The 115,343-nt window shown below is 30.6% G+C and carries 106 protein-coding genes, 3 tRNA genes and 32 pseudogenes (2 of these 141 cut by a window edge); 94 read left to right on the forward strand and 47 right to left on the reverse strand.

Going from position 1 to position 115,343, the window contains the following annotated elements; genetic code table 11:
* The 30 genes and pseudogenes from ACZ1HD_RS01640 to ACZ1HD_RS01785 all read left to right on the forward strand — a co-directional run.
* Positions 1-251, forward strand: the 3' portion of a protein-coding gene (locus tag ACZ1HD_RS01640; protein WP_472688457.1) for a glycoside hydrolase. It extends 517 nt beyond the left edge of the window; 251 of the gene's 768 nt are visible here — the last part of the coding sequence; its start codon lies beyond the left edge, outside the window; the stop codon is at positions 249-251.
* Positions 252-396: 145 nt separating this feature from the next.
* Positions 397-699 (forward strand): sulfatase-like hydrolase/transferase, encoded by a 303-nt coding sequence (locus tag ACZ1HD_RS01645; RefSeq protein WP_472688458.1) that lies wholly within the window; start codon positions 397-399, stop codon positions 697-699.
* Complete coding sequence (locus ACZ1HD_RS01650) at positions 684-1,874, forward strand: sulfatase (RefSeq protein WP_472689431.1); 1,191 nt, start codon at positions 684-686, stop codon at positions 1,872-1,874. The genes ACZ1HD_RS01645 and ACZ1HD_RS01650 overlap by 16 nt, the downstream gene beginning before the upstream one ends.
* 50 nt (positions 1,875-1,924) lie before the next feature.
* A complete protein-coding gene (locus tag ACZ1HD_RS01655) occupies positions 1,925-3,328 on the forward strand; it encodes a sugar porter family MFS transporter (protein WP_472688459.1) in 1,404 nt (467 codons plus the stop codon).
* A gap of 45 nt (positions 3,329-3,373) precedes the next feature.
* Positions 3,374-4,066 carry an SGNH/GDSL hydrolase family protein gene (locus tag ACZ1HD_RS01660; RefSeq protein ID WP_472688460.1) on the forward strand — a complete coding sequence of 231 codons (693 nt, stop codon included), beginning with the start codon at positions 3,374-3,376 and terminating at the stop codon, positions 4,064-4,066.
* Between the two features lie 22 nt (positions 4,067-4,088).
* Positions 4,089-4,499 carry a hypothetical protein gene (locus ACZ1HD_RS01665; RefSeq protein ID WP_472688461.1) on the forward strand — a complete coding sequence of 137 codons (411 nt, stop codon included), beginning with the start codon at positions 4,089-4,091 and terminating at the stop codon, positions 4,497-4,499.
* Positions 4,500-4,524: 25 nt separating this feature from the next.
* On the forward strand, positions 4,525-4,812 hold the full coding sequence (locus ACZ1HD_RS01670; RefSeq protein WP_472688462.1) for a hypothetical protein: 288 nt from the start codon (positions 4,525-4,527) through the stop codon (positions 4,810-4,812).
* 71 nt (positions 4,813-4,883) lie between these two features.
* Complete coding sequence (locus ACZ1HD_RS01675) at positions 4,884-6,542, forward strand: glycoside hydrolase family 2 TIM barrel-domain containing protein (RefSeq protein ID WP_472688463.1); 1,659 nt, start codon at positions 4,884-4,886, stop codon at positions 6,540-6,542.
* Positions 6,502-6,930, forward strand: coding sequence for a hypothetical protein (locus ACZ1HD_RS01680; RefSeq protein WP_472688464.1), 429 nt, complete (start codon positions 6,502-6,504; stop codon positions 6,928-6,930). The genes ACZ1HD_RS01675 and ACZ1HD_RS01680 overlap by 41 nt, the downstream gene beginning before the upstream one ends.
* 37 nt (positions 6,931-6,967) lie before the next feature.
* Complete coding sequence (locus ACZ1HD_RS01685) at positions 6,968-8,014, forward strand: DUF5107 domain-containing protein (RefSeq protein ID WP_472688465.1); 1,047 nt, start codon at positions 6,968-6,970, stop codon at positions 8,012-8,014.
* Positions 7,990-8,175, forward strand: coding sequence for a hypothetical protein (locus tag ACZ1HD_RS01690; protein WP_472688466.1), 186 nt, complete (start codon positions 7,990-7,992; stop codon positions 8,173-8,175). Before ACZ1HD_RS01685 ends, ACZ1HD_RS01690 begins: the two co-directional genes overlap by 25 nt.
* 60 nt (positions 8,176-8,235) lie before the next feature.
* Positions 8,236-8,934 (forward strand): tetratricopeptide repeat protein, encoded by a 699-nt coding sequence (locus ACZ1HD_RS01695; protein ID WP_472688467.1) that lies wholly within the window; start codon positions 8,236-8,238, stop codon positions 8,932-8,934.
* Positions 8,888-10,264: a tetratricopeptide repeat protein gene (locus ACZ1HD_RS01700; protein WP_472688468.1), complete on the forward strand. Its 1,377-nt coding sequence runs from the start codon at positions 8,888-8,890 to the stop codon at positions 10,262-10,264. The genes ACZ1HD_RS01695 and ACZ1HD_RS01700 overlap by 47 nt, the downstream gene beginning before the upstream one ends.
* A gap of 15 nt (positions 10,265-10,279) precedes the next feature.
* Positions 10,280-10,900, forward strand: coding sequence for a sulfatase-like hydrolase/transferase (locus tag ACZ1HD_RS01705; RefSeq protein ID WP_472688469.1), 621 nt, complete (start codon positions 10,280-10,282; stop codon positions 10,898-10,900).
* Positions 10,901-10,962: 62 nt separating this feature from the next.
* The gene (locus tag ACZ1HD_RS01710) at positions 10,963-11,793 is read left to right on the forward strand and encodes a sulfatase-like hydrolase/transferase (RefSeq protein WP_472688470.1); all 831 of its coding nucleotides are present in this window, start codon (positions 10,963-10,965) and stop codon (positions 11,791-11,793) included.
* Between the two features lie 101 nt (positions 11,794-11,894).
* Positions 11,895-12,221, forward strand: a complete 327-nt coding sequence (locus ACZ1HD_RS01715) for a hypothetical protein (protein ID WP_472688471.1) — start codon at positions 11,895-11,897, stop codon at positions 12,219-12,221.
* A gap of 52 nt (positions 12,222-12,273) precedes the next feature.
* Positions 12,274-12,585 carry a hypothetical protein gene (locus ACZ1HD_RS01720; protein WP_472689432.1) on the forward strand — a complete coding sequence of 104 codons (312 nt, stop codon included), beginning with the start codon at positions 12,274-12,276 and terminating at the stop codon, positions 12,583-12,585.
* 36 nt (positions 12,586-12,621) lie between these two features.
* Positions 12,622-13,353, forward strand: a complete 732-nt coding sequence (locus ACZ1HD_RS01725) for a glycoside hydrolase family 2 protein (protein WP_472688472.1) — start codon at positions 12,622-12,624, stop codon at positions 13,351-13,353.
* 171 nt (positions 13,354-13,524) lie between these two features.
* Complete coding sequence (locus tag ACZ1HD_RS01730) at positions 13,525-13,797, forward strand: hypothetical protein (protein ID WP_472688473.1); 273 nt, start codon at positions 13,525-13,527, stop codon at positions 13,795-13,797.
* A gap of 209 nt (positions 13,798-14,006) precedes the next feature.
* Positions 14,007-14,726: a hypothetical protein gene (locus ACZ1HD_RS01735; RefSeq protein WP_472688474.1), complete on the forward strand. Its 720-nt coding sequence runs from the start codon at positions 14,007-14,009 to the stop codon at positions 14,724-14,726.
* A gap of 86 nt (positions 14,727-14,812) precedes the next feature.
* Positions 14,813-15,445 carry a glycoside hydrolase family 16 protein gene (locus tag ACZ1HD_RS01740; RefSeq protein WP_472688475.1) on the forward strand — a complete coding sequence of 211 codons (633 nt, stop codon included), beginning with the start codon at positions 14,813-14,815 and terminating at the stop codon, positions 15,443-15,445.
* A 290-nt stretch (positions 15,446-15,735) separates the two neighbouring features.
* Positions 15,736-16,155 (forward strand): hypothetical protein, encoded by a 420-nt coding sequence (locus ACZ1HD_RS01745; protein WP_472688476.1) that lies wholly within the window; start codon positions 15,736-15,738, stop codon positions 16,153-16,155.
* Positions 16,156-16,286: 131 nt separating this feature from the next.
* The gene (locus tag ACZ1HD_RS01750; protein ID WP_472688477.1) at positions 16,287-16,583 is read left to right on the forward strand and encodes a T9SS type A sorting domain-containing protein; all 297 of its coding nucleotides are present in this window, start codon (positions 16,287-16,289) and stop codon (positions 16,581-16,583) included.
* Positions 16,584-16,936: 353 nt separating this feature from the next.
* A pseudogene (locus tag ACZ1HD_RS01755) lies at positions 16,937-17,355 on the forward strand (sugar-binding domain-containing protein); the annotation flags it as partial.
* Between the two features lie 108 nt (positions 17,356-17,463).
* The gene (locus ACZ1HD_RS01760; RefSeq protein WP_472689433.1) at positions 17,464-18,111 is read left to right on the forward strand and encodes a glycoside hydrolase family 2 protein; all 648 of its coding nucleotides are present in this window, start codon (positions 17,464-17,466) and stop codon (positions 18,109-18,111) included.
* Positions 18,112-18,125: 14 nt separating this feature from the next.
* Positions 18,126-18,880, forward strand: a pseudogene (locus ACZ1HD_RS01765) (glycoside hydrolase family 2 TIM barrel-domain containing protein); the annotation flags it as partial.
* 108 nt (positions 18,881-18,988) lie between these two features.
* Positions 18,989-19,213: a beta-galactosidase small subunit-related protein gene (locus ACZ1HD_RS01770; protein ID WP_472689434.1), complete on the forward strand. Its 225-nt coding sequence runs from the start codon at positions 18,989-18,991 to the stop codon at positions 19,211-19,213.
* On the forward strand, positions 19,183-19,896 hold the full coding sequence (locus ACZ1HD_RS01775; protein WP_472688478.1) for a beta-galactosidase small subunit: 714 nt from the start codon (positions 19,183-19,185) through the stop codon (positions 19,894-19,896). Before ACZ1HD_RS01770 ends, ACZ1HD_RS01775 begins: the two co-directional genes overlap by 31 nt.
* Positions 19,897-20,068: 172 nt before the next feature.
* Positions 20,069-20,230, forward strand: coding sequence for a hypothetical protein (locus tag ACZ1HD_RS01780; protein WP_472688479.1), 162 nt, complete (start codon positions 20,069-20,071; stop codon positions 20,228-20,230).
* A gap of 9 nt (positions 20,231-20,239) precedes the next feature.
* Positions 20,240-20,368 carry a hypothetical protein gene (locus ACZ1HD_RS01785; RefSeq protein WP_472688480.1) on the forward strand — a complete coding sequence of 43 codons (129 nt, stop codon included), beginning with the start codon at positions 20,240-20,242 and terminating at the stop codon, positions 20,366-20,368.
* 41 nt (positions 20,369-20,409) lie between these two features.
* Here ACZ1HD_RS01785 and ACZ1HD_RS01790 read toward each other — a convergent pair whose 3' ends face one another.
* Entirely contained in the window at positions 20,410-21,114 is a 705-nt protein-coding gene (locus ACZ1HD_RS01790; protein WP_472688481.1) for a hypothetical protein, read from the reverse strand.
* Between the two features lie 71 nt (positions 21,115-21,185).
* On the opposite strand from ACZ1HD_RS01790, the gene ACZ1HD_RS01795 reads away from it, so the two are divergent.
* Positions 21,186-21,410 carry a hypothetical protein gene (locus tag ACZ1HD_RS01795; protein WP_472688482.1) on the forward strand — a complete coding sequence of 75 codons (225 nt, stop codon included), beginning with the start codon at positions 21,186-21,188 and terminating at the stop codon, positions 21,408-21,410.
* Positions 21,411-21,467: 57 nt separating this feature from the next.
* Here ACZ1HD_RS01795 and ACZ1HD_RS01800 read toward each other — a convergent pair whose 3' ends face one another.
* The 7 genes from ACZ1HD_RS01800 to ACZ1HD_RS01830 form a co-directional block, all read right to left on the reverse strand.
* The gene (locus ACZ1HD_RS01800) at positions 21,468-22,283 is read right to left on the reverse strand and encodes a WD40/YVTN/BNR-like repeat-containing protein (protein ID WP_472688483.1); all 816 of its coding nucleotides are present in this window, start codon (positions 22,281-22,283) and stop codon (positions 21,468-21,470) included.
* Positions 22,284-22,285: 2 nt separating this feature from the next.
* Positions 22,286-22,750: a hypothetical protein gene (locus ACZ1HD_RS01805; RefSeq protein ID WP_472688484.1), complete on the reverse strand. Its 465-nt coding sequence runs from the start codon at positions 22,748-22,750 to the stop codon at positions 22,286-22,288.
* 195 nt (positions 22,751-22,945) lie between these two features.
* A complete protein-coding gene (locus ACZ1HD_RS01810; protein WP_472688485.1) occupies positions 22,946-23,854 on the reverse strand; it encodes a beta propeller repeat protein in 909 nt (302 codons plus the stop codon).
* Positions 23,836-24,018, reverse strand: a complete 183-nt coding sequence (locus tag ACZ1HD_RS01815) for a hypothetical protein (protein ID WP_472688486.1) — start codon at positions 24,016-24,018, stop codon at positions 23,836-23,838. Before ACZ1HD_RS01815 ends, ACZ1HD_RS01810 begins: the two co-directional genes overlap by 19 nt.
* Positions 24,019-25,231: 1,213 nt before the next feature.
* Positions 25,232-25,317 (reverse strand) — tRNA-Leu (locus tag ACZ1HD_RS01820).
* 23 nt (positions 25,318-25,340) lie between these two features.
* Positions 25,341-25,412 (reverse strand) — tRNA-Gly (locus tag ACZ1HD_RS01825).
* A 21-nt stretch (positions 25,413-25,433) separates the two neighbouring features.
* Positions 25,434-25,507 (reverse strand) — tRNA-Asn (locus ACZ1HD_RS01830).
* A 185-nt stretch (positions 25,508-25,692) separates the two neighbouring features.
* Between ACZ1HD_RS01830 and ACZ1HD_RS01835 the strand changes: the two are divergent.
* From ACZ1HD_RS01835 to ACZ1HD_RS01870, 8 genes and pseudogenes are all read left to right on the forward strand, one after another.
* Positions 25,693-28,430: pseudogene (locus ACZ1HD_RS01835) on the forward strand (2-oxoglutarate dehydrogenase E1 component).
* 188 nt (positions 28,431-28,618) lie between these two features.
* Positions 28,619-29,840 (forward strand): annotated as a pseudogene (odhB, locus tag ACZ1HD_RS01840) (2-oxoglutarate dehydrogenase complex dihydrolipoyllysine-residue succinyltransferase).
* A gap of 309 nt (positions 29,841-30,149) precedes the next feature.
* Positions 30,150-30,677: a YiiX/YebB-like N1pC/P60 family cysteine hydrolase gene (locus ACZ1HD_RS01845; protein WP_472689435.1), complete on the forward strand. Its 528-nt coding sequence runs from the start codon at positions 30,150-30,152 to the stop codon at positions 30,675-30,677.
* Between the two features lie 67 nt (positions 30,678-30,744).
* Positions 30,745-31,074, forward strand: coding sequence for a DUF2200 domain-containing protein (locus ACZ1HD_RS01850; protein ID WP_472688487.1), 330 nt, complete (start codon positions 30,745-30,747; stop codon positions 31,072-31,074).
* A gap of 119 nt (positions 31,075-31,193) precedes the next feature.
* Complete coding sequence (locus ACZ1HD_RS01855) at positions 31,194-31,925, forward strand: AAA family ATPase (protein ID WP_472689436.1); 732 nt, start codon at positions 31,194-31,196, stop codon at positions 31,923-31,925.
* Positions 31,906-32,451, forward strand: a complete 546-nt coding sequence (locus ACZ1HD_RS01860; RefSeq protein ID WP_472688488.1) for a hypothetical protein — start codon at positions 31,906-31,908, stop codon at positions 32,449-32,451. The genes ACZ1HD_RS01855 and ACZ1HD_RS01860 overlap by 20 nt, the downstream gene beginning before the upstream one ends.
* Positions 32,452-32,620: 169 nt before the next feature.
* A complete protein-coding gene (locus ACZ1HD_RS01865; protein WP_472688489.1) occupies positions 32,621-33,001 on the forward strand; it encodes a hypothetical protein in 381 nt (126 codons plus the stop codon).
* Positions 32,992-33,534 carry a helix-turn-helix domain-containing protein gene (locus tag ACZ1HD_RS01870; RefSeq protein ID WP_472688490.1) on the forward strand — a complete coding sequence of 181 codons (543 nt, stop codon included), beginning with the start codon at positions 32,992-32,994 and terminating at the stop codon, positions 33,532-33,534. Before ACZ1HD_RS01865 ends, ACZ1HD_RS01870 begins: the two co-directional genes overlap by 10 nt.
* Positions 33,535-33,777: 243 nt before the next feature.
* Here the strand turns inward: ACZ1HD_RS01870 and recJ are convergent.
* Positions 33,778-35,462, reverse strand: a pseudogene (recJ, locus tag ACZ1HD_RS01875) (single-stranded-DNA-specific exonuclease RecJ).
* Between the two features lie 18 nt (positions 35,463-35,480).
* Positions 35,481-35,905, reverse strand: a pseudogene (locus tag ACZ1HD_RS01880) (OsmC family protein).
* A gap of 80 nt (positions 35,906-35,985) precedes the next feature.
* On the opposite strand from ACZ1HD_RS01880, the gene ACZ1HD_RS01885 reads away from it, so the two are divergent.
* The 3 genes from ACZ1HD_RS01885 (at position 35,986) to ACZ1HD_RS01895 (ending at position 37,731) form a co-directional block, all read left to right on the forward strand.
* On the forward strand, positions 35,986-36,576 hold the full coding sequence (locus ACZ1HD_RS01885) for a carboxymuconolactone decarboxylase family protein (protein ID WP_472688491.1): 591 nt from the start codon (positions 35,986-35,988) through the stop codon (positions 36,574-36,576).
* 209 nt (positions 36,577-36,785) lie between these two features.
* Entirely contained in the window at positions 36,786-37,199 is a 414-nt protein-coding gene (locus ACZ1HD_RS01890; RefSeq protein ID WP_472688492.1) for a hypothetical protein, read from the forward strand.
* A gap of 226 nt (positions 37,200-37,425) precedes the next feature.
* Complete coding sequence (locus tag ACZ1HD_RS01895) at positions 37,426-37,731, forward strand: hypothetical protein (RefSeq protein ID WP_472688493.1); 306 nt, start codon at positions 37,426-37,428, stop codon at positions 37,729-37,731.
* Positions 37,732-37,756: 25 nt separating this feature from the next.
* Here ACZ1HD_RS01895 and ACZ1HD_RS01900 read toward each other — a convergent pair whose 3' ends face one another.
* The 5 genes from ACZ1HD_RS01900 to ACZ1HD_RS01920 all read right to left on the reverse strand — a co-directional run bounded on the left by ACZ1HD_RS01900 (position 37,757) and on the right by ACZ1HD_RS01920 (position 41,873).
* Positions 37,757-39,484, reverse strand: coding sequence for a M28 family peptidase (locus ACZ1HD_RS01900; protein WP_472688494.1), 1,728 nt, complete (start codon positions 39,482-39,484; stop codon positions 37,757-37,759).
* A gap of 34 nt (positions 39,485-39,518) precedes the next feature.
* Positions 39,519-40,091, reverse strand: coding sequence for a uracil-DNA glycosylase family protein (locus ACZ1HD_RS01905; protein WP_472688495.1), 573 nt, complete (start codon positions 40,089-40,091; stop codon positions 39,519-39,521).
* A 5-nt stretch (positions 40,092-40,096) separates the two neighbouring features.
* Entirely contained in the window at positions 40,097-40,666 is a 570-nt protein-coding gene (locus ACZ1HD_RS01910; protein WP_472688496.1) for a hypothetical protein, read from the reverse strand.
* Positions 40,645-41,457 (reverse strand): FAD-dependent oxidoreductase, encoded by an 813-nt coding sequence (locus ACZ1HD_RS01915; protein WP_472688497.1) that lies wholly within the window; start codon positions 41,455-41,457, stop codon positions 40,645-40,647. The genes ACZ1HD_RS01910 and ACZ1HD_RS01915 overlap by 22 nt, the downstream gene beginning before the upstream one ends.
* A gap of 74 nt (positions 41,458-41,531) precedes the next feature.
* Positions 41,532-41,873: a HopJ type III effector protein gene (locus tag ACZ1HD_RS01920; protein WP_340931442.1), complete on the reverse strand. Its 342-nt coding sequence runs from the start codon at positions 41,871-41,873 to the stop codon at positions 41,532-41,534.
* A gap of 130 nt (positions 41,874-42,003) precedes the next feature.
* On the opposite strand from ACZ1HD_RS01920, the gene ACZ1HD_RS01925 reads away from it, so the two are divergent.
* The 4 genes from ACZ1HD_RS01925 to ACZ1HD_RS01940 are packed head-to-tail and all read left to right on the forward strand — an operon-like array spanning position 42,004 to position 43,420.
* A complete protein-coding gene (locus tag ACZ1HD_RS01925; RefSeq protein ID WP_472688498.1) occupies positions 42,004-42,474 on the forward strand; it encodes an RNA polymerase sigma factor in 471 nt (156 codons plus the stop codon).
* A gap of 26 nt (positions 42,475-42,500) precedes the next feature.
* The gene (locus ACZ1HD_RS01930) at positions 42,501-42,911 is read left to right on the forward strand and encodes a hypothetical protein (protein WP_472688499.1); all 411 of its coding nucleotides are present in this window, start codon (positions 42,501-42,503) and stop codon (positions 42,909-42,911) included.
* Between the two features lie 25 nt (positions 42,912-42,936).
* Complete coding sequence (locus ACZ1HD_RS01935; protein WP_472688500.1) at positions 42,937-43,248, forward strand: hypothetical protein; 312 nt, start codon at positions 42,937-42,939, stop codon at positions 43,246-43,248.
* Positions 43,249-43,285: 37 nt separating this feature from the next.
* On the forward strand, positions 43,286-43,420 hold the full coding sequence (locus ACZ1HD_RS01940) for a hypothetical protein (RefSeq protein WP_472688501.1): 135 nt from the start codon (positions 43,286-43,288) through the stop codon (positions 43,418-43,420).
* A gap of 66 nt (positions 43,421-43,486) precedes the next feature.
* Here ACZ1HD_RS01940 and rsmI read toward each other — a convergent pair whose 3' ends face one another.
* Positions 43,487-44,164, reverse strand: a complete 678-nt coding sequence (gene rsmI / locus ACZ1HD_RS01945; RefSeq protein WP_472688502.1) for a 16S rRNA (cytidine(1402)-2'-O)-methyltransferase — start codon at positions 44,162-44,164, stop codon at positions 43,487-43,489.
* 60 nt (positions 44,165-44,224) lie between these two features.
* Positions 44,225-44,583 (reverse strand): annotated as a pseudogene (locus tag ACZ1HD_RS01950) (cupin domain-containing protein).
* Between the two features lie 182 nt (positions 44,584-44,765).
* Between ACZ1HD_RS01950 and aspS the strand changes: the two are divergent.
* The 4 genes and pseudogenes from aspS to ACZ1HD_RS01970 all read left to right on the forward strand — a co-directional run bounded on the left by aspS (position 44,766) and on the right by ACZ1HD_RS01970 (position 49,053).
* A pseudogene (gene aspS / locus ACZ1HD_RS01955) lies at positions 44,766-46,523 on the forward strand (aspartate--tRNA ligase).
* Between the two features lie 122 nt (positions 46,524-46,645).
* Entirely contained in the window at positions 46,646-46,774 is a 129-nt protein-coding gene (locus ACZ1HD_RS01960) for a DUF6503 family protein (protein ID WP_472689437.1), read from the forward strand.
* A 50-nt stretch (positions 46,775-46,824) separates the two neighbouring features.
* On the forward strand, positions 46,825-47,277 hold the full coding sequence (locus ACZ1HD_RS01965) for a DUF6503 family protein (RefSeq protein ID WP_472688503.1): 453 nt from the start codon (positions 46,825-46,827) through the stop codon (positions 47,275-47,277).
* A pseudogene (locus ACZ1HD_RS01970) lies at positions 47,278-49,053 on the forward strand (chloride channel protein). It abuts the gene before it with no gap.
* A gap of 438 nt (positions 49,054-49,491) precedes the next feature.
* Here ACZ1HD_RS01970 and ACZ1HD_RS01975 read toward each other — a convergent pair.
* On the reverse strand, positions 49,492-49,716 hold the full coding sequence (locus ACZ1HD_RS01975; protein WP_472688504.1) for a hypothetical protein: 225 nt from the start codon (positions 49,714-49,716) through the stop codon (positions 49,492-49,494).
* Position 49,717: 1 nt separating this feature from the next.
* A complete protein-coding gene (gene glpQ, locus ACZ1HD_RS01980; RefSeq protein ID WP_472688505.1) occupies positions 49,718-50,551 on the reverse strand; it encodes a glycerophosphodiester phosphodiesterase in 834 nt (277 codons plus the stop codon).
* 194 nt (positions 50,552-50,745) lie between these two features.
* Between glpQ and ACZ1HD_RS01985 the strand changes: the two genes are divergently transcribed.
* Positions 50,746-50,985 carry a hypothetical protein gene (locus ACZ1HD_RS01985; protein WP_472688506.1) on the forward strand — a complete coding sequence of 80 codons (240 nt, stop codon included), beginning with the start codon at positions 50,746-50,748 and terminating at the stop codon, positions 50,983-50,985.
* On the opposite strand, the gene ACZ1HD_RS01990 is transcribed toward ACZ1HD_RS01985, so the two are convergent.
* Complete coding sequence (locus ACZ1HD_RS01990) at positions 50,986-51,963, reverse strand: endonuclease/exonuclease/phosphatase family protein (protein ID WP_472688507.1); 978 nt, start codon at positions 51,961-51,963, stop codon at positions 50,986-50,988.
* A gap of 328 nt (positions 51,964-52,291) precedes the next feature.
* Between ACZ1HD_RS01990 and ACZ1HD_RS01995 the strand changes: the two genes are divergently transcribed.
* Together ACZ1HD_RS01995 and hflX are read left to right on the forward strand one after the other, a co-directional pair.
* Positions 52,292-52,414, forward strand: coding sequence for a hypothetical protein (locus tag ACZ1HD_RS01995; protein WP_472688508.1), 123 nt, complete (start codon positions 52,292-52,294; stop codon positions 52,412-52,414).
* Positions 52,415-52,814: 400 nt separating this feature from the next.
* Positions 52,815-54,025, forward strand: a pseudogene (hflX, locus tag ACZ1HD_RS02000) (GTPase HflX).
* Between the two features lie 57 nt (positions 54,026-54,082).
* Here hflX and ACZ1HD_RS02005 read toward each other — a convergent pair.
* The 7 genes and pseudogenes from ACZ1HD_RS02005 to ACZ1HD_RS02035 all read right to left on the reverse strand — a co-directional run bounded on the left by ACZ1HD_RS02005 (position 54,083) and on the right by ACZ1HD_RS02035 (position 58,561).
* Positions 54,083-55,201: a CNNM domain-containing protein gene (locus ACZ1HD_RS02005; RefSeq protein WP_079738032.1), complete on the reverse strand. Its 1,119-nt coding sequence runs from the start codon at positions 55,199-55,201 to the stop codon at positions 54,083-54,085.
* Between the two features lie 89 nt (positions 55,202-55,290).
* Positions 55,291-56,207: pseudogene (locus ACZ1HD_RS02010) on the reverse strand (DUF3078 domain-containing protein).
* 63 nt (positions 56,208-56,270) lie between these two features.
* Entirely contained in the window at positions 56,271-56,999 is a 729-nt protein-coding gene (locus ACZ1HD_RS02015; RefSeq protein ID WP_472688509.1) for a DUF3078 domain-containing protein, read from the reverse strand.
* A complete protein-coding gene (locus ACZ1HD_RS02020) occupies positions 56,954-57,145 on the reverse strand; it encodes a hypothetical protein (RefSeq protein WP_472688510.1) in 192 nt (63 codons plus the stop codon). The genes ACZ1HD_RS02015 and ACZ1HD_RS02020 overlap by 46 nt, the downstream gene beginning before the upstream one ends.
* 47 nt (positions 57,146-57,192) lie before the next feature.
* Positions 57,193-57,702: a DUF2480 family protein gene (locus ACZ1HD_RS02025; protein WP_375240964.1), complete on the reverse strand. Its 510-nt coding sequence runs from the start codon at positions 57,700-57,702 to the stop codon at positions 57,193-57,195.
* 101 nt (positions 57,703-57,803) lie between these two features.
* On the reverse strand, positions 57,804-58,124 hold the full coding sequence (locus tag ACZ1HD_RS02030) for a DUF59 domain-containing protein (RefSeq protein ID WP_077810979.1): 321 nt from the start codon (positions 58,122-58,124) through the stop codon (positions 57,804-57,806).
* An 11-nt stretch (positions 58,125-58,135) separates the two neighbouring features.
* On the reverse strand, positions 58,136-58,561 hold the full coding sequence (locus tag ACZ1HD_RS02035; protein ID WP_077810980.1) for a SufE family protein: 426 nt from the start codon (positions 58,559-58,561) through the stop codon (positions 58,136-58,138).
* A gap of 73 nt (positions 58,562-58,634) precedes the next feature.
* Between ACZ1HD_RS02035 and ACZ1HD_RS02040 the strand changes: the two are divergent.
* From ACZ1HD_RS02040 to ACZ1HD_RS02065, 6 genes and pseudogenes are all read left to right on the forward strand, one after another.
* Positions 58,635-59,558: pseudogene (locus ACZ1HD_RS02040) on the forward strand (PfkB family carbohydrate kinase).
* Between the two features lie 82 nt (positions 59,559-59,640).
* Positions 59,641-61,537 (forward strand): annotated as a pseudogene (locus tag ACZ1HD_RS02045) (amidophosphoribosyltransferase).
* Between the two features lie 125 nt (positions 61,538-61,662).
* On the forward strand, positions 61,663-62,601 hold the full coding sequence (locus ACZ1HD_RS02050; protein ID WP_472688511.1) for a hypothetical protein: 939 nt from the start codon (positions 61,663-61,665) through the stop codon (positions 62,599-62,601).
* 137 nt (positions 62,602-62,738) lie between these two features.
* On the forward strand, positions 62,739-63,800 hold the full coding sequence (locus tag ACZ1HD_RS02055) for a DUF8202 domain-containing protein (RefSeq protein ID WP_472688512.1): 1,062 nt from the start codon (positions 62,739-62,741) through the stop codon (positions 63,798-63,800).
* On the forward strand, positions 63,746-64,267 hold the full coding sequence (locus ACZ1HD_RS02060) for a hypothetical protein (RefSeq protein ID WP_472688513.1): 522 nt from the start codon (positions 63,746-63,748) through the stop codon (positions 64,265-64,267). Before ACZ1HD_RS02055 ends, ACZ1HD_RS02060 begins: the two co-directional genes overlap by 55 nt.
* 44 nt (positions 64,268-64,311) lie before the next feature.
* A complete protein-coding gene (locus ACZ1HD_RS02065) occupies positions 64,312-65,121 on the forward strand; it encodes a T9SS type A sorting domain-containing protein (protein WP_472688514.1) in 810 nt (269 codons plus the stop codon).
* Between the two features lie 73 nt (positions 65,122-65,194).
* Here the strand turns inward: ACZ1HD_RS02065 and ACZ1HD_RS02070 are convergent.
* Together ACZ1HD_RS02070 and fbp are read right to left on the reverse strand one after the other, a co-directional pair.
* Positions 65,195-65,805: pseudogene (locus ACZ1HD_RS02070) on the reverse strand (superoxide dismutase).
* Between the two features lie 109 nt (positions 65,806-65,914).
* Positions 65,915-66,924: pseudogene (gene fbp, locus ACZ1HD_RS02075) on the reverse strand (class 1 fructose-bisphosphatase).
* Between the two features lie 210 nt (positions 66,925-67,134).
* Between fbp and ACZ1HD_RS02080 the strand changes: the two are divergent.
* The 9 genes and pseudogenes from ACZ1HD_RS02080 to dnaG all read left to right on the forward strand — a co-directional run bounded on the left by ACZ1HD_RS02080 (position 67,135) and on the right by dnaG (position 76,836).
* Complete coding sequence (locus tag ACZ1HD_RS02080; RefSeq protein ID WP_077810986.1) at positions 67,135-67,614, forward strand: GNAT family N-acetyltransferase; 480 nt, start codon at positions 67,135-67,137, stop codon at positions 67,612-67,614.
* 2 nt (positions 67,615-67,616) lie between these two features.
* Positions 67,617-68,871, forward strand: a pseudogene (locus ACZ1HD_RS02085) (aspartate kinase).
* Positions 68,872-68,924: 53 nt separating this feature from the next.
* A pseudogene (locus tag ACZ1HD_RS02090) lies at positions 68,925-70,732 on the forward strand (GNAT family N-acyltransferase).
* 85 nt (positions 70,733-70,817) lie between these two features.
* Positions 70,818-71,167, forward strand: a pseudogene (locus ACZ1HD_RS02095) (phage holin family protein).
* Positions 71,168-71,290: 123 nt separating this feature from the next.
* A pseudogene (gene tig, locus ACZ1HD_RS02100) lies at positions 71,291-72,612 on the forward strand (trigger factor).
* A 167-nt stretch (positions 72,613-72,779) separates the two neighbouring features.
* Positions 72,780-73,190, forward strand: coding sequence for an ATP-dependent Clp protease proteolytic subunit (locus ACZ1HD_RS02105; RefSeq protein WP_472688515.1), 411 nt, complete (start codon positions 72,780-72,782; stop codon positions 73,188-73,190).
* Positions 73,168-73,442 (forward strand): annotated as a pseudogene (locus ACZ1HD_RS02110) (ATP-dependent Clp protease proteolytic subunit). Before ACZ1HD_RS02105 ends, ACZ1HD_RS02110 begins: the two are co-directional and overlap by 23 nt.
* Before the next feature lie 42 nt (positions 73,443-73,484).
* Positions 73,485-74,721: pseudogene (clpX, locus tag ACZ1HD_RS02115) on the forward strand (ATP-dependent Clp protease ATP-binding subunit ClpX).
* A 110-nt stretch (positions 74,722-74,831) separates the two neighbouring features.
* Positions 74,832-76,836: pseudogene (dnaG, locus tag ACZ1HD_RS02120) on the forward strand (DNA primase).
* 282 nt (positions 76,837-77,118) lie between these two features.
* On the opposite strand, the pseudogene nadE reads toward dnaG, so the two are convergent.
* Positions 77,119-77,906: pseudogene (nadE, locus tag ACZ1HD_RS02125) on the reverse strand (NAD(+) synthase).
* 59 nt (positions 77,907-77,965) lie between these two features.
* Between nadE and gldB the strand changes: the two are divergent.
* Positions 77,966-78,927 (forward strand): annotated as a pseudogene (gldB, locus tag ACZ1HD_RS02130) (gliding motility lipoprotein GldB).
* Positions 78,927-79,262, forward strand: a complete 336-nt coding sequence (gldC, locus tag ACZ1HD_RS02135; RefSeq protein ID WP_472688516.1) for a gliding motility protein GldC — start codon at positions 78,927-78,929, stop codon at positions 79,260-79,262. Before gldB ends, gldC begins: the two are co-directional and overlap by 1 nt.
* 134 nt (positions 79,263-79,396) lie before the next feature.
* Here gldC and ACZ1HD_RS02140 read toward each other — a convergent pair whose 3' ends face one another.
* The 5 genes and pseudogenes from ACZ1HD_RS02140 to rpsO form a co-directional block, all read right to left on the reverse strand.
* Positions 79,397-80,023 carry an OmpA family protein gene (locus ACZ1HD_RS02140; RefSeq protein WP_472688517.1) on the reverse strand — a complete coding sequence of 209 codons (627 nt, stop codon included), beginning with the start codon at positions 80,021-80,023 and terminating at the stop codon, positions 79,397-79,399.
* Positions 80,023-80,901 carry a hypothetical protein gene (locus ACZ1HD_RS02145; RefSeq protein ID WP_472688518.1) on the reverse strand — a complete coding sequence of 293 codons (879 nt, stop codon included), beginning with the start codon at positions 80,899-80,901 and terminating at the stop codon, positions 80,023-80,025. Before ACZ1HD_RS02145 ends, ACZ1HD_RS02140 begins: the two co-directional genes overlap by 1 nt.
* Before the next feature lie 41 nt (positions 80,902-80,942).
* Positions 80,943-82,064, reverse strand: a pseudogene (gene folK, locus ACZ1HD_RS02150) (2-amino-4-hydroxy-6-hydroxymethyldihydropteridine diphosphokinase).
* A gap of 109 nt (positions 82,065-82,173) precedes the next feature.
* Positions 82,174-84,400, reverse strand: a pseudogene (locus tag ACZ1HD_RS02155) (polyribonucleotide nucleotidyltransferase).
* Between the two features lie 187 nt (positions 84,401-84,587).
* Positions 84,588-84,857, reverse strand: coding sequence for a 30S ribosomal protein S15 (gene rpsO / locus ACZ1HD_RS02160; protein ID WP_077811000.1), 270 nt, complete (start codon positions 84,855-84,857; stop codon positions 84,588-84,590).
* Positions 84,858-85,337: 480 nt separating this feature from the next.
* On the opposite strand from rpsO, the gene ACZ1HD_RS02165 reads away from it, so the two are divergent.
* The 13 genes and pseudogenes from ACZ1HD_RS02165 (at position 85,338) to ACZ1HD_RS02225 (ending at position 97,058) form a co-directional block, all read left to right on the forward strand.
* Complete coding sequence (locus ACZ1HD_RS02165; RefSeq protein ID WP_472688519.1) at positions 85,338-86,162, forward strand: prephenate dehydratase; 825 nt, start codon at positions 85,338-85,340, stop codon at positions 86,160-86,162.
* Positions 86,159-87,301 (forward strand): pyridoxal phosphate-dependent aminotransferase, encoded by a 1,143-nt coding sequence (locus ACZ1HD_RS02170; RefSeq protein WP_472688520.1) that lies wholly within the window; start codon positions 86,159-86,161, stop codon positions 87,299-87,301. The genes ACZ1HD_RS02165 and ACZ1HD_RS02170 overlap by 4 nt, the downstream gene beginning before the upstream one ends.
* A gap of 3 nt (positions 87,302-87,304) precedes the next feature.
* Positions 87,305-88,155: pseudogene (locus ACZ1HD_RS02175) on the forward strand (prephenate dehydrogenase).
* 20 nt (positions 88,156-88,175) lie between these two features.
* Positions 88,176-89,256 (forward strand): annotated as a pseudogene (locus ACZ1HD_RS02180) (chorismate mutase).
* A 320-nt stretch (positions 89,257-89,576) separates the two neighbouring features.
* A pseudogene (gene rsgA, locus ACZ1HD_RS02185) lies at positions 89,577-90,541 on the forward strand (ribosome small subunit-dependent GTPase A).
* Positions 90,542-90,565: 24 nt separating this feature from the next.
* The gene (gene dtd / locus ACZ1HD_RS02190) at positions 90,566-91,018 is read left to right on the forward strand and encodes a D-aminoacyl-tRNA deacylase (RefSeq protein WP_472688521.1); all 453 of its coding nucleotides are present in this window, start codon (positions 90,566-90,568) and stop codon (positions 91,016-91,018) included.
* A gap of 5 nt (positions 91,019-91,023) precedes the next feature.
* Positions 91,024-91,665: a TatD family hydrolase gene (locus tag ACZ1HD_RS02195; RefSeq protein ID WP_472688522.1), complete on the forward strand. Its 642-nt coding sequence runs from the start codon at positions 91,024-91,026 to the stop codon at positions 91,663-91,665.
* Positions 91,665-92,378, forward strand: coding sequence for a tRNA threonylcarbamoyladenosine dehydratase (locus ACZ1HD_RS02200; RefSeq protein ID WP_472688523.1), 714 nt, complete (start codon positions 91,665-91,667; stop codon positions 92,376-92,378). The genes ACZ1HD_RS02195 and ACZ1HD_RS02200 overlap by 1 nt, the downstream gene beginning before the upstream one ends.
* A 77-nt stretch (positions 92,379-92,455) precedes the next feature.
* Positions 92,456-93,088, forward strand: a complete 633-nt coding sequence (locus tag ACZ1HD_RS02205) for a YceI family protein (protein WP_472688524.1) — start codon at positions 92,456-92,458, stop codon at positions 93,086-93,088.
* A 92-nt stretch (positions 93,089-93,180) separates the two neighbouring features.
* Positions 93,181-95,091, forward strand: coding sequence for a DUF3857 domain-containing protein (locus ACZ1HD_RS02210; protein ID WP_472688525.1), 1,911 nt, complete (start codon positions 93,181-93,183; stop codon positions 95,089-95,091).
* Between the two features lie 5 nt (positions 95,092-95,096).
* Entirely contained in the window at positions 95,097-96,254 is a 1,158-nt protein-coding gene (locus tag ACZ1HD_RS02215; RefSeq protein WP_472688526.1) for a DUF3857 domain-containing protein, read from the forward strand.
* A gap of 106 nt (positions 96,255-96,360) precedes the next feature.
* Positions 96,361-96,891, forward strand: coding sequence for a hypothetical protein (locus ACZ1HD_RS02220; RefSeq protein ID WP_472688527.1), 531 nt, complete (start codon positions 96,361-96,363; stop codon positions 96,889-96,891).
* The gene (locus ACZ1HD_RS02225; RefSeq protein WP_472688528.1) at positions 96,870-97,058 is read left to right on the forward strand and encodes a hypothetical protein; all 189 of its coding nucleotides are present in this window, start codon (positions 96,870-96,872) and stop codon (positions 97,056-97,058) included. Before ACZ1HD_RS02220 ends, ACZ1HD_RS02225 begins: the two co-directional genes overlap by 22 nt.
* 62 nt (positions 97,059-97,120) lie before the next feature.
* On the opposite strand, the gene ACZ1HD_RS02230 is transcribed toward ACZ1HD_RS02225, so the two are convergent.
* On the reverse strand, positions 97,121-97,699 hold the full coding sequence (locus ACZ1HD_RS02230; RefSeq protein WP_472688529.1) for a CPBP family intramembrane glutamic endopeptidase: 579 nt from the start codon (positions 97,697-97,699) through the stop codon (positions 97,121-97,123).
* Between the two features lie 50 nt (positions 97,700-97,749).
* On the reverse strand, positions 97,750-98,205 hold the full coding sequence (locus ACZ1HD_RS02235) for an Lrp/AsnC family transcriptional regulator (protein ID WP_472688530.1): 456 nt from the start codon (positions 98,203-98,205) through the stop codon (positions 97,750-97,752).
* Between the two features lie 148 nt (positions 98,206-98,353).
* Here ACZ1HD_RS02235 and ACZ1HD_RS02240 point away from each other — a divergent pair, with 148 nt between their 5' ends.
* The 3 genes and pseudogenes from ACZ1HD_RS02240 to ACZ1HD_RS02250 all read left to right on the forward strand — a co-directional run bounded on the left by ACZ1HD_RS02240 (position 98,354) and on the right by ACZ1HD_RS02250 (position 101,654).
* Positions 98,354-99,553, forward strand: a complete 1,200-nt coding sequence (locus tag ACZ1HD_RS02240) for an aminotransferase class I/II-fold pyridoxal phosphate-dependent enzyme (RefSeq protein WP_472688531.1) — start codon at positions 98,354-98,356, stop codon at positions 99,551-99,553.
* Positions 99,554-99,714: 161 nt separating this feature from the next.
* A pseudogene (nhaC, locus tag ACZ1HD_RS02245) lies at positions 99,715-101,200 on the forward strand (Na+/H+ antiporter NhaC).
* A 10-nt stretch (positions 101,201-101,210) separates the two neighbouring features.
* Positions 101,211-101,654 carry a GNAT family N-acetyltransferase gene (locus ACZ1HD_RS02250; protein ID WP_472688532.1) on the forward strand — a complete coding sequence of 148 codons (444 nt, stop codon included), beginning with the start codon at positions 101,211-101,213 and terminating at the stop codon, positions 101,652-101,654.
* A gap of 12 nt (positions 101,655-101,666) precedes the next feature.
* Here ACZ1HD_RS02250 and ACZ1HD_RS02255 read toward each other — a convergent pair whose 3' ends face one another.
* From ACZ1HD_RS02255 to ACZ1HD_RS02270, 4 genes are read right to left on the reverse strand one after another with little or no spacing between them, the layout of a single operon-like run.
* Positions 101,667-101,903, reverse strand: a complete 237-nt coding sequence (locus ACZ1HD_RS02255) for a hypothetical protein (RefSeq protein WP_077811017.1) — start codon at positions 101,901-101,903, stop codon at positions 101,667-101,669.
* 11 nt (positions 101,904-101,914) lie between these two features.
* The gene (locus ACZ1HD_RS02260) at positions 101,915-102,592 is read right to left on the reverse strand and encodes a putative porin (RefSeq protein WP_472688533.1); all 678 of its coding nucleotides are present in this window, start codon (positions 102,590-102,592) and stop codon (positions 101,915-101,917) included.
* Positions 102,593-102,638: 46 nt separating this feature from the next.
* Complete coding sequence (locus tag ACZ1HD_RS02265) at positions 102,639-103,544, reverse strand: putative porin (RefSeq protein WP_472688534.1); 906 nt, start codon at positions 103,542-103,544, stop codon at positions 102,639-102,641.
* Positions 103,468-103,869, reverse strand: coding sequence for a putative porin (locus tag ACZ1HD_RS02270; protein ID WP_472688535.1), 402 nt, complete (start codon positions 103,867-103,869; stop codon positions 103,468-103,470). The genes ACZ1HD_RS02265 and ACZ1HD_RS02270 overlap by 77 nt, the downstream gene beginning before the upstream one ends.
* Before the next feature lie 157 nt (positions 103,870-104,026).
* Here ACZ1HD_RS02270 and ACZ1HD_RS02275 point away from each other — a divergent pair.
* The 3 genes and pseudogenes from ACZ1HD_RS02275 to ACZ1HD_RS02285 all read left to right on the forward strand — a co-directional run bounded on the left by ACZ1HD_RS02275 (position 104,027) and on the right by ACZ1HD_RS02285 (position 106,284).
* Positions 104,027-104,603, forward strand: a pseudogene (locus tag ACZ1HD_RS02275) (ribonuclease HII).
* A gap of 201 nt (positions 104,604-104,804) precedes the next feature.
* Positions 104,805-105,692: a nucleoid-associated protein gene (locus ACZ1HD_RS02280; protein ID WP_472688536.1), complete on the forward strand. Its 888-nt coding sequence runs from the start codon at positions 104,805-104,807 to the stop codon at positions 105,690-105,692.
* A 214-nt stretch (positions 105,693-105,906) separates the two neighbouring features.
* The gene (locus ACZ1HD_RS02285; RefSeq protein WP_472688537.1) at positions 105,907-106,284 is read left to right on the forward strand and encodes a hypothetical protein; all 378 of its coding nucleotides are present in this window, start codon (positions 105,907-105,909) and stop codon (positions 106,282-106,284) included.
* Positions 106,285-106,293: 9 nt separating this feature from the next.
* Here the strand turns inward: ACZ1HD_RS02285 and lipB are convergent, their stop codons facing one another.
* Both lipB and ACZ1HD_RS02295 read right to left on the reverse strand, forming a co-directional pair.
* On the reverse strand, positions 106,294-107,001 hold the full coding sequence (gene lipB, locus ACZ1HD_RS02290) for a lipoyl(octanoyl) transferase LipB (RefSeq protein WP_079738069.1): 708 nt from the start codon (positions 106,999-107,001) through the stop codon (positions 106,294-106,296).
* A gap of 232 nt (positions 107,002-107,233) precedes the next feature.
* Positions 107,234-107,401, reverse strand: coding sequence for a hypothetical protein (locus ACZ1HD_RS02295; RefSeq protein ID WP_472688538.1), 168 nt, complete (start codon positions 107,399-107,401; stop codon positions 107,234-107,236).
* Between the two features lie 372 nt (positions 107,402-107,773).
* On the opposite strand from ACZ1HD_RS02295, the gene ACZ1HD_RS02300 reads away from it, so the two are divergent.
* The 3 genes from ACZ1HD_RS02300 (at position 107,774) to ACZ1HD_RS02310 (ending at position 111,401) form a co-directional block, all read left to right on the forward strand.
* Complete coding sequence (locus tag ACZ1HD_RS02300; protein ID WP_472688539.1) at positions 107,774-109,675, forward strand: reprolysin-like metallopeptidase; 1,902 nt, start codon at positions 107,774-107,776, stop codon at positions 109,673-109,675.
* Between the two features lie 172 nt (positions 109,676-109,847).
* Entirely contained in the window at positions 109,848-110,789 is a 942-nt protein-coding gene (locus ACZ1HD_RS02305; RefSeq protein ID WP_472689438.1) for a T9SS type A sorting domain-containing protein, read from the forward strand.
* Between the two features lie 42 nt (positions 110,790-110,831).
* Complete coding sequence (locus tag ACZ1HD_RS02310) at positions 110,832-111,401, forward strand: hypothetical protein (protein WP_472688540.1); 570 nt, start codon at positions 110,832-110,834, stop codon at positions 111,399-111,401.
* Between the two features lie 119 nt (positions 111,402-111,520).
* Here ACZ1HD_RS02310 and pruA read toward each other — a convergent pair.
* Positions 111,521-113,144 (reverse strand): annotated as a pseudogene (gene pruA / locus ACZ1HD_RS02315) (L-glutamate gamma-semialdehyde dehydrogenase).
* A 156-nt stretch (positions 113,145-113,300) separates the two neighbouring features.
* On the opposite strand from pruA, the gene ACZ1HD_RS02320 reads away from it, so the two are divergent.
* Both ACZ1HD_RS02320 and ACZ1HD_RS02325 read left to right on the forward strand, forming a co-directional pair.
* Positions 113,301-113,549: an NRDE family protein gene (locus ACZ1HD_RS02320; RefSeq protein WP_472688541.1), complete on the forward strand. Its 249-nt coding sequence runs from the start codon at positions 113,301-113,303 to the stop codon at positions 113,547-113,549.
* A complete protein-coding gene (locus tag ACZ1HD_RS02325; RefSeq protein ID WP_472688542.1) occupies positions 113,542-113,982 on the forward strand; it encodes a hypothetical protein in 441 nt (146 codons plus the stop codon). The genes ACZ1HD_RS02320 and ACZ1HD_RS02325 overlap by 8 nt, the downstream gene beginning before the upstream one ends.
* Here ACZ1HD_RS02325 and ACZ1HD_RS02330 read toward each other — a convergent pair.
* The 3 genes from ACZ1HD_RS02330 to apaG form a co-directional block, all read right to left on the reverse strand.
* Positions 113,979-114,392, reverse strand: a complete 414-nt coding sequence (locus ACZ1HD_RS02330) for a hypothetical protein (protein ID WP_472688543.1) — start codon at positions 114,390-114,392, stop codon at positions 113,979-113,981. The genes ACZ1HD_RS02325 and ACZ1HD_RS02330 overlap by 4 nt on opposite strands.
* 193 nt (positions 114,393-114,585) lie before the next feature.
* Positions 114,586-115,008: a DUF3667 domain-containing protein gene (locus ACZ1HD_RS02335; protein WP_472688544.1), complete on the reverse strand. Its 423-nt coding sequence runs from the start codon at positions 115,006-115,008 to the stop codon at positions 114,586-114,588.
* Between the two features lie 81 nt (positions 115,009-115,089).
* A protein-coding gene (gene apaG, locus ACZ1HD_RS02340) for a Co2+/Mg2+ efflux protein ApaG (protein ID WP_472688545.1) crosses the window boundary here: on the reverse strand, positions 115,090-115,343 show its 3' portion. 133 nt of this gene lie beyond the right edge of the window; 254 of the gene's 387 nt are visible here — the last part of the coding sequence; its start codon lies off the right edge, out of view; its stop codon occupies positions 115,090-115,092.

A 115,343-nucleotide genomic window follows, 5' to 3' on the forward strand; every position in this document is an offset into this window, starting at 1 on the left:
AGAAAACATTAAAAAAACAATATAAAGATTTAATGTTGTCTGCTTATATAGATAAGAAGACGTCAAAATTAGTAATCGTTGCCATAAATTACAGTGATACAGATAAAACAATTGATTTTTCAGGTTATAACATTCAAGCTAAATACGAAACATCAAAAGATAAAAATTTAGAGCATCAAAAAGTAACGAAACAAATAATAACAGTAAGTGGACGTTCAGTAAATACATTAATAGGTAGTACATCCAAATAAAAATACATCAGTAAATGAAATTTAAAAATAATTTTTTAGAATCAGTTTTAAGCCTTTGTTTAGTTGCCATTTTATTAAATGGCTGTAAGGATAAAGAGGGGAAAAGTAATAATAGTACTCAAAAAAACCGAATATCCTTTTTATTTTGGCAGATGATCTTGGTGCTCATGATTTAAGCTATTCAGGTAGTAAATATTATGAAACGCCAAGTATTGATGCTATTGCCAATGAAGGAGTACAATTTACGCAAGGATATGCTGCAGCTCAAGTATGTAGCCCATCTAGAGCAAGTTTAATGACAGGGCAATATACTGCTCGTCATGGAGTAACAGATTGGATTGGTGCTGCAACTGGAAAAAAATGGGGAGATTATTACAACACTAAAGTGATGCCACCAGAGTACGCTCATGCTTTGCCGAAGAGAGTATTACAATTGCGGAAGCTTTAAAACAAAACGGATACAAAACTTTTTTTGCAGGAAAATGGCATATAGGTGATGAACCTTATTCACCAGAAAATAATGGATTTGATATTAATATTGGTGGATGGGAAGTTGGTGGACCAAAAGGAGGATATTATGCTCCTTGGAGAAATCCAAAGTTAGATTACAAATACGAAGGAGAGAATTTAACTAAGCGATTGGCTTTAGAAACTGCAGATTTTATTTCAACTAATAAAGACGAACCATTTTTTGCTTTCTTGTCCTTTTACGCAGTTCACGGTCCTATTGAAACTACACAAGAAAAATGGAGTAAATATAGAAATAAAGCAGAAGCTCAAGGTATACCTGAATCTGGTTTTGAAATGGAGGCAAGATTACCTATCAGAAATGTACAAGATAATCCTATTTACGCAGGTTTAGTAGAATCTATGGATGATGCTGTTGGTGTTGTTTTAAAAAGATTAAAAGAATTAGGAATTGATGATGATACAATAATAGTCTTTACTTCTGATAATGGAGGGGTTGCTAGTGGAGATGCATTTTCTACGACTAATTTTCCATTAAGAGGGGGAAAAGGATATCAATGGGAAGGTGGTATTAGAGAGCCTTTTTTGATCAAAGCACCAATGTTAAAAAACACACCTAAATCTATTGATTATCCTGTTTCAGGTATCGATTTTTATCCTACACTTTTAGATTTAGTTGGTGCTAAGAAAGATCCTAAACAGATTATAGATGGAGTAAGTTTAGTGCCATTATTAAAAGGAAAACCTCTAGATACAAGACCATTATTTTGGCATTATCCTCATTATGGTAATCAAGGAGGTGACCCTGTAAGTATCATCAGAAAAGAAGAGTATAAATTGATTCATTATTGGGAAGATGGGCATGATGAGTTATATAATTTATCAAATGATCCAGGAGAGAAAAATGATATTTCTAAAAAAGAAGAAGCAATTGCTAAAAGTTTAAGAGTAGAGTTAGATACATATTTAAAAAATATGAATGCTAAAATACCTGAAGTTTATGCCGATTATGATGCAGCTAAAGCAGCAAAAAAACAAGAGGAAAGAAGAACAAAAATGCTACAACGTTTAGAAAAACAGCGTAAAAACTTTTTGAGTAAAGATTTTGATCCTAAGAATAACTGGTACGACAGTAGCTTAAATACAAAAGATTAAGAAATAAACAATAACAGACAATTACAATTAATCGACCAAAATCACAATTTATGTCTAAAACTAAATTTAATTTTTCCTATCTGTTGTTCCTTGCACTTGTATCTGCAATGGGTGGTTTCCTTTTTGGCTACGATTGGGTAGTTATAGGAGGAGCAAAACCATTTTACGAACTCTTTTTTGATATTAGTTCGCAACCAACATTACAAGGTTGGGCAATGAGTAGTGCGTTAATTGGCTGTATTTTTGGAGCAGTTATCTCTGGTTTTGTCGCGGATAAATTTGGTAGAAAACAACCTTTAATTTTAGCTGCAGCTTTGTTTACTTTATCTGCATTTGGTACAGGTTATGTAAATGAATTTACTCCCTTTATAATTTATCGTCTTATAGGTGGTTTAGGTATTGGCTTAGCGTCTACTTTATCGCCAATGTATATTGCAGAAATAGCACCAGCAAAATATAGAGGACAATTTGTGGCAATTAATCAATTAACACTAGTAATAGGAATTTTAGCTGCTCAGGTTGCTAACCTTTTTATTGCAGAAGCTATACCGGATGGTTTTTCGCCTGAAATGATTTTAGGTTCGTGGAACGGTCAAACCGGATGGCGTTGGATGTTTTGGGCAGAATTGATTCCTGCAGTTTTATTTTTTGGTTTGTTGTTTATTGTACCTAAAAGCCCAAGATTTTTAGTAAAAATAAACAATAATGATACTGCCAAATTGGTTTTATCTAAAATAGGTGGAACTAGTTATGCAGAAGAAGAGTTAGCTAATATTAAGCAAACACTTCAAGAAGGAAGTACTTCAAAAATTAGTTTTTCTGATTTTAAAAGTCCAAAGATTAAACCAATCCTAATTATAGGTGTTGTTTTGGCAATATTCCAACAGTGGTGTGGTATCAATATTATTTTCAATTATGCTGAAGAAATTTTTACAGCAGCAGGTTATAGTGTTGGAGATATGTTATTTAACATTGTTATTACTGGTAGTGTAAACCTGATATTTACACTTGTTGCAATGCGAACTGTAGATAGTTGGGGTCGTAGAAAATTAATGCTATTAGGTTCTATTGGTTTAGGTGTTGTATACATCATTTTAGGAGGAGCTTATTATATGGAGTTTACTGGGTTACCTGTTTTAATTTTAGTGATTACTGCCATTGCAATTTATTCGATGTCTCTAGCACCAATTACTTGGGTAGTTTTATCTGAAATCTTTCCAAATAAAATAAGAGGTGTAGCAATGTCTATCGCAACATTTTCACTATGGGTAGCTTCATTTATATTAACCTTCACTTTTCCAATTTTAAATGATGCTTTAGGAGCTTCAGGTACATTTTGGGTATATGGATTCATTTGTATTGCAGGGTTTTTATTTATAAAAAATAAATTACCAGAAACAAAAGGAAAAAGCTTAGAAGAAATAGAGTTAGAACTAACAAAAGATAAAGAGTAAATGATAAAATTAAAAAATTATATAACTCTGTTTGCTATATTTTCAATGAGTTTAAACTTTGTTTGTGCGCAAGAATTTTCTAATTCAAATAAGGATATTGTAAAGCATTATTTAGATTCACTAAAAAAAGAATTAAAAGTAAAGTGGCCAAAGAATAGAACTATTAATCTAGTTTTTCACGGGCATTCTGTTCCTACAGGTTATACTACAAGAGGTGTTATAGATCGCTCAAATTCTTATCCATACAGAACCTTAAAAAAGGTCAACGACTTTTATCCGTATTCTGTGGTAAATACCATCACAACTTCAATTGGTGGAGAACAAGCAGAACAAGGGGCAAAACGTTTTAAAGCTGAGGTGTTAAATCATAGACCAGATGTACTTTTTATTGATTACGGATTAAATGATAGAAGTATTGGTTTAGAACGAGCAAAAATTGCTTGGGAGCAAATGATAAAAGAAGCCTTGCATTATGGAACAAAAGTAATTTTGCTAACTCCTACACCAGATTTAAAAGAAGATATTTCTTCAAACGAGACTCCTTTAGCGAAACATAGTGAACAAATTAGGGCTTTGGCAAAAAAATATAAAGTGGGTTTGGTTGATAGTTACAAGCTATTTAAAGACTTAGCAGTAATTCAATCATTAAGAGGGTATATGTCTCAAAACAATCATATCAATCAAAAAGGACATCAATTTGTTGCTGATGCTATTTTCGAATATTTCAAAATACATTAATACAAGAAAGAAGATAAACTAAATGAAGTTATTAAAAACCATAAAAATTATTACTATTTGCTCATTTTTATTAGCATTCAATGCTTGTAAAGATAAAGAGCAAATACAAATAGATTTATCTGGCAATTGGAGTTTTAAAATTGATTCTTTAAATGTTGGTGAAAAGCAAAACTGGTTTTTAGATAAACTATCAGATACTATTAAGTTACCAGGTTCTATGGCAGAAAATGGTAAAGGAAATGATATTACTGTAAACACGATTTATACAGGTAATATGTGGAATGATAGTTTGTGGTATACAGACCCAAAAATGGCAAAGTACAGAAAAGAAGGAAATATTAAAATTCCTTTTTGGTTGCAACCTGTTAAAGATTATAAAGGAGCTGCTTGGTATCAAAAAACGGTAACTATTCCGAGAAAATTGGAATGGTAAAACCATCAAGCTGCATTTAGAACGTGTGCACTGGGAGTCTACAGTTTGGGTAGATAACAAAAAAGTAGGCATGCAAAATAGTCTAGCCACAGCACATAATTATGATTTAAGTGATTTCTTAACTTCAGGAGTTCATACTATTTCTATTCGAGTTGATAATGGCATCAAAAACATTAATGTTGGTAAAGATGCCCATAGTATTTCTGATAACACACAAACAAACTGGAATGGTATTGTTGGTGGTATTAAGCTTAACGTTTCTCCTAAATTGTCATTAGGAGTAGTAAAATTGTATCCAAATGTCTCTCGGTAATTCAGTGAAAGTAGTTGCCCACATACAAGGTAACACAGAAAATGTTAAACCAGAATTAACGCTTCAAGTTAGTGAAAAATCAAATAAAAAATACTATAAAAGCAGTTATAAAAGATATTCAACTAGATGTTGATAATAAAGTTGTTGTAAATTTTGATATGGGAGAGAACCCTAAGCTTTGGGATGAATTCAACCCAAATCTTTATGAGATGCAGCTTGTTTTAAAATCTAATAAAACTGTTGATGCAAAACGTATAGATTTTGGTATGCGAGAGTTTAAAGCTGATGGAACTATTTTTAAAATAAATAACCGCCCTATATATTTAAGAGGAACTCTAGAGTGTGCAATTTTTCCAAAAACGGGCTATCCCCCAACAGATGTAGATTCGTGGAAACGAATTCTAAAAATTATTAAATCACACGGATTAAATCATGTTCGTTTTCACTCTTGGTGTCCACCGGAAGCAGCATTTATAGCAGCTGATGAAATGGGGGTGTATATTCAAGCAGAAGCATCTGCTTGGTTAGCTAGTTTAGGAGATGGAACACCAGTTGATAAATGGTTGTATAAAGAAGGTGAAGCAATTATTGATGCTTATGGAAATCATCCTTCTTTTGTTTTAATGACTTATGGAAATGAGCCTAGTGGAAAATACCACAAAGAATATTTAACTAAATACGTAGATCATTTTAAAAATTTAGATAACAGACGTTTGTATACAAGTGGTGCAGGTTATCCGTATTTGCCAAATATGGATTATTATAATCATAGAGGTCCTAGAATTCAAGGTTGGAATGAAAATTTAAAAAGCGTAATTAATGCCAAAGCTCCTCAAACAATATTCGATTGGAGCAAGTTTATAGATAAAACCCCAATGCCTTATGTAAGCCATGAAATGGGGCAATGGTGTGTGTATCCTAACTTTAAAGAGATGTCTAAGTATACAGGTGTTTTAAAACCTAAGAACTTTGAAATTTTTAAGGAAACTTTAGAAGAAAATGGGATGAGTGAATTGGCAGAGGATTTTTTGATGGCTTCAGGAAAATTGCAAACCCTTTGTTATAAAGCAGATATTGAAGCGGCTTTAAGAACCAAAGGAATGGCTGGTTTTCAATTACTGGATTTACATGATTTTCCTGGACAAGGAACAGCTTTAGTAGGGGTTTTAGATGCTTTTTGGGATGAAAAAGGATACGTTACTCCAGAAAAATTTAAACAGTTTAGTGGAAAAACAGTTCCGTTAGCGCGTTTAGAAAAAAGAACTTTTGAAAATAAAGAAACTTTATCGGCAACCATTGAAATTGCTCATTTTGGAGAAAAAGCATTGCAGAATGTAACTCCAAAATGGACATTCACAAAGCCTGATGGGAGTATTTTTTCTAAGGGAGAATTAAAAACAACTAACATCCCGTTAGGAAATGGAACTCAATTAGGTGTAATAAATCAATCCTTTAAGAAAATTACTAAAGCCCAAAAATTAACATTAAGTATTGCTGTTAATGAGTTTAAAAACAGTTGGGATGTTTGGGTGTATCCTACTGAAAAACCAACAATAGAAACTACAAAAAACTATAAAATAACCAGTAAGTTAGACGAGAAAACATTAGCCTATTTAAAAAATGGTGGAAGTGTTTTGTTAAACATAACCAAAGGAGACATTACTTCAGAATATGGTGGAGAAATTGGAATTGGGTTCTCAAGTATTTTCTCGGAATACCTCTTGGACTAAAGAACAGAAACCACATACATTAGGAATCCTTTGTGATCCTAAGCACCCTGCCCTGGCTCATTTTCCAACAGAATACCACTCTAATTGGCAATGGTGGGATGCTATGAGTCATTCTAACGCTATCATTTTTGATGAAATTCCAGAAATTAATCCAATAGTTAGAGTAATTGACGATTGGTTTAAAAACAGAAAAACTGCACTGCTTTTTGAAGCAAAAGTAGGTAAAGGAAAACTTTTGTTTTCTGGAATAGACTTACACACAAATTTAGAAGAAAGATTAGAAGCAAAACAATTGTTGTATAGTTTAGAAAACTATGTATCAAGTGATGCTTTTAATCCTAAAATAGACCTAAAAGAGAAACAATTAAAACAAATGTTAAAGTATTAATACTCACTTTTTTGAGTGTTATGTAAAACAAAGTCATATGAGAACTGTAAAAGCCTGGGAGGAGAAAGTGATGATTCCTACTTATGAAGTTGGAACTCCAGAGAAATATCCTGTTTTTTTAGAAAAACGAGTATATCAAGCAAGTAGTGGAGCAGTATATCCACATCCTGTAATAGAAAAGATTAGCGATACAAAAGTAGATAAAGAATGGGATGCTATTTTTATAGAAAATGATTATATAAAATTAATGATTTTACCTGCTTTAGGTGGAAGAATTCAAAGAGCTTATGATAAAATTCGTAAACGTGACTTTGTATATTATAATCATGTAATAAAACCAGCACTAGTAGGTTTAACTGGTCCTTGGATTTCGGGAGGAATAGAATTCAACTGGCCACAACACCATAGACCAAGTACTTATGACCCAACAGATTTTTATATAGAAGATAATGAAGATGGTAGCAAAACTATTTGGGTAAGCGAATTAGAACGTATGTTCCGTACAAAAGGTATGGCAGGTTTTACCTTACATCCAGATAAAGCTTATATAGAAATTAAAGCGCATTTGTACAACAGAACACCTCATCCACAGACTTTTTTGTGGTGGGCAAATCCTGCTGTAGCAGTTAACGATCATTATCAATCTGTATTTCCTCCTGATGTAAATGCCGTTTTTGACCACGGAAAACGTGATGTTTCTGAATTTCCAATTGCAAAAGGAGAATACTACAAAGTAGATTATGCACCAGGAACAGATATTTCTAGATATAAGAACATTCCAGTGCCAACAAGTTATATGGCAATTACGTCTAAATATGATTTTGTTGGGGGTTATGAAAATGATTCAAAAGGAGGATTATTACACGTAGCAGACCATAATGTTTCACCAGGTAAAAAACAATGGACTTGGGGTAATGGAGAGTTTGGAAAAGCATGGGATAGAAATTTAACAGACGCAGATGGGCCATATATTGAATTAATGTGTGGCGTGTACACAGACAATCAACCGGATTTCTCTTGGATGCATCCTTACGAAGAAAAAGCTTTAAGCAGTATTTTATGCCTTATTATAATGTTGGTGTAGTAAAAAATGCAACAAAAGAGGCTTTAGTAAACCTAGAAATGGTTGATGGTAAAGCTTTAGTAAAAGTTTATGTTACGTCGACTTATAATAACTGTGTAATTACTTTAAAAGCAAATGATACAGTATTGCACGAAGAAGTTTTAAACCTTTCTCCGAAGTAGGTTTCGAACAATCTGTAGAAATAGGAAGTAATACGTTTGATGATTTACAAATATCAGTAAATGATGCTGCTGGTAAAGTATTGGTTTCTTGGGAACCGAGACAAAGATTTATCTGAAGAAATTCCTGAACCTGCAAAAGCAGCAAAAGACCCTAAAGATATAGATACTGTAGAAGGTTTATATTTAAGAGGTTTACATTTAGAGCAGTACAGACATGCTACTTTTAATGCCACAGATTATTACGAAGAAGCATTAAGAAGAGCACCAAAAGATGTACGTTGTAATAATGCAATGGGGCTTTGGTATATGCGCAGAGGGCAATTAGAAAAATCTATCAAATATTTTAATACGGCTATAGAAACTTTAACAAGTCATAATCCAAATCCGTATGATGGAGAACCTTATTTTAATAAAGGGTTGGCTTTAAATTTCTTAGGTAAAAAAGAAGAAGCCTATGCTAGTTTCTTTAAAGCATGTTGGAATGCACAATGGCAAGATGCAGGTTACTTTAATTTGGCTCAAATAGATTGCTCTAAAGGCGATTTAGAAAAAGCGTTAGACCTTGTAGATAGAGCATTAATTAAAAACTGGCACAATCATAAAGCAAGACATTTAAAAGTTATTATTTTAAGAAAGCAGGGTAAAATTGAAGCAGCTAATAAATTAATAGAAGAATCTTTAGCTATCGATAAGTTCAATTTTGGTATTTTATATGAACGTTATATTTTATCAGAAAAAAGAAGATTTAGAGGTTCTTAAACATATTTTAAGAAATAATGCGCATAATTATATTGAGTTTTCTTTAGATTATGCTTCTGCAGGTCAGTTTGATGAAGCTGTTGCTTTATTAAAAGTACATACAGAAGAGAATACTAAGGTTTATCCTATGGTATATTATTTTATGGGGTGGTTTTACTACCAAAAAGGAAATCATACAAATGCATTAGAGGCTTACAAAAAAGCATCTCAAATGCCGGATAAATATTGTTTCCCAAATAAAATAGAAGAAGTATTAGCGCTACAAGCTGCATGTAAAGCAAACCCATCTGATGCCAAAGCATTTTACTATGTAGGTAATTTTTGGTATGCAAATAGACAATATGTAGAAGCGCAAGAATGTTGGGAAACATCAGTGAAGTTAGATGACCGTTTTGCAATCATTCATCGTAATTTGGCACTGTTGTACTACAACAAAACCAATCAAAAAGAGTTCTCAGTAAAACATCTAGAAAGAGCCTTTAAGATAGATAATACAGATGCTAGATTGTTAATGGAACTTGATCAATTGTATAAGAAAATAAATGTTTCTATAGACAAGCGTTTATCTCTCTTAGAGCAATATATAGAGTTAACCAATTCTAGAGACGATTTATATTTAGAGCGTATTTCTCTGTATAATTTAAAAGGCGACTTTGAAAAAGCAAAAGAATTGATAGAAAATCGTCAGTTTCATCCTTGGGAAGGAGGAGAAGGTAAAGTGCCATTTCAATATTTAACTTGTTATACAGAACTAGCTAAGAAAAACATCAACCTTAAGAATTTTGAATATGCAATTGAGTTGCTAATTGCGGCAAAAACATATCCTCATAATTTAGGTGAAGGTAAATTGCATGGTACAGTTGAAAATGATATTGATTATTGGTTGGGTTGCGCCCATGAAGGTTTAGGTGATAAAGAAACAGCAAAAACTTATTTTAAAATGGCTTCAGAAGGATTAAGTGATCCTAGTCCTGCAATATTTTATAATGATCAGCAACCAGATAAAATATTCTACCAAGGTTTAGCTTTACAAAAATTAGGAAAATCTAAAAAAGCAGAAAAGAGATTTGATAATCTCTTAAACTATGGTATGGAGCATATGAACGATAATGTAAAGTTAGATTACTTTGCGATTTCACTACCAGATTTATTAATTTGGGAAGAGGATTTAAACGTTATCAACAGAATACATTGTAACTATTTAATTGGTCTTGGTCAGTTAGGTAAAGGCAATGATGCTGAGGCTATTGAAGCTTTTGATAAAGTAAAACATACAAACTTATCTCACATACCAGCTAATATTCATGCACAATTAGTAGGTGTTTCATAATATTTTTCAAACTTCATGAACTTTAATTTATCTATTTATTTTAGTATTATTTTCTTCCTTATGGGAGTAAATAGTGTTGTTTTTTCTCAAAAGAATAAACCCAATATTGTCATCATTTATGTAGATGATTTAGGTTTTGGTGATATTGGAGTAAATGGTGCAATTGGGGTAAAAACACCTTATATTGATACTTTAGCAAAAAACGGTTTAAACCTTACTGATGCACACTGTTCTGCTGCAACTTGTACACCATCTCGTTATTCTTTATTAACAGGTAGTTACGCTTTTAGAAGTAATGCTGCTATTTTAGAGGGTGATGCTCCTTTAATAATAGATCCCAAAAAAGAGACGTTACCAAAAATGTTGCAAAAAGCAGGATACACAACAGGTGTCGTTGGTAAATGGCACTTAGGTTTGGGTAAAGGAAAAATAGACTGGAACAAGCGTATTCCCTTAGGGCCAAAAGAAGTTGGTTTTGATTATAGTTTTTTAATTCCTGCAACAGGTGATAGAGTTCCTACTGTATTTTTGGAAAATCAAGAAGTTGTTGGTTTAGATATTAATGATCCAATAACTGTAAGTTATGGTACAAGAATTGAAGGTTATCCTTGGGGGTTTAAACATCCGAATTATTAAAACAACATACAGATCCTTATCATCAAGGAGCTGTAATTAATGGAATTAGTAGAATTGGTTATATGAAAGGCGGAAAAGATGCGCTTTGGGTTGATGAAGATTTTCCTTATGTATTAACTAAAACCGCTAAAGGTTTTATAGAAAATCATAAAGAAAAACCATTCTTTTTATATTTTTCTTTGCATGATATTCACCAACCCGTAATAGCCAATAAAAAATTTGTAGAAAGCAGTACTATGGGGCCAAGAGGAGATGTTATTGCTCAAATGGATTGGTGCGTGGGACAAATTACAGGGAGCTTAAAAGAGCAAAATCTTTTAGAGAATACGTTAATCATTTTTACTAGTGATAACGGACCTATTTTAGATGACGGATATGTAGATTATGCTAGAGAATTAGTTGGAGAGCATAAGCCAGGAGGTATTTTTAGAGGGAGTAAATATTCTGTTTATGAAGCAGGAACTAGAATGCCAACAATAGTACATTGGCCAAAAGAAGTAAAACCAGGTACGAGTTCTGCATTGTTATCTCAAGTAGATTTGTACAAATCTTTAGCTTTTTTGGTTAAGCAGGATGTTGAAAAAGGTGCTGCACCGGATAGTCAAGATTTTTTAAAATCGTGGTTAGGGAAATCGAATAAAGGGCGTAAATTTTTATTAGAAGAAGCGTATACTTACGGTTTAAGAATGGGAAAGTGGAAATACATAAAACCTAAAAAGAAACCCGTACCTAACTGGATTGTTCAAAAATTTGTAGATCCAGGATTTAGAGAAGAAGTGCAATTATTTAATTTAGATGAAGATCCATCAGAAGAAAATAATGTATATAAAAGTCACCCAGAAATAGTTGAGGCAATGGAACAAAAAATCAATGCAATTTTAGACCGTAAATAGATTTAAAAAGTTTAAAATATGAGTTAATCATATCCGGTTTAATAGAAAATATAGTAATTACGGAGAATTAAATTATTAAGAATTCAATTTTAATATTACCAATGAAAAATAAAATTACAATAATGTTGAATAAATTTAATGTACAAAAAACAGATCTTTTCACTAGGGCTCTAATTTTATTATTGATATTAAATAGTTGTTCAGAAGCGCCAACTTCTATAACTATTTCTGGTCAATGGCAAGTAAAGCTAGATTCAACAAATATTGGTAATTCACAAGGTTGGGCCAACAATAAATTTACAGGAACTTCTATAAACTTACCAAACACTTTAGATGGTGCAGAAATAGGAACACCAGATACGCTAAAGCCTGCTATTAACAATTATGTAATGTCTAATTTAACCGTGAAAGTATCAATATATTGGTAAAGCATGGTATCAAAAAGAAATAGAAATTCCAACTTCTTGGAAAGATAAAAATATTCAATTAGGTTTAGAACGTATAATTTGGGAATCATCAGTTTATATAGATGGTCAATTGATAGGAAGCGCAAATAGTCTTGTTGGTAGTCATAATTATGATCTAACCAATAACCTAAGTCCAGGAAAACATTTGCTTACAATTTGTATAGATAATTCGAATAAGTTTCCACTGATTAATGTTGCAGGAACAATGTATCCAGTTAAGGTTAATCAAGATATGGCTCATGCTTACACTAATCATACGCAAATAAAATGGAATGGTATTTTAGGCGATATGGAGTTAGTTGCTCACGATAAAAATGAACCGTAAAACATTCAAATCTACCCAAATGCAGCGCTTAATAAATTGAAAGTAACATTTACGCAACCTAGTCAAGTTTTAGAGTCTGTAAGCCTTATTATAAAATCTACTGACGGTGTTGAGGTATATAACAATAAAGTGAAGACCTCTAAAACTGAAGGAAATGAGTTTGTATTAGAAATAAATAAACCTAACGATTTAGAGTTATGGGACGAATTTAATCCTAAATTATATGATGTTGAGGTAGTTACCAATACAGGAAAAACTAGTGCAAGATTTGGTTATAAGTATGTGAGCAGTAAGGGTGGAGATTTGTTATTAAATGATAAGCGAATTTTCTTAAGAGGAAATTTAGAATGTGTAATTTTTCCATTAACAGGACATCCCCCAACAAAAAAAGAAGAATGGGCTACATTAATAAAGCAAGCTAAAGATTATGGATTAAATCACTTACGTTTTCATTCATGGTGTCCACCAAAAACTGCATTTGAAGCAGCAGATGAAGCAGGGTTTTATGTGCAAGTAGAATTGCCTCATTGGAGTTTAAAAGTTGGTGAAGACAAAAAAACAACCAAGTTTTTAAAACAAGAAGCAGATAAAATAATTAAAGATTACGGAAATCATCCATCGTTTATTTTTATGGCTTTAGGTAACGAATTACAGGGAGATATAAGTGTTTTAAATGATATGGTTGCAGATTTAAAACCTAAAGATAATAGACATTTGTATGCAACTACTGCATTTTCATTTCAACAACCAACAGGCACAAGACCGTAAAAAGAAGATGAGTTTTTTATTGCACAATGGACCGATAAAGGATGGATTAGAGGTCAAGGTATTTTTAATGCAAAAGCACCTCACTTTAATGCAGATTACACATCAGGAGCAGGTCATATAAATGTACCTTTAGTATCCCATGAAATAGGACAATATTCTGTATACCCAGATATGAGTGAAATTGAAAAATACACTGGGGTACTTAAACCATTAAATTTTATTGCTGTAAAAAATGATTTAAAGAAAAAAGGACTTATCGATTTAGCGCCAGATTTTACGTATGCTTCAGGAAAATTAGCAGCATTATTATATAAAGAAGAAATAGAACGCGCATTAAAAACACCAAGTTTTGATGGTTTTCAATTATTACAATTGCAAGATTTTCCGGGTCAAGGTACAGCTTTAGTTGGTTTGTTAAATGCATTCGGGAATCTAAAGGTGTAATTTCTGCAGAAGAATTTAGTCAATTCAATAGTGAGTTAGTTCCGTTAATTCGATTTGAAAAAGCAGTTTACGAAAATGAAGAAACATTTGAAGCTATTATAGAAATTGCTAATTTTTATAAAGAGTTAAAAAATAAAACTATAGATTGGGTTATTACTGATGAAGAAAAAAATGTAGTAAAAAAAGGATCTTTAACAGGGGTAAACTTAATGATAGGCAACAATACCGATTTAGGTAAAATTGTCCATACTATTAAAATTAATAAGGCTAAAAAATTAACCATAACACTTAGTGTAAACAATACGAAATATAAGAATAGTTGGAATATTTGGGTGTATCCTAAAAATATTTCTACTACAGATGATGATATAGTTTTTACAGCATCTATAGCAGTAGCCGAAAAAGCATTACAAAAAGGCAAAAAGGTATTCTTAAACCCAAACCCAAAATCATTAAAAGGAATTACAGGACGTTTTGTTCCTGTATTTTGGAGTCCTGTTCACTTTCCAAATCAACCAGCAACAATGGGAGTATTGTTAGATGAAAAACATCCAGCATTTAATAAATTCCCAACAGATTCTTACAGTAACTGGCAATGGTGGGATTTATGTATCAATTCAAAATCAATTGTTGTAGATGCTATTAATGCTAAACCTTTAGTAAGAGTAATCGATAATTTTGTAACCAATCACCACTTAACTAATTTATTCGAAGCTAAAGTTGGTAAAGGTCAATTGGTATTTTCTTCTATAGACTTAACTTCAAATTTAAATAAAAGACCTGTTGCTAGACAGTTAAAACATAGTGTTGTCAATTACATGAAAAGCAGCTCTTTTAATCCTTCAAACTTAATAAATATAGAAGATATAAAGTCTTTAAAATTAAAAGGAAAACAATCTAATTTCTCTGCAAAAGATATATATCAATAATAATATATCACCTAAAAAAATAAAAATGTACATTAAATTTAATATTCAAAGCAGTCAGTTTTTTTAGTTTTATTTTATTCGCATTTTTGTTTGTTTCCTGCACAGAGGGTAATTCTACATCATCTGATGACGAACAATTTAATGATTTAGATGATGATACAGTTGTAGCCGCAAAACCATTGCTTAATTCAGAAAATACTAGCAATTGGATTTTAATGTTCGAAGATAATTTTGATAAATTCGAACCTACTAAATGGACCAAAAATAATTCTGCAAAAAGTAGAGCAGCTCGTCCAGGAGTTGGTATAAATCAATGGTTTTGGAAACCAGAAAATGTAAGTTATAAAGATGGAAACTTAGTTCTTAGAAGCGAAAAAGTAGCTAATGATGTACTGCATTGTGGAGGTGTTTTTACAAATAATTTATTCGAATTTAAATACGGTTATATAGAAGCTAAAATAAAAATTGCAGAAACTTTTTTTGGCACTCATACTGCTCTTTGGTTGCAAGGAGATAATATGGGGAGTATAGATGGTACAGGTAATGACGGCGCAGAAATAGATGTTTTTGAATCTGCTTGGATTGGTGATTACACAAAAAGTGTAGTACATATAGATGGCTATGGACAAAGCCATAAAGCAAACACAAGACGCTATGAAACTTCGGTCTTCATTCTGGTTATCATACTTTTGGGTTACTTTGGAATGAAGATAAGTTAGAGGTTTATTATGATGGGCAATTTAAAACACGTTACCAAGGTATATGGGTTCCAAAAGTTGAAGAATTTCTTTGGTTATCTACAGGTGCAAGTTTTGGAGGTGCTGCAAATACTAATTTTTTAGAAAGAAATATAGGAGAGTTTACAGAAGCTAAAGTAGATTATATTAGAGTATGGAAAATGAAGTAAGTTAAAAAGTAATTATGTCTATGCTTTACTAATATAAGTCCATTTTTTAGTTAGTTTAATTGAATAGCTTTATATCAAACAATTTTAACTAAATACTTTATTATGAAACTAAAAACTACTTATTTATTCTTTTTATTAATTGGTTCAACAAACTTAATGTTTGGACAGACTATTATTAATGATTTTGAAAATGGAACAACAGATGATGCGTTAACGAATGTCGGTGGTGGTATTACCGCCGAAATTGTAGATAACCCCAATGTTAGTGGAGTTAATACCACAGCAAAAGTTTTAAAAATTGGTAGAAATGCAACACAGTGGTGGATTTTTGCAGGTATCGATGTTGCAGATATTGCTATTTCAGATACCGAAACCAAATTTTTAAGTTTTATGGTTTATGGACCTAAAACTGATCTAGCTGTAAGATTTAACGCAACAGCTGATGATAATAACGGAACTAATGGAGGTATTATAAGACCTGCAACTTTACACTCGGAGAAGCTCAATGGGAACAAATTGTAATTCCAGTTGTCGATAGTCAAACAGCTACAAGTTTTACAGGAAGTACACTTTTTAAATTAGTATTTCACCCAGATATAGCTGATGCAACTATCGTTGAAGGAGGTCAGATACTAAATGATTCAGACTCTTTTTTGTATATAGATCAAATACAAATTTTAGATAGTAATCCATTAAGTATATCAAACTTTGAGTTGAATAATAATATCTCTTTATCTCCTAATCCTGCAAGCAACATTTTTAAAGTAAATACTTTTAACAATACTATTACAAAAGAGATTTCTATTTATAATATTTTAGGTAAAAAAATAAATGCTCTTAACATTGGTGTAAATCAGTTTGATATTTCTTCTTTATCTAGAGGAATGTATATTGTAAAAATTAAAGATAGCAAAGGGAGTATAGCTTCTAAAAAACTATTTGTAAAATAAATATTGTTTACTAACTAACTGTCTATTTCATTAGCTAAAGTTTAACTAGAAAAACAGACGTATTTATATGTCTGTTTTTTTATTTTTTAATTCACGATTATAATGTTCATGTCATGAAGTTTTTCTTAACAATATTCTTGTTTGCCTTTTTAATGATCTCTTGTAAACAACAAATAAAATTAAAGCCTAAATATACTGCGAAAGTATGGGAGAATCCGTAATGGGAAAATCCGTAAATATTCCAAATAAATAGAGAATCTCCAAAAGCTACTTTTTATAATTACGACAATTTAGATAATGCAATTCTTGGTAAAGACTGGAAATCATCTTCAAATTATAAACTCTTAAACGGAATTTGGAACTTTTATTACTCAGATAGCGTTCAAGGAAGACCGGAGAATTTTTACAAAGAAGACTTCAATTTAGATGATTGGGATACCATTTCAGTACCTTCTAACTGGGAGATGAAAAGGTTTGGGTTGCCTATTTATACAAATGTTATTTATGTTTTTCCTAAAAACCCACCATTTATTCCTCATAATATAAATAATGTAGGAAGTTATAAACGTGATTTTGAAATCCCTACGAATTGGAAAAATAAAGACATTTATTTGCATTTTGCTGGTGTAAGTGGAGCTATGTACGTATATATAAATGGAAAAAAGTAGGTTACTCAGAAGGCAGTAAAACACCAGCTGAGTTTAATATTACAGAATATATTAAGTCAGGAAAAAATCAGATTGCAGTACAGGTTTTACGTTGGTCTGATGCGAGTTATATAGAAGATCAAGATTTTTGGAGATTAAGTGGTATAGAAAGAGATGTATATTTAAGAGCAGACAACCCAATTGCAATTAATGATTTTAGGGTAGGTAGTGATTTGGTAAATAATTATAAAGATGGTGTATTTAGTATAGATATAGAACTTAAAAACACAAAACAATCTGTTGAAAAAAGAAAACTAGAAGTTATACTTTTAGACGATGATAAAAAACAAATTTTTTCTACAACTAAAATAGTTGATATTTCAGAAGCCAAATCAAACATAACCTTTAAAGAAAATATTAAAAATGTAAAACCTTGGACAGCAGAGACTCCCAACTTATATACAGCAGTTTTATCATTAAGTAATCTTGATGGGGAGCTTTTACAAACTACTTCAGTAAAAGTAGGTTTTAGAAATATAAAAATTAAGAATAGCCAATTTTTAGTAAACGGAAAACCTATTTTAATTAAGGGAGTTAATCTTCACGATCATGATGAAACTACAGGTCATGTGGTTGATGAAGCATTAACTATTAAAGACCTTAGGCTAATGAAACAGAATAATGTAAATGCCATTCGCTGTAGCCATTATCCTAAAAATGCATTTTTTTATGATTTATGTGATACATATGGATTTTATGTAATTGATGAAGCCAATATAGAAACCCATGGAATGGGCACAACAAACCAAGGTTTAGACAAAAAACCTGAGATAAAAAAATACACCCAGCTTATAGAAAAGATTGGAAAGCCGCTCATTTAGATAGAACAATTCGTATGTTTGAGCGTGATAAAAATCATTCTTCAATTGTTACTTGGTCTTTAGGTAATGAGGCAGGAAATGGAGATAACTTTTTTGCAACTTATCGTTGGTTAAAAGAAAATGATGCAACACGTCCTACTCAATACGAAGGCGCAACCAAATACGAGAATACAGAGATTCAAGCACCAATGTACGATCGTATTCCTCAATTGATCAAATACGCAGAAAACAATCCAAAACGACCTCTAATTTTATGTGAATATTCTCATGCTATGGGAAATAGTTTAGGGAATTTTAAAGATTATTGGGACGTTATTCGAAAATACGATGTGTTACAAGGAGGTTTTATTTGGGATTGGGTAGACCAAGGTCTTTTAACTGAAACAGAAGACGGACAAAAATATTGGGGTTATGGAGGTGATTTTAAAGCTGCTCATTTGCAACATGATGCTAATTTTTGTTTAAACGGAATTGTAAATCCGGACAGAACAGCACACCCTGGATTAGAAGAATTGAAAAAAGTATATCAAAACATTCAATTTTCAGAGGCTAACTTAAAGACGGGTCAGGTAAAAATTTTTAATGAATATTTCTTTACCAATTTAAATAATTTTAAAATAGACTGGGAGCTTTTTAAAGAAGGTGAAAAAGTAACTTCGGGAGACTAGGAGTTTTAGATGTCGCTCCTCAAAAATCAAAAATAGTACAATTAAATTTACCTGAATTAGAAGATAAAAAGCATGAATATCAACTTAATTTTTTAGCAACTACCCATAAAGATTTACCATTACTTTCAAAAGGGTTTCCTCTAGCAAAAGCGCAATTTGTAACAGGTACTTTTATACCTAATTTCAAAGAAAAATCTACAGAGCATTTAATGCTTTCTTCCTTAGAAAACGAAGTTGTTTTAAAAGCAGAAAATTTCACGGCTAGTTTTAATAAAAAAACAGGAGCACTATCAAAGTTAGATTACGGAAACGGAAATATTATCCAAAAAGGAATATCTGCCAATTTTTGGAGAGCGACCACAGATAACGATTACGGATTTAACATGCCTAAGCATTTTGGTGTTTGGAAAAAGCAACTGAAAATCAAGAGTTAACCTCTATGCTTTTAAAAGATGAAAAATCGACACTTGATTTATTATCCGCAGATAAAATTAGTTTTAATGGAAATACTGTACATCTAAAAATGACTTATAAACTGCCTGAAGACATTGCAGCAATAAAGATGGAGTATGTAATTGATGCATTTGGGCAAATAACAATTAAAAGCGCTATACAAAACCTAAAAAAAGCGTTGCCTAATTTACCTCGTTTTGGAACTAATTTTATTGTAAATAAAGACTTAAATCAAGTAAATTGGTATGGTAGAGGGCCTTTAGAAAATTATCAAGATAGAAAAACATCGCAATTTGTTGGTAATTATAAATCTTCTGTTTCAGAATTGTATTTTCCATATATCAGGCCTCAAGAAAATGGCTATAGAACTGATGTGCGTTGGGTAACATTTACAAATAATTTAGGACAAGGTATTAAAGTGTTAGGTCCAGAAAATATTGGTTTTAGTGCGCATCATCAATACAATTCAGATTTTGATGCTGGCGAAACCAAACAACAACGCCATACTATAGATATTAAAAAAAGAGACTTTGTAAATATTAATATAGATAATGATCAAATGGGTGTTGGAGGAGACACAAGTTGGTGGACAAGGCCTTTGGAGCAATACCAAATTAAAGCAAAAAATCAATCTTTTTCTTACATTATCATTCCCATTCAATAGTTATGGCTAATTATTTTTATAAATGAATCGTTTTTTCTAACTATCTCTTTTTTCACTCTTTGTTAGTTTTGTATGTAAGTCAAAAACATTACAATTAGATGGTAAAAACTTGTTGTCATGTGTAAAAGGCGAAAAAAAAGGCGATCCGCATGAAACATTGTTTTGAAGGGGATTGGAAGAATCTGCAGTTAGAAAGGGTAATTTTAAAATGATTAATTTACAGAATTATGAGGTTGTAATGTATGATTTGAATAAAGACTTGGGAGAAATTTACGATATTTCTGAACAAAATAAATCTCAGTTAGATAGTATGTTTTTTTCTTATCATATTTAGCAACAAGAAATGAAAACTCCACTTTGGGTAGAAGGAAAAGATTGGATGAATGTTACGTATCATATTTATCAAAGGCTAATGAGAAATAAGGATCCGGCGTATAAAGATATTCGGAGTTCTGCTTTTAAGGAGAAATAATAGAATAGGTGTTTAATAAACAAAAAATCCAAATAATAAATTTAAAAATTATTTACTTTAAAATTCCATATTGGGCTATTCGTCTCTCCACCTTTATCATCTTTAACAGTTATTTGCCAGTAATAAGTGGTTTCAGGAGAATCAGCAGTTACTTGTAACGTTGTTTGTTCTGTGTCTTCTACCATTAGGGTAAGCGCATCTTTGTCTTTTCCAAAATAGACATCATACTTTAAAGGATCTTTATCTACATCAGAGGCGGCTGTCCATTGCAGATCTATAGTATTTACTCCGTCAAAATTTTGTCCAACAAAAGGAGTAACATTATCAGGAGAAAAAGGTAAGTTGTTACTGTTGGGGATTTCTTCTGTGTAGAATTGAGAAGTTGGAGAATAATCACTTTCTATACCTTTACTACTTTTTGCTTTTACTCTCCAGTAATAAGCAACTCCTTTATCGAGTGTTACAATTTTTGACAAAGAAGTTTGTATTTCAGATGTAATTATAGTAGAGAATTGATTGTCTGTTGCGATTTCAAAGATATATACTACAGAACTTCCATCATCATTTGTTGATGTATTCCATTTAAACTCAAGTGTATTGTCTATGCATAGTTGATTTTGAGTAGGATATACTAAAGAAGGAGCAGAAGGAGTACTATCTGTAATTTGTCCTAAAGCACCATCGTCACTTTTAGAACATGATGAATATATAATGCTACAAATAAAAATATATAATAGTTTTCTCATATTTATTTTTTTATGATTTTAATTGTTTTCGGCTTCTCTAAATTTAATCTTGCAAAATAAACTCCGAAGCTATGTTTTTAACGTCAACCTTTACTTTATTGTTAATTACTGGATATTGTTTTTTGGATATTAGACCAGATTCTAGAGAATATAACTCTATAGTTATTTGTTTATCAATTACAGGAATTGGAATTTCAAAAAAGTTATCTGTAGGGTTTGGAAATGCCTTTAGCTTAATTGTGGTGCCTATTGTTTTTGTGATGTTTCCTTCGCAAGATGCTTTTGATGCTACTTGAACAAAATCTCCTTCTTTTACAGGTAAACTAAAAGATTTACTATAAGTTTCTAATACTTTAATAGTGTTTATGTAAACAGTATATGGAGCAGTTCCAGCATTTTAGATCTATATTAATTTTATTAGATTTTAAAGAGGTTTTACCCGATAAGAGTTGAGATTCTTTAATTTGTAAAGTAGCACAATAATTATATGTTGTATTGTCTATACCAATGCAAATATTGTAAGATCCAGGTTCTAAGTTTGGTACATTTAAAGTGTTGTCAAAATTATATTTTACACTGTAAATGGTTACATTGTAATTATGTTTAAATTTTGTTTCAATTTTTAATTTTCCGTTTTTTCCTACACAGGTTTCATCTACCACTTCAATTTTAAAATTATCTGGAGCTAAGTAAATAGTAGAAAAATCTTCATTAATTCTAAAGTCTAAAATACCACTTCCATAGGTTCCATATCTTACTAAGTTTTCACTTTCTATAAACTGAACAGCAGAGTATCTAATTTCTTTTGGGAGTTTGTTGCTTTCCATTTTAAACCATTTGTCTTGTTGTACAGAAAAAACCCAAGGACCATCAAAAACACAGGCAGCAAAAATAAATTGTCCATTTGGTGAGGCAGCTAAACCTACTATTCTGTCTACATCTAATCCATCATTATGATTCGTGAATGTTTTTCCGCCATCTGTAGAAATTAAAAAACTATTACCTGCACCTGCATAATACACTGTTGCTTCATCTATAGGGCTTGTTGCTATTGCAGGAGATCTTTTTCTAGAGCTACTAACGCTACCTTTTGGCCAAGTACTAGAGTAATTGGATTGTGAAAAGTTATTACCTCCATCTTCAGAATACATGACTTTACCTGATGCCAACGTTACATACCATCTGTTCGTGTTTTTTGTTGAATAGCCAAAACTAAGTGTAGATTCCGAAAAACAAAAGGGTGTAATGTTCTATTTATTTCGCTTCCATCATATGAGATTTTTTGTAAATGATTACCCCAAGGAATGTATACAGCATCTTCAGTACTATTAGGAGAAGCAACCATCATTGTAGCTGTCCAGTTATCGTAAAAATCTTTTTTAGAAACTGCTCTAATATCTCCACCACCAACTACAGGACTTCTACCAATTGAACCGTAATAATACCAATACCATGCAGATTCTCCACCCTTGGCTGTAGCTACTCTTAAAACATCAGTATTTGCTTCTCTTAATGCAGATGAAACAAAACCATCTTCTCCTTTGTCATCACCTAATATACTTTGAGAGCCTCTATCTTGATTTCCACTATATATTCTATTGTGTTTTTCACTAGTTGCTGAATCATAACTCATCATTGCAGGTGTACCCTTGTTAATTGGAATCCATGAATCCCATTGTTCTGAGTCGAAGAGTAAAAAGAACCAAAATCAAATCCACCAAATGTAAAGAAAGTTCCATCTTCTTTTTCGTAAGACCTCATGTGTTGTAGATCCCAAACATGGTCTATTGGCGGTAGTTTATTGCCGTTATTAACCCAAGTATTACCATAGTCAAATGAAATATTTAATCTTGTAAAGCCGTGAAAAACAAATGTTTGGCTTTGTAGGGTGTATATCTATAATATCTCTATCTTGAGGAGTGCTTCCTGTTTTTGTCCAAGAACCACCCTCATTGGTAGAGTAATAAATTGTGTTATTGGTATAACTAACATAAATAGTAGTGGTACCATTAACAGTTGCGCCTTTTAAAGAGGTTACAGCGTCTATACCAGGATAAGTTTCGCTTAATAAAGTAAAATCTGAGTCGTTTTCCTCCATTTTATATATTGATAATCTTTTATCGCTAGTTCTTAGTGCAAAATAATATATGGTGTTACTACCATAGGGTTTAAGTATGTTAGTGTCATAAGCAGGAGAGTAAACAACAACATTAGATTCACGATAATTTAACCCATAATCATCAGAAATATATACTACATCTTTCCAACCTGTTGTGTTTTTTTGATTACCAAAAGCAACAATTTTTTTGCCAGTTGCTGTTTCTGTTACTAGAGTTTTGTAGTTATTTCCGTTTGTAAAAAATGCACCATTTGCAGTTATCCATGTTCTTCCTTCATCATCAGAAAACTCCATACCTCCGTTTTTTTGTTGATGTAATAATCTAAACGAACCATCCGGTAAGTTAACACCGTTAAAATGCAAACCTGCAAGTCTAAAATTATTATTTGAAAAACTTTTTTGATCATTTCTTAAAAGCCACTGATTTTCGGCGTCTTCATCTATTTTATAGAGATGACCAGCAAAAGAAACAATATAAAAGTCTTTATTTACGGGGTCATAAACAGAACCATCTGCTCTAAATCCACTTTTATCAAATAAGGTGAATTCTTTTTGATCCCAAAAACCAGATAAGGTATTGTTTGCATAAGAATCTTCTAAAGCTAAAGAAGATGATTGCATATTTTTTTAGCCTTTTTTCTATAATCGGCAAAATCTTGTTCACTATTAAATTTAAAACCTGAAGCATTCAGTTTCGTAAAACGTTTATTATAGTCTTCTAATTCTTTACCTTGAAGTTTAGAAGGGTCAAAAACTGCTGGATGACCATCCTTTTCCATTGCCATTTCAAAAGCAATTTCTTCCTCGGTTTCTTCATAGTCTTCGCCATATTCTTCATAATATTCCTCAACTTTATGGGGTTTATTTAAACCTAATATGTTCTTATTTATAAGAATTAGTATTAAGAAAGTTGAAATAGAAATAAAGCTTAGAATCTTATAAGTATTTTTTTCATAAGTAATGATCTGTTTAGAAAAGTAAACTTATTCTAAACTAGAATCATTTACATTAATTAAATTATTGATTATATGGATATTAATGCTTAATTATAATTAAGAAACATTTTAAGTCCATAAAACATCACGAGTAAATATCAAAAGTTTAGCTTAAACTAAAAAAAGAGGATACAAATGATTTAAATATAATTATCGTTAAGAGTTGTTAGAATTTAATTATCCTGTAGATTAAGATTTAGAAAAAAAGAAAAAGCAAATCTGTATAGTGTTAGTTTTTTTTCAAGTTAAAGGGATTCATTATATTTTTTGAAGTCAAACACATCAATGTTATATTCAATAATATTATAATTATGAATTGCTTTTCACCTTACTTTCTAGAACAGTAACCTTTTATAAATTATTTAGTTTTACTTTTAGAGGTAATTTATTATTGGCTAGTAAGTAAACTGGGAATCAAAAAAGAAGTGTTTCCTATATATGTATCTTGTGCAAATCTTGAAATAGATTTAATAGAGATTTGGGTTTTAAAGCTCAAGGTAAAGACTAGATGGTTCGAATAATTTATAAAAAAAGATATTAAAGAACATACCAAAAATGATATGCTGATAAAATTATTGGTTTTAGTTTATCGTAGTGCTCCTTTTATTATAGTCTTTACAAGAAAGATAATCAAGGGGGTAGGATTAAAAAATATCTTATCTTATTTTTCTTCAAAACAACAACTACGAATTCAACCAATATTTCTTCAAGGGTTTTTAATTTGATATCAATATTGAAATATCTCTTTTGCGTTAATGGTAACTTCAGTCTTATTGTTTAACTTTTTCTTTTTATCTAAGAATTCAATTACTTTAACATTAAAAAAGATTGTTGACTAAATAGGGGTGAAAGTTCAAGTTTATTTATTTTTAAACTTATTTATCTATATTTAGATTCTAACAGATAAACTTCTTTTGATGAATTATTTGTTCTGATGTTAGTGAGAACATTAGTTTGTTGTATTAAACAAAAAAACCGTAACAAATAAATGTTACGGTTTTAGTACTGAAGATGGGACTTGAACCCATACGGCCATTACTGACCACTGGATTTTAAGTCCAGCGTGTCTACCAATTCCACCACTTCAGCATTGGTATGCTTGTCATAATTAGAGCGAAAGACGGGATTTGAACCCGCGACCCTCACCTTGGCAAGGTGATGCTCTACCCCTGAGCTACTTTCGCAGTCAATGTTTATGAACTTTGCTCCTCTTCAAGGACTCGAACCTTGGACCCTCTGATTAACAGTCAGATGCTCTAACCAACTGAGCTAAAGAGGAGTTTGCGACACTATTTGTGTTTTGCGAGTGCAAATATACACCTTTTTTATACTTCACCAAATAAATTTCAAAAAAAAATGATTTTTTTTTCATTTTAATATATTTGGAATAAATTCTTCTTTAATTTCAAAATATTGTATTTTTGCTATAATAATATGCTTAAAACATAAAGCACAAACTATTATATGGACAAATTTTCGTTCTTAAACGCAGCACATACGGGCTTTATAGCCGATTTATACGATCAATATTTAATTAATCCTGATTCTGTAGAACCAAGTTGGAGAAGCTTTTTTCAGGGATATGATTTAGCAAATGAAAATTATTCTTTTTCTGATGAAGAAACTTCGATAGAGATTCCTCAAGATGTAAAAAAAGAATTTTTAGTAGTAGATTTAATAAATGGATACAGAACAAGAGGACATTTATTTACTAAAACAAATCCTGTTAGAGATAGAAGGCAATACCAACCAACATTAGAATTATCTAACTTTGGTTTAACCGAAAACGATTTAGATAAAGAGTTTTCTGCAGGAGATGTATTAGGTTTAGGTAGAGTAAAACTATCTGTAATTATAAATCACTTAAAAAGCATTTACTGCGATTCTATTGGTGTAGAGTACATGTATATGCGAAATCCGAGAAAAATTAAAGTGGTGGCAAAATCGTTTGAATGAAAACGATAATCATCCTAAATATTCTGTAGATGCAAAAAAATATATTTTATCCAAATTAAACCAAGCCGTTTCTTTCGAAAGTTTTTTACAAACTAAATATGTTGGTCAAAAACGTTTTTCTTTAGAAGGTGGTGAAGCTTTAATACCAGGTATTAGTGTTGCATTAAGAGAAGCAGCAGAAACATTTGGTGTTAAAGAATGTGTTTTAGGTATGGCTCATAGAGGTCGTTTAAATACATTGGTTAATATCTTTAAAAAACCAGTTAGAGATTTATTTAGCGAGTTTGAAGGTAAAGATTTTGAAGATGATGACATTGATGGAGATGTAAAATACCATTTAGGTTTAACTTTAAGTAAAACTTATAGAGATGGTAATGAAATAAAAATGAATTTAGTTCCTAATCCTTCTCACTTAGAAACTGTTGCAGCAGTAGCAGAAGGTATTACAAGAGCTAAAATTGATAGAAAATATAACGGAGATTCTAGTAAGATTTTACCAATAGTTATTCATGGTGATGCAGCAATTGCTGGTCAAGGTATTGCTTATGAAATTGTTCAAATGGCAAAGCTAAATGGATATAAAACAGGTGGTACAATTCATATTGTTGTAAACAACCAAGTTGGTTTTACTACAAATTATTTAGATGCACGTTCTAGTACATACTGTACAGATGTTGGTAAAGTTACATTATCACCAGTTTTACATGTAAATGCAGATGATACAGAAGCAGTTTGTCATGCAATGCAAATGGCTTTAGAGTTTAGAATGAAGTTTAAGACAGATATTTTTATTGACCTGTTAGGTTATAGAAAATATGGGCATAATGAAGGTGATGAACCTCGTTTTACACAACCAAAACTTTATAAAGCAATATCTAAACATAAAAATGTTAAAGATATTTATGCTGATAAGTTAATTGAAGAAGGTAGCATAGACAAAGGTTATTTAACAGAAATAACTTCTGAGTTTAAAGGAATGCTAGAAAGAGAATTCGATTTATCAAAAGAAGATAAAAATTCTAAGGTAAAAGAATTTATGAAATCTACTTGGGAAGGTTTTGATAGAGAAGATCTAACCACAATGTTAGAACCTGTAGATACAAGTTATAAAGCAGAACAGCTTAAACATATTGCAAAAGTAGTTTCTACGGTACCAGATGGTGTTAAGTTTTTAAGAAAAGCAGAACGTATCTTACAAGGTAGAGCAAAAATGGCTTTTGAAACCAATGAGTTAGATTGGGGAATGGCAGAAAATTTAGCATATGGATCTTTAATGGAAGAAGGTTTTAATGTAAGAATTTCTGGTCAAGATGTAGAAAGAGGAACTTTTTCTCATAGACACGCCATTTTAAGAGATGAAATTACAGAAGAAAGAATTAACCTATTAAACACAAATCCGAGAGAATAAAGGACAGATGTATATTTACAATTCTTTATTGTCTGAATATGGTGTTTTAGGTTTCGATTATGGTTATGCCATGGCAAACCCTAATACACTTACTATTTGGGAGGCTCAGTTTGGAGATTTTTCTAACGGTGCTCAAATAATGTTTGATCAATATATTTCTGCAGCAGAAGATAAGTGGAAGTTACAAAACGGAATTGTTGTTTTATTACCTCACGGATATGAAGGACAAGGATCTGAGCATTCATCTGCAAGAATAGAACGTTATTTACAGTTGTGTGCAGAAGATAACATGACAGTTGCAAATTGTACAACTCCGGCAAATTTTTATCATTTATTGCGTAGACAAATGAAACGTGATTTTAGAAAGCCGTTAATTGTATTTACGCCAAAAAGCTTATTAAGACATCCGAAAGCGATTAACACTATCGAAGAGTTAGCTACAGGAGAATTTCAAGAAGTAATAGATGATACATTAAATCCTAAAAATGTTAAGAAATTAGTATTTTGTATGGGTAAATTCTATTACGACTTATTAGAAGAAAGAGAAAAATTAGGTAGAGAAGATGTTGCTCTTGTTAGAATAGAACAATTATTTCCTTTACATTTAGATAAATTACAAAAAGTAATAGATAGGTATCCAAACGTAGAAAATTATGTTTGGGCGCAAGAGGAGCCAAGAAATATGGGTGCATGGAGCTTTATGTTAGAACGATTTGATTTAGTAAAACTAAATGTTCGTTCTCGTAAATATTATGCAGTACCAGCAGCTGGTTCTAGTACAAGATTTAAAAAACGTCATAAAGCGGTCATTGATAGCGTTTTTAATGATAATGAGTAAGCGCGTTAAGGATTGAAACGGCATCCTTTTAATTTTGTCAGTTCGAGTAAATTTGAGAAGAATGAGCAAATTTGTATCGAGAACAAAAAATTAAAAGATATAGTGTAAAGCCTGTTAAAACGCCCAAAAAGAATAGAAAATAAAGTAATTAAAAAGCTATTTATTTAGCAAAAGTAAAATAAGAAACCATGAGTGTTTTAGAAATGAAAGTTCCTTCTCCAGGAGAATCAATTACAGAAGTAGAAATTGCAACTTGGTTAGTTGAAGATGGAGATTATGTTGAAAAAGATCAACCAATTGCAGAAGTAGATTCAGACAAAGCAACGTTAGAATTGCCTGCAGAAGAAAGTGGAATTATAACTTTAAAGGCAGAAGAAGGTGATGCTGTGGCCGTTGGTGCTGTAGTTTGTTTAATTGATACAAGTGCTGCTAAACCAGAAGGAGATGCCTCTAATGATGATGCAAAACCTACGAAAGAAGCACCTGCACAAACAGAAAAAGTTTCGCCTGCAGTAGAGAAAAAGACACATATGCGTCCGGTGTAGCATCGCCAGCAGCAAAAAAGGTTTTGGCAGAAAAAGGTATTGACGCTAAATCTGTAAACGGAACTGGTAAAGATGGTAGAATTACTAAAGATGATGCAGTTAAAGCTGTACCTTCTATGGGAACTCAGCCAGCGAATGGTTCTAGAAATACAGAGCGTAAAAAAATGTCTATGTTACGTAGAAAAGTAGCAGAGCGTTTAGTTGCAGTAAAAAGTGAAACAGCTATGTTAACTACTTTTAACGAAGTAAACATGCAGCCAATTTTTGATTTACGTAAAGAATACAAAGAAGATTTTAAAGCAAAACACGGTGTTGGTTTAGGTTTTATGTCTTTCTTTACTTTGGCAGTTGTTAGAGCTTTAAAAATGTATCCAGATGTTAATTCTATGATTGATGGAGACTTTCAAATAAAACATGATTTTCAAGATATTTCTATTGCGGTTTCGGGCCTAAAGGTTTAATGGTACCTGTAATTAGAAATGCAGAAAACTTATCTTTTAGAGGTGTAGAAAGTGAAGTTAAACGTTTGGCTTTAAGAGCAAGAGACGGGCAAATTACTGTTGATGAAATGACCGGTGGTACATTTACAATTACAAACGGTGGTGTATTTGGTTCTATGTTATCTACACCAATTATTAACCCTCCACAGAGTGGTATTTTAGGAATGCATAATATCGTAAACAGACCAATGGCTGTTAACGGTGGTGTTATTATACAACCAATTATGTATGTTGCTTTATCTTACGATCATAGAATAATTGATGGTAGAGAGTCTGTAGGTTTCTTAGTTGCAGTTAAAGAAGCATTAGAAAATCCTGTAGAATTGTTAATGGACAACAATCCTAAGAAAGCATTAGAAATGTAAAATAGTATTTTACTTTATTGATATTAAAAAATCCCAAGCTATTAAGTTTGGGATTTTTTTGAAGTTCTTCCTAATAACATCTTTAGTTTGGCATTCATCAAATTAGCAATAATTCATTAAAAAACACGTACTTTGTTAAGTAGATAATAAAATTATAATGATGCATAAAATATTAAAATTATCGATAGCGACTTTATTAACAATATTGGTATTACTTAGTTGCACTACTGATAAAAAAAGAAAGAGTTTAAACTACAGCAAGGAGATTTATTATTTCAAAATACAGGAACAGACGAAATAGATAATGCTATAAAAGATGTAACTGCAACCTCTAAAGCTAAAAATTATTCTCATGTTGGTATTGCAATGCAAGAAGATGATAAATGGTTTGTGGTAGAAGCAATTCCGAAAATAGGAATTAGCAAAACACCGATAACTGAATTCTTGAATCGAAATAAAAATAAGCAAGACAAATCTCAAACTACAGTTGCAAGATTAGATAGTATGTATCAGCCTTATATTTCTAAAGCAATTAATTACGGAATCGAAAGAATTGGCACACCTTATGATGCAGTTTTTTTATGGGATGATACTTCTTATTACTGTTCTGAATTAGTTTACAAAATGTTTTCTTCTCAAAATTTGTCAAAAGAAGATTTGCCTTTTCTTACACATCCTATGACGTTTAATGATAAATCAGGTAAACCAATGGCAAGTTGGGTAAAGTATTATGAAGTAAGAAATCAACCAATACCAGAAGGAATTGAAGGTACAAATCCCAATTTAATGGCAAGTAGTTCTAAAATTACATTTGTACACGATTATGAAAAAGAATAAAAGGATTGTTTTAATTTAAATCTACAAACATGAAAGTTACACGTAAAAAAATGAAAAAGTAGCCAATATGGTTTTCGCAACTATTTATCCGCTTTATTGGAATAGATTAGAAAAAAACGGACGAACGAAAGAAGAATTTCATCAGGTTTTAGAATGGTTAACTGGTTTTAATGAAGAAAGACTACAATCTTTAATCGAAGAAAAAGTAACCTTTAGAACTTTTTTTGAACAAGCAGAAATGAATCCGAATGCACATTTAATAAAAGGAGTTGTTTGTGGTTATAGAATTGAAGAAATTGAAGACGAATTTGAAGTCTATAAAAAATGTAGACAAATGGAAAAGTTAATAGATGAACTTGCTAAAGGAAGAAAAATGGAGAAAATTTTACGTTCTTAAATATTAAATAGATTTTTCTTTTTGAATTTATTTACCTTGCAATAAAAAGCTACAATGCCAAAAAACCTGAGTTAGAACTTGCTTTACAATTTATAGAAAAGACAGACCGTAATTTATTTATTACCGGAAAAGCAGGAACTGGAAAAACTACATTTTTACATAAAATAAAATCAGATTCTCTTAAGCGAATGGTAATTGTTGCGCCAACAGGTGTTGCTGCAATAAATGCAAAAGGTGTTACTATTCATTCTTTTTTTCAAATGCCATTTGGTCCTATATTACCAAATCAAATAGCAAATACTAATCAACAACGTAAGTTTTCTAAAACCAAAATAGATATTATTAAGTCTTTAGATTTAGTAATTATTGACGAAATTTCTATGGTTCGTGCAGACTTGTTAGATGGTATCGATCAAGTAATGCGTCGTTATAAAAATAGGAATAAAGTATTTGGTGGTGCACAGGTTTTAATGATTGGAGATTTACAACAATTAGCACCAGTTGTTAGACCAAACGAATGGAGTTTGTTGCAACAGCATTATAATACAGTGTACTTTTTTAGTTCTAAAGCGTATCAAGAAGCAAACGTTGTTTCTATAGAATTAAAGCATATTTATCGTCAGAAAAACGAAGATTTTATTAAGATTTTAAATGAAATTAGAACCGATACTTTGTCAGATGAATCTGCTAAAATTTTAAATAAAAATTACAATCCATCTTTTTCGCCAACAAAAGACGATGGTTATATAACCTTAACAACTCATAATAATAGAGCCAATTTAATTAACAATTCAGAATTAAATAAAATAAAAAATAAGAGTTATTATTTTGATGCAGAAGTATCTCGGTAAGTTTAACGAGAATTCATATCCAAATTCAGAAAAATTAGAATTAAAAATTGGTGCACAGGTAATGTTTATCAAAAATGATTCTTCGCCGAGAAAAAGATATTTTAACGGTAAAATAGGTATCGTAACAGATATTTCTAGAGAAACGGTAACAGTGCATTGTGGTGATGAATTAGATGAAATTGTTACAGAAAGAGAAAAGTGGGAAAACATCAATTACTCAATAAATGAAGAAACTAAAGAAATAAAAGAAGACATTTCGGGTTCTTTTTCTCAGATTCCGTTACGATTGGCTTGGGCAATTACAATTCACAAAAGTCAGGGTTTAACTTTCGACAAAGCAATTATAGATGCAGAAGCATCTTTTGCACACGGGCAAACCTATGTTGCCTTAAGTAGATGTACTTCTTTAGAAGGTTTGGTTTTAAAAACGCCAATTACCAGCAACGCAATTATTAACGATAGAACCGTAAGTGTTTTTAATGAAAGTGTAGAAGAAAATCATCCGAGACGAAACTGTTTTAAATAATTCTGAAAAGGAATTTCAATTAAATTTAATTGCAGAATTATTCGATTACCAACCATTTTTATATCCAACCACTCGATTAATCGATATATATTACAAAAATAAAACAAGCATAAAAGGTGATGTTATCGACCATTTACAAACAATAAAAGACGATGGAGTAGTAGCTTTAATGAAAGTTTCTAACGGCTTTAAAAGGCAATTATCAGAAATATCAGAAGACAATATTCTACCGGAAAACAGCTCTCAAATTCAAGAGCGTTTTACAAAAGCTGTAAATTATTTTTTAAACCAAACTAAAAACAACATTTTAAAACCATTAAATACCATTGCATTTTCTTCGGATAATAAATCGGTAAAAACAGATTTTAAAAAGCAATTTGATGCACTTCAAGAAAAATTATTAGAAAAACTATTTGCTTTAAATAAAATGACAGAAAGCTTTAAGGTAGATAAATATTTAGAAGTTAGAGCAAAAGCAGTTTTGCAAAAATCTGCACCCACAGCAAAAAAGAAAAAATATCGAACAGAAAAGACCCTTTGTTGGCGCTAAAATTACGTGAATTAAGAGATGAAATTAGAGTTGCAGAAAATATACCAGCATTTCAAATATTTACACAAGAAACTCTTTATGCAATTTGCGAGAGTTTACCAAGAACCGAAAAAGAGTTGCTTAATGTAAAAGGAATGGGTAAAACACGTGTTTCTAAATACGGAGAAGAAATTTTAGAAGTTATAGAAACATATTGCAAAGAAAATGGCATTAATAAGCAAAACGAGCAAAAAAGAGAAGACAAAAAACCAACCAAACAAATCACTTTAGAGTTGTTTAGATCGGGGCTTTCGGTTAAAGAAATCGCTAAAGAACGTAGCTTAACAACCAATACAATAGAAAGTCATTTGGCAAGTTATATTCCTTCCGGCGATGTCGATATTTTAGAGTTAATTCCGTTAAAAAAATATAAAAAATTAGTAGACGAGATTGAGAAAATAGAATTTAAAAGCCTAACAGAACTTAAAGAAAAAGTAGATAAATCGTTTTCTTATATGGAGTTACGAATGGTTTTAATGACAATAGAAAAATAATTTTTTAATTTTTTTGTAAGTTTTTACAAAGTTATACGTCTAAACAATTATGATAAGAAACTTCTTATCATTTCTTTTTCATAGCAATTTTCCCACTTCTTCTTAGAAGTGGGTTTTATTTTTTTAGAAGCTATTTCCTGCTTTCACTGCTCGCTTTTTTTATTCCGAAAAAGAATAAAAAAGAGCTCAAACAAGCCGTTCAATCAGGGCTAAACTTGTTTGCAAAATTTAGTTTTTTGCGAGTTACTTTAAGTCTTTTAAAACCAATTGTATCGATTTGTGTCCGTTCCATTCATTCTCATCTAAGGCATAAGCAATATCAAAATCGTTTTTAACGTGCTCAATTTTATTACCCAAACCAAAACCAATAGCACCAAAAGTTTGTGTATTATCTCCCTGAAAAACATTTAATTTCAAATGACTTTTATCTGCACCAACTTGTTTACCATAACCATTATCTCTAACGCAAGTAGAAACAAATGTTGGTTTCATGTTCATTGGACCAAAAGGCGCCATTTGTTCGATAATTCTAAAAATTTTGGAGTAATTTCAGATAATTCTATTGTGGCATCCACAGAAATTTCTGGAGTTAATAATTCTTTATCAATTGTATTTTTTACAACTTCTTCGAACTTATTTTTAAAATTCTGATAATTTTCTGGCAATAAAGTCAAACCGGCTGCATATTTATGTCCGCCAAATTGCTCTATAAATTCTTCGCATTCATGTAATGCATTGTAAACATCAAAACCTTTTACCGATCTTGCAGAAGCAGCTAATTTATCGCCACTTTTTGTAAAAACTAAAGTTGGTCTGTAATAGGTTTCTATTAATCTAGAGGCAACAATACCGATAACGCCTTTGTGCCAATCTTCTTGATAAACAACAGATGTAAAACAATTTTCTTCTTCATTATCAATAATTTGAATTAAAGCTTGATCTGTAATTTTTTTATCTAAATCTTTTCTGTCGGCATTAAAAATTTCTATCGCTGCAGCAAATTCTACTGCCGAGTCAAAGTCCATTTCTGTTAATAATTCAACAGCATAATTACCGTGTTTCATTCTTCCGGCAGCATTAATTCTTGGTGCAATTATAAAAACCACGTCTGTTATTGTAAGCGTTGTTTTTTTGGTTTGATGAATTATTGCTTTAATTCCGTTTCTAGGATTTTCATTAATAACTTGCAAGCCATAATATGCCAAAACCCTGTTTTCGCCATTCATAGGTACAATATCTGCAGCAATTGCAGTAGCAACTAAATCTAAATAAGGTATAAAATCTTCTATGTTTTGGTTTCTTTTAGAACCCAAAGCCTGTATCAATTTAAAACCAACGCCACAACCACAAAGTTCATCAAAAGGATATGTACAATCGTCTCTTTTAGCATTTAAAACCGCAACAGCTTCTGGTATTTTATCACCAGGTTTGTGATGATCGCAAATTATAAAATCTATGTTTTTTTCTGATGCGTAAGCAACTTTTTCGATTGCTTTTATACCGCAATCTAAAGCTATAATTAAAGAGAAATCATTGTCATGCGCAAAATCAATTCCTATATAAGAAACCCCATAACCTTCTGCGTATCGATCTCGAATATAAGTTGCAATATTAGTATGAATAGTTTTTAAATAAGAGGCAACCAAAGAAACTGCAGTTGTACCATCAACATCATAATCACCATAAATTAAAATGTTTTCATTATTGGCAATTGCTTTTTCTATACGGTCTACTGCTAAATCCATATCCTTCATTAAAAAAGGATCGTGAATATCTTCTAAACTAGGACGAAAAAAGCTTTTTGCTTGGTCAAAAGTTTCAATATTTCTTTGACAAAGTATGGTAGCAATTGTTTTATTTACTTGTAAATCTTTTGCTAATTTTTCTACTTTTTCTTTTTCTGGATTTTGCTTTAGCGTCCATCTCATAGCAATTTTTTCTACTTTTTATAAATTATGCAAATGAATTTCTATCTCTACATCTGCAAATTGACGAAACATTTCCATAACACCGCAATACTTTGTAACCGATAAATTTACCGCTTTTTGTATTTTTTTGGCTGTAATTCTGCATCAGAAAAATGATAATCTACTTTTACTTTATCGTAAAATTTTGGATGTTCGTCTGTTAAATTTGCTGTAACCTCAATTTTAAAATCTGCAACTTCTGCATGCATTTTAGTTAATAAAGAAACTACATCTAAACCAGAGCAACCAGCTAAAGAAGACAACATTAATGCTTTTGGTGCAAAACCAACTACGTCTCCGTTATCTTGCGATTTATCAAACATTGTAAATTTATGCCCACTTGGGTTATCAGTTTCAAATTGCGATTTCTGTGTCCAAACCGTTGTAACTGTATTTTTAATCATAAAATCTATTTTTTAAAAATGAAGTATTAAATTGTGCTTTAATACAAATGTAAGCACAAATTAATTAAAGATATAAAAATATGGCATTAGTAACTCCTCTAGAAGCAGAGCACGATTTAGAAACAAAAAAGTTAGCAGAATTTTTTAATGAAACTTTAGGTTTTTGTCCTAATTCAGTATTAACAATGCAGCGTAGGCCTGCAATATCAAAAGCTTTTATCAATCTAAATAAAGCAGTTATGGTAAACGAAGGCAAAGTAACTTCTGCGTTAAAAAGAATGATTGCTTGGGTTTCTAGTAACGCTACTGGTTGCAGATATTGCCAAGCACATGCAATTAGAGCTGCAGAGCGTTATGGTGCAGAACAAGAGCAATTAGATAATATTTGGGAGTATAAAACGCATCCTGCTTTTACTGATGCAGAAAGAGTAGCATTAGATTTTTCTTTAGCAGCATCAATGGTGCCAAATGCTGTAGATGCAAAAATTAAAGAAGAATTATATAAATATTGGAACGAAGGAGAAATTGTAGAAATGTTAGGTGTAATTTCTTTATTTGGCTACTTAAATAGATGGAATGACTCTATGGGAACAACCCTAGAAGAAGATGCAATTGAAAGTGGCGATAAGTACTTAGGAAAACATGGTTTTGAAGTTGGTAAACATGTTTAATTTTAAAATTATGTAGAAACTTTTTATATTTACAAAAAGAAAGCCTTTTCAAATAATACTGAAAAGGCTTGTTTTTTAAAATGTAAAGGTCCCCCAACCTCTTCAATTTAATTTCAAATTTAGTCAAATAAAGAAGGTTATTATTGCAAATTTCACAAAATGGCAAATTATATTTTGTAAAATTTGATAGAAGTGAATGAAAGGATAGAATGAATAAGGCAGAAGAAAGATTATTTAAGTTAATTAGAGAAAACTTACCAAAAAATGTCTCTTTAATAGAAGACGTTGCTAGTGTTTTAGATATAAATTACGATGCAGCTTACAGAAGAGTTAAAGGTAAAACAGCACTTACTTTAAACGAAGCGCTTGTTTTATCTAAACACTACAATTTAGATCTTAAAAATTTATCATCAGAAAATTCATCAGAAAATAAGGTGATAAGTGTAGAGAAAACCCACGGTGAAATTTCTATAGATTTCTTATACAATTATTTTAATACTTGTAATATTGAAATTCAGGCAGTACTAAATTCTAAAAAAGGAAAAATTATAAGTTGTGCAAATGATCTACCTTGTTATTATATTAATAATAGTATTTTAAAAAATTTAGAATATATCTGCTAGTAAGTATGTTGCCAAAAAAGAGAATGTTAAAACAATTTCTTTTGCTAATTTCAACCCTTCAGATACCATTTTAAATGCTTATGATTCTTTTGTAGATAATTATAAAAAAGTAGCTTTAATAGAAATTTGGAACGATTTTACAATAGATAATTTAATAAACCAAATAACTTACTTTTTTGAAATTGGCTTATTAAAAGAAGATGAAGCTATAGCAATTTTAGAAGGATTGGTAAATACATTACAGCAATTAGAACAACAGGCTAAAAATGAAAAGAGAGCGGTAAACGATAATACTTTTAAATTATATTGCAATAATCTTATCTCTTTATCAGATACTATCTTTATGCAAACAGATACTTTAAAAAAAGCATTTGTGCCCTATACTAATCTAACTTATTTTAAAGTAACAGATATAGAAACTAGTGCTCAAGTAGAAAAACATTTAAATAAACAACTGCAATATTCTACAAATATTTCGGCGAAAGCTCTGTTGCTAGAAAAATGTTTTTTAATAAAATGTATCAAAAAATAGAAAAGAGCAAACAAAAATTAATGCTTTAATTTTTTGTAAGCTTAAATATAATAGTTTTAGATATCGAATCTATTAACTTTTTAGAACGATCGATTTCTTTAGTAATATCATTTTTATTGATAACTAAATCTGTTGTAGTTTCTATTGATTTTTGATACCAATTATTCCAAGCAGTAATAATTTCTATTTGCGTTTCTAGAGATTGATTGTTGTTTATAGCTATCTTACTTTGCTTAAGTTCTTCATTAAGTCTATTTTTTGCAGCGGTTTCAATTTCATTTATAATTGATTTTGCTGTTTTCGCATCAGCATTTAGTAAAGTATATGCGGCAATTAATGCTGTTGTTCCTACATTTTTAAGAGTCGTTTTAGAAACTTTATCAATTCTGTCATTATCTGTATGGTAAAATTGATCTGTAAAGTGCCAAAATAAAACACTCGGTATATTTTCCCTTAAAAAAGGAACGTGATCACTACCACCTTCAAAAGGATTTGTACTTACTTGCCAATTAGCAAGTTTACCTTGAGCTTTAAATTTATTTATTAAAAAGTCATTTAAATAGTGCGGTTTCATTTGGTCTAAACTCATTTTAGAACCACCCCATTCTGTGTGTTTATCATTTCCGCGTGTCCAGATAGCACTCGGATCTCGCATTTTTTCGATAAGGAAAACTCCGCCAGTTTTATCAGTATTCTCACCAACCATATCTAAAGAAATTCCCCATTTTATATTTTTTGCTCTAATAGAATCTTCTTGAACATATCTTCTTGTAGAAACAATTTCATCACCCCATAAAAAAGTTAGGGTTCTTTTAGGATTATAGCTTTTTTCTTTTATGAATTTTGCTGTTAAACTTGCCATTTCTAGAGCAACACCAACCCCGGTAGCATTATCATTGGCGCCAGGTTCTTGTATGTGCGCACTAAATACCAAACGTTCTTTAGGTCTTTCTGTACCTTTAATATCTGCTACAATTGTTAATTCTTCGGATGGATAAATTTTAGTTTCTACGTTTACATTTAAAGTTACTTTTCCTTTTTCTAAAGACTTTTTTAAGCGTTCTTTAGCTTCAAAAGAGAGTGCAATTGCCCAAGGTTTATGAACGGTATCTAAAGGAATTGATCGAAACTGAATAGAAGTTTTGTTTTTTTCTCGTTGTAAATAATCAGGATTATTATAGGTTAAAATTCCGGCTGCTTTGCCATCAATAATTGCTGTCTTAAAAATTCTATACGGACTTGTTTCTGCAAATACTATTTTACCTTTTACATCTGTTTTAGCAAGATTTTTTACATCTTTAATATACACAACATCAGCTTCAATTCCTTTTTCTGGTGTGCTATAAGAGTTTAATGCAATCATGTTTCTATTGGTTGCGTGCTCTAACAAATAAGTAGCATCTCCTTTAATTTTTACGTTAGCATTTACAGATTCCCAAGTTGATCTTTTTAAAGGTCTTTTTTCTATTCTATAGGTTAATAAATTACTTTCGGTAGCCTTTTCTTCTAAAGTAAAACCTGCTTTTTCTAAGTTTTTAGCAATATTAAAAACACTTTCGTTAAAGCCGGTATTACCAACTACACGCCAATATTTTTCTACAAAAGCAGTTGTTTCGTAAGCTAAATCTCCTGTAAATTCTTTATTAATTACATCAGAATAATTATCAGTAGAAAGTATAACAACTTCACCTTCTTTTTTACAATTGATTATAAGTATTGATACTAGTAAAAAGGCAACTATTTTTTTAAGCATAACTCTAAATTTAGAAGTTATAAATGTAGTTTTTTTATTTGATAATTTTAGAAACTGTTTTTTGTAAGGTAGGGATTACATTTTTTTCAAACCAAGGATTTTTTGTTAACCAAAATCGATTTCTTGGCGAAGGATGCGGAAGCACAAAATAGCTTGGTAAATACTCTGGATAATTATCTACCGTTTCTGTAAGTGTTCTTTTTGCTTTTTCTTTTAAGTAATAATTCTGCGCATACATGCCTATTAAAATAACCAATTCTAAATTTGGCATAAAATCGAATAATTGTTGATGCCATTGCGGAGCGCATTCTTTTCTTGGAGGTTTGTCGCCTGATTTTCCTTTTCCTGGGTAACAAAAACCCATCGGAATTATGGCAAATTTTTCAACATCATAAAAATCTTTATCAGTAACATTTAACCACTTACGTAATTGTTTCCCGCTTGCATCATCCCAAGGAATTCCGCATTTGTGCACTTTTGTTCCGGGAGCTTGCCCAATAATTACAATTTTCGAATTTTTATGAGCGGTAACAACAGGATTTGCTCCTAAATCTAGATGAGGTTCGCAAATTCTGCAATTTTTTATTTCTGATAAAAGTTGTTTCACGTATATTAATCTGAATCTTTTAGCATCGACTTTAAATCGCTAGCAAAAGAAGGATATGTGAAAATAAGCTTTTTAAATTCTTTAGTCGTCATTTTTTGATGAATTGCCATCGAAAAAATATTAATGCATTCATTTGCCTCTGCGGATAATAAATGAGCACCAACAATAACTTTTGTTTTATCATTTACAATTATTTTATAAGCATACAAATCTGCATTTTCTTTTTTTGCATTGTAAAAGTGAGATGCATCGCCTTTAAAAACTTTGATAGCATTATATTGCTCTTTAGCTTTTTCTTCTGTTAAGCCAACTGTTGCCAAATTAGGATTTGTAAATACGACAGAAGGTACCAGCGGATTGCTAAATTTTTTTGAATTATTTTTTAAAATATTGTTACCAACAATATAGCCTTGTAAACCAGAAAGCGTTGTTAATGGTAAAGATTTGCTAGAAACATCGCCACAAGCATATACATTTTTATTGCTATTACTTTTAAGATAATTATTTACTAAAACACCAGTATTGTCGTTTTTAATATTTGCGTTTTCTAAATCTAATAAATTTGTTGCTGGCACCCGACCGAAGTATTAAAAACTACGGTAGATTTAACCTTTTTTATCTTGTTATTATGTTTAAAATGAACCCTAAAATTTTTTCTAAGTTTTTCTACGGAATCAATTTCTGCCTCAAAAATGAAATTAATACCACTTTTTTGCATTTTATCTATAAGTTTTTTAACCAAAAAAGGTTCGAATTGAGACAATGCCATTTCACCTCTATCAATAACTGTAACTTTGCAACCAAGTGTAGCCAAAAGATAAGAAAACTCCATACCAACATAACCGGCGCCGATAAAAGTTGCAGATTTTGGTAACTTTTTTAGATTGAAAAAATCATTAGATGTTTTTAAGAAATTAACACCTTTAAAGTTTAGTTTTCTTGGTGTTAAACCAGTTGCAATAACAAACTTATCTGCAGAAATTAACTTTCCTTCAACTAAAAGTTCATTTTTACTTTTAAATTTTGGAGTTTGATGGTATAAATCGATGCCTAATTCCGTTAAATTTTCTTCGGTTTCTTTAGGAACTTTTTTTACAAAAGAATCTTTAAACTTTAAGATGTCTTTCCAACTAATTTCTGGAACTTTTTTAATACCTAAACCTTTTAAATCTGCTGTTTTTTTTAGAATATCAGCAAACTGAAGTATTACCTTTTTAGGATCGCAACCTCTAATAGCGCAAGTGCCGCCAAAGGCTTGTTTGTCTGCAATAGCAACTTTTAGTCCGTTTTTGGCACAAATTTTAGCTGCTGTTTGTCCTGCAATTCCGCTTCCTATTACAAAAACGTCGTAATGTTTAGATTCCATAAAATTAGATTTTCATCAAAAATAGAACAGAATAAAACCTAAGTTTAATGCAATTACTAATTTTATGAACTTGTTTACTTTAAAGTTAATGCCTCACTTTCGAAAGTTAAACCATCAAAACCTGTGTTCATAAAGTTTCTAATGTTTTGGTGAGAAGTACCGTTTGCATCCTCTAAAACATTTTTATAATGTTCACCAAAACAAAATAAAGTTTCTTCTTTTGTCAATTTTTGAAGTTTTGCAAAAGCAAATAATTTACAAGAACCAGCATTTTCACCTGCTTTATTTTCGATAGTTCCGTTTTTAAAAGCAGTTGGTGTAAAATTATAGTTGTCTTCTATTACTTGCATTGTATCAGCAAATAATATAGCGCTAGGATTCGATTTTAACTTTGTCTTAAATTCTTGAATGATCATTTTTTTGTTTTTGAATGAAATAAGATTATCAAGTCAAAAATACTATAAGTAAAATCAAATTTTTAAGAATTTTCAAATAAAAACCAAATCGTTGTTATAAATATATCTACTTTAACGTTATATATATAGAATGACCAAACAAGACTTTAAACATAGCGTTTTTCCATTATCAGAATTGCTATTTCCTATGGTAAGTAGAATGTTGGGCAGTACTTCTAAAGCAGAAGATGCAATACAAGAAATAATGATAAAATTATGGCACAAGCGCAAACAGTTAAGTAAACATCCTAATATTAAGGGTTTTGTAGTCTTAACTGCTCGTAATTATTGTTTAGATTTATTAAGAAAAAAGAAAGTTTTACTAGAAGATTCTTCGGATGTTTTAAAATTAGTAAAATCTACAAATGAGCATCTAAATTTAGAATGGGAAGAGTTGAATAGCCACATAAGTACAATTTTAAAAACGATACCAGAGCAACAGAAAGAAGTATTTATAATGAGAGATTTAGATGGTTTCGATTTTGAAGAAATAGCTGCCGCATTACAAATTAAAACCTCGCATGTAAGAGTTTTACTCTCTAGAGCCGAGAAAACAAATTAGTACAACCTTAGAAAAAACATACAGTTATGAAAGAGGAAAATATTAAAAACTTAGTAGAAAAATATAAGTTAGGTAATACTACTTTAGAAGAAGAAGCTTATTTGTTTGATAGTGTAAATAATACCGAAGAAGGATTAGGAAATTGGGCAAATTTTGTAAAAACTAACAAAAAAGTTGCTCCAAATAATTTTAATGATAAACTATGGAATTCTTTTGAACCTAAAATAGCAAACAAATACAGTTTTAGATATAAATTTTTTGGAGCTGTAGCTTCTGTAGCGGTTTTAATTACGTTAGCATTTTATAGTTTTTCTAATAATAAGCAGAGCATTGAAGAAAAAGAACTTTTACTTAATGAAGCAAGAAGTATGTTTACTAATAATGAAACCATCATTTTTGAAGACGAATTGATAATTGTGTATACTAAACAAGAATAAAAACTAAATTAAAATAATAAATATCATGAAAAAAATAACCATCTTATTAGTACTATTAATGGCGTGTAATTTTACTGCTTTAGCTCAAAATGCAAATAAGAAAAACTTATATGTAAAAGTAAAAGATGATAAAAAGCCACTAATTATAGTAGACGGAAAAAAGTTTGAGTTTCCTGTTGAGTTAATAGATCAATCTCAAATAGAATCGATGCATATTTTAAAAGGAGAAAAGGCGTTAGCTGAATATAATGCGCCAAATGGAGTCATTATAATTAATACAAAGCAGTATAAATCTATAGATTGGTCTGATAAAGAAAAAAGAGAAATTATTAACTAAAGACACTAAAAAGGAGCCGCTAGTAATTATAGATGGTGTGGTTTCAAGTAGAAAAGTTTTAGACTCTTTAGCGCCAAGATATATTGAAAAAATGGAGGTTTTAAAAGGTGAAAAAGCTTTGAAAAAATATAATGCGCCAAATGGTGTGATATTAATTACAACGAAGAATTAAGAATTTTATTAAGCGATAATTAAAAACCTCAATAAATAATTTTTCTATTTATTGAGGTTTTTAGTTTTATTTAGATGATTTTCCTTCAACAATTACTACAATTTCTCCTTTTGGAGGTTTTTTTGTAAAATGAGCCAAAACCTCAGTTGCGGTTCCTCTTACAGTTTCTTCAAACATTTTTGTGAGTTCTCTTGAAACAGAAACTTGTCTTTCTGCTCCAAAATATTCTATAAAATGGCCTAAAGTTTTTAACAGTTTGTGTGGCGATTCGTAAAAAATCATGGTTCTTTTTTCTTCGGCTAAAAAAAGAAAACGAGTTTGTCTTCCCTTTTTTACGGGTAAAAATCCTTCGAAAACAAATTTGTCATTTGGCAATCCGGAGTTTACTAGTGCTGGTACAAAAGCTGTTGCGCCAGGTAAACACTCAACATCAATATTATTTTCTACACAAGCTCTAGTTAGTAAAAAACCAGGATCTGAAATTGCAGGTGTTCCGGCATCAGAAATTAAAGCACACGTTTCTCCGTTTTGAATTCTTTGTACAATTCCTTTTACAGACTTGTGTTCGTTGTGCATATGATGACTGTGCATTTGCGTAGCAATTTCAAAATGTTTTAATAATTTGCCACTTGTGCGTGTATCTTCTGCTAAAATAAAATCTACTTCTTTTAAAACTTTTATAGCTCTAAAAGTCATGTCTTCTAAATTACCAATTGGTGTTGGTACTAAATATAATTTACTCATTGTTTTTAATCGTTTCTTAATTATCAGTAATCAAAAAGAAAAACTAATAACAGTTTATTGTTAAATAGACTCATACGTTTCAACAGTAATATCTGCAATAACATCTCCGGTGTGTTTTATATTTAAAGGTTCAAATAAAACAACATGTACTTCTTCTTTTGCAATAGGTTTGTGTTCTACACCTTTAGGTACAATATAAAATTCTCCTTGGTTTAAAGTTACTGTTTTATCTCGTAATTCGATATCTAGAGTTCCTTTTATAACTAGAAAAAGTTCGTCTTCATTGTCGTGTTTATGAAAAACAAATTCGCCTTTTAATTTTGCCAATAATACTTGTTGTCCGTTTAATTGACCAACTTTTTTGGAGACCATAAGTCTTGAAACAAGTTAAATTTTTCTTGAATGTTTATTACGCTCATAAAGCAAATTTACAAAGAATAAGACGGATTTTGCGTTACCGATTGTAGCAATTGTTTGAGCTCTTTTGAGGTACGAAAAAAGCGAGTGCGAAAAGCGGGCCATTTCTGATAAGAAATGAACGCCCAAAAAACCAATATTAATAGGAAATTGTTTAATTTTGCATCTTAAATTTTTAGAAATAATGTATAGAAGTAATTCTTGTGGCGAGTTAAGAGCATCGCATATAAATACAGAGGTAACCTTAGCGGGTTGGGTTCAAAAATCACGTGATAAAGGTTTTATGGTTTGGGTAGATTTACGTGATAGATACGGAATTACTCAGCTTATTTTTGATGAAGAACGCACGCCAAAAGAAATGATGGATAAGGCAAAATCTTTAGGTAGAGAATTTGTAATACAAGTTACAGGAACGGTAATAGAACGTGAATCTAAAAATACAAACATACCAACTGGTGAGGTAGAAGTTTTGGTTTCTAAATTAGAAATTTTAAACGAAGCAAAATTACCACCATTTACAATTGAAGATAAAACGGATGGAGGAGAAGACATTCGAATGAAATATAGATACTTAGATATTCGAAGAAACCCTGTTAAAGACAGTTTAATTTTTCGTCATAAAGTAGCAATGGAAGTTCGTAAATACTTGTCTGATCAAGAATTTATAGAAGTCGAAACGCCATATTTAATAAAGTCTACGCCGAAGGCGCAAGAGATTTTGTTGTACCTTCTAGAATGAATCAAGGGCAATTTTATGCATTACCACAATCTCCACAAACATTTAAACAATTGTTGATGGTTGGTGGAATGGACAAATATTTTCAGATTGTAAAATGTTTTAGAGACGAAGATTTACGTGCAGACAGACAACTGAATTCACACAAATTGATTGTGAAATGGCGTTTGTAGAACAAGAAGATATTTTAAATATTTTTGAAGGATTAACACGTCATTTACTAAAAGAAGTAAATAATGTAGAGGTAGATAAATTTCCAAGAATGTTGTATGATGATGCAATGCGTTTGTATGGAAACGACAAACCAGATATTCGTTTTGGTATGGAGTTTGGCGAGTTAAATGCTGTTACACAACACAAAGATTTTGGTGTTTTTAATTCTGCAGAATTGGTAATTGGTATTGCAGTTCCTGGCGGAAACGCATATACAAGAAAAGAAATAGATAATATTATAAAGTGGGTAAAGCGTCCGCAAGTTGGTGCTTTAGGTATGATTTACGCACGTGTAAACGAAGACGGAACATTTAAATCTTCTGTAGATAAATTCTATGATCAAGAAGATTTAGCAAAATGGGCAGAAATTACAGGTGCAAAACCAGGTGATTTAGTATGTGTATTGTCCGGAGAAACAAACAAAGTAAGAGCACAAATGTCTGCTTTAAGAATGGAGTTAGCGGAACGTTTAGGCCTAAGAGATCCTAAAGTATTTGCGCCACTTTGGGTAATCGATTTTCCATTATTAGAATTAGATGAAGAAACTGGGCATTACCACGCAATGCACCATCCATTTACTTCGCCAAAACCTGGGCAATTAGAATTGTTAGATTCTAAACCAGGAGAAGTAAAAGCAAATGCGTATGATTTAGTTTTAAACGGAAACGAAATTGGTGGAGGTTCTATTAGAATTCACGACAAGCAAATTCAAGCGACTATGTTGAAGCATTTAGGTTTTTCTGAGGAAGAAGCGAAAGCACAGTTTGGTTTCTTAATGGATGCTTTTGAATACGGAGCGCCACCTCACGGAGGTTTGGCTTTTGGTTTAGATAGATTGGTTGCTATTTTAGGCGGACAAGAAACAATTAGAGATTTTATTGCGTTTCCAAAAAATAATTCGGTCGAGATGTAATGATAGATGCACCGGCTTTTATAGACGATGAGCAACTAACAGAATTAAGTTTGAAATTAAATATTCAAGATAAAGAATAAAATTAGAAATCCCGCTTTTGCGGGATTTTTTATTACTTTTAAGTTATGAAAAACTTAGCTACATTTTTTTACTTTTAGTATCGATAACTCTACTTTCTCAAGAAATTACTGGAGATGAACTTTTGGAGAAAGCAATTAATTTTCACGATCCAAATGGTAATTGGTCTACCTTTTCCGGAGAATTTTTTGTAACGATGGAAACCCCAAAACGAAGTCCTAGAAAAAGTAGAATCAGAATTAATTTGCCGTAACAATACTTTTTTTAAAAGCAGCAAGAGATACAATTATTACAGAATATGCAGTGCATAAAACAGATTGCAGTTTTGCTATTAATGGTAATACAAATCCATCCGAAGCACAAAAAAAGAAATACAGTTTAAATTGCGAACGTGCAAAATTCATGAAAAACTATTACACTTATTTGTACGGTTTGCCAATGAAATTACAAGATAATGGTACAATTATCGATCAAAAAGTAGCAAAGAAAACTTTTAAAGGAAAAGACTATTTGGTGTTAAAAGCAACTTACAGTAAAGAAGTAGGTAAAGATACTTGGTACTTTTATTTTGATCCTAAAACGTATGCAATGCAAGTGTATCAATTTTTTAAAGATGTGACCAAAAATGATGGTGAATACATTATACTTTCTAATTTAGAAACCGTAAATGATATTAAAATGCCAAAAGCAAGAGCTTGGTATTTTAATAAAGACAATACTTATTTAGGTACAGATTTTCTATCTATTAAAAACTAAATGCCGAACAAATATAAAATACTTAAAAAGGTTTTAATTTGGAGATATAAATATATTTCTGAAAGACAGTTTATTTATGTTTTAAGTGTTTTTGTGGGTTTTTTAGCAGGTATTGGAACTTTCATATTAAAGTATTTAACCTTTGTAATAGAAGATTTATTAGAAGGAAATTTAATAAAAGATTACCATTATTCGTTGTACTTCATCTTTCCTATAATTGGTTTGTTTTTAGTGTACTCTATTAAAAAGTTTATTATTAAAAAAGAAATTGGGCACGGTATATCTACAACATTGCATTCTATTTCTAAGAAAAACGGAATTATAGAACGTTACAAAATGTTTGCTTCTTTAATAACAGCACCGTTAACAGTTGGTTTTGGTGGTTCTGCAGGTTTACAAGGGCCTGCGGTAAGTACTGGTGCGGCTTTGGGATCTAATGTTGCTAGATTGTTTCATATGAATGCAAAAACCAGATTGTTGTTAATTGGTTGTGCAACTGCTGGTGCAATGTCTTCTATGTTTAAGGCGCCTGTAGCTGCTATTATTTTTGCAGTCGAAATTTTTAGTTTAGATTTAGCATTTGCATCTTTGGTTCCGTTATTGTTAGCATCAGTTTCGGCAATAATTACCTCTTATTTTTTTGCAGGAACAGATGTTTTGTTTGGGTTTAAGTTGGTAGATGTCTTTCAAGTAAAAGATATTCCTTTTTATATTGTTTTGGCTTTCTTTACAGGAATAGCATCTGTATATTTTTCTAAAATGTATTTTGCAATAACACGTTTTTTCGAGCGATTTTCGAGTCCGTTTAAAAAATTGATTATTGGCGGTATTGCTATTGGAATTATGTTGTATTTAATTCCGCCTTTATACGGTGAAGGTTATGGTTTAATAAATAGTTTATTAAATGGTAATACAGCAAATGCTTTAAAAGATATACCTTATAATGTAGATTTAAATAACGCATATATGGTAGGTTTTATGTTGTTGATAATTGCCATTTTTAAAGCAATTGCAATGACAACCACATTTGCTGCTGGCGGAGTTGGAGGCATCTTTATACCAACAATATTTATGGGTTCTGTGTTGGGTAATGCAATAGCTAAAATTATCAATCAATTAGGTTTTTCTGTATCAGAATCTAATTTTACATTAATTGGTATTACAGGTTTAATGGCCGGAGTTTTACATGCACCCTTAACCGCAATTTTCTTAATTGCAGAAATTACCGGTGGTTACGATTTATTTGTACCATTAATGTTGGTTGCTGCTATTAGTTTTGCTTTTACAAAATACTTTATTTCTAACTCTATTTATACGGTAGAGTTGGCAAAACGAGGGGAATTAATTACGCACAACAAAGACAAAAATGTTTTAATGATGATGCGAATAGATACATTAATAGAAAAAAACTTTATACCAATTACACCGTAAACTACATTTGGCGGAATGTTGAAAAATGCAGTGGCAAAATCAAAACGTAATATTTTTCCGGTTTTAGACAACGAAAAACGCTTTTTAGGAATTGTATTACTTGATGATGTTAGACCAATGATGTTTGATCAATCACAATACGAAACAACTTTTGTTTCAGATTTTATGAAATCTGCACCAGCAATAATTTTTCATAATGACTCGGTAGAAAAAGTGATGCAAAAATTTAAAGAAAGCAACGCATGGAATTTACCCGTTGTAAAAAACGAAAAATATGTTGGTTTTATCTCGAAATCGAAATTATTAACCGCGTATAGAAATAAATTAATAGAAGTTACTAATTAGTTTTTTTAGAAGCAATTGCCTGCTTTCTGCTATATCTTTTTATTATTAATTTATTCATACTTCACAAATTAATAATAAAAAGGATGCCGCTTCAATCAGGGCTAAAAAGCTTGCCAAAGCTATAGTGGTTTTAAGAAGACCATTCCTCTTTTATAGAAATCCATTCTTTTTGAGATTTCATTATCGGCTTTTGATGTGTTTCGCCTGTTTTTAAGCAAGAAAATATAAGAAAGATTAATTCTAAATCCTCTTTATTTGAAAGCAATACACTACTAATGTTTTTTTCTTTAGAGGAGAAAAAAGATTCGTCTATTTCTGCAATTTTAACTTCGTTTTTAAAAATAGATTTTTTGTCAAAATAGTGAATTTTAACCTCAAAATTAGAGTCGTTTAATTGAAGTTTAAAAATTGAATTTTGCTTATTACCGGAAATTAAAACTAGTTTTTTCCCTTTTTTAGTTTCAATTTCATAAGAAATTCGCCATTTCCGAATTTAAATTTCTTGGTAATTTTATAAATAATTTCTTCTTCTGTATTGTAAATTTCTGCGGTTGTTTTACCAAATTCTAAAAACCAACTAGAAAAAAATGCAAACTCATCTTCAGTATTATAAATCTGTAAATTATTTGTAGCATGACTAATTTTATAAACAAGTTTATCCATATTAATTATTAGAGTTTATAAAGTTTACCATTTTATCAGGAAAATCGGTGAAAGCACCGTCTATATTTGCTTCATAAATTAAGGTTTGCATCATTTCTTCGAACGTAGAAAATTCATCTAAAGCATCTGCTCTAAATGTATAAGGATGCACTTTTAAATCTAATTGATGTGCATCAGAAACTAAAGAAGTAAACAGCCATTTACCATCAACTTTTTTATCTAAAATTTGTTTGTACCAAGGCCCAATTCCGTCGGCATAACTTGCAAAATGATTTAACTGCTTAGTTTCTTCAGTAAATTCTATCAATTGCACCAAAAACAATTCAGACTTTAAATCTTTTCTAATTCGTTCTAATTCCTTAGCATCAAAACATTGTAAAATACAATTGTCTTTTTTTGTTGTGTAGCCATAATCAGTAAGAACTTTTAAAACAATTTCTGTTAGTTTTTTGCCTTCATTTTTATGAAATTCAGGAGCTTTAATTTCTGGATAAATTCCGATATTACTGCCAGTAGAAGCATTTAAACCTTGTATCAATTCTATTTCTTGTTGCAAAGAATGTAATTTAAAGTTACCTGTTTTGGAAGGAAATCTGTCTTTATAAACTTGATTGCCAGTTTTTGGGTTAAAACGCTCGTAAACATTAAGAGTTTGCAATTCATCAAAAGTAAAATCTATTACATAAAACCTATTATCTTGTCTTTTTCTATGAGGAAACTTTATTGCAACATCTGTAACATCATCCAAATAAATATCATGAATAACAATAGGAACATCATCTTTACTAAGTACTAAATCTTGCTCTATAAAATTTGGTTTCATTGCGTAAGCCATGGCTTTAGACTCTAGCGTATGTTCGGCAAATAACCTGAAGCGCCTCTGTGAGCAATCACAATTTTGTTATTCATTTTAAATTTATTTTTGTTTGAAGTGCAAGAAATAAGTAATAAACCAAGTAAAAATACTAAAATCGATTTCATTTTTAATAAAATTAGAAATTAAAGATAGAACTTTTGTAATTTTGCAACATGAAATTAGCGTTAAAAATAATGTTTGTTATCTTTTTAGTTTGGATGGCATTAGGAGCATATTTAATTAATATAGAACACGAAAAAGCCCAAGTTGTAATGGGGTTAGGCGTTTTGTACTTATCTTTTATATTTATGCCAATATTTATTTATTTTAGATATAAAGATGGAAAATATAAAAAGTATATTATTAATGATGAAAAACTAAGAAGTGCCTTTAAAAATGTAGGTAAAGAGTAGTTAGTCGTCTTTTTTCTTAAGAAAAGCATATACCGGAAAATGATCTGAAAATCCGCCTTGATACCAAGGACCAATATAAGTTCTAAACGGGCTACCTTTTAATTTTCCTTTAAAAATCTTTAACCATTCTTTATTAAATACTTCTGCGTGTTTAAAGTAAAGTTTTCCTTCTTTCTTTTCTGTGAAATTTTTAGAAAATATAATCTGATCGAATAAATTCCACTTACCGTCATAGGTTAAAGAACCCAGCTTTTCTCTGTCTAAAATAGTTTCCATCGGATTTATAAAATCATCAGAAACCAAGGTTTTTACACTTTTACTTGTTGGGTCGTCATTAAAATCTCCCATTACAATTATTTTTGCATCGTAATGTTTGTCTTTAATGTCTTTTATAATATTTCTAGCAGTAATTGCTGCGGTAACTCTTTTGTGTTCTGTTTCTGCTGCACCTTCTCTTCTAGAAGACCAATGGTTTACAATTATATGTACAAGTTCGCCATGTAAATTACCGCTAACTTTTAAAATATCTCTAGTATAATCTCTTTCGCCTTCGTCATCTTCTAGAAAAACTGGGAATGTTTCTGATTTTAAAAATTCAAAAACTCTTTTATTGTATAACAAGGCAACATCAATACCTCTTTCGTCAGGAGAATCATAATGTGCAAAACCATAATGATGCTTTTTTAAGTTAGAAGAATTTATTAAATCTCTAACCACCTTAGCGTTTTCTACTTCAACCAAACCAACAATTGCAGGCGGATATTTAGATCTGTTTAAACCTAGTTGAGATATTACAGAGCCTAATTTTTTAATTTTTATTTTATATCTTTTGTATGTCCATTTTCTTTTTCCATCACTTGTGTAATCATCATCAAAAGTTTTAGGATTGTCTTCTGTATCAAACAGATTTTCTACATTGTAAAAACCAATTGTTGTAATTTTTTTACTTTGTTTAGAAGACTTAATCGAAGGAAACATATAAATATTTTAATGGTAAAAGTAACAAAATAATCTACAGACTTTACATTAAATTAACTAGTGATTTTATCGAATTAAAATCTAAAAGCTATTTGTATTGTAGTATTGATATCAAACTGTGGTTTTTAGTGATAACTCACTTTAAATTTTAATTTTTTTAATAAAATATAAGCAATATTTCTTAAGTGTTAAAACAGGTGTAATTAACTGATTACTAACTTAAAAAAGTTGTTTTTATAACATTTTATTTTGATTTTTTTCGAACTCTTAAACTAATTTTACAGTGCAAGTTAGCAACACAAAAAAAAGAAATTTTAAAAAATTAATCATGAAAAAATTAGCAATTGTATTTTTAGTAGCAGTATTGACAAGTGTATCTACGTTTTCTAACAACAATGACGACGTGAAAGAAATCGATTTAAAATTAAGAAAAAAATTATCGAATTATTAGGAAACTATAAAGGAAATCTAGACTCAAACATAAAAACTACTGTAGACTTTATCATAAACAAAAAAGGAGAGATAATTGTTGTATCTGTAGATTCTAAAAAACCGAATGTAGCTTCTTTCATAAAAAATAGATTAAACTACCAAATAGCATCTATAGAAAAATTAGAAATTTTAAAAACATATAGAGTGCCTGTAAAATTTTTAAAACAAAACTAAATTAACAAAAATTAAAGGGTTTCTTAATGTAAAGAATACATAGTTCTTTTATTATTAAGCTACTTTTGTTGCGCAGAAAACGTTGTAAACTTTCTGTTTTGAATTTGAATTAGTAATATAAACCTTAGCTTTTGCTAAGGTTTTTTTAGCCTAAAAGACAAGAATTGTTTGTATTTTTGCATTCTATGATAGACGCAAAAGAAGCAATTTCAGAAAAAGCAGTTTTAATTGGTGTAATTACACAGCAACAAAACGAAACACAATCTGATGAATATTTAGATGAACTAGAGTTTTTAACACAAACTGCCGGCGGTGTTGTTGTTAAACGCTTTGTGCAGAAAATGGAAAGACCAAATCCGAAAACTTTTTTAGGAGCTGGTAAGCTAGAAGATGTTAAAGATTTTATACATGCCAATGCAATTGGTACAGCTATTTTTGATGATGAATTATCGCCTGCACAGTTAAGAAATATCGAAAAAATTCTTGATTGTAAAATTTTAGATAGAACCAATTTAATATTAGATATTTTTGCGCAAAGAGCACAAACTAGTTCTGCAAAAACACAAGTAGAACTTGCCCAAAGCGAATATTTGTTACCTCGTTTAACAAGACTTTGGACACACCTTGATAAACAAAAAGGTGGTATTGGAATGCGTGGACCTGGTGAAACAGAAATTGAAACTGATAGACGTATAATTCGTGATAAAATATCCGTATTAAAAAAACGTCTAAAAACAATAGACAAGCAAATGGCGATTCAAAGAAAGAATCGTGGTAAGATGGTAAGAGTTGCTTTAGTAGGTTATACCAATGTTGGTAAATCTACACTTATGAACGTGATTAGTAAAAGTGATGTTTTTGCAGAAAATAAATTATTTGCAACTTTAGATACAACAGTTCGAAAAGTGGTTATAAAAAACATTCCTTTTTAATGACAGATACTGTTGGGTTTATTAGAAAATTGCCAACACAATTGGTAGAATCTTTTAAATCTACTTTAGATGAGGTTAGAGAAGCAGACTTGTTATTGCATGTTGTAGACATTTCGCATCCTAATTTTGAAGATCATATTGCATCTGTTAATACAATTTTAGATGATATTAAATGTGCAGATAAACCTACCTTAATGGTGTTTAATAAGATTGATGCTTACGAGCATGAAACAATTGATGCAGATGATTTAGAAACAGAAAAAGGCAAAGAGCATTATACTTTACAAGACTGGAAAAAAACTTGGATGAACGATAAAGAAGTAGAATCAATATTTATTTCTGCGCTAAATAAAGAAAATTTAGATGATTTTAAAGACAAAACGTACGAAGAAGTAAAGAAAATACATATTCAGCGTTTTCCTTATAACGACTTTTTATATTACGAATATAAAGAGGAAGAATAAAAACAATCCTACTGCGAAGTATTGCAGTAGGATTTTTTTATGTTTTCATTTTAAAGATTATTCTTTTGAATCATCTTCTTTTATAATGCCCATTCTTTTTGCTCTGTTTTCCCAAGATTTTCTTGCTAAAGCTTGTAAATCTGCAACAGAATCACTTTCATCCATAATTTCTAAACCAAGTAAAGTTTCTATCACATCTTCTTGAGAAACAAGACCGCTAACAGAACCATATTCATCTACTACAAGTGCGATGTGTTCTTTCTCTTTGATTAGTTTGTCAAACAAATCTGGTATAGATAATTCTCTTTCTGTAACAACAATATCTCTTTTAATGGTAGCTAAAGTTTCTTCGCCTTTACCATTAATAATTGCTTCCAATAAATTATCTTTTAAAAAGTAACCTGTTATTGCATCTGGATTTTCAGAAAATACAGGAATTCTAGAGAATCTTAATTTTTTATGATCGTTATAAAAAGAACTTATTGTTTGAGTTTCATCTGCGGTTTCTATTACAGATCTCGGTGTCATTACATCATTTACTTTAATTTCTTTAAAACCAAGTAAGTTTCTAATAACTTTACTTTCATTTTTCTGAAAAACACCTTCTTTTTCTGCCATGTCTGCCATTACTAAAAAGCTTTCTCTACTTAAAATACTTCCATGACCTTTGCCACCAATTAACTTTGTTGTTAATTGTAAAATCCATAATATTCCTGTCCATTTCAACGGAAAAATCATTATGTTTAAAGCTTTAGCTGTAAAATTAGCAAGTTGTTTCCAGTAAGTAGCTCCAATGGTTTTAGGTATAATTTCTGATGCGACTAGAATTAAAATTGTCATTATAGTAGAAACTAAACCAACCATTACATCTTCTGTAATTTTAATGCCAAATACCGTTTTTACATCTGTACCATACATTTCTGCGTAAGCAACTTTTGCTTGCACACCTACTAAAATTGCACCAACAGTATGTGCAATGGTGTTAATAGTTAAAATAGCAATTAAAGGTTTATCAACATCTTTTTTAAAAGTTTCTAATTGCGTAGCATATTGTTCACCTTCACTTTTTTTAAGATTGATAAAAGTTGGTGTAATACTTAACAGTACAGCTTCTAAAATAGAGCATAAAAAAGAAAAGAAAATAGAAATTGTTGCAAAAATTATTAATAAAGTCATGTATTATTTATTTGAGATGCTAATTTACACAAAATAAAAAAACCTCAAGAATTTCTTCTTGAGGTTTCTTTTAAAATATTGTTTTCTATTTAGAAAGCATAGCTCATACCAACTAAATAATAAGATTGTAATTTGTTGTCTACAGTAGAAAAAGTTTCTGCAGGATTGTCAATTAATGCATTGTTTAATGCTTCTTGTTTGTTTTTACGTAAACCTAATTCTAAACCAACTCCAATTCCTTTCCAAACAGTGTAACCAAAAGAGTTTGTCCATGTCCAGTTAGATAAGTCTGAAGTTTTATAGCTTTGAAAAACAGATAAATTAGACTTTACACTTAATTTACCATATTTTTTAGAGTAATCTGCAACAATTTTAGCACCTAAAGAAGATTCGAAAACTGTTTCACCACTACTAAATACAAAGTTGTAGTTTCCTGGGTGCATAACAACTACCAAGTTACTTGTTGGCGTCCAAGTAAGACCAGCACCAAAATCTAAATAACCAGGATCGTTAAAATTATCTATAATTGTAGTTCTGTATTCTGCAAGTGCAGATAAAGCCCATTTTTTATTTAATCTTTTACCGTATAAAGAAGAGATTGTAAATACATCTGTAGCAGTATCAAAACCTTCGTCTCCGGCAACACCTTTTTCATCTAACTTAACCCAACCTAAGTTAATTGCAGCAGAGTTTCTCCGAAAAAGTCTTCTTCAATTAAATTAGCAAAACCATTTACAGTTACACCAATATTACCTGCAGATGCAGTAGGAGCTGTTCTAGCGTACCAGTTGTTAAAACCGGATAAACTTGCACCTATAGTACCAAAAGCACCTTTTCTCCAACCAGGTAAAGCATCAATTTTTGCTTGTATCGCATTAACTTCTCCTTGTAATTTAGCAATTTGAGCTTTTTTAGGAGCTTGTTCTTTCTTTAATTCTTCTGCTGTTTGTGCGCTTGCAGAAAAGCTAATAAATACCAATAAAATTAAGATTGATAATTTTTTCATGTTGACTATTTTTAAATTTAAGCGTGCAAAAGTACACTTTTATTCTTTTAGACAATAAAAATATTAATAAGTCACTTTTTCGTGGAAGCTATAATTCATGCCTAAACCAAAAAGCTGTCTAAATTGAATTTTACTTGATGAGTTATCATCAATAATTGTATGAAAAGTCATGTGCATTTTAATATGTTTGTTTACAGTAAAACGCAAATTTGTTTGATAATCTAAATCGACATTACCAACATTTGCAAGATAATCTGTATACATTGTTAAGATGTTTTCCATTTCAATGTTTTTCATCAAGGCAAATTTATAGTAACCAGAAAGGTTAAAACCTAGTCCAAAAGCAAGAGTTTTACCTTCGTCTACACCAAATTTACCGGAATCTTTTGTGAAAAACTCGTTTACAAATGTATATCCGGCTGTAGCTGGTGCAATGTTTAAATTTAAATCATCAGATTTTTTCCATAACATTCCTGGTCCAAAAGTTAAATAAGCAGGAGATAAAAACTCTGACACTAGTAATTTAGGCTCTTTTGAATAATCGAACCCTTTGGTATATTGTGTTTTAAAATTGGCAATAAAAGAAAGAAACCAATAAGTTGTTGTTTTTATACCTAATAAAGAATTTAGTTCAAATCGATCGTTTGTTTTTCTGTAGCCTTTTTCGCTGATATGACTTAAACCGTAACCAGATAATAATCGAGTATCCCAGTTTAAATTATTTTTCTTATAATTAAAATCGTAATTTATATTGATGTTTCCAGCAACAGTGTTTTGGCCACCGAAGCCCAATTAGAAAAAGAAGATTGATTAAAAACAAAGGCAAGTCTACCGTTTACTTTCCATTTTGGCTTTGGTAAAGTGTCTAGTTTCTTCTTTTGAGAATAAGAATTACTTGCTATAAAAATAAATAAAAGAAGGGTTGCTAGTCTTCTCATTATAAGTGTTTTTAATGTTAATTTTTTTGATTTATAAATGTGTAAATTTATTTTTTCGATTTATATAAAGGTACTGTAGAACAAGCTTCGCCAAACATAATAGATTTGGCTATAGGTTGTAGTTTTGCAATTAAAAAAGCAAATGCAGAATCTGGTATTGGTTTTTCTGCACAACCTTTAATTATTACAGGGCAATCTGTATAATCTCTAAGATCGACAAAATTTAAAAGTTCTTGGTATAAAACAGTTTCTAATAATTCTAAATTACCAATAACAACTTTGTTGGCATATGGTGTAGCTTCTGCAGCAATTAGCATAAAAGCCCAAGAAGGTATAATTGCATCTACAGAGCAATTAACAGCTACAAAACAGTTTTTGTATTGAGACCAATCATGATTTTTTACTGCATTTCTAAAATCTTTTTCTTTCAAAATTATTTCTTCAAATAGCCAATCTTTAATATCAAATGAGACTCTTTTTCCTTCAGGATAAATCTCTTCTAGGTCAAAGGTTTTTAACTTGCTATTTGCTACTCTATTTATAATTTCTTCTGCCATTTATAATTTTACTTTATTGTTTAAAATAAATAAAAACTTAAGTTGTATTAACAGAAAAAGCAATTATTAATAATTGCTTTTTCTGTTAAATTTATATGTAATTAAAGCATTCCTAACTCTAGTTTTGCTTCTTCGCTCATCATTTCTTGTGTCCAAGTTGGGTCGAAGGTAATTTCTACTTCGCAGTTATTTAATTCTTTTAAAGACTTAACTTTATCTTCAATTTCTACTGGTAAACTCTCTGCAACTGGGCAATTCGGAGACGTTAAAGTCATTAAAATTTTTGCATTATTTTCATCAGAAACAAAAACATCATAAATTAAACCAAGCTCATAAATGTCTACAGGTATTTCTGGATCGTAAATTGTTTTTAAAACACCTACAATTTTATCTCCAATTTCTTCTAATTCTTTATCTGTCATTATATAATTTCTTAATTCTGTAATTTAGTTTGTTGCGCAATTGCGTACAATTTTATTTGTTTAACCATAGATACCAAACCGTTTGCTCGTGTAGGGCTTAAATGTTCTTTTAAACCTATTTGATCTATAAAAGTGGTTTCTGCAGTTAAAATATCTGCCGGTTTTTGTTCCGAGAATACCCTCAATAATAATGCCACAATTCCTTTAGTTAAAATAGCATCACTATCTGCAGTAAACTTAATTTTATCTGCATCTAATTCAGAATATAACCAAACTTTAGATTGGCATCCTTTAATTAAATTTTCGTCTAATTTATGTGTATCTTCAATTATAGGCAAAGATTTACCAAGCTCTATTATGTATTCGTAACGATCCATCCAATCATCAAACATAGAAAACTCATCAATAATTTCTTCTTGTATTTCTTTGATAGTCATTTTTAAAACTTATTTTTGCGCTTTCAAAAAGCGTTTTATTGTAAAAAGCAAAATTACGCATAAATTATAAGAAATGAGTAAATTATTAGCAGTTGGTACAGTAGCTTTTGATGCTATTGAGACACCTTTTGGTAAAACAGATAAGATTTTAGGAGGCTCGGAACTTTTGTAGGTTTAGCAGCATCTCAATTTGGAGTAGAAACAGGTGTTGTATCTGTTGTTGGTGGAGATTTTCCTGATTCTTATTTAGAAATGATGAATTCTAAAGGAATTAATACAGATGGTATTGAAGTAGATAAAGAAGGTAAAACTTTTTCTCGAGTGGTAAATATCACAACGATATGAATTCTAGAGATACTTTAGTAACAGAATTAAATGTTTTAGAAACGTTTACACCAGTTGTACCGATTCTTTTAAAGATGCAGGTATTGTAATGTTGGGTAATTTACACCCGTTAACGCAAGCTTCTGTTTTAGATCAAATGACAGAAAAACCAAAACTAATAGTTTTAGATACTATGAATTTTTGGATGGATATTGCTTTAGATGATTTACATACTGTTTTAAAAAGAGTAGATGTAATTACAATTAATGATGAAGAAGCCCGCCAATTATCCGGTGAATATTCTTTAGTAAATGCTGCTAAGAAAATCCACGCAATGGGACCTAAATATGTAGTAATTAAAAAAGGAGAACACGGAGCTTTATTATTTAATGAAGGAAAAATGTTTTTTGCACCTGCATTACCATTAGCAGAAGTTTTTGATCCTACTGGTGCCGGAGATACATTTGCAGGAGGTTTCTGCGGATATCTAGCAAAAACAGAAGATATATCTTTTGAAAACATGAAGAACGCGATAATTTACGGTTCTAACTTAGCTTCTTTCTGTGTAGAGAAATTTGGTACAGAGCGCATGCAAGAGCTAACAACAGATGAAGTTAAAACGCGCTTACAAGCTTTTAAAGACTTAACACAATTTGATATAAAATTATCTTAATGTAAATCCGCGGTTTAAACTGCGGATTTTTTTGATATAATTGCAACAATAACAACACAATACAACTAAAAATATTATAAAAATGAGTGATGCTATTAAACATGAATGTGGAATTGCACTTGTTAGATTAAAAAAACCATTACAGTTTTACAAAGATAAATACGGTACTGCTTTTTACGGAATTAATAAAATGTATTTATTAATGGAAAAGCAGCATAATCGTGGTCAAGATGGTGCAGGTTTTGCAAGTGTAAAGTTTAATGTAGAACCTGGTACTAGATATATTAGCAGAGTTCGTTCTAACAAATCGCAACCAATACAAGATGTTTTTGGGCAAATTAACGATCGCTTAAATGGTGTTTTAGAACAAAACCCAGATAAGAAAGATGATGTAGCATGGCAAGAAGAAAACATGCCTTACATTGGTAACTTATTTTTAGGTCATGTTCGTTATGGTACATTTGGTAAAAACAGTATCGAAAGTGTGCATCCGTTTTTACGTCAAAGTAATTGGAAACATCAAAACTTAATTGTTGCAGGTAACTTTAACATGACTAATTCTAAACATTTATTAGAAGAGTTAATAGAGTTGGGGCAACATCCAAAAGAATTTACAGATACAGTAACTGTCATGGAGAAAATTGGTCATTTCTTAGAAGATGAAGTGGCTAAATTATATCAGAAAGCAAAAAAGAAAGGTTTTAATAAAAAGAATGCTTCGCCTTATATCGAAGAAAATTTAAGCATAAAAAAAGTTTTAAAAGATCTTCTAAAAACTGGGATGGTGGTTATGCAATGGCAGGATTAGTTGGTCACGGAGATGCTTTTGTTTTAAGAGATCCAAACGGAATAAGACCTACATATTTCTTCGAAGATGAAGAGGTTGTAGTTGTAGCATCAGAAAGACCTGTAATTCAAACAGTATTTAATATCGAAATTGATAAAGTACAAGAATTAGAAAGAGGGCATGCTTTAATTATTAAGAAAAATGGTAAAACAGCTATTAAACAAGTTTTAGAACCAAGAGAAAACAAAGCTTGTTCTTTCGAGCGTATTTATTTTTCTAGAGGAAGTGATGCATCAATCTATGAAGAAAGAAAAAACTTAGGTAAATTAGTGTTTCCTAAAATATTAAAATCGATAGATAGCGATATTTCTAACACTGTTTTTTCTTACATACCAAATACTGCAGAAACTTCTTTCTACGGAATGACGGAAGCTGCAGAAGATTTACTTAATCAGCAAAAAACACAAAAAATCTTAGCAGGTGGTACTAAGTTATCTGCTCAAAAAGTAACAGAGATTTTATCTGAAAGAGCTCGTTTTGAAAAAATAGCTATTAAAGATGCAAAGTTAAGAACATTTATTGCTGATGATAGTTCTAGAGATGACCTTGTAGAACATGTTTATGATATTACTTATGGTGTTGTAAAACCTACAGACAATCTTGTAATTATAGACGATAGTATTGTAAGAGGAACAACTTTAAAGAAAAGTATTATTAAAATATTAGATAGACTTAGCCCTAAGAAGATAGTAGTTGTTTCATCTGCGCCTCAAATACGCTACCCAGATTGTTATGGTATAGATATGGCGAAATTGATGCTTTTATTGCGTTTAAAGCTGCGATAGAATTATTAAAAGATACAAATCAAGAAGGTATTATAGGTGAAGTTTATAAAAAATCTAAAGAGCAACAATCTAAGGCAGATGAAGAAATTGTAAATTATGTAAAAGAAATTTACGCACCATTTACAACAGAAGAAATATCAGCAAAAATTGCTCAAATGCTAAAAACAAAAGATGTTAAGGCAGATGTAGAGGTAATTTATCAAACTGTAGAGAACTTGCATAAGGCTTGCCCTAATAACTTAGGAGATTGGTATTTTACCGGAGATTATCCTACACCTGGTGGTCATAGAGTTGTAAATGAGGCTTTTATTAATTACTATGAAGGAAACGATAAAAGAGCTTATTAATTGTAAAATCAAAATAAAATCCTTATTTTAGTGAGATAAACATTATCAATATTAAAATTGATGTAAGAAAAATTCCCCAAGAATTACCTTATGTAATGTGTTAACAAGTTTAAAAAATTTTAAAGATGTTAAAACAAGCAAAAAGAATAATTTTTATTTTTTATCTTTTTTATGGTGCTATTTTAAGTGCCCAAACTTCAACTGCAACGTACAGTTTAGGAGATATTCCAACAGGTTTTGAGGATTCTAGTCAATGTGCTCCGTTGTCAGAGTTGCAAGTTATTGTACCGCCAGGATCTATTGTTACGAGTGTAGATGTTGTTTATCAAATGACGGCACGTGTTCAAGGTTGGATGTCAGACCAAAGATCTAGATTAATTTATGTTGAAGGTGCTGTAAGTGAGAACAATTATACTGCAGGTATAGGAGATAGTCCAGGAACATTATCTTACGCTCGATCGGGTTTAACAATCGCAAATGGCGTAAGTGTTTCAGGGGTTTTGACTTTTCAAATGGATGTTTTAAGAGTAATTTGGGAAGGTACAGGAGCTGGCTGTAGTGTTAATGAAAATAAGGTTGATAATAATAGTTGGATAATTACTGTGAATTATACTGCTCCGCCTCCTGTAGCAGAAGGATATTTAGGTCCCGGCGGTGTAGGTAGTATTGATGGTACTTCGAGTCTTGTGCTATGGACAAATCCGGATGATATTTCTGAAAATGACAATGCTCCTTTTGCTTCTTGGTCAGATTTATCGGGTTATAATTCAACTTTAACTCAAGAAGATGTTACTTTTCAGCCTATAATTAAGAAAAATATTGTTAACGGCTATGATGCGGTTAGGTTCGAAGAATCTAATAGACGTTTGAGAAAAACTAACTTCACAAACTTTCCAACAACAGCAATTTACGGCTTCTATGTGAATAAAACTGAAAATGCAAATGAAGGAGGTGACGGAGTGTTATCTTATGCGTCATCATCTGCTCTTAATAACGATTTTCTATTATTTAATAGCAATAATTTGTCTATGTATGTTACTAATCAGGCAAGGGGTTCGGCTTAAATGTAAGCACTGCAAACTGGAATGTTGTTGGTTATAGATGGCAAACATCCGGAACGGCAAATACATCTCTTAACGGAACTGATAGAAATATTAATTTTCCTGGTGGTAGAATTATAACTCCTGGCGGTTCTTTAGCTTTGGCTGGTGAACAAGATAGTGAAGATGATGGAGCAGGAGGAAATGATGGTGATTATGTAGCTTCACAAGCGCATCAAGGAGACTTTGCAGAGGTAATTATGTATAATAAATATATTAATGAAGCAGAGAGAATTATTGTTAGTAATTATTTATCTGCAAAATATAATATTACCTTAAATTCAAATAATTTTTACGATGAAGATGATTCAGCTGCTGGTAATTTTGATTATGATGTTGCGGGTATTGGTCAAGCAACAGATGGTTCTAATCATGTAGATTCTCAAGGAACAGGAATTGTTAGAATTTATAACCCAAGTAGTCTTGCAAATGATGAATTTTTATTTTGGGGTAGAGACAATAAAGAGGATATCGTTTTTGAAACAAATGAAGATAATTATCAACAAAGAACTTCTACTAAATGGCGAGTTAGTAAAAGAAATGATGTCGGTGACGTTAGTTTTATATTAGATTTATCATCCGTAGATATTTCTAGTAAAGAAGATTGTGCTGTACTTAAATTAGTTATAGATAATGACAGTGATTTATTATCGCCTACATCTACTTATGATTTAGCAGATATTGGTGGTGGTTTATATCAAGCTAATAATGTGGTTTTTTCTAATAATGATTATTTTGCTGTAGAATACCAAGATTTAATAGTTGTTGATGATACGCAATACTATAATGGTTCTGCTACTACCAATGTGCCAGATTTAACAGATGGCTGTTTTAAATTGTTGGTAAAAAGTACTTCTAATGGTTCGCTAACGTTAACCGAGGATGCTGTTGTTAGAGAGATTGAGATTGAAAACGGAGGAATTTTATCTGTTAATTACGGCGTGTTACTAAAAGTTAAAAATGGTATTTTAAATAACGGTGAACTAAGATTAGTTGGTAATTCTCAATTAGTACAAACTCATACAACTGGTAATAATTTAAACTCAGGGACAGGTAAACTTTTCGTAGATCAAACTGCAACTAGCTCATCTGTATATCAATCTGGTTATTGGTCTTCGCCAGTAAGAAATTCAGTACAACACCAGGCACTCCTTTTTCAATAAACGATGTTTTAAAAGACGGAACAAATGTAGCTACATCTCCAACTCCAACTGTTGGTGAAGCTGCTGACATTAATTTTACTCCTAATTTTGATGGAGATTCGTCATCAGAGCCTATAAGTATTAGTTCTAGGTGGTTGGCTAAGTTTGTAAATGCTAGTGATTGGACAAGATTTGTAGATCCAACAGATCCTATTTTTCTTCCAGGAGAAGGATGGAATATGAAAAGTGTTGGTGCTACATTTACTTTTTCTGGTATACCAAACGATGGAGATTATTCTTTTACATTAGATCAAAATAAATTTAATTTAATAGGTAACCCGTATCCTTCTGCACTAGATGCAGAAGCATTTATAAATGATAATTCATCAGAATTTAATGGTGTAATTTATATTTATAACGGTTCTTCTGATAATACTCATGTTAGAGGAGATTATTCGGAACTTATAATACTATTGTTAGTGGGGTAACAGTCGGTGGAGGAAGATATTTACCGATTGGGCAGGGATTTTTTGTGACAAAAGAAACACCAGGTTCTGGTACTTTAGTTTTTAAAAATTCACAAAGAACCTTAAATGATTTATCTGATACTGGTGTAATAGTTGCTAAAACATCATCAAAACAAAAAAGTACTAGAGATTTTTCAACCATAAAGATTGATTTTAAATTTAATTTATCTGAAAGTGAAGTTAGAACCCGAACAGTAGCAACAGTGTTTAGAGGTTTAACAGATGAGTATGATATTGGTTTCGATGCAGTTATGTGGGGCTTGCAACCAACAGATTTGTATTTAAAAGTTAAGGGTTCTACTAGTCCTTATATTATTACTGGTACGTTTAATTTTGATGAATCTTTAGAAATACCGATGGTAGTTCAGTTAGATCAAGATCGAGAAGTTACTTTTTCTATAAGCGAAAAGATAAAAATTAATACACCTGTGTATTTAAATGATAGAGTTTTAAATAAATTCTATAATTTAGATGAAGCTCCTAAATCTATAAATTTAGCCTCGGGTACTTATGATGATAGGTTTTTCATCACTTTTACAGATAAAACATTAACTAATGAAGATTTTAAAGAGGATGAATTTTTATTAAGTATTCAAGGAGGAGATAATGGCGAGTTTTTAATTAAAAATACATCTAATTATCAGATAGAAACTGTAAAGTTGTTTAATATTTTGGGAGCTGAAGTTTTTAATCAGGATATAAATAGTAATAAAAGTGAGTTAAACTTTAAATTAAACAAACTGTCTAAAGCGGTATATGTTTTAGTTATTAAGACAGAAAAGGGATTGTTCAATAAAAAGATTATTATTGATTAAATCCTTATTATATAGACTAAAAAAGCATCCTTAAAAAGGATGCTTTTTTTATCTTAATTAGTAAGATTTCTATTTATTTTGCTGCAGCATATCTACGCTCAACTTCATTCCAGTTAATTACATTAAAAAATGCATTAATATAATCTGGTCTTCTGTTTTGGTAGTTTAAGTAATATGCATGTTCCCAAACATCCAATCCTAAAATAGGAGTTCCTTCGCAGTTTACACCTGGCATTAATGGGTTGTCTTGGTTAGGTGTAGAACAAACTTCTACTTTACCACCTGGTAAAACACATAACCATGCCCAACCGAGAACCAAACTGAGTAGCTGCTGCTTTAGAAAAAGCGTCGATAAATGCTTCTTTTGATCCGAAAGCGCTTTCAATAGCGTCTTTTAAATCTCCGGATAAATAACCTCTATCGTTTGGGTTCATTACTGTCCAAAATAAAGAGTGATTGTAAAATCCACCACCGTTATTTCTTACAGCGCCGTTACTCATATCTAAATTAGCAAGAATATCTTCGATAGATTTTCCTTCTAAATCAGTTCCTTCTATTGCTCCGTTTAATTTTGTTGTATATCCGTTGTGATGTTTTGTATGGTGAATTTCCATAGTTCTAGCATCTATATTAGGTTCTAAAGCATCGTATGCATATCCTAATTCTCGGTAATTGAAAAGCCATTTTTTTAAGTTTTAAAGTTCGTATTATTTTAATACTGTAAATTTACTCAATATGATGCAGTTGAACAAAATATTAGCCTTTTGTTAACTTATAATAGTATAAATAAGATTTATTCGCCGTATTTCTGCATAAATTCCTCTAATTTGTTTACCATATTTTTACTTCCGCAAACAAAAGGTACTCTTTGGTGTAATTCTGTTGGTTCGACTTCCATGGTTCTAGTGTAACCGTCAGAAGCATAGCCATTTGCTTGTTCCGCTAAAAAAGCCATAGGGTTACATTCGTAAAGTAAGCGTAATTTTCCGTTCGGATTTCTAGAACCTTTTGGGTACATGTAAATACCTCCTTTTATCATATTTCTATGAAAATCTGAAACCAAAGAACCGATATATCTACTTGTGTAAGGTCTTTCTCCTTCTTCTTCTTGACAGTATTTTATATATTTTTTTACACCTTCCGGAAAATCGAAATAATTTCCTTCGTTAACAGAGTAGATGTTTCCATCTTCTGGAAACGTCATATTTGGGTGCGATAAATAAAATGTACCAATTGCTGGGTTCAAGGTAAAACCATTTACACCATCTCCGGTAGTATAAACTAGCATTGTAGATGTACCATAAACCACGTAACCAGCTGCAACTTGCTCAACACCTTTTTGTAAAAAATCTTCTAGTTATACTGGGCTTCCTGTTGGTGTAACTCTTCTGTAAATAGAAAAAATTGTTCCTACAGAAACGTTTACATCAATATTAGAAGAGCCATCTAAAGGGTCTATTAATACAACATATTTATTTTGATTGTTCTCGTCGATACTATTTATAGAGATAAAACTGTCTTCTTCTTCACTGGCAATACCACAAACAATATTTCTTCTAGTTAGTGTTTGTATAAATTTATCATTTGCATAAACATCTAATTTTTGTTGGTCTTCACCTTGAATGTTTGTGTCTCCATGAGCACCAATAATATCTACCAAACCAGCTTTATTTACTTCGTGATTTACAACTTTTGCAGCTAATCTAATTGAGTTTAATAAACTAGATAGTTCGCCGAACTGTATTTAAAAGCGTGCTGATTTTCAATAATAAATTCTCCTAAAGTCTGTTTTTTTGGTAACATGTTGTTGTGTATAGTTAATGTTACAAAGATGCTAAAATTTAGACAACTACACCGTTTTCGTACAGCTTTTTTTGGTAAAAATCTTACTTGTTTTTTGCATATTAACTATTTATTATTTTAAAATTTAAACAAATCAAAAATAACTGTGCAAAATATTTAATTATTTTTAAGCGAAAACGAAAGGACTATCTTTGACAAAAAATTAGAAACATGGACTTTAAAATAAGATTAGGGCAAGAAGAAGACATGCAAGCTGTATTAGATTTAATTACAGAATTGGCTGTTTTTGAAAAAGAACCGGATGCTGTAGAGATAACTGTAGAAGATTTAATAAATGATGGTTTTTCTAAAGATCCTAAATTTAAGATTTATGTGGCAGAACAAGAAAATACTATTATCGGTATTGCGTTGTTTTACGAACGATATTCTACTTGGAAAGGAAGAACAATACATTTAGAAGATTTGATTGTAACTAAAAGCAAGCAAAAAATAGGCGCAGGTAAAGCACTTTATAAAGCAGTTTTAAAATATGCGTTTGATAATAATTTTAATAGAGTTGCTTGGGAAGTAATTGATTGGAACAAAAATGCCATCGATTTCTACAAAAGCACAGGTGCTACTTATTTAAATGATTGGTCTGTAGTACAAATGAACAAAGAAAATTTAGCAAAATTTATTCAAAATAATTAGAAATGAAGATTTTTAAATTTGGAGGAGCTTCTGTAAAAGATGCCGCAAGTGTAAAAAATATAACAAGTATTTTACAAAACGAAGGAACAGAAAATACATTAGTGGTAATTTCTGCAATGGGTAAGATTACAAATGCTTTTGAAGAGGTTATAGAGGCTTACTATAATAAAACAGATAAATTATCTGAAAACTTAGGAGTTATAGAAGATTTTCATAAAAATTTAATGTCTGATTTGTTTGATAAAGATGATGCTATTTTTAAAGAAATAGATATTTTATTAGGTGAGTTAAGTTGGTTTTTAGCGCGAAATACATCACAAAGGTATAATTATGTGTACGATCAAATTATTTGTTTCGGAGAGCTTTTATCAACAAAAATTGTAAGTGCTTATCTAACAAAAGTGGGTATTCAAAATAATTGGTTTGACGTTAGAAATTATATTAAAACGGACAGTAATTATAGAGATGCTAAAGTAGATTGGACTTTAACGCAACAAATTATTACAGAAAAAGTTGATGCTACCAAATTAAATATAACACAAGGTTTTATAGCGGCAAACGATACAGAAAATACTACAACTTTAGGTAGAGAAGGTTCTGATTATACTGCAGGAATTTTTGCTTATTGTTTAAATGCAGAAAATGTAACTATCTCGGAAAGATGTACCAGGAGTTTTAAATGCAGACCCAAGAGTTTTTGAAGAAACAACGTTGTTAAAACAAATTTCTTACGAAGAAGCTATAGAAATGGCATTTTATGGTGCATCTGTAATTCATCCAAAAACATTACAGCCATTAGAAAGAAAAGAAATTCCGTTATTGGTACGTTCTTTTGTGAACCCTAAAGAAGCTGGAACGAGAATTTCTAAAGGATCTAATTTAGAACCATTAATACCATGTTTTATTGTTAAGAAAGATCAGATTTTAGTTTCTATTTCAGCATTAGATTTTTCTTTTATGGTAGAAAATAACATTAGTTATATATTTAAGAAATTACACGATTATCAATTAAAAGTTAATTTAATACAAAACTCTGCAATTAGTTTTTCAGTTTGTATTGATAATAAATTTAATGGCTTCGAGGCGTTTTACAATGAACTTAAAAACGAGTTTAAAATTGATGTTCAAAAAGGCGTAGATTTATTTACTGTTCGTCATTTTGATGATAAAGCCGTTGCAAGTATAGAAGAAAAAGGATCGTCTTTATTAACACAGGTAAACAAAGAGACTATACAGATTGTTTTGGCAACAAATTAATAAGACAATATCTGTTTTTTTAGTATGTTTGCAGTTCGCTTTAATTATAATTTATGGCATTAGTAACATCTAAAGAAATTGCGCAAGTAATTGGTTTACAAAAGTTTGGCTTTTTAGGGACTTTTATTGGTTGGATTCTGTTAAGAATTCTTCGCATTTCTGCTATCAATAAAATCTACGATAAGAACAAAAATAAATCTGATTTAGATTTTTTAAACGGAATTTTAGATGATTGTAATATAAAATTCGAAATTCCGGAAGAGGATTTAAAACGTATACCTAAAGAGGGGCCGTTTATAACTGTTTCAAATCATCCTTTAGGTGGTATTGATGGTGTTTTATTGCTAAAACTATTAATCGAAAAAAGAGCAGATTACAAAATTATCGCTAATTTTTTATTGCACCGAGTAGAGCCATTAAAGCCTTACGTAATGCCAGTTAATCCTTTTGAAACTAGAAAGGATGCAAAATCTAGCGTTGCCGGAATTAAAAGTGCTTTATTGCATTTAAAAGAAGGAAAACCATTGGGGATTTTTCCTGCAGGAGAAGTTTCTACCTATAAAGATGGTAAGTTAAATGTAGATAAACCATGGGAAGAAGGTGCTGTTAGATTGATTAAAAAAGCAAACGTACCAGTTATTCCGATTTATTTTCATGCAAAAAATAGTAGATTATTTTACTTTCTTTCTAAAATATCTGATACGCTAAGAACAGCAAAATTACCTTCGGAAGTAATGAATCAAGGTGGTAGAGTTGTAAAAGTTAGAATAGGAAAACCAATTTCTGTAAAAGATCAAAACGAGTTTAAAGAAATACCTGCGTTTTATGAATTTATAAGGAAGAAAACCTACATGTTGGCGAATCCTTTTGAAAAAGCACACAAGTTAATTTCTGCACAGAATATCAAAATAAAAAAACCAGCAAAAAAAATAACAGCACAAAGAAGCACAGATCTTTTTGTAAAAGAAGTAAATGCTATTAGAGATAATGGCGGTAGATTATTAGAAAGTAAAAACTACGAAGTGTTTTTTGCAAGTGCAAAAGAAGTACCTAATTTATTACATGAAATTGGTAGATTACGCGAAATAACTTTTAGAGCTGTTGGTGAAGGAACAAATAAATCTATCGACTTAGATAAATATGACAGGTATTATCATCACTTAATTTTATGGGACAGAGAAGCGAATGTTTTGGTTGGAGCATATAGAATGGGTCTTGGTAAAGAAATTTATAAAAAGTACGGAATTAACGGTTTTTACGTTCAGACCTTATTTAGAGTAGAGCCGAACTGCATCAAATGATGGAAAATACCATCGAAATGGGTAGAGCTTTTATTATTGGCGAATATCAGCAAAAACCAATGCCGTTATTTTTATTATGGAAAGGAATTGTACATGTTACCTTGCGTCATCCGGAGTATAAATATTTAATGGGCGGAGTTTCTATTAGCAATCAGTTTTCAGATTTTTCAAAATCGTTAATGATAGAGTTTATGAAATCTCATTATTACGACCCTTACATTGCACAATACATTTATCCGAAGAAAGAATACAAGGTTAAATTAAAAGATGGTGATAAAGATTTTGTTTTTGATGCAACAAAATCTGATATGCAAAAATTTGATAAGATAATAGACGAGATAGAGCCAGGTGCTTTAAGAATACCTGTTTTAATTAAAAAGTATGTTAAGCAAAATGCACGTTTGGTTGCTTTTAATGTAGATCCTAAGTTTAATAATGCTGTAGATGGTTTAATGTATATTAAGGTTTCTGATATTCGAGAAAGTACTGTAAAGCCTGTAATGGAAGAGTTTCAGGCAGAATTAGAAAGAAAAGCTACAGAGTTGCAAAAAAGTAAATAAGTATAAATTTTACTTTTTACTGACAAAAAAGCAGTCTTTTACATTTGGTATAGTTTTCGCTATTTTGATAATATAAAATCATTAGATGAAAACATTTTTAAAAATTTTACTAACCGCTTTAGCTGTAATAGTGCTAGCAAATATTTTACCAGGAGTAGAGGTTTACGGTTACGTGTCTGCAATAATAGTAGCCGCAGTTATTGCGTTGTTAAATATGGTGGTTAGACCATTGTTAATTTTCTTTACTTTACCGGCCACACTTGTAACTTTTGGCTTGTTTATTTTTGTAATTAACGCCATAATAATTTTACTTGCAGATAAGTTAGTGTCTGGGTTTGCTGTTTCGGGTTCTTTTCGGCCTTGTTATTCAGTATTTTACTATCCATTTTTAGATCGGCATTATTTTCTTTATTAAAAGACAACAATAAAAATTAATACATAATAAGTTATAGAGGTAATTTTAATTTTTTCTACTGAAATAGAAGTACTTAAATACTTGTTAAGTAAAAAAAATAATTAATTTTGCACTCGATTTTTTCAAGATAAAAGAACAAATAAATGAATATTACAAAAGAAAACATAGATGCGTTAAACGCAGTTGTAAAAGTTGATATTGTTGCAGAAGATTATCAAGCAAAAGTAGATAATATCTTATCAGATTACCGTAAAAAAGCAGATGTTCCTGGTTTTAGAAAAGGACACGTGCCAATGGGTATGATAAAAAAGCAATATGGTCAATCTATTATGGTAGATGAGGTTAACAAGCTTTTACAAGAATCTTTAAATAAATTCTTAACAGAAGAAAAGTTAGATATTTTAGGTAATCCTTTACCAAGAGTTCAAGACGATTTCAACTGGGATGCAGAAACTTTTTCTTTTGAATTCGAATTAGGTTTAGCACCAGAATTTGATGTTGATTTAAAATCTAAGAAAAAGATTAATCAATACAACATTGTTGCAACAGAAGATTTGTTAGATGAAGAGGTAAAAAACATTCAGACTAGATACGGTAAAATGTCTACGTTAGAAGAAGCAACAGAGCACTCTAATGTAACTGGTACTTTTGTAAACGAAGAAAAAGGAATCGAAAAAAAGAGTACTTTCTTAGTAAACGATCTTAAAGGAAAGAAAAACGAAAAGAAAGTTATAGGTGCTAAAGTTGGTGATGTAATCGAATTAGAAACTAAAAAATTATTCGAAGACAATAACAAGTTGCAACATATTTTAGGTGTTTCTGCAGATGAAATTAAAGATTTAGATATTAAAGTAACTTTAACTGTAGAAGAAATTACTAAAACAGAACCAGCAGATTTAGACAAAGAATTGTTTGATAAATTGTTTGCAGACGGTAGTGTTTCTTCTGTAACAGAATTAAGAGAAAAAATTAAAGAAGACGCAGAAAAGCAATTCTTACAACAATCAGATCAACATTTATTAAATTCTGTAATAGAGCACTTAATCGAAAATACTAAATTCGATTTACCAGCAGATTTCTTAAAGAAATGGTTAGCAACTGCAGGTGAAAAACCTTTAACAGAAGAAGAAGCTGCAGCAGAATACGAAAAATCAGAAAAAGGTTTACGTTATCAATTAATCGAAGGTAAGATTATGAAAGATAACGATATAAAATTAGACTATGCAGAATTGGTAGACTATGCAAAAGGATTTATCCGTACGCAAATGGCTCAATTTGGTAACATGAATCCGAAGAAAAAGAATTGGATGAAATTGCTGGTAGAATTTTACAAAACCAAGAAGAAGCACAAAAATTACAAACACAATTAATTAGTCAGAAATTGTTAGCTTTTTATAAAGAAAACATGATTTTTAAGACAAAAGAACTTTCTTACGAAGAGTTTGTAAAAGAAGCATACAAATAATAGTTTATAACTCATTTGAATCTTACTAAAAGATTTGAATTATAGCTTAATTATATACAAAAAACCTGAATTATTTTATTCGGGTTTTTTTAGCAACTAACGCAAAGCAAAAGAGTAAGAAATAGTTCTTATATTTACAGTATTAAACTTAAAACAAAATCACGAAAATGGATTACGGAAAAGAGTTCGAAAAATACGCAACAAAACACCACGGAATAAGCAGTACAAATTATACAAAAATTACAAGTAGTTTAACTCCATATATCATGGAAGAACGCCAAATGAATATTACTCAAATGGATGTTTTTTCTCGTTTAATGATGGATAGAATTATCTTTTTAGGAACTGGTATTAATGATCAAGTTGCAAATATTATACAAGCACAATTATTATTTTTAGAAAGCGTAGACGCTAATAAAGATATTTCAATTTATATAAACTCACCAGGTGGAGGTGTTTATGCAGGTTTAGGTATTTATGATACAATGCAGTTTATAAAACCGAGATGTTGCCACAATTTGTACAGGTATGGCAGCTTCTATGGGAGCCGTTTTAATGTGTGCAGGTCAAGAAGGTAAACGTTCTGCGTTACCTCATTCTAGAATTATGATTCACCAACCTTTAGGTGGTGCTCAAGGTCAAGCGTCAGATATTGAGATTACTGCAAGAGAAATCTTAAAATTAAAAGACGAATTGTATGCAATTATTGCAAACCATTCGGACAAACAATAGAAAAAGTTCACAACGATTCTGATAGAGATTATTGGATGAAAGCGGATGAAGCGAAAGCTTACGGAATGATTGATGAAGTTTTAGCAAGAAAAGTATAAAGAATTTCAGCTTATTTTTAAGCTGAATCAAAAGCTGATATAATGTCGAAAGAAGAAAACTTAGAGTGTTCGTTTTGCGGACGAAAAAAGCAGAAACAGACTTGTTAATTGCAGGTATGGATGCGCACATTTGTGATAAATGTATAGAACAAGCTCATGGTATTGTAGAAGAAGAAATTACTGAAGCAAAATCTAGCGGACTTTCTAAAGATTTAACATTAAAAAAACCTTTAGAAATTAAACAGTTTTTAGATCAATATATAATTGGTCAAGATGAAACTAAACGTTCTATGTCTGTTGCGGTTTATAATCACTACAAAAGATTATTACAAACCAAAGATGATGAAGATGAGGTAGAAATAGAAAAATCTAATATTGTTTTAGTAGGAGAAACCGGTACAGGTAAAACATTGGTTGCAAAAACAATTGCCAAAATGTTAAATGTTCCGTTTTCTATAGTAGATGCAACAGTTTTAACGCAAGCGGGTTATGTTGGTGAAGATGTAGAAAGTATTTTAAGTAGACTATTGCAAGCAGCAGATTACGATGTAGATAAAGCCCAAAGAGGTATCGTTTTTATTGATGAAATAGATAAAATTGCCGAGAAAAGGTGATAATCCATCAATTACAAGAGATGTTTCGGGAAGGAGTACAACAAGCATTACTTAAATTATTAGAAGGTACAGTTGTAAATGTAGCGCCAAAAGGAGGTAGAAAACATCCGGAACAAAAATTTATAGAAGTAAATACTAAAGAAATTTTATTTATTGCTGGTGGAGCTTTTTCCGGAATAGAAAGAATAATTAGCAAGCGTTTAAATATGCAAGCTGTTGGTTTTGGAGCTTCTTTAGATGAAGACAAAGTAGATGAAGAAAACTTATTACAATACATTATTCCTTCAGATTTAAAATCTTTTGGTTTAATACCAGAAATTATTGGTCGTTTACCGGTATTAAGTTACATGAATCCTTTAGATGCAAAAACGTTAAGAGCAATTTTAACTGAGCCAAAAAACTCTATCATTAAGCAATATTCTAAGCTTTTTACGATGGATGATGTATCTTTTACAATAGAAGAAGATGCTTTAAATTACATTGTAGAAAAGGCTGTAGAGTATAAATTAGGAGCTAGAGGATTACGTTCTTTATGTGAAGCTATCTTTACAGATGCAATGTTTGAGTTACCAAGTTCCGACGATAAAGAATTTAATGTTACAAAAGAGTACGCAGAAGCAAAATTGACGAATACAACATTAAAAAAGTTAAGAGCAGCTTCTTAAAAAATATTGTTTTATACTTAAGATCTCACAAGTTATTTTAAACTTGTGAGATCTCTTTTTTTATAAGAATAACTTCTTATTATATTTGTTACACTAATTAATTAAAAGAAATGATTTCTAGAAGTACCATAGACCGCGTTTTTGAATCTGCAAGAGTAGAAGAGGTTATTGGTGAGTTTGTTCAGCTAAAAAAATCAGGAAGTAATTTTAAAGGATTAAGTCCGTTTGTAGATGAAAAATCACCATCTTTTATGGTTTCTCCTGTAAAGCAAATCGGAAAGATTTTTCTACCGGAAAAGGAGGAAATGCTATATCATTTTTAATGGAACATGAGCATTATTCATATCCAGAAGCTATTAAATGGCTCGCAAAAAAATACAATATAGAAATTGAAGAAACTGAGCAAACATCAGAAGAAAAAGCTCAGATGAACGAAAGAGAAAGTATGTTTATGGTATCTAATTATGCCAAAGATTACTTTCATGACATCATGTTAAACACTAATAAAGGGAAAGCTATTGGGCTTTCTTATTTTAAAGAAAGAGGTTTTAGAGATGATACTATAAAAACTTTTGAACTTGGTTACTGTTTAGACGAGTGGGATGGTTTTACAAAAGCAGCTTTAAAAAAAGGATATGATCTTAAATATTTAGCTTCTACAGGTTTAACTATTGTTAAAGAAACAAAACAATTCGATAGATTTAAAGGTCGTGTTATGTTTCCTATACACTCTATGTCTCGGTAGAATTTTAGGTTTTGGTGGTAGAATTTTAACTGCGGATAAAAAAGCGGCTAAATATTTAAATTCACCAGAAAGCGATATTTATCACAAGAGTAAAATTTTATATGGCCTTTATCAAGCAAAAAAAGAAATTGCAAAGCAAGATAATTGTTACTTGGTAGAAGGTTATACAGATGTAATATCATTTCATCAATCTGGTGTCGAAAATGTAGTTGCGTCTTCTGGTACAGCGTTAACACCAGATCAAATAAGACTTGTAAATAGACTTACAAAAAATATTACCGTTCTTTTTGATGGTGATGCGGCAGGAATTAGAGCTTCTATAAGAGGTATAGATTTAATTCTAGAACAAGGTATGAATGTAAAAGTTGTACAGTTTCCGAGATGGAGAAGATCCAGACAGTTTTGCAAAATCGCATTCAACAACAGAGTTAAAAACCTATTTAGAAGAATCTTCTAAAGATTTTATAGAGTTTAAAGTTTCTTTGCTGTTAAAAGAATCTAATAACGATCCTGTAAAAAAGGCGGGTGTAATTAGAGATATTGTAACTAGTATTTCTAAAATTCCGGATGGTATTCAACGCGAAGTTTATGTACAAGAATGTGCTCGAATTATGGATATTTCTGAGCGTGTGCTTTTTAGTGAATTAGCGCAATTATTAAAAAAAGGAATTCAAGACAGAAATAAGATAAATAGAAAACAAAACAATTCTCAGCAAGATCCCAACGAACCACCAGCAGAATATTTTGCAAATAAAGAAAAGGCTCCTATGGGCTTGGTTAAAGGTAAAACTGCTGCAGAAAAGATAGATCAACTTTCTATTTTAGAAAAAGAAATTATTAGAATCTTGCTTTTATTTGGAAATGAAGAAGCTGAATTCTTAGAAGAAATTGAGAATGAGGATGAAGAGGGTAGAATAACTGTAACACAAAGAAAATATAATAATAATGTTTCTGCAGAAATATATTTGCATTTACAAGAAGACGAAACAGAGTTTACAAATGTTATTTTTCAAGAAATTTATACAGAAGTTATTTATCAATTAAATCAGTATGAAAAACTAGAAATAGATGCTTTGGTGAACCATAAAAACTCAGACATTTCTTCTACTGTTACCTCTATTATTATGGATGAGGAAAAGCACCAATTAAGTGATTGGGAAGGTCAAAATATAGAGGTTAAAGGTGCTTTAGATATTTTACCGAAATTAGTAAGTGATGCTGTTTTTAATTTAAGACGCGTTTTAATTGGGAAGAAAATAGAAGACTTAATAAAAGAAGGAAGTCAAGATGCCGCTATAGATTTAGAGACAATAAAAAGCTATACGGGTCTAAAAATAAGGTTGTTCGAAAAGTTAAATAGAGTTGTTTAAAGTTATTAAATTGTAAAATTGGGTGTTTTCCCCTACTAAGGTATCATGTTTCAGAATAGAATTTTTGTATATTGCACGTGCTAAAGAAAAATAATTTATTATGAAAAGAGTATTACAACTATTAAAAATTGTTCAACTTTTTATTCTTCTTCCATTCGAAATCTCTAAAGGTTCTAAAAGACGAGCGTATATGAGAATTAAAAAAATGATGATTGCGGCAAATCTGCTGTAATTTTTACCCTAAAATGCAAAAAAATCCCGCAATTTAATTACGGGATTTTTTTATTTTAAATTTTCTCGAATTTCACAGACTGGTATCGGTACCATTTTGTGTTGGTTAATTCTGTTTAACCTCTCATATATTTTAAAAACCTCTTTTTGTCTTCCTGTAAAATCACTTTCATTTTTTTGAAGATCTTGCATTTTCATGGCCCATTCTAATTCATCATAAGAAGCCCCAATTTGATCTTCATCGGTTCTGCTATCTCCAAACAAGCCATCTGTAGGTTGCGCTTTTTGAATCGATTCTGGTACATTTAGATAAGCTGCTAAATCATAAACTTCAGATTTCATTAAATCTGCAATAGGACTTAAATCTACGCCTCCATCACCATATTTAGTATAGAAACCAACACCAAAATCTTCAACTTTATTTCCTGTTCCGGCAACTAAATAACTGTGTAAACCTGCAAAATAATATAAAGTAGTCATTCGCAACCTTGCTCCGGTATTTGCTAAAGTTAAATCTAGTTTAGCTGAACTCTCTGTGTTTGGTACAACTTTTTTAAAATCTTCAAAAGTTGATGTTAAATTCACTCTAACTTCAGAAACATTAAAAAATTTTTCTTTTAATTGTTTAATATGTTCTTCGGCTCTAGAAACCTGACTTTCTGCTTGGTGTATTGGCATTTCGACGCATAAAGTAGGTAAGCCGGTTTTGGCACAAAGTGTAGATGTTAAAGCAGAATCAATTCCGCCGAAACACCAACAACAAAACCTTTTACACCAGCTTTTTCAGCATAACTTTTTAACCAAGAAATAATATGAATTGCTACTTTTTCTGTATTCATTAGATAAACTATTTTAGTATTTTTAACGTTTATAATTCTATTAGCAATATACAAAGTTTATGAGATTTTTTCTAGTGATTTTAGCGGTTTTATTTAGTTTTTATTCATGTAACACTAGTAATAGTATAAATAAAATAGATGTTTCTAACACTACTGTTAATTTTGATGTGAAGCGTTTTGATGTAGATTTTTACACATCAAAAAAGGAAAACCTAAAAGAATTAAAAGAAACATATCCTTATTTTTTTCCAAAAGAAATTTCAGATAGTCTTTCAATTTCAAAAATGAAAAATAAAGAAGAGTTAGAACTTTTTAATGAAACTCAACTTATTTATAAAGATATTAATCCACTTAAAAGGCAACTAACCTCTTTGTTTAAGCATGTAAAATACTACAATCCAAAATTTGAAGCGCCAAATGTAGTTACGATGTTAACCAACATAGATTATGATAGTCGAGTAATTTATGCAGATAGTTTACTTATTATTTCTTTAGATGTTTATCTAGGCAAAAATCACAGGTTCTATAATGATTATCCAACTTATATTAAAGCGAATAATACTAAAAATCATATTATTGTAGATGTTGCTAACGAGATAATCAAAAGGCAAGTTCGACCTTCTAGAGAAAGAAGTTTTATTGCTAAAATGATTAATGAAGGAAAAAAATGTACTTGTTAGATTTTTATTTACCAAATATTTCTGATATCGAAAAAATAGGATATCAAGAAGATAAATTTATGTGGATTAAAGAAAATGAAGAGCAAATTTGGGCCTATTTTATAGAAAAGAAACTGCTTTTTAGTACCGATACAAAATTGAATAAGCGTTTTTTAGAGGTAGCACCTTTTTCTAAGTTTTATATGGGGCAAGATAATTTATCTCCTGGTAGAGCCGGTGTTTGGTTAGGTTGGCAAATTGTTCGTTCTTATATGCAACAGAATGATGTATCTTTGCAAGAACTTTTAGAAATTAACGAATTAGATTTATATAAAAAATCTAAATATAAGCCTAGAAAATAATGTCAGTAAAACATAACTCAGAAATTAAATTTAACGTTGGTTTAGACGAAAATAAAGTGCCGGAAGAAATTTCTTGGACTGCCAAAGATGGTGGCATAGAAAATGAAACTTCTAAATCTATTATGATATCTGTTTGGGATCATAAAAAGAAAGATACATTACGTATGGATTTATGGACAAAAGATATGCCTGTAGATGAAATGAAACAGTTTTATCATCAAACTTTGGTATCAATGGCCGATACTTTTGAACGTGCCACAGATGATCAAAAAATGAGTGATACAATGAGAGATTTTTGTGAATATTTTGCAGAAAAATTAGAGCTTAAAAAGTAGTAACTTTATAAAAGTATTTTAATTGAAAAAAGGATGTATTTATTTACATCCTTTTTTTATGGCGTTTCCTCAAAAAAAGAGAGCATATATTAAAATATACGCTCTCTTTATAATTTTTATAGTTTTAGATTACTCTAAAGAACCGAAGGTTTAATCTCTACTCTTCTGTTTAGTTGTCTACCACCAGCGTTTTCGTTAGAGAATTTAGGTCTAGATTCTCCAAATCCTTTTGCGCTAAGGTTATCACTACTAATACCTTCTTTAATCATGTATTTTCTAACTGCATTTGCTCTTCTTTGAGATAAGTACAAGTTATATCTATCACTGTTTCTGTCATCTGTATGTCCTTCAATAAGGAACTTAACATTTGGCACTTGCTTCATTAATTTAACAATCTTATCAATAGTACTAAAAGATATAGTTTTAATTCTATCACTGTTAGTATCAAAGTATATACTAGTTGCTAATAATGCAATTTGATTGTTAATGTTAGACGCATTGTTAGTATTTGGTTCTGGTTTAGGACAACCTCTGTTCTCTACAGTTCCTGGAGTTGCAGGACAAAGATCTTTACCATCCATAATACCGTCGCCATCAGAATCTACATTTAATGGGCAACCTTCGTTAGATTCAGGACCATATTCTAAAGGACATTTGTCTTTGTGGTCCGGTAAACCATCTTTATCAGAATCTACAGCTTTACCATTACCATAAACCATTACACCTGCAGGCGTATTTGGTTCTATGTCTAATTCATCCATTACACCATCTTTGTCGGTATCAACAATTTGAAATTTACCTCTATTGTCTCCGTTTTCGTCACCCCAAATGGTAAATACTTTCTTTTTCCTAATTTAAAAGATACACCTATACTAGAAACAAAAAATGTTTCCCAATCTTGTTTATTAGATATTGCAGCATCTAAATGATCTTCGTAGTTAAAGTACATACCTGTTCTAAATTCTAAATCTAGTTTTTTATTTAATCTTCTTTTAAGACCAAATTGTGCAGATAAATAAATAGAACTAGCTGCATTTTGGCTATTTCTTGATGGATTAAATCCGAAATCTACAATTTCTACATTTCTACCATCAGAAAATCTTTCATATAATGTAGAGTTGTATTGATGATAACCAACACCAAAGTATCCTGCTGCGTGCCATTTTGAAGCTGCTGTTTGATATAAGTTTGTAAAACTAAAAACTAAATTTAGTTCTGCACCATAAGCTGCACCTTCAAAGTTTAAGTTATCTTGATTTACTACTTTGTTTTCAGAATAAAGTACAAAGTAATTAGATTCATTAGAAAAATATTGAGCTCCACCGGAAATTTTATTGTAAGAAACTTTAAATTCTAAACCTAAAAGTGGGTTAAACATTTTATTTACATAAGCATAACCACCAAAATTAAAGTAGTTGGTATCATCTCCTGTACCAATAGAACGCAAATCTCCGTGCATAATAAAGTTACTGAAACCACCACCAACAGCCCAACTGTTAGAGTTTTCTAAATCTATTCTATTTCCGTAAGTAATTTCGTCTGTAGTAAATTGACTAAATATTGCAGTGCTTGATAAACAAGTTAAAATTGCAATTAAAAAATTCTCCTCATTGTGGGTATAGTATATAATATTTAACAAATTTGGGGGAATTAATATCGGTGCAAAAGTATAATATTTTTTTAATTATACTTTATTTTATTTATGATAAAATTGTAATCTTTTTTGTTGTTAACAAAGTCTATTTCAGACACATCTATAATTAATAAGTTCAGGTTTTCTTGCGTTGATATAAAGCTTTTATAACCGTCGTGTATTTTTTTAGATATTCAGATTCAATATTTTGCTCGTATGTTCTTCCCCTTTTTTAATATTCTCTAAAAGTCGCTCTGTGTTTTGATATAAGTACACATAAAGATCTGGTTTCGTAATTTCTTTATATATTAAATTAAACATTTTTCGATACAATAAGTACTCATCATTAGATAAAGTAACTTGCGCGAATATTAAAGATTTAAAAATATAATAATCTGAAACAATGAAGTTCTTAAATAAGTCGAATTGCGCTAAATCATCGCTAAGTTGTTGATATCGGTCGGCTAAAAAACTCATTTCTAAAGGGAAAGCGTATCTATCTTTATCTTCATAAAATTTAGGTAAAAACGGGTTGTCTGCAAATCTCTCTAATACTAATTTTGCATTAAATTCATCAGACATCATTTTAGCTAAAGAAGTTTTACCAGCACCAATATTACCTTCTATTGCAATGTAATTGTATTTCTCTGAAATTGGTATTGGTCTTACCAGTTGTTCGCTTATTTTTTCTATTTCAGATTTATCTGTGCAACCTTGTAAGCATACATTGATTTGTTTTTTTCTATAGGATGAATTACATTAGATGCTATTTCTTCTAAAGGAACCATTACAAATTTTCTTTGTAACATTTTAGAGTGTGGTACAATTAGATTTTTAGAAAATATAATCTCGTCTTCAAATAATAAAACATCAATATCGATATTTCGATTTTCGTAATTTTCTGTTGATTTTCTCTCTCTACCTAGCTCTTGTTCAATTGATAGAACATCTTTAAGTAAAGTGTCTGGTGGTAAATATGTTGAGACTTTAATACATACATTGTAAAAGTCGTTACCTTCAAAACCCCAAGAAGCAGTTTTATAAATTGATGATATTTTTTGAATTGCGCCAATTTTGTCTCCAATTAAGTTGATCGCTTTTTGGAGGTTTTCTAGCTTATTTCCTTGGTTTGTACCTAAAGATAAATATGTAATACGTTGAATTTTCATATAGAGAGTACAAAGAAAATAAAAGCATTTAGATTATTACGTTTTAAACAAAAAAAATCGCCAAAATAATTTTGGCGATTTTTAGTATTTAGATAAAAAAGTTTAAAAATTAATCTTTTTTATTTTCTCTAGGTTTTCTGTCATCACGTCTGTTATCTCTTCCGCGGTTGTCTCTACCTCCGAACGCTTATCGTCTCTTGGTGGTCTAGCAACATAACCTTCCGGCTTTTCTAATAAAGCTTTTCTAGAAACTTTTTCTTTTCTAGTTCTTGGGTCGATTCCGAAATATTTAACATCTAAAATGTCTCCTAATTTTACAACATCAGAAACATTGTCTGTGCGTTCCCAAGCAAGTTCACTTACGTGTAATAAAACTTCGTTTCCTGGAGCTTCTGTATATTCTACAACAGCACCAAAATCTAACATTTTAATTACTTTTACTTCGTAAACAGAACCTTTTTCTGGTTTAAACATCATAGATTCAATTTTAGAAATAACAGCCTCTATACCTTCTGGTTTTGTTCCTAAAATCTCTATAATTCCTTCTTCTGTTACAGCGTCTTCTGTAATTACAATTGTAGTTTCAGTTTCTTTCTGTAATTCTTGAATGTGTTTACCACCTGGTCCAATAAATGCACCAATTAATTCGTTAGGAATTCTTCTGTTAACCATTTTCGGTGCATGAGCTTTTACTTCTGCACTTGGCGCCTCAATAGTATCAGTTAATTTACCTAAAATATGTAAACGACCATCACGAGCTTGTTTTAAAGCATTTACTAAAATCTCGTAACTTAATCCTTTAATTTTAATATCCATTTGACAAGCAGTAATACCTTCTGCAGTACCAGTTACTTTAAAATCCATATCACCTAAATGATCTTCATCACCTAAAATATCAGATAAAACTGCATAACGATCACCGTCAGAAATTAATCCCATAGCAATACCGAAACTGGTCTCGTTAATTTTACACCAGCATCCATTAAAGCCATTGTACCCGCACAAACTGTAGCCATAGAAGAAGAACCATTAGATTCTAATACTTCTGATACAACTCTTACTGTATATGGACAATCATCAGGAATCATTCCTTTTAAACCACGTTGTGCTAAATTACCATGACCAACTTCTCTACGAGATGTTCCTCTTAATGGTCTAGCTTCACCTGTACAAAAAGGAGGGAAGTTATAATGTAAATAGAAAGATTCTTCACCTTCATAAGATGGCATGTCTATTTTGTTAGCTTCTCTAGAAGTTCCTAAAGTTACTGTTGCTAATGCTTGAGTTTCACCACGAGTAAAAATAGAAGAACCGTGTGTAGATGGTAAATAATCTACTTCACACCAAATTGGTCTAATTTCATCAGTTTTTCTTCCGTCTAAACGAATTCCTTCACTTAAAGTTAATTCTCTTACTGCTTCTTTTTCTGCTTTGCTGTAGTATTTAGATACTAAACCACCAAACTCTTCTAATTCTTCTTCTGTAAAAGTAGCAATTACTTCTTCTTTTACTTCTGCAAATGCAGCACCACGTTCTGCTTTAGAAGTTCCTTGTTTTGCAATAGCATAACATTTATCGTAAGCTAAATCGTGTATTTTTTTTGCTAATTCTTCATTTTGTTCTGCAGTAGCGTACTCACGTACTTCTTTTTTACCAAAAGCTTCTGCTAAAGCAACTTGTGCTTTAATTTGAACTTTAATAGATTCGTGTGCAAATTTAATTGCATCTGCCATTTCTTCTTCAGAAATTTCATCCATTTCACCTTCTACCATCATAACAGAATCTGCAGAGGCACCAATCATCATATCGATATCAGATTCTGCTAATTGTGCTCTACTTGGATTGATAACGAATTCTCCGTTTACTCTTGCAACACGTGCTTCAGAAATTGGGCATTCGAAAGGAAAGTCACTTAATTGTATAGCGGCAGAAGCAGCTAAACCTGCTAATGCATCCGGCATAACATCTTCATCATGAGACATTAACTGTATCATAACTTGAGTTTCTGCGTGGTAATCTTTTGGAAACAACGGACGTAAAACTCTGTCTACTAAACGCATTGTTAATACTTCACCATCACTTGGTCTTGCTTCTCTTTTAAAGAAACCACCAGGATAACGACCTGCAGCTGCAAATTTTTCTCTATAATCTACCGTAAGAGGTAAAAAGTCTACATCTGCTTGTTTGTAATTAGATACTACTGTACATAATAACATTGCTTTTCCCATTTGAACAACAACAGAACCGTGTGCTTGTTTTGCTAATTTACCGGTTTCTAATGAGATGGTTCTTCCATCACCAAGGTCTATAACCTCTTTAAATACTTTTGGAATCATAAAATTTTAATTCTAATTTTTTAATACTTTGTGTTGTTGTGTTGTTGTTTGTTGTTGCAATGGAAATTCAAAAATGCTGTTACTATTTTTGATTTTTTATATTGTTGCTGATGTAGTTAGCATCAGACTTTTTAAATTTATTGTAATAAAAAAGAGGCACGTTTATAGAGCCTCTTTTTTGTAAGAATTATTTTCTAATTCCTAATTCTTTGATAATCGCACGATATCTGTTGATTTCAGTTTTCTTTAGATAATCTAATAAACTTCTACGTTTACCTACCATCATTACTAATGAACGCTCTGTATTAAAATCTTTACGATTTCTTTTTAAATGCTCTGTTAAATGGTTAATTCTGTGCGTAAATAACGCGATTTGCCCTTCTGAAGAACCAGTATCGTTTTTTCCTTTACCGTGTTTTTCGAAAATGCTTTCTTTAACTTCTTTAGTTAAGTACATGCCAATATTATTTAAATGATTATTATGTATATCAACGAAATTTTTTCATTGAAGGTGCAAATATACTATTATTTTTCTGATAAAAATAAATCTTGTATAAAGAAATTGCAATACAGTAATCTCATTTTAATGGCTTGATATCCTATATCTTAATAGGATAATAATATATTAAGATATTAACTTTACGATACATTGATTAATTATTAAAGAAATTCATAAAACCAGTACTTTTTATTAAGTATATTTTACCAAATTGTCAATTCTTTTATAAAAAATGCGATATAATTTGTTTGTCTCAATATAATCTTTAGATTTGTCACATTAATAAAGAGAATCAATATGTTAAATAACACTTGGGCACGTTTCTATTTTTACTTTTACTTTTTTAGTAAGAGGAGAGACTTTGTATCATGTTATTAAACAGAATAAAAAATATATAAAGTCTCGAATTTAATTCGAGACTTTTTTTGATATCAATTCATGAAAAAAGTAATCGCCATACAAGGAGCCGAAGGTTCAAATCATCATAAAGTTGCAAGAGACTTTTATGGTGCATCTATAGATTTAATAGAATGCATGTCTTTTGATACTTTGGTAGATAATTTATTAGATGCAACAGCAAGCCTTGGTGTTATGGCTATCGAAAATACAATTGCAGGTTCTATTATACCAAATTATGCATTAATTGATAAAAATAATTTACATATTACCGGTGAAGAATATCTAAATATTCACCACCATTTAATGGCTTTAGAAGGTCAGAAAATAGAAGACATCAAAGAGGTTTGGTCGCATCCGATGGCGTTATTACAATGTAAAGAGTTCTTTAAAAAATATCCGCAGATAAAATTAGTAGAAGATGTAGATACTGCAGAAGTAGCAAAGAGAATTTCTAAAGAAAATTTAATTGGTATTGCAGCTATTGCTCCAAAAATTGCTGCAGAAATTTTTAATTTAGAGGTAATAGAAGATGAAATTCAAACAATAAAAGACAATGCAACAAGATTTGTAATTGTACAAACAACAGCGCCAGAAATAAACGAAAAAGTTAATAAGGCATCTTTAAAATTTCAATTAGATCATAAAAGAGGAAGTTTAGCAGCAATATTAAATGTGTTAAGCGATTGTAAAATGAATTTAACTAAAATTCAATCTTTACCGGTTATAGAATCTCCTTGGAAATATTCATTTTTTGTTGATGTTACTTTTGATGCTTACAAAGATTACGAAAAAGCAAAAGCTATTATAGAAATAATGGCAGAAAAATTTAAGATATTAGGAACGTATAAAAATGGGAGAAAATGATTAAAGCTGCCAAAAGATTAGATACAGTACAAGAATATTATTTCTCTAAAAAATTAAGAGAAGTTAGAGGTTTAGCTGCAGCAGGAAAACCTATTATTAATATGGGAATTGGTTCTCCGGATTTACAACCGCCCACAAAAGTATTAGACGCAATTTCTAATAGTTTGGGTGATTCGAGTGCACATAAATATCAATCTTACCAAGGTTTACCAGAATTAAGAAATGCAATTTCAAGTTTTTATAAAAGCAAGTTTTCTGTAGATGCAAATCCAGAAAATGAAATTTTGCCTTTAATGGGAAGTAAAGAAGGAATTATGCATATTTCTATGGCTTTTTTAAACGAAGGGGATAAAGTTTTAATTCCGAATCCTGGTTATCCAACGTATACATCTGTAACAAAATTGGTGGGTGCAGAACCATTGTTTTACAATTTAAGTGATACAACCAATTGGCAACCAGATTTTGAAACATTAGAAAATCTAGATTTATCTAATGTAAAAATTATGTGGGTAAATTATCCGCATATGCCAACAGGTACAGATGCAACATTAATAACTTTTCAAAAATTAGTAGCATTTGGTAAAAAGCATAATATTTTAATTGTAAATGATAATCCGTATAGTTTTATTTTAAATGATAATCCTATTAGTATTTTACAAGTTGATGGCGCAAAAGACATTGCTTTAGAATTGAATTCTTTAAGTAAAACTTTTAATATGGCTGGTTGGCGAGTTGGTATGTTGTTAGGTAATACAACATATATCGACGAAGTTTTAAAAGTAAAATCGAATATGGATTACGGTATGTTTTACGGAATTCAAAAAGGAGCAATAGAAGCTTTACAATTATCTGATAGTTGGTTTTCTGATCAAAATAAAATTTACGAAGAACGTAGAAATCTAATTTGGCAATTAGCAGATAAATTAGATGCTACTTATAATAAAAATGCAACAGGCTTATTTGTTTGGGCAAAAATACCCGAAGGAAAAAAATCTGAAGAAGTTACAGATGCAGTTTTATACGATAAAGATATTTTTATAACACCAGGAACCATTTTCGGTTCGCAAGGAGAAGGATATATTCGTTTTTCATTGTGTGTAACAACAGATATAATAAAAGAAGCAATATCAAGATTATAGATTATGAAAAATATATACATGATTGGTATTGGTTTAATTGGCGGTAGTTTTGCTGTCGATATAAAAAATAACAATCCAGAAGTTAAAATTTTCGGTATTGATGCCAATGAAAACCATTTAGACGAAGCTCTAAAATTAGGTGTAATAGAAGAAAAAGCAACTTTAGATAATTTAGAAAATGCCGATTTGGTAATTGTGTCGATTCCGGTAGATGCTACTGTAAAATTATTACCAACAATTTTAGATAAAATTTCTGATAATACGTTGGTTGTAGATGCAGGCTCAACAAAAGAAGCAATTTGTAAAGTGGTTGAACATCATCCTAAAAGAAGAAATTTTTAGCAGCACACCCAATTGCAGGAACAGAAAATTCAGGGCCATCAGCAGCAATTTACGGCTTATACAAAGGGAAAACGAACATTATTTGCGAGGTAGAAAAAACAACTTTTAAATTGCAAGAAAAAGCATTAGACCTTTTTAGAGCTATTGGAATGCGTATTCGTTACATGGATCCTGTTTCGCATGACAAGCATATTGCGTATGTTTCGCACTTATCTCACATTAGCGCATTTATGTTAGGTAAAACAGTAATAAATAAAGAAAAAAACGAGCGCGATATTTTTGATATGGCAGGTTCCGGTTTTGCATCAACAGTGCGTTTGGCAAAAAGTTCGCCAGCAATGTGGGCACCAATTTTTAAACAAAACAAAGAAAACGTAATAGAAACGTTAGAAGAATACATCAATAATTTACAAAAATTTAAAGAATTGATGCAACAAGATAATTTCTCTGAAATTTTTAACGAAATGGAGAATACAAATTATATAAAACAAATTTTAAACGGCATAAAATAAGAGCCAAAACAAGTAGAACAATGAAGAATACAAAAGAATTAAGAACATGGTTGGATGATATGAAACTAGATCATCCACTAGTAATAGCAGGGCCTTGTAGTGCAGAAACCGAAGAACAGGTTTTAAAAATCGCACACGAATTAAAAGATTCTGATGTAAACTATTATAGAGCAGGAATTTGGAAACCTAGAACAAGACCAGGAAATTTTGAAGGTGTTGGTGCATTAGGTTTAGGTTGGCTTAAAAAAGTAAAAGAACAAACAGGCATGAAAACCTGTACAGAAGTTGCCAATGCAGCGCACTGTAAATTAGCCATAGAGCATGATGTAGATTTACTTTGGATTGGTGCAAGAACAGCTGTATCACCATTTATTATGCAAGAAATTGCAGATGCGTTACACGGTACAGATAAAATTGTTTTAGTAAAAAACCCGATAAACCCGATTTGGCTTTATGGTTAGGTGGTATCGAGCGTTTATATACAGCAGATATTAAAAATTTAGGAGCAATTCATAGAGGTTTTTCTACATACGAAAAAACAAAATATAGAAATGTTCCGAATGGCAAATTGCTATCGAGTTTCAAAATAAATTTCCAGATTTACCATTAATTTGCGATCCATCTCATATTACAGGTAACAGAGAAATGATTTTTGATGTTTCTCAAACTGCCTTAGATTTAAACTTCGATGGTTTAATGATAGAAACACATTTCGATCCAGATAACGCATGGTCAGATGCTGCACAACAAGTTACACCAACGAAGTTAAAGCAAATCATGGAAGATCTAAAAATTAGAAAAGAAACAAACACAGAAGCAGAATACAAAAGCAGTTTAGATAACCTAAGAGCGCAAATTAACGTGGTAGATAACCAGTTGGTAGAAACTTTAGGAAAAAGAATGAAAATTGCAGATCAAATTGGTGCTTTAAAGAAAGATAAAAACGTTGCAGTTTTACAATCGAAACGATGGAACGAAATCTTAGGAAACATGATTTTAGAAGGTGAAAGTAAAGGATTAAGTGAAGAGTTTGTTTTAAAAATGTTTAAAGCAATTCATCAAGAATCTATCAATCATCAAGAAAAAATTATTAAAGGATAGTTTTTGGGCGTTACCACAAGGGTCAGGCTTTCGTTACTCGCTTTTTTTGTAGAAAAAACAAAAAAGAGCTCAAACAAACCACTCAATCCTTAACGCGTAGCGCAAACTATAAAAGTAAGTTCATAAAAATTAAAATCCTTCGAGCATAAAAACTTGAAGGATTTTTTTATGGATTTATTCAATCTAAAATTCTTCAGTATTTAAAAATAAAGATCATAAACTTACACTTAACTTAAAGTTCTCGATACAATTATCTTATAAATTCGAAAATCACAAGAACTGATAACTAAATTAATTTAAAATTCTGCATCTTTGTATTAATGACAGGAATCGTATACAAATCTACAGGAAGTTGGTATCAAGTAAAATCTACAGAAGGAGATTTTTATAAATGTAGAATCAAAGGAAAGTTTAGAATCAAAGGAATTAAAAGCACCAATCCTATTGCTGTAGGAGACAATGTTGTATTCGATATCGAAAAAAAGGAGACGAAGAAACAGGTGTAATTAAAAAGATTTTAGACAGAGACAACTTTATTGTTAGAAAATCTGTGAATCTTTCTAAGCAAACACATATTATTGCCGCTAATGTAGATCAGGTTTTTTTGTTAATTACAATTAATAATCCGCCAACTTTTACAACTTTTATAGATCGTTTTTTGGTTTCTACAAGAGCTTACAGAATAGATACAGTTTTGGTTTTTAATAAAATAGATTCGTACAAAATAGAAGAAAGAGCAGAAATTTTATACTTAAAAGACATTTACCAAGCAATTGGTTATACTTGTATAGAGGTTTCTGCAACAGAAAACAAAAATGTAGATCAAGTAAAAGAATTAATGCTAGGTAAAACATCTATGTTTGTTGGGCATTCTGGTGTTGGTAAATCTACATTAGTAAATGCTGTAGAACCTACTTTAGACCTAAAAACTAAAGAAATTTCCGATCAACATAGTCAAGGAAAACACACTACAACATTTGCAGAAATGTTCGATTTAAGTTTCGATGCAAAAATTATAGACACACCAGGAATTAAAGGTTTTGGAGTTGTAGATATAGACAAATACGAACTTGGTGATTATTTTCCTGAATTTTTTGCATTAAAGCAAGATTGTAAATTTAACAATTGTATACATACTAAAGAGCCGCAATGTGCTGTAAAAGATGCTCTAGAAAATGAAGAAATTTCGTGGTCTCGCTATAAAAGTTATCTTCAAATATTAAACGGAGAAGAAGAAAAAGAACATTTTAGAACAGATGTTTGGAATGAAGAAGACAACGAATAGCTGTTTTGTAAAATTTAAATTCTTATGAAAGTTGTTATACAAAGAGTTACAGAAGCAAGTGTAACCATAAATAAAATTAAAGTAGCAGCAATTAACCAAGGACTTTTAATTCTAGTTGGTATTGTAAACGAAGACACGCAAGAAGATATCGATTGGTTAGTGCGTAAAATTACAAACCTTAGAATTTTTAATGATGAAAACGGTGTAATGAATCAGTCTCTTTTAGATGCTAAAGGCGACGTAATCGTTGTAAGTCAGTTTACTTTACATGCTTCGACCAAAAAAGGAAATAGGCCAAGTTATATTAAAGCGGCAAAACCAAATGTTGCAATTCCGTTGTACGAAAACTTTGTAAAAACTCTTCAGAAAAATATCGATAAACAAGTGCAAACAGGTGAGTTTGGTGCAGACATGAAAGTAGCACTTTTAAATGATGGACCAGTTACAATTATCATAGATTCTAAAAACAAAGAATAGTTTTGATGAATTATTTCGATGCACATACGCATACTTTTTCTAAAGAAGAAAATGTTTTGTCTGTTGTAAATAAATATACTGTATCAGAAAATTTTTCGCATCGATTTTCAATTGGTATTCATCCTTGGTTTATTAAAGTAAAAACACTTATTACACAATTTAACGTTTTAGAAGAAAAGATACAGCATAAAAATTGTTTAGCTATAGGAGAGTGCGGTTTAGATAAATTAACAGAGGTCGATTTTCAAACTCAGAAAGACGTATTTGTTAAGCAAATTCAATTGTCAGAAAAATATAAAAAGCCGTTAATAATTCATTGTGTTAAAGCACATCAAGAAATAATTGAGTTAAAAAAAACATTAAAACCTACACAGGTTTGGATGTTTCACGGATTTAATAAAAGTTTGCAACTTGCAGAAAGTTGTCTTAAAAACGGAATTATATTGTCTTTTGGAAAGGCAATTATCAATAGAAATAAAGTAGCAGAGGTTTTTAAAAAATTGCCATTAAACGCTATTCTTTTAGAAACAGATAATAATGATGTAACTATTTTTGATGTTTACAAAAAAGCATCAGAAATTAAAAATATTGAAGTAACAGAACTTCAAAAACAAGTAGAGCAAAATTTTAAAAATATATTTATTTAATGAGTTGGTTAGAGCGCACAGAGTTATTGGTGCAAAAAGAAGGTTTAGAAAAATTAAAAAATGCCAATATTTTAGTAGTTGGTTTAGGTGGTGTTGGTTCTTATGCAGCAGAATTTATAGCTAGAGCAGGTGTAAATAAAATGACAATTGTAGATGGTGATGTTTTTGATGAAACAAATAAAAACAGACAATTACCAGCTTTAAACTCTACAATTGGTAAACCAAAAGTAACGGTTTTAGCAGAAAGATTAAAAGATATCAATCCTACTATAGAACTAACAGTTTTGCAAGAATTTTTATCTCGAGAAAGAGCTTATGAAATTGTATCTAAAGATTTTGATTATGTATTAGATTGTATAGATAGTATTACACCAAAAGTTAATTTAATTGTAGCAGCTAGAAGAAAAAAAGTTAAAATTATTTCTTCTATGGGCGCCGGTGGTAAATTAGATGCAACTAAAATTAAGGTAAAAGATATTTCTAAAACTAAAAATTGTACAATGGCAAGAGTTTTAAGAAAACGACTAAAAGAAAGAAAGGTAGATAAGGGTGTTAAAGCTGTTTTTTCTGATGAAGTTCAAATTCCGGAGAGTGTGAAAATTACAGACGGAACCAACTTTAAGAAATCTTACTATGGTACAATAAGCTTTATGCCTGCAGCGTTTGGTTTGCAAGCAGCAGCACATGTTGTTAATTTTATTATAAAAAAGTAAAAAATACTTTCCAAGGAAAATAAAAGCGTTGTATATTTGCCATGGAAAATATTTTAAACTAATTAAATTAAAGTAATATGAAAAAAGTAGTTTTATCATTAGTATTAGTAGCATCAGTTTTAACTGCATGTAAAAGTGAAAAGAAAGAAAAAGTAGAAGCTAAAGAAGAAGTAAAAGTAGAAGCTACGCAAGATTTAAATAATGTAGATGTTGCTAGTTCTGTAATTACTTGGAAAGGTACAAAGCCAACAGGTGCACACAACGGTACAATTATGTTAAAAGAAGGTTCTTTAAACGTAGAAGAAGGTAAGTTAGTTGGTGGTACTTTTGTTGTTGATATGTCTTCTATGAAAAACGAAGATTTAGATGCAGAAAGCGGTGCAAAGTTAGTTGGGCATTTATCTGCGCCAGACTTTTTTGATGTTGCAACATACCCAATGTCTAAATTTGTTATTACTAATGTAGAAGAAGCAGAAGGTAAATTAGCTGTAACAGGTAATTTAACAGTAAAAGATGTTACAAAAAGCATAACAATACCTGCTACGTTAACTACAGAAGGAAATGTTACAACATTTAAAAGTGAAAAATTTAATGTAGACAGAGCAGATTTTAATGTAAAATACGGTTCTAAAAAATTCTTTGATAACTTAAAAGATAAGTTTATTGATGATATGATTGAGTTTTCTTTTACAGTTAACACAAAAGCATAATTTGATTTAAACTTTAAATCGAAAAAATTATAAACCCAAAACGTAAGTTTTGGGTTTTCTTTTTATATTGCATCGCTATAAAAAAATGTTGCATGAAAAAAAGTTCTTACCTGGCATTAATTTGCCTATTTTTTACCTTTTACATAATCAAGGCCCAAGAAACTGATTACTCTTACCAATCTATACCAGTTAATTTATTAGAAAATGCAAATGCAGTTGTAAGAGATAATTCTATAGAAATTACAATAGAAGATTTCGATAGAATGACTGTTCAAAAAAGAGAAGTTGTAACCGTTCTAAATAAATTAGGTAATGTAGATGCTAGATTAGTAGAAGGTTATGATGAAGACACAAAGATTACAGATTTATCTGTAAAAGTTTTTGATGCTAATGGTACAGAAATCAAAAAGTATAAAAAAAGAGATTTCACAGATGTAAGTGCTGTCGATGGCGGTACATTATACTCAGACTCTAGAGTAAAATACATAGATTATACACCAATATCTTATCCTTATACAGTTGTTTTCGAATCAGAATATAAAACATCAACAACGGGTTTTATACCTTGGTGGCAACCTATAAATGGTTATTATGTTTCAGTCGAAAAAAGTTCGTATAAAATTAATAATCCAAAGAAAATTCCGTGGAGAACAAAAAAAACAAACTTTAAAGATTTTGCAGTAAAAGAATTAGAAAATGACTCTGAAATACTTTTTACAATAGAAAATCAACCAGGTTATAAACAAGAAAATTCAACAGTTCATTACAGAGAAATATTACCAAAAGCCTTAATTGCATTAAATAATTTTTATTTAAAAGGTGTGCCAGGATCTTATAAGAATTGGCAAGAATTTGGGTTATGGATGCATTCTAAGCTATTAAAAGGTAGAGATGCGTTAGACCAAAGTACAGTTACAATAATTAAAAACTTAGTAAAAGATATCGAAGATCCTATAGAAAAGGCAAAACTAGTGTATCAATATATGCAAAATAAAACAAGATACATAAGTGTACAAGTAGGTATTGGTGGTTGGGAACCAATAGCAGCGAAAGAAGTAGACCGAGTCGGTTATGGTGATTGTAAGGGTTTAACTAATTACACAAAGGCTTTGTTAAATGTTGCTGGTGTTACATCTTACTATACGGTTGTTTATGCTGATGAGAAAAGAGACATTGATAAAGATTTTACATCTATACAAGGAAATCATGTGATTTTAAATATTCCTACAAAAAATAAAGATGTTTGGTTAGAATGTACAAGTCAAGATATGCCTTTTGGTTTTTTAGGCGATTTTACGCATGATCGAAACGTGCTAGTTGTAACACCAGAAGGTGGTGTTATTAAAAGAACAGCTTCTTATAAGGATGAAAAAAATTTACAAGTAACTTCTGCTGATATTCAGTTGAATAAAGATGGTTCTTTAAAAGCTATATTAAATATTGTTTCAAAAGGATTACAATATGATGATAAACAACATTTTGATTCTTATACGAACGAAGAGTTAATTAAAACTTATAAATCTAATATTTGGTCTTATAATAATAACACTGACATAGAATCTGTAAAGCTTAAGAATGATAAAAAAGAGATAATATTTGAAGAGGATATAATTTTAAATGTAAAAAATTATGCATCTACATCACAATCTGAATATTTGTTTAGAGTAAATGTATTCAACAGAAATAATTATGTGCCAAAAAGGTACCGAAAAAGAAAATTACCACTTAAAATTTATAGAGGCTATAAAGACGAAGACACATACAAAATAACCTTGCGAGAAAATTACGTATTGAGCGTGCTTCCTTCAGAGAAAATTATTAATTCAAAGTTTGGTACGTATAAAGTTTCATTTACAAAGATTAATGAAAAATCTTTTATCTATAACAAAACACTAATTATAAAAGAAGGTACTTATTCTAAAGAAGATTATAAATCTTACAGAACTTTTAGAAGAAGTATTGCCAAATATGAAAATTTAAGAATCGCAATAAATAAAAATTAATGAAAATGAAAAAAGTATTACCTCTACTATTATTATTAACAACCCAACTATCTATACTTGCCCAAGATTATAAATTTGGTAAAGTGAGTAAAGAAGAACTAGAAGAAAAATTTTATCCTCTAGATTCTACAGCAGATGCTGCCTATCTCTTTAAAAAAAGAAGAACTTATTATGATTATATAACTAATAATGGTTTTCAATTGGTAACAGAGTTTCATGAAAGAATAAAGGTTTATAATAAAGAAGGCTTTAACATGGCAACCAAAGAAGTTGTTTATTATAAACCGGAATCTGGAGAAAGTGAATCTGTAAGTTCTATTAAAGGATATACTTTTAATTTAAATGGTAATAAAATTGAAAAAGAAAAGTTATCTACCAAAAGTATTTTTACAGAAAATATTAGCAAATTTAGAAGTGTTAAAAAGATTAGCATGCCTAAAGTTAAAGAGGGGTCTATAATAGAGTTAAGATATAAAGTTTATTCGCCTTATGTACAATCAATATCAGATTTAAAACTGCAGTATCATATACCAGTTAAAAAACTAGATTACAGTGTAGAAATCCCAGAATATTATATTTTTAAGAAAAATACAATTGGTTATTATCCTGTAAAACAAATTAAAACTTCTAAAAACGGCAAGATTGGAGATATCAATTATAAGATTGAAGTTACAAGTTTCGTGGAAGAAAACATACCGGCTTTAAAAAATGATGAACCATTTGTTAGTAGTGTAAAAAACTATCGATCTGGTTTAAAATTCGAATTAACTCAAACAAACTTTATTAGTATCGGTGGAGATTTTAAATCTTACTCAAGCTCTTGGGAACAAGTCGCAAAGCAAATTTATAAATCTTCTAGCTTCGGAGGAGAGTTGTCAAAATCGAGTTATTATAAAGACGATTTAAATAAGATTTTAGCAGAAAGTAAAACAGAGGTAGATAAATTATTGAATATTTACAATTTTGTTAAACAAAGAGTTAAATGGAATGAATATTATGGTATTTATTCTGATAAAGGTGTAAGGAAAGCTTTTAAAGATAGAGTAGGTAATGTTGCAGATATTAATTTAATGCTAACATCTATGTTGCGTACTTATGGCTTAAATGCAGACCCTGTTTTAGTAAGTACAAGGGCAAACGGAGTGCCTTTTTTCCAACAATAGACGGTTTTAATTATGTTATTTCTGCTGTAGAACTAAATTCGGAGGTATAGTTTTACTTGATGCTACAGAGCCATATAGTACGCCAAATATTTTACCTAGAAGAGCATTGAATTGGAATGGTAGAAGAATCACAAAAGATGGTAACTCATCTTGGGTAAAATTAGCTACAACAAAACACGCAACAGAAGATAATAATATAATGGTTAATATTTCTGATGATTTAATGATTAGCGGTCTTTACAGAACAAAGTTTAGTAATTTAAGTGCTTTAACTTATAGAAAAAACCACAATCACTTAACAGAAGAAGCTGTTGTAACAGGTTTAGAGCAAAAAACAAATGTAGAAATAGAAGATATTAAAATTTTAAATGATAAAAACATTTATAAGATACCTACAAGAACTATAAAATTTAATAGCGACGGATTGATAGAAAGTATAAATGGTAAATTATATATAGAACCATTATTATTTTTAACAGAACGTAGAAATCCTTTTAAATTAGAAGAAAGAAAGTTTCCGGTTGATTTTACAACACCATGGAAAGTGAAAAATGTAGTTTCAATTAAAATACCCGAAGGTTATAAGGTTGAAGCTGTACCGAGAAAGTTTTGCGATTGGCTTACCGAGATAATTTAGGAGTTTTTAAATATCAGATTCAAGAGAATGCAGGTAAAATTAGTACGATTAGTAGTATGCAATTTAATACAGCAATTGTATCTCCGCAGTATTACGAAAGTTTAAAAAAGTTTTATGGTGATTTAGTGAAAAAGCAAACTGAAAAAATTGTTTTAATAAAAATTTAAGCTAAAAAGTTAATTATATAAGCCTAAAACGAAAGTTTTGGGTTTTCTTTTTTATGGTTTTTTTAAGAAGGAAACCCTAACATGTTTCCCATGCCAACAGTAAATAGCCAGCAGCCATAAATACTATGTTCTACACTAACTAAAAATGTAGATTTTGTTTTATTGAAGGTGTATGCAAATAGAAGTCCTCCAATAAAAGTTAAAATTAAAACCAATGTATTTTTAAATAGTAAATGAGCAAGAGAAAACAAAAAAGCATTTATATAAAGAAATAATTTCTCATTTTTAAACAATTCTAGATAGCGTTTAAAAAAGAAATTTCGGTAAAGTAATTCTTGTGGATATACAGAAAAAACCGAATAAAAAAACAGTATTAAAATCCATAAAAGTGGTTTGTTTAAAACAACTATAAAGAGGTTTTTAGGAGCTGTAAAGTAAACATAAAAAGAGGTGATGATTGCTATCAAGAACAGCTTTATCATGGTTGATTTCCAAAAAAATCTCCAATCAATATTTTTCGAAATTTTTAATTTTACGTTTTCAACTTTAAGTAGAATGTACAAAATGTAAAAAAAACCAAGCAGACCAATTGTGAGTTTAATAATAGTATGATAACTAAAAACAAAACTAATAGGAATCATTAAAAATAAAATTAATAGCTCTAATAGTTTGTAGTTTTTAGTCTGCATATTTATAAATTTATAGCTGTTGTATTTTTAACTTGCTCGATTGCAAAAGTACTATGTGTACTGCCAATGTATTTGATAGCAGTAAGTTTTGTTATCATAAAATTTCTATAAGTTTCCATGTCTTTAACATAGATTTTTAAAATATAATCGTAATCTCCACTTACATGAAAACATTCGGAAACTTCATCCAATTTTAAAATTTCATTTTCAAAAGTATGCACATATTCTTTAGAATGCTGAATTAATTTTACATGGCAAAACACTAAAAAAGATTTATCAATTTTATTTTTATTTACAATTGCAACATACTTTTCTATTACATTTTGATTTTCTAGTTTTTTTATTCTTTCATAAATAGCTGTAATAGATAGGTTTAGTTGTAAAGATAATTGTTTGGTAGTTTGTTTACTATCTACTTGTAATAAATTTATAAGTTTTTTGTCTATCGTGTCTAACATATAATTTTCTAAAATTTTAAATGAATTAAATTCTTTTTAGATATTAAAATTACTAATTGATTTAAAAATAGAAAAAAATCTAAATTTTAAAGATTACATTGTTTTTATTTCTTAAAAACCGTCTTTTTGTGTAAATAAAACTATACAAATGAAATTCAATCCAGCAGACAAAATTCAAGATTTACAATATTTCGGAGAGTTTGGAGGCGTTAACCCTTCAATTTCAGATTCATCTACTTATACATTCTTATCAGCAAAAACGATGTTCGATACTTTCGAAGGAAATGCAGACGGATGTTATTTATATTCTCGACATTCTACACCAAGTAATTTGTATTTAGGAGAAGCTTTAGCGGCTATGGAAGGTACAGAAACTGCAAATGTAGCAGCATCCGGAATGGGAGCAATCACTCCTGTTTTATTGCAGTTAGTTGGCTCCGGAGAACACATTGTTTCAAGTAGAACAATTTATGGCGGAACGTATGCTTTTTTAAAGAACTTTACACCAAGATTAGGTATAGATACTTCATTTGTAGATATCACTAAGCTAGATGTTGTAGAAGCTGCAATTACAGATAAAACAAAGGTTTTGTACTGTGAATCTATAAGTAATCCGCTTTTAGAGGTTGCAGATATCGAAGGTTTATCTGCATTAGCAAAAAAGTATAATTTAAAATTAGTTGTAGATAATACATTTTCTCCGTTATCAATATCTCCAGCTAAACTAGGTGCAGATGTTGTAGTACATAGTTTAACAAAATTTATCAATGGTTCTTCAGATACTGTTGGTGGCGTAGTTTGTGGTACGCAAGATTTTATTAACGATTTACGAAACGTAAATGATGGCGCAAGCATGTTACTAGGTTCTACTATGGATAGTTTAAGAGCTTCTTCTATTCTTAAAAACTTAAGAACTTTACATATTAGAATGAAACAACACAGCTTTAATGCTGCTTTTTTAGCTGATAAATTTGAGACTGATGGCTTAAAAACAGTATATCCGGGTTTACAATCGCATCCGTCACATGAATTATTTAAGTCTATGATGAATGCCGAATATGGTTTTGGTGGAATGTTAACTATTGATGCAAGTTCTCTTGAAAAAGCGAATGAGTTAATGGAGTTGATGCAACACAAAAACTTAGGGTATTTGGCTGTAAGTTTAGGTTTTTATAAAACATTATTTTCTGCACCAGGTAGCTCTACATCATCAGAAATACCGGAAGACGAACAAAAAGAAATGGGATTGTCGGATGGATTGATACGTTTTTCTATTGGTTTAGATAATGATATCGAGCGTACATATGCAATGATGAAAACCTGTATGAAAGAAGTTGGTATTCTATAAATATTTAACGAATTCTTTAAAATAGTAAACTGTAATTAAAGCTAATTTAATTTATTAGTAAAAAATATCTTAAAAAGGCTTTAAATTACAGTTTTAGCAAGAATTTAGATTTGTGTAATTCTTTACAAAATCGTAACATTACACATCAAAATTTATAGTACATGGAAAGCCAAAATATCAAACCAACAAATCCTCAAGACGAAAACATTATAGAAAATAAAGAACTCAATATTTGGGAAGCTTTAATACCTGTTTTTGCTTTGGTGGGCATGTTGTTTTATAATGTTTTTTATGTGTATGGTGATGATGCTTTAAGTGGTAGTAATCAATTTATATTATTATTAGGTGCAGCAGTTGCAGCTATAGTTGGTTTCAAAAATAAAGTGTCTTACAAACAAATGATAGAAGAGGTTGCAGAGAATGTAAAATCTACTTCGGGTGCTATTCTAATTTTATTAATGGTTGGTGCTTTGGCAGGAACTTGGTTAATAAGTGGTATTATTCCTTCTATGATTTATTACGGATTACAAATCTTAAATCCGACTATATTTTTAGCAGCTTCTGTAATAATTTGTGCAATAATTTCTATTGCAACAGGTAGTTCTTGGACAACCTCTGCAACGGTTGGTATTGCTTTAATAGGTATTGGTAACACATTAGGTATTTCTGCAGGTATGACTGCAGGTGCTGTATTATCGGGTGCTTATTTTGGTGATAAAATGTCACCATTATCAGATACAACAAACTTGGCGCCAACAATGGCTGGTGGAGATTTGTTTTCTCATATTAAATACATGTCTTTAACAACGGTACCAACAATTTTGGTAACACTTTTGGTGTTTATTATTATTGGTTTTTCTATAGAAACTACAGGGTCTCCGAGATGTGTCAGATAAGTTAATGGCAATAGATGCAGCTTTTAATATTTCTCCGTGGCTTTTTATTGTGCCAGCAATTGTAATTTTTATGATTGTTAAAAAAACAGAGCCTTTAATAGCTTTGTTGGTAGGTACACTTTTAGCAGGTGTTGTAGCGGTTATAGCGCAACCAGAAATTGTTTTAAATGTTGCAGGTGCAGATACGCTTTCTTTTAATTCTGCATACAAAGGGGTTATGAATGCTATTACAGTAGATTCTGCGGTAGAAACTACAAGTGCCGAGTTAAATGATTTATTTACTGCCGGCGGAATGAGCGGAATGTTAGGAACTATTTGGTTAATAATTTGTGCAATGGTTTTTGGTGGCGTAATGGATGCAATAGGTGCTTTGTCTAGAATTAGCAAAGCGTTATTGAGTTTGGCTTCTTCTGTTTTCGGACTTTTTGCGAGTACAGTAGCAAGTTGTTTGGCTTTAAATGTTACAGCTTCAGATCAATATTTAGCAATAGTGGTTCCTGGTAAAATGTTTAAAAAAGCTTATGAAGAAAAAGGTTTAGCGCCGGAAAATTTAAGTAGAACTTTAGAAGACTCTGGTACAGTAACATCTGTTTTAATTCCTTGGAATACCTGTGGTGCATATCAATCTGGTGTTTTGGGTGTTTCTGTTGCAGAATACTTTTTCTTTGCAATTTTTAATTGGTTAAGTCCTTTTATGACGTTGTTATTTGCTGCATTTAACATCAAAATTAAACAATTAGTTAAAAAATAGACTTTAAAACATGATTGTAAAAGCTGTTATTTCTGATGCTGGAAGGTTATCAGAAATTGCAATGCAATCTAAAGCAGTTTGGGGTTATTCTAATGATGATTTAGAAGCTTGGAGAGAAGACTTAACAATTACACCTAAAATTTTTGATGAAAATTACATTTGTAAATATGTATTGGATTCTAAAATTGTAGGTTTTTACGTTTTAAATAATTCTAATTTAGATGTATATATTTTAGAGTTTTTGTTCATTGATCCAAATTATATTAAAAAAGGAATCGGTCATCAATTATTACTTCATGCAATAGCTATTTCTAAAAAGGCAAAAAGACTACAAGTTTTATCAGATCCTAATGCAGAAGCATTTTATACTAAATATGGTTTTAAAGTTATTGATAACATAAAAAGTAGTATTCCAGGGAGATTATTACCAAAAATGGAATTACAACTTCGTTAAAAATACGAAAAGCTATTTTTTCTTCGGAATATTTAAAACACCGGAAATTATCAATAAAATCCACGGTGTTCCGTGTAAAAGTACGTCAAACCAATCTTTAGCTTGCATTCCCGTATCAGAAGAAAATGCATTTCCACCTAAAATCCATTGTAATTTCCCCCAAATATGTGGCGGATTAAAAGGAGCTAAACCTAATGTTAAACTAGCTAAAAGAAAAAGTTTCCAATTGTTTTTAAGTTGGCTTTTCATCAATACTTATATTAAATAAACCAATTCCAAACCAAACCAAAACGAACCGTAAAGTCTCTATACGGATAATTAGGTGCAGAAAAATAGTTTTTATCGGTAAAACTAGACGTTGCATTGTCAACTTTTAAATACAAACGAGTTCTTCTTACTTGAGCATTAAAAAATACATCAAAAGTAGGAAAACCTATTTGTTCTTCATTCTGAAGTCTAAATTCTGCTAAAAGCGGATTGTAAGCATTTGCATTATACTTTGTAAAGTATTTAAAAGTAATACCAATATTTACCAACATTGGTTTACCCTTAAACCAATAATCTGTGTAATAAAAAGTGTTTCTAGTAACAAATTCTGGCACTCTAAAAACAGAACTTCCGCTTGTAACATTTTGATACATTAATGTATTGTCTAAAGCGAATTTACCAAGCTTAAACTCTCTGTTAGCCTTTACTTTAAGATAGGTAATTTGATTTGCAAATTGTTGTGGTTTGCTATCTTCATCAAAATAAGTGTAATTGTCTATGTTGGTAAAGTTTAAAGAGGCATTACCCCATTTAGAAGCAAAATCAAAACCTAAATCTCTAGTGTTTACATTACTAAAGTCGTTTTGCCAATTGTAAGCATCATATTCACTTTGATGTAATAATGTGTTAAAATTTGGCGATTTAGAGCTTAATAATAAGGTTCCTTTCACACTAAAAATACTATCTTTTTCAAAAACAGCTTCCCCTTTTAAATAATTACCGAGAAAGTCTACCGTTGCCAGGTGTTATAGAAGCATCTGCATTTAGTTTAAAGTTTTTAATTTTAGCATTCCAATCTGCACCAAAAGAAATAGCGTTACCTTCTATTTTTAATTTATTGATGTTACTATTACTGTTTAAAATGGTGTCATAACCATAAGAATAATTAGTTAGTTCTGCTTTCGCTTTAAACTTACCCAAAACATATTTAGAGTTAAATTCTAAATTTAATTGGTTGTTTGTGAGTTTGCTAATTGCTTTTTTGTCATCAGGATTAGAAGAGCTTGCACTACCAAAAAAATCTTCTGTTAATGTATTTTGTATAAACTCGTAACTTTTATTTTCATTGGTAAAAACATGGCCAATTTTTAAATTGCTAAAATCTTTATTGTTTACAGAGTCTTTGCTAGAAATGAGCTTATAACTGTGTTCTACATACACTCGATTGCCATCAAACTCGCTTTCAGAATTGGTTAAATTAACGTCTAAACGAGCTCTTGTTTGAAAATTTTCATCATCAGTAATAAAATTTTCTAAAGAAGCCGTTGTTAAACCACCGTTTTCTTGATGATAAAAATCTTGTGTTGTTAAATGCCCTCTAATTTCGTATTGATTTTGCTTTGTTGTGTAATGAAAAGCACCTCTAAAATTACCATTACTAACCAATGCTTGCCTGTAAGCACCTAAAGATCTAAGGCCTTTGTAAGACAAAGAAACATTTAATCTCTTAGAGAAGTTTAGTGTAAAAAGCGCGTCTAAAACTTGCCCTTGTTGCAAACCAGTTCTATAAAGTATTTCTGTAGTTGGTGTTGGTACTTCGTAATATTTAATATCGTCTATATCTAAATAGCTTACCTGTTTTGCAGTAAAACCAAGGTCTCGGAAACCTGTAAATATTATCAAAAGAATAACCTAAATTATTTAATGTTTGTCCTTGATTATGAAATTCTATAAACTCAAATAAATCTTTTCTAAGGTAATTAAACTTATATTCTTTCTGTAACGTTAATGTAGTATCAATATAAGTGGTGTCTTTCTTATGAGAAAAAATCTTATAATCTGTATACTTTGTTTTGCCCGATAAAGTTACATTAATTGGGCTTGTATTTGTAGAATCTCTTAATATAACTGCGTTTCCGTTTAAACCACCTTGTCCAAAACCTTGTGAAAATAGATTTTGAGTTAGTAAAAAACAGATTAAAAAAGAGAAAATTATGTTACTTTTCATATAGAATTTCTTCGTGAACAAATGTAAAATAATTAAACGAAAATTTAAATGTTTAATTATCTCTATAAACGTTAATTACCAAATAACTTTTTTAACAATAAAAATCTAGTAAACCATTCTTTTAAAAAGCTAAAATAAAATTGCTTTTCTTTGCATTATGTTAGAACTTAATTATAGTGGTTTTGCCCTAGAAGCAGGTACAGACGAAGCTGGTAGAGGTTGTTTATCTGGTCCAGTAGTTGCTGCGGCAGTTATTTTACCGGATAATTTTTCGCATCCTTTTTTAAATGACTCAAAGCAATTATCAGAAAAAAAGAGAAGAAGTAAGACCGTTTATAGAGCAACATGCAATTGCTTTTGGCGTTTCTTTTGTTTGGCAAGAAGAAGTCGATAAAATTAACGTGCTTCAAGCATCTATAACAGGTATGCACAGAGCAATCGAAAAACTAAATATTACACCAGAGTTTATTATTGTAGACGGCAACAAGTTTAAAAACTATAAAGAAATTCCTCATAAAACAATTGTAAAAGGAGATTCTAAATACCTAAGTATTGCTGCTGCTTCTGTTTTAGCAAAAACCTATAGAGACGATTATATGGCAAAAATTCATAAAGAATTTCCTATGTATAATTGGCAAAAAAATAAAGGCTATCCTACCAAAGAGCACAGAAATGCAATTAGAGAATTTGGCGCTACAAATTACCACAGAAAAACGTTTAAACTTTTGCCGTAACAAATAAAGTTAGATCTTTAATTTTTTTAGAAGCTTTTTCCTGCTTTCGTTACTCGCTTTTTTTGAGTAAACCAAAAAAGAGCTCAAACACGCCACTCAATCAGGGCTAAGAATTTTTGCCAACTAATTTTTTGCAGAAACGTAATTTATATCTTAATCATAGGCAAAGTTTTTCTATTTTTACGCTCCAAAATTTAAGTGATGATTAAAAAAACAAGAGCAGAAATTACAAAATGCATTCTTCATAAAGTAGCAAATAAATTTAATAGCGGTCAAAATGTTTTCTCAGAAGACTTAATTCGTTTCGATCAAGAAAGTTACGATTTAATGAAGAATTTCTTAATGAAACCATTTGGTAATTTAACCCAAAGTTATCGTTTTGTAAATCATGAAGATGCACGTTTAGATCCTTTAAATAACTTTACATCAGAAATTTTTAAAGAAGAAGCTGCTTTTGTAGATTACTCTAAAAGTATTGTAAATCATTTATTCGAACAATCTAATTCGGCACAAATAAAAACAGGAGACGTTATTGTAGTTTTTATAGAAGGTATAGAATATAAAGATGTTTTAACAGAAGCTGTAGGTGTTTTTAAGATAGAAAATAAAGTAGACTTTTTTCAAACCTATTTAGACGATAACGAGAGTTTTGATGTAGTTGTACAAAAAGGAATTTCTACAAAAAGAATAGACAAAGGTTGTTTAGTTTTAAACACTGCAGACGCCGAAGGAACCGTGGTTTTTTCTGTAGACAATCATAATTACGATGCTCAATATTGGATCAATAATTTCTTAAATGTAAAACTTGCAGACGATTACAATTCGCACACGCAAAGTTATTTAGAAATGTGTAAAGAGTTTTCAGAAGAAGTAATAAAACCAGAATTAGGTATGCAGCAGCAAGGTAATTTTCTTGCAAATACTGTAGATTATTTCAAAGAAAATGAATCTGTAGATTATGCTACTTTTAAAGACGAAGTTTTTACAGATGAAAAACACAAAGAGCAGTTTGATGATTACAAAAAACACTTCGAAAATTTAAACGATGTATTAATAAGAAATAATTTTGATGTTTCGGGGTTGTTTTAAAGAAAGAAAAAAGCAAACTTAAAACAGAAATAAAATTAGATACTAACATCAATATTAAATTAGATGTAGATGCGCCAGAAGCAGCATCAGAATATATAGAAAGAGGTTACGACGAAGAGAAAAAATGAAATATTACAAAGTGTACTTTAACGAAGAAAAGTAAAATTTGTAAAATGTTTGTATTTGTTAAATTTCTAGATAAATAAGAGAACCAATGAATGATAAGAAAAACATACTTGCGTCTAATTTATCTACTGAATTTAAAAAATTGGTTTTACAATTAAATAAAAGTAATACAAATAAAGATTTTCAGTTAAAAATACACGAGCCAAAACTATTTTGGTCTATAAATTGGAAAACTGATAGGTATTTAGAAGAGTGTTTTTGTGTTCGTTTGTTTGCAGACAATACAAAACACTCTTTAATTGCAGAGCACCAAGTTAAAGATGTATTTGATCATATTAACGATCCGTATTTTAACTTTAAAGAAAAAACTTTAGAAGAATTTACGCTAATTATTAAAGAAATAATTCAAAAAACAGAACAAGCTATTGTCGAGTCTTTAGATAAAAATTTAGACAAAGAGATGTAATTATTTTAATTAATCTGAGGTTACAAACTCATTCACCTCAAAAAGATTTTTAAAATGTTTTAAAATTTTAGATTTTACTTCTTCTAAATCTAGTTTTTTACCTAATTCTGCTTCCATCGAAGCAACTGCTTTTCCTCTAATTCCACACGGAATAATATTGTCGAAATAACCTAAATTGGTGTTAACGTTTAAAGCAAAACCATGCATGGTAACCCAACGAGAAGATCGAATTCCCATTGCACAAATTTTACGTGCAAACGGTGTTCCAACGTCTAACCAAACTCCGGTTTCGCCATCACTTCTTTCACCTTTTAAACCATATTCTGCAATTGTTAAAATTATACTTTCTTCTAAAAGACGTAGATATTTATGAATATCAGTAAAAAAATTCTCTAAATCTAAAATAGGATAACCTACAATTTGCCCTGGTCCATGATACGTAATATCGCCACCACGATTTATTTTATAAAATGTAGCTCCTTTTTCTTCTAATTGTTTCTCGTTTAATAATAAATTACTCAAATCTCCACTTTTACCTAAAGTGTAAACGTGCGGATGTTCTACAAAAAGTAGGTGGTTATCCGTAGTTTGGTTCAGGTTTTTTCTTCGATTAGCAATTTTAACATCTACAATATCTTGTAAAAGTTTAGTTTGATAATCCCAAGTATCTTTATAATCTTTGACTTTTAAGTCTTTAAGTAGTATGTTTCTGTTCATATTATCGACTACAAAGATAAATATTTCCTTATATTTGGAAACCCCTAATCTTCAAAATATTATTATGGTGATAAAACTAAATAAATTATTAATAACTGCTTTTCTAGTATCTTTATCGTTTGGTGTACAAGGTCAAGAAATTTGGCAAAAAATAGATCAAAATACCAGTACTTTACAAAAGAAAGAGTTAAGAAGTTTTAAAAATTTTCCGGATAAATTTTCTCTGTATAATTTAGATGTAAACCGAGATAAAAACGAATTTAAATTCTAAAGCTAAAACGGCTTTTGCTACCATAAAATTACCCAATTCAGAAGGAGATCTAGAGCTTTTTAAATTAAAAGAATCTTCAAATTTTGAAAAAGGATTAGCCGAAAAGTTTCCTTCGATAAAATCGTACACAGCAATCGGTATTACAAATCCAACTTCTTTTGCTAAAGTAAGTGTTGGTTTAGATGGATTTCATGCAGTAATATTTTCTACAAACGGTAAAACGGTATACGTAGATCCATATTCAAAAGATAATAAAGAATATATTGTTTATAAAACTTCAGATTTAAAAGAAGAAGATCATCATTTTAAATGTGATGTAGAAGAAGTTGCAAGCAAACAAATTGCACCCGAAATCACTGCGAAATCTCTAAACGATGGAAATTTAAGAACTTTTAGATTGGCTTTGGTTTGTAGCGGAGAATATGCGCAGTTTCACTTAAATAATCAAGGTATTTCTACTGCTGCATCAGATTCAGAAAAAAGGCGGCAGTTTTATCTGCTATGAATACTTCTATGACAAGGGTTAACGGGTTATTCGAAAAAGATTTAGCCGTTAAAATGGTTATTGTTGAAAATAATGATGAAGTAATTTTCTTAGATGCAGATACAGATAACATTACAGATGGAGATCCTGATGAAATGATTGATGAAGTACAAACCATTGCAGATGCTAGAATAGGAACAGCCAATTACGATATTGGGCATATTTTTAGTATTGGCGGAGATGGTTTAGCTGGTTTAGGGGTTGTTTGTGTTACTGGTCAAAAAGCAAAAGGAGTTACAGGAAGAAGTTCGCCTATTGGAGATCCTTATGATATTGATTTTGTAGCACACGAAATGGGGCATCAATTTGGTGCAACTCATACACAAAATAACGATTGCCAAAGAACAAATACCACTGCTGTAGAACCAGGAAGTGCTTCTACAATTATGGGGTATGCTGGTATTTGTGCGCCAAATGTACAAGGTCAAAGTGATGATTATTTTCATGCAGTTAGTATAAAACAAATGCAAAATGTAATTGCTTCTACTGCAAGTTGTGCCACTTTAACAAGTAATAACAACAGTGCACCAGTTGCTAGTGCAGGTTTAGATTATAGTATTCCTAAATCTACACCTTTTGTATTAAGAGGTAATGCTACAGATGCAGACGGCGTTTCTTCTTTAACTTATAATTGGGAACAAACAGATAACGAGGTTGGTGCAATGCCACCAAATAGCACCAACAATGTAGGTCCTATGTTTAGGTCTTTACCTTCTAAGGTTTCTTCGGATAGATACATGCCTGCTTTAGCAACAGTTATTTCTGGTAGCGTTTCTTCTACTTGGGAAGTTTTACCAAGCGTAGCAAGAGAAATGAATTTTTCTTTATTGGTTAGAGATAACAACAATACAGGTGGCGGAACTTCTAGAGATGATATGATTGTAACTGTTGAAGATGCAGAGGCTTTTACTGTTACCTCTCAAAATACTACAACTGTTTGGGATGCTGGTAGTTCTCAAACAATAACATGGAATAAGGGGACAACAGATGTTGCGCCAATAAATTGTGCTAACGTTAATATAAGACTGTCAATAGATGGCGGATTAACGTTTCCAATAATTTTAGCAGCAAATACAGCAAACGATGGTTCAGAAGTGATTTCTGTGCCCAATAATGTTACAACACAAGCTAGAATATTGGTAGAAGCTGCAGACAATATATTTTATAATGTAAACGCAGTAAATTTCGAAATAGAATCTACAACGCCTTCTTTTTTGATTACAAATACCAGCGGAGAATTGTCTGCTTGTAACACCGGAAATCAAAAAGTAGATTATATTCTAAATTTAGATTTTATCAATGGATATTCAGAAAACGTAACATTTGCAGCAACCGATAATCCTTCCGGTTCTGTAGTTAGTTTTAATCCGACTTCTATAAATAGCGACGGTAATGTAACATTGTCTGTTTCTAATTTAGACGGAATTACAGCAGGAGATTATGAAATTAATATAGCAGCAAATAGCACAAGTGTTAATCAAACAATAAACTTAAGTTTAAATATTACTGATGCTAATTTGGCTGTAACTACTTTGTTAACACCAACTAATCAGGCGACGGAAGTTTCGTTAATAGAAATATTAACTTGGCAAGAAGATGTGAATGCAAGTTCTTATAATGTAGAAGTTTCGTCTAATTCTAATTTTACAGATATAGTTTCTTCAGGAACTTCAAGCACTAATAACTATCAAGTTAATAATTTAAATCCTAATACAGAATATTATTGGAGAGTTAAAGGTGTAAACAATTGTAACGAAGGGGCGTTTTCTACTCCTTTTAGGTTTACTACAGAAACGCCGAATATTGTGCTGCTACTTATACAGATGAAGCAGGTGGTTCAGAACATATTACAAACGTAACTTTTAATTCTATTAATAACACTTCGGCAACGATACTGTAGATGGTTACCAGGACTTTACTGCTATAAATACCAATGTTTTTAGAAATGAAACTTATACAATTACAGTAACTTTTGATACGGCAGGTTTTCAAGATCACTGTTATGTTTTTATCGATTGGAATAGAGATTTTATTTTTGATAAAGAAACAGAAAGATATGATTTAGGTACAAAACTAGAAGATATTTCTACGGCTACGTTTAGTATAAATGTTCCTTCGGATGCTAAGTTTGGTAAAACAACAATGAGAGTTTTGATAGAATATGATGATCCTGATGACGGTTTTGGAGACGGACCATGTGATGCAGATCAAAAAACCGAGTGGGGAGAAGTAGAAGATTACTCGATAACAGTAACAGAGCCGGAAATAGACACAAGTAATATTTCTGTACAGACGACGTCAGAAACTTGTGTAAGTGAAAATGACGGAATAATTAAAGTTGATGTAAAACAAACATCTTTTACTTATAATGTAACTGTAACGGGTAGTTCAACACTTTTAAATTCTCAAATAAGCGGTTCTTCAACAATGTTTGAAAATTTAAATCCAGGAATTTACACTGTTTGTATAGAAACAGAAGAACTAGAATACACACAATGTTTTGAAGTAGAAATTGTAGCAGCGCAACAAATTTCTTTAAAAGCAACTGCAGAAAACGGATTAAGAAAATATACTTTTAACGTTGCAAAGGGTACTGCGCCTTACAATGTGTTTTTAAATGAAAAACTTGTTAGAGTTTCTAACGATACTAATTTTGAAGTTGAATTTAAAGAAGGTGGTAAACTAGAAATAAAAACGGCTAAAGAATGTGAGGGCGTTTTTAAGACAACGATAGAAGATGTTTTATTGTTGAAAAACCCAGTTGTAGATGCTGTAGAGTTATTACTTCCAATAGGAACCGAAAAAAGTATAATAGATGTTTTAATTTTTGATGTTCAAGGTAAGAAGGTATATCAGAATACAGAAAAGGTGCAAGATAATTCTGTGACTATTCCGTTTAAAAATTATGCAAAAGGAATCTATATTTTAAAATTATCAATAGATGCGAAACCAATTAAATTATTAAAAGAATGAGAAAATCAATAATTATTTTTTGCGCATTTTGCATTAGCTTTTTTGGTAAGGTGTTCTAAAAAACAACCCGCTAATCAAGCGCCAAGTATTGTTCAATTAACATTTCCTTCTAAAGATTTGTTATGCACAGACAATACAATTGCATTTAATTGGAGTGCTGCTATCGATCCTGATAATGACGATTTAGAATATAATCTTATAATTGCCAAAGACAGGCAATTAGTAGAAGTAATAGAAAATAGAACTATTTCTTCTACAGGTGCAACCATAACTTTAGAAAAGGCAACAGCTTTTTATTGGCAAGTAAGTGCTATTGATGTTACCAATAATCTATCTAGTAAATCAGAAGTTTTTGCTTTTTTTACCAAAGGTGATGGTGTAACAAATTATGCTCCTTTTATGGCAGATTTAAAAACACCAACAGATAATGCAACAGTAAATGCAGGTAATTTAAGTTTAACTTGGGATGCTTCGGATATCAACACAGACGATATTTTAACTTACGAAGTGTTTTTTGGTGAAGATGATGTAATTAATTCTGTAGCTACATCTCTCTCTGAAAAAATGTATGATGTTTCTGTAGCTTCGGTAAAACATATTCATGGAAAGTGAATGTTACAGATAATTCAGGTGCAACTTCAATAGGTCAAATTGCTACTTTTTCTGTAAATTAAAAAAAGATATAAAAAAAGCCTCATCAATTTGATGAGGCTTTTTTTGTTTAAAATATATTATCCTAAGAAAGGATATTTGTAATCTGTTGGTGTTACAAATGTTTCTTTTATCAATCTAACAGAAGTCCAACGTAATAAGTTTTGAGCAGAACCAGCTTTGTCATTTGTTCCGAAGCTCTTGCTCCTCCAAACGGTTGTTGTCCTACAACAGCACCTGTTGGCTTGTCGTTAATATAGAAGTTACCTGCAGCATTTTCTAAAGCTTTCGATGCTTTTTCTACAATATATCTATCCGTAGATAAAATTGCACCTGTTAAAGCATATTCTGTAGATTCATCAACTAGTTTTAAAGAAGCTTCCCATTCTGCATCTTCGTATAAATAAATTGTCATAACAGGACCAAAAAGCTCTGTTGTCATAGTTGCAAATGTTGGTGATTTAGCTAAAATAACAGTTGGTTCTATAAAGTATCCAACAGATTTATCGTAGTTACCTCCAATAATTACTTCTGCATCTTTATCTTCTTTTGCGATATCGATATACTTAGCAATTTTGTCGAAAGAACCTTCGTGTATTACAGCGTTTACAAAGTTAGTTGGATCTTCTGGAGTACCCATTTTTAATTCAGAAATTTGTGCTTCTAAATGTTTTTTAACATCGCCCCAAATAGAAGTAGGAATGTATGCACGTGATGCTGCAGAACATTTTTGACCTTGATACTCAAATGCTCCTCTTGTAATTGCTGTTGCAATTTGTAACGGATTTGCAGAATTATGTGCCCGGATAAAATCTTTACCACCAGTTTCTCCTACAATTCTTGGGTAGGTTTTGTATGTATGAATGTTTGTACCAATTTGTTTCCATAGTTCTTTAAAAACAAAAGTAGAACCTGTAAAATGTAATCCGAAAAATCTGGAGACTCTAAAACGGTATCAGAAATCATAACAGGATCACCATAAACAACGTTAATTACACCGTCTGGTAAACCCGCTTCTTTAAATAAGTCTACAATTACTTGTGCAGAATATGCTTGGTGATCAGAAGGTTTCCAAACAACAACATTACCCATTAAGGCAGCAGATGCTGGTAAGTTGGCAGCGATAGAAGTAAAATTAAAAGGAGAAATTGCATATACAAAACCTTCTAATGGTCTATATTCTACTCTGTTCCGCATTCCTGGTGCAGATGCTGGCTGATCTTTAAAAATATCAGTCATATATTCTACATTAAACCTAAAGAAATCTATCATTTCACAAGCAGCATCAATTTCTGCTTGATGTACGTTTTTAGATTGTGCAATCATTGTTGCAGCATTCATTTTTGCTCTGTAAGGTCCTGCTAATAATTCTGCAGCCTTTAAGAAAATAGAAGCTCTTTCCATCCAAGAAACAGAAGACCAAGCCTCTCTTGCAGCTAAAGCTGTAGAAATAGCAGATTCTACGTGAGATTTGTCTGCTGTATGATATTGACCTACTACATGTTTATGATCATGCGGAGGTGTAATGTTTTTTGTGTTACCAGTTCTAACTTCTTCTCCATTAATATGCATTGGCACATCAATATTGTCGTTAAACATGGTTTTGTAAGTTGCTAATAATTCTTCTCTTTCAGGAGAACCCGGAGCATAGCTTTTTACTGGTTCGTTTACTGCTTTTGGAACATTAAAAAATCCTCTTGCCATATTGTATGATTTTAAGTTTTAATCTACTAATTTTGAGTTTCAAAGTTACAATTTTTGTTTCAATAAATTAAGTCGATTTTTAATCTCTTTTATTGAGAATAATTTAATTTTAGAGCGTCAATGTAAAAATTTTAATAATTAAATTTAAATTATAATATGTGCACAGTTACGTACCTTCCTTTAGGTAATAACAATTTTATTTTAACATCTAATAGAGACGAAACACCTTTAAGAAAAACATTACCACCTAAAGATTATGTAGAAGATGGTGTGGTTTTAACATATCCTAAGGATGAAGTTGCTGGCGGAACATGGATTGGTTTAAGTGATAAAAAACGATTGGTTTGTTTGTTAAATGGCGGTTTTACGATTCATAAAAAGAAAAGATTCTTACAAGATGAGTAGAGGTGTAATCGTTAAAAAAATATTAACAGACGCAAATGCTGTTTCTTTTATTAATCAATTTGATTTTGAAGGAATTGAGCCATTTACATTGATTCTTGTAGATTGGGAAAATAGTTTAAAAACTTTTGAATTGGTTTGGGACGGAGAACAAAAACATTTTACAGAATTACCACAAGAGCCAAAAATTTGGTCTTCTTCTACATTATATACTGACGAAATGAAAACGCAAAGACGTATTTGGTTTTCTGAGTGGTTGGCTATTAATACGGTATTTGAGCAAGATAATATTCTTCAATTTCATCAGAATGAAAGTAAAGGGACTGCAGATATATCTTTAAAAATGAAACGTGATATTGTAGAAACAGTAAGTGTAACTTCAGTAAAAAAAGAAAGTTCTTCTGTAAATATGTTGTATTTAGATTTTGTAAATTAATAAATTGCGAAAGAGATTAAAGTAACTAAAACTACTCCTAAAACTGCCATAATCATGTAGACAAAATTCAACATTAGAAATTTAAATAGTGTCTTTATATAACCTTGGTTGTAAAACTTTTTCATCGCTAAAAACAAGTAGGTTAAGAATATTAATATAAAAATAGAAGCGTTTTCTACTTTCATAAAAAAACTTAAAATATATACAATTGTTAGTAGCATAAAAAAAACTGTTTGTGTATGAAACACAAATATTAGATGGTCTACATACGTAAATTTTCTTCTAACATATAAAAGTTTTAAAAAGAGCGTAAATAATGGTAGAAATATAAATAAAGAAATAGAGATATAAGACAGAGATTCGTTAACAAACTTATCATAACTATCATTGTCGTCCATTACTTTATTCATCACTTTTACTCTTTGATATAGAAATCTATTGTTAAAGTTTTTACTATATTTTAAAGAATCTAGTGCATCATCTACATCTGTTTTTGGATGTTCTTTTTGAAATTCTAAAAATTTTTCTATTCTAGTTCCTTTTCCAAAACTAAAATTTCTTTTTTCGCTTTTTTCTTTTTTATACTGTCATTTTCTTCCTTTTCTATGTCATCAAGAATTTCTTTTTTTGTTTTTTAGAAATCGGAATAATAGACTTATCCAATTCCTTTTGCACAATTTTAGTAATGGAGTCTCTTTCTATTTCTGTATTGTTAATCTTTTCGTTAATACTTAATTCTTTTTGAACATCAGCCTTAACTAAAGCCTGATATTTTTTGTAATTAATTTTTAAACCTAAAATTAAGAATGAAATTATAGAAACGGTAATGTAAAATCTAAAAGGATTGGAATATCTACTTCTTTTGCCTTCTTTGTAGTCTTTAGAAACTTTACCTGGGTTGGTAAGTAGCGGAATTAAAGTTTTCCAAAACTTTGCATCAAAATTAAAAACACCATTAAACATTTCGTAAACAAAAGTTACAAAAGTTATTTTATCTCCTTTATTTTCTTGTCCACATTCGGGCAAAATTTTTCGTGACCGCTAAATGGATGTCCGCAATTTAAACAAGCAGGATCTTGAATTTTAGCAACTTTATTCTTTTTTTAGCTAGTTTAATAAGGCGGTAGTTGTTAGTTGAAAAGTTGGGATATATACTTTAAATTGCTCGTAAGTTTCTAAGTTAATCATTGTGTAAAAACCTTTCATTGCGCCGATATTAGATGTTAAAAAACAACCAGATTTATATGTGTAATGATCGTTTGGTTCTAAAATTGGTGTTTGTCCAACAACACCTTCTCCGCTAACTATTTCAGTTTGATTTTGTGAATCAAAAATTTTCCGGAATCGATCTGTTAGTTTTA

The sequence above is a fragment of the Polaribacter sp. HA6-7 genome (genome assembly GCF_055693625.1).

Bases quoted from the DNA above. Each gene is read 5' to 3' on its own strand.
- ACZ1HD_RS01655 (WP_472688459.1), top strand. From the start codon at position 1,925: ATGTCTAAAACTAAATTTAATTTTTCCTATCTGTTGTTCCTTGCACTT.
- ACZ1HD_RS01660 (WP_472688460.1), top strand. From the start codon at position 3,374: ATGAGTTTAAACTTTGTTTGTGCGCAAGAATTTTCTAATTCAAATAAG.
- ACZ1HD_RS01665 (WP_472688461.1), top strand. From the start codon at position 4,089: ATGAAGTTATTAAAAACCATAAAAATTATTACTATTTGCTCATTTTTA.
- ACZ1HD_RS01685 (WP_472688465.1), top strand. From the start codon at position 6,968: ATGAGAACTGTAAAAGCCTGGGAGGAGAAAGTGATGATTCCTACTTAT.
- ACZ1HD_RS01690 (WP_472688466.1), top strand. From the start codon at position 7,990: ATGCCTTATTATAATGTTGGTGTAGTAAAAAATGCAACAAAAGAGGCT.
- ACZ1HD_RS01695 (WP_472688467.1), top strand. From the start codon at position 8,236: ATGATGCTGCTGGTAAAGTATTGGTTTCTTGGGAACCGAGACAAAGAT.
- ACZ1HD_RS01700 (WP_472688468.1), top strand. From the start codon at position 8,888: ATGAACGTTATATTTTATCAGAAAAAAGAAGATTTAGAGGTTCTTAAA.
- ACZ1HD_RS01705 (WP_472688469.1), top strand. From the start codon at position 10,280: ATGAACTTTAATTTATCTATTTATTTTAGTATTATTTTCTTCCTTATG.
- ACZ1HD_RS01710 (WP_472688470.1), top strand. From the start codon at position 10,963: ATGAAAGGCGGAAAAGATGCGCTTTGGGTTGATGAAGATTTTCCTTAT.
- ACZ1HD_RS01715 (WP_472688471.1), top strand. From the start codon at position 11,895: ATGAAAAATAAAATTACAATAATGTTGAATAAATTTAATGTACAAAAA.
- ACZ1HD_RS01730 (WP_472688473.1), top strand. From the start codon at position 13,525: ATGAGTGAAATTGAAAAATACACTGGGGTACTTAAACCATTAAATTTT.
- ACZ1HD_RS01735 (WP_472688474.1), top strand. From the start codon at position 14,007: ATGATAGGCAACAATACCGATTTAGGTAAAATTGTCCATACTATTAAA.
- ACZ1HD_RS01745 (WP_472688476.1), top strand. From the start codon at position 15,736: ATGAAACTAAAAACTACTTATTTATTCTTTTTATTAATTGGTTCAACA.
- ACZ1HD_RS01770 (WP_472689434.1), top strand. From the start codon at position 18,989: ATGCTTTCTTCCTTAGAAAACGAAGTTGTTTTAAAAGCAGAAAATTTC.
- ACZ1HD_RS01785 (WP_472688480.1), top strand. From the start codon at position 20,240: ATGAAAACTCCACTTTGGGTAGAAGGAAAAGATTGGATGAATGTTACG.
- ACZ1HD_RS01790 (WP_472688481.1), bottom strand. From the start codon at position 21,114: ATGAGAAAACTATTATATATTTTTATTTGTAGCATTATATATTCATCA.
- ACZ1HD_RS01795 (WP_472688482.1), top strand. From the start codon at position 21,186: ATGTTTTTAACGTCAACCTTTACTTTATTGTTAATTACTGGATATTGT.
- ACZ1HD_RS01805 (WP_472688484.1), bottom strand. From the start codon at position 22,750: ATGATGAGTTATGATTCAGCAACTAGTGAAAAACACAATAGAATATAT.
- ACZ1HD_RS01810 (WP_472688485.1), bottom strand. From the start codon at position 23,854: ATGCAATCATCTTCTTTAGCTTTAGAAGATTCTTATGCAAACAATACC.
- ACZ1HD_RS01815 (WP_472688486.1), bottom strand. From the start codon at position 24,018: ATGGCAATGGAAAAGGATGGTCATCCAGCAGTTTTTGACCCTTCTAAA.
- ACZ1HD_RS01850 (WP_472688487.1), top strand. From the start codon at position 30,745: ATGGTTTTCGCAACTATTTATCCGCTTTATTGGAATAGATTAGAAAAA.
- ACZ1HD_RS01860 (WP_472688488.1), top strand. From the start codon at position 31,906: ATGCAGAAGTATCTCGGTAAGTTTAACGAGAATTCATATCCAAATTCA.
- ACZ1HD_RS01865 (WP_472688489.1), top strand. From the start codon at position 32,621: ATGAAAGTTTCTAACGGCTTTAAAAGGCAATTATCAGAAATATCAGAA.
- ACZ1HD_RS01885 (WP_472688491.1), top strand. From the start codon at position 35,986: ATGGCATTAGTAACTCCTCTAGAAGCAGAGCACGATTTAGAAACAAAA.
- ACZ1HD_RS01890 (WP_472688492.1), top strand. From the start codon at position 36,786: ATGAATAAGGCAGAAGAAAGATTATTTAAGTTAATTAGAGAAAACTTA.
- ACZ1HD_RS01900 (WP_472688494.1), bottom strand. From the start codon at position 39,484: ATGCTTAAAAAAATAGTTGCCTTTTTACTAGTATCAATACTTATAATC.
- ACZ1HD_RS01915 (WP_472688497.1), bottom strand. From the start codon at position 41,457: ATGGAATCTAAACATTACGACGTTTTTGTAATAGGAAGCGGAATTGCA.
- ACZ1HD_RS01920 (WP_340931442.1), bottom strand. From the start codon at position 41,873: ATGATCATTCAAGAATTTAAGACAAAGTTAAAATCGAATCCTAGCGCT.
- ACZ1HD_RS01925 (WP_472688498.1), top strand. From the start codon at position 42,004: ATGACCAAACAAGACTTTAAACATAGCGTTTTTCCATTATCAGAATTG.
- ACZ1HD_RS01930 (WP_472688499.1), top strand. From the start codon at position 42,501: ATGAAAGAGGAAAATATTAAAAACTTAGTAGAAAAATATAAGTTAGGT.
- ACZ1HD_RS01935 (WP_472688500.1), top strand. From the start codon at position 42,937: ATGAAAAAAATAACCATCTTATTAGTACTATTAATGGCGTGTAATTTT.
- rsmI (WP_472688502.1), bottom strand. From the start codon at position 44,164: ATGAGTAAATTATATTTAGTACCAACACCAATTGGTAATTTAGAAGAC.
- ACZ1HD_RS01975 (WP_472688504.1), bottom strand. From the start codon at position 49,716: ATGGATAAACTTGTTTATAAAATTAGTCATGCTACAAATAATTTACAG.
- glpQ (WP_472688505.1), bottom strand. From the start codon at position 50,551: ATGGCTTACGCAATGAAACCAAATTTTATAGAGCAAGATTTAGTACTT.
- ACZ1HD_RS01985 (WP_472688506.1), top strand. From the start codon at position 50,746: ATGAAATTAGCGTTAAAAATAATGTTTGTTATCTTTTTAGTTTGGATG.
- ACZ1HD_RS01990 (WP_472688507.1), bottom strand. From the start codon at position 51,963: ATGTTTCCTTCGATTAAGTCTTCTAAACAAAGTAAAAAAATTACAACA.
- ACZ1HD_RS01995 (WP_472688508.1), top strand. From the start codon at position 52,292: ATGAAAAAATTAGCAATTGTATTTTTAGTAGCAGTATTGACAAGTGTA.
- ACZ1HD_RS02005 (WP_079738032.1), bottom strand. From the start codon at position 55,201: ATGACTTTATTAATAATTTTTGCAACAATTTCTATTTTCTTTTCTTTT.
- ACZ1HD_RS02020 (WP_472688510.1), bottom strand. From the start codon at position 57,145: ATGAGAAGACTAGCAACCCTTCTTTTATTTATTTTTATAGCAAGTAAT.
- ACZ1HD_RS02025 (WP_375240964.1), bottom strand. From the start codon at position 57,702: ATGGCAGAAGAAATTATAAATAGAGTAGCAAATAGCAAGTTAAAAACC.
- ACZ1HD_RS02030 (WP_077810979.1), bottom strand. From the start codon at position 58,124: ATGACAGATAAAGAATTAGAAGAAATTGGAGATAAAATTGTAGGTGTT.
- ACZ1HD_RS02035 (WP_077810980.1), bottom strand. From the start codon at position 58,561: ATGACTATCAAAGAAATACAAGAAGAAATTATTGATGAGTTTTCTATG.
- ACZ1HD_RS02050 (WP_472688511.1), top strand. From the start codon at position 61,663: ATGTTAAAACAAGCAAAAAGAATAATTTTTATTTTTTATCTTTTTTAT.
- ACZ1HD_RS02080 (WP_077810986.1), top strand. From the start codon at position 67,135: ATGGACTTTAAAATAAGATTAGGGCAAGAAGAAGACATGCAAGCTGTA.
- ACZ1HD_RS02105 (WP_472688515.1), top strand. From the start codon at position 72,780: ATGGATTACGGAAAAGAGTTCGAAAAATACGCAACAAAACACCACGGA.
- gldC (WP_472688516.1), top strand. From the start codon at position 78,927: ATGTCAGTAAAACATAACTCAGAAATTAAATTTAACGTTGGTTTAGAC.
- ACZ1HD_RS02140 (WP_472688517.1), bottom strand. From the start codon at position 80,023: ATGGATGAATTAGACATAGAACCAAATACGCCTGCAGGTGTAATGGTT.
- rpsO (WP_077811000.1), bottom strand. From the start codon at position 84,857: ATGTACTTAACTAAAGAAGTTAAAGAAAGCATTTTCGAAAAACACGGT.
- ACZ1HD_RS02165 (WP_472688519.1), top strand. From the start codon at position 85,338: ATGAAAAAAGTAATCGCCATACAAGGAGCCGAAGGTTCAAATCATCAT.
- ACZ1HD_RS02170 (WP_472688520.1), top strand. From the start codon at position 86,159: ATGATTAAAGCTGCCAAAAGATTAGATACAGTACAAGAATATTATTTC.
- dtd (WP_472688521.1), top strand. From the start codon at position 90,566: ATGAAAGTTGTTATACAAAGAGTTACAGAAGCAAGTGTAACCATAAAT.
- ACZ1HD_RS02195 (WP_472688522.1), top strand. From the start codon at position 91,024: ATGAATTATTTCGATGCACATACGCATACTTTTTCTAAAGAAGAAAAT.
- ACZ1HD_RS02200 (WP_472688523.1), top strand. From the start codon at position 91,665: ATGAGTTGGTTAGAGCGCACAGAGTTATTGGTGCAAAAAGAAGGTTTA.
- ACZ1HD_RS02205 (WP_472688524.1), top strand. From the start codon at position 92,456: ATGAAAAAAGTAGTTTTATCATTAGTATTAGTAGCATCAGTTTTAACT.
- ACZ1HD_RS02210 (WP_472688525.1), top strand. From the start codon at position 93,181: ATGAAAAAAAGTTCTTACCTGGCATTAATTTGCCTATTTTTTACCTTT.
- ACZ1HD_RS02215 (WP_472688526.1), top strand. From the start codon at position 95,097: ATGAAAAAAGTATTACCTCTACTATTATTATTAACAACCCAACTATCT.
- ACZ1HD_RS02230 (WP_472688529.1), bottom strand. From the start codon at position 97,699: ATGATTCCTATTAGTTTTGTTTTTAGTTATCATACTATTATTAAACTC.
- ACZ1HD_RS02235 (WP_472688530.1), bottom strand. From the start codon at position 98,205: ATGTTAGACACGATAGACAAAAAACTTATAAATTTATTACAAGTAGAT.
- ACZ1HD_RS02240 (WP_472688531.1), top strand. From the start codon at position 98,354: ATGAAATTCAATCCAGCAGACAAAATTCAAGATTTACAATATTTCGGA.
- ACZ1HD_RS02250 (WP_472688532.1), top strand. From the start codon at position 101,211: ATGATTGTAAAAGCTGTTATTTCTGATGCTGGAAGGTTATCAGAAATT.
- ACZ1HD_RS02255 (WP_077811017.1), bottom strand. From the start codon at position 101,903: ATGAAAAGCCAACTTAAAAACAATTGGAAACTTTTTCTTTTAGCTAGT.
- ACZ1HD_RS02270 (WP_472688535.1), bottom strand. From the start codon at position 103,869: ATGAAAAGTAACATAATTTTCTCTTTTTTAATCTGTTTTTTACTAACT.
- ACZ1HD_RS02280 (WP_472688536.1), top strand. From the start codon at position 104,805: ATGATTAAAAAAACAAGAGCAGAAATTACAAAATGCATTCTTCATAAA.
- ACZ1HD_RS02285 (WP_472688537.1), top strand. From the start codon at position 105,907: ATGAATGATAAGAAAAACATACTTGCGTCTAATTTATCTACTGAATTT.
- lipB (WP_079738069.1), bottom strand. From the start codon at position 107,001: ATGAACAGAAACATACTACTTAAAGACTTAAAAGTCAAAGATTATAAA.
- ACZ1HD_RS02300 (WP_472688539.1), top strand. From the start codon at position 107,774: ATGAATACTTCTATGACAAGGGTTAACGGGTTATTCGAAAAAGATTTA.
- ACZ1HD_RS02320 (WP_472688541.1), top strand. From the start codon at position 113,301: ATGTGCACAGTTACGTACCTTCCTTTAGGTAATAACAATTTTATTTTA.
- ACZ1HD_RS02325 (WP_472688542.1), top strand. From the start codon at position 113,542: ATGAGTAGAGGTGTAATCGTTAAAAAAATATTAACAGACGCAAATGCT.
- ACZ1HD_RS02330 (WP_472688543.1), bottom strand. From the start codon at position 114,392: ATGAATAAAGTAATGGACGACAATGATAGTTATGATAAGTTTGTTAAC.